This window comes from Actinopolymorpha singaporensis (assembly GCF_900104745.1).
Taxonomy (GTDB): Bacteria; Actinomycetota; Actinomycetes; order Propionibacteriales; family Actinopolymorphaceae; genus Actinopolymorpha; species Actinopolymorpha singaporensis.
Window position 1 is genome coordinate 3,532,990 of sequence record NZ_LT629732.1, and the last position, 115,343, is coordinate 3,648,332.

Below are 115,343 nucleotides of genomic sequence, written 5' to 3' on the forward strand. Positions count from 1 at the left end.
CTGCCACCGGTGGAGAAGCGGCTCCCGGAGAAGCCGTACGTCGTTCCGCACAACTGGCTGGAGCCCGGCACCTACGGCGGCAACGTGCGGATCATGATCCCTGCCACCGACGACGGTCAGCTCAAGGAGTACATGTACGGCCACTCCCCGCTGCGTTGGCTCAACGACGGCCTGGACATCGGGCCGGGACTGGTCGAGAGCTGGTCGTCCAACGCCGACGCGTCGGAGTGGACCCTGCACTTCCGCAAGGGGCTGAAGTGGTCCGACGGCCAGCCGTGGACCACCGCGGACGTGATGTTCTGGTGGGAGGACATGGTCCTCAACGAACAGCACTCCGAGGTTCCACCCGACGAGGCCAAGTCGGGCAAGGGCACGGTCATGAAGATGACCGCACCGGACGACTACACGCTCGTGATGAAGTTCGACGCGCCCGCACCGCTGACCGCCGACCGGCTCGCCATGTGGGTCAACCGGGGCATCGGACCCGGCTGGATGGAACCGAAGCACTACATGAAGCAGTTCCACCCGCGTTACAACAAGTCGGTCCCCAAGGACTGGGCCAGCGCCGACGGTGAGTTCGAGAAGAAGCGGAACTGGCAGATCAACCCGGACAGCCCGACCATGACCGGCTGGCGGCTGAAGTCGTACAAGGAAGGCCGCCAGAGCACCTGGGAACGCAACCCCTACTACTGGTGCGTCGACCGGCAGGGCAACCAGCTTCCCTACGTCGACACGCTCACGGCCGCCGCCGTACAGAACCAGGAAGTCGCCAAACTCCAGATCCAGCAGGGCAAGATCGACTTCCTGGTCGGCGGCTTCATGGGCGTTTCGCTGAGCGACGTGTCGGGACTGAAGGCGGCGCAGAAGTCGAGCAAGACCGTACCCATCCTCTGGGACGCCGGCGACGGCACCGGGGCCGCGTTCTTCTTCAACTACGACTACTACGAGGAGAACCTCCGCAAGCTGATCCGGGAGCCGAAGTTCCGGCAGGCACTGTCGTTGGCGTTCAACCGCGACGACGCCCAGAAGACGATCTACTTCAACACCGGTGAGAAGACCACCGGAACGATGAGCACCAAGGCCATCGAGTACCACGTCGACGACCAGGGCAAGCAGGTCTACAAGCAGTGGCGTGACAGCTACGTGAACCACGACCCCGAGAGGGCGAAGAAGATCCTCGACGAGCTCGGGGTGGTGGACAAGAATGGCGACGGCAAGCGGGAGGCGCCCGACGGCAGCAAGCTGATCATCCGGCTGCAGTACGCCTCCAACGTCGGCAACGACTACAAGAAGCTGAACGACCTGCTGGTGCGCGACTGGAAGGCGATCGGACTCGACGCTCGTCAGTTCCCCATCTCGCCGGAGGCGTACGGCACCGAGTGGAACACCGGCAAGCTCATGTCCAACTCGGGCTGGGGTGTCGGCGACGGTCCGAACTGCCTGGTCTACCCGCAGTGGCTCGTCCCGTTGGAGCCGAGCAGGTGGGCTCCGCTGGAGGGGCAGTTCTACAACGTACGTGGCACCCCGGACGAGCACAAGCAGAAGAACGTCGACCCCTACAAGCGGACACCACCCCGGATGGAGCCGGAGCCGGGCGGCCCGGTCGCGCGACTGTGGAAGCTGTACGACAAGAGCAAGACCGAGGTCGACGAGATGGGCCGGCACCGACTGGTGTGGGAGATGACGAAAATCCACATCGAGGAAGGCCCGTTCTTCCAGGGTTCGGTGTCGAACGCGCCCTCGGTCATGCTCGCGCACCAGGAACTGAAGAACGTCCCCCGGAAGGAGAACCTCGCCCAGGGCGGCTTCACCGCTCCGTGGATCCACCCGACACCGGCGGTCTACGACCCCGAGACGGTGTTCTGGTCGAATCCCGACCAGCACAAGGGATAGGCCGCTCGGTCGACCTACCGCGTCGGTGGCCGGTGCCCTCGGACCAGTGTTCCGGGGTCACCGGCCACGGCCGTCCTTCGTCCCCTGCAGGCGCTGAGCGAGCACCGCGGCCTGGCTGTGCTCGACGTCCTTCGTCGCCGTCAGGAGGGTCACCGAGCTTCGGCGTGCGAGCTTGCGGAGCCGGTCGAGGACGGCGTCGCGTTCGGGCTCGGACAGTTCGGCGGAGTAGCGGCGCCGGAACTCTTCGAACTTCTCCGGTTGGTGGCTGTACCACTTGCGCAGCTGTGTGGACGGCGCGATCTCCTTCTCCCACGAGTCAAGTGCGGCCGCCTCCTTGGTGAGGCCTCTCGGCCAGACCCGGTCGACGAGAACCCGCGTACCGTCCTCCGATGAGGGTGGGTCGTAGACCCTCCGAAGCCGGACTCTGGTCGTCACGATCCTCACCTCCTGCGCAAACCTGTGCATGCCTGGCTGGTCGGCCAGGTGTGTCCCTGCATTCAGGATCGCTCGCGTTGGGCTGAGACGGAAACGGCGTCGGCCGGTGACCGCGACAGTGGTCACCGGCCGACGCCGTTGCCCGGCCCGGCCGGGCCAGGTGCCCGGCCGGGCTGTAGTCCTTACGGGTTGGTGGCCGCCGTGGGCTTGTGCGCGTTCCACCACTCGTCCTGCGAGGCGTCGCCGCCGGCGTAGTGCACGGTCGGCATGGCCAGCTTCCAGATGCCCCGACCGTAGGTGGCGGCGTACAGGTGGTCGTCGCCCTTCGGCCCCGGCTCCAGGTCGTTAACGACGGTCGCCGGCAGGCCGGTTCCGAGCCTGGCCCAGTTGCCGGCCGCGTCGCGGAGGAAGACGCCGAAGTCCGTGCCGAGAGCGACCCTGCCGCCGTCGACGTACTTCACCGTGTTGGCCGGTACGTCAGGAAGGCTGGTCGAGGCATCGCTGCCGTTGGACCAGTCGTGCCACGTCACGCCGTCGGTGGACTCGAACAGGTGCCCGACGCCCGCACCCGGCCCCTCGACCCAGTGCCGCGAGAACCCGTTGAACGCCAGCAGGTAGTGAACCTGCCCGGTGGCGTCGTGGTAGACGTCCGTCCCGGAGATCATCCGGTTCGGCAGCGTACCGACGACCTTGCCGCCCGCGTCGACCACCTTGGCATCGCCGGTGGTCACGATCTTCCAGCCGTGGGTGGCGGAGCCGTCCTTGAGCGCCGCGGCGTTGGCCTGCCCGAACGCGTAGCCGCTTTCGAACGCGCTGCCGGCGTTGCACGAGCCGCAGAACGGCACGATGGCGTCACCCCGGTCGGAGGCGACCGCCGTCGCGGTGCGCGCGGCGGTGCCGGCTGCGTTCGTGCCCAGATCGACGAGCTGGTTCCAGTCCTTGCCGGAGGCGATGTTGAAGCCCTTGGTGTTCAGCCAGACGTGCTGCCCGCCGGCCAGCCAGTTGTCGATGTCCTGGTGGTCGGCGGCGAACGGCGCGGTGAACCGGGCCGTCGTCTCCGGCGGCTTGATGCTGCGCGTGTGCGCCTTGCCGAGGTCGGTGAACGAGTCGGTCCCGGTCGCAGCGGCGCACACATTGGTCACCCGCATCGCCAGGTCGACGTACTCCTGGACGATCCGGCAGCCGTCGTTCGGGTCGACGAGGACGTCGCCGCCGTCGCCGCCGAAGTTGGAGCCCATCGTCTTCTCGGACGAGGCACCGGTGAACAGGATGGAGCCACCGTTGTCCTGGAGACCACCGCTGACCACGACGCCGTTGTGGTCGTACGCCCTCGTGCCCATGATGGCCGCCGCCTTGTCCGGGTCGACCTTGCCGATGCCGACGGCGTAGTACTGCAGAAAGTCCGGCGTTCCGCTCTGCGGAGCGCTGAGGCTCTGCCAGTCGGTTGCGTGGCCACCGCTGTTGGTCCGGCCGCTGACCGGCCGGGTGTAGAGCCCGCCGTCGTTGCCGACGTAGAGCCGGCCGTTGGCGATCGCGGCGGCGTGCTGGTCGGAGTGCGTTGTGCTCGGGCAGCCCAGCTGGTCGGCGTTCGGGTCGCTGCCCCAGCAGGAGAAGAAGAAGTTCCAGTACGGGCCGGGGGTGGTCCAGCTCGCTCCGGAGTTCTTCGTCTCGTAGACCTCCTCGAGCCCCGCGAACACGTGGTCGTCGTTCGCCGGGTCGACGGCGAGGAACTGGTTGTACCAGGCCTGGACGCCGGGCTGGTAGCCCGGGTTCACCGCACCGGCGTGCTTGACGGTCGGGTCCAGCGCGGAGCCGGCCTGTGCCAGCTTGTGCGAGTCGGCGATCTTGGACCACGGTCCGGCCACCGAGCCGCTGTTCGAGACGTAGATGCCGCCGAGTTCGGAGTAGCTGATGCCCTGGCTGGCGTGGTCGGGGTTGTGCACGAGCGCGTACAGCTTCTTCCGGCCCCAGGCGAAGGTGGTCCGTCCGATGTCCTTCGGATTGATCGAGCCGGTCACGTTCGACCTCGCGAACGTCCACGACTGCGTGCCCGCGTCGTAGCGCCCGTCGTACCAACCGTTGTCGCTGCCGCCGGCGACCCAGCCGAAGGCGGCGACCAGGTGGTTGTCGTTCGCGGGCTCGATGGCGACGTCGGTGACGTAGTTGTCGGTGCTGTGGGTGCCGGTGGGAGTCTCGCCGGGCAGCGCGCTCGGGTTGGGCACGAACACCGGCTGCCAGTTGGCGTTCAGGTCCGTGGTCGAGTGGCGCCACAGCCCGAAGCTCGACGGGGCGTACGCCCAGGTGCCGGCCTTGTTGAACCGGATCTGCTGGATGACGGCGCCGTCGAAGAGGTTCTTACGCGTGCCGGTCTGGCCGGGCGCGGCGTCTCCGTCGGCCAGGTGGGTCCAGACGGGCGTGGTGCTCGCGTGCTCGGCGACCCAGACGCCGTCACCGGTGTAGGTGGTGGCGCCGGTCGACCCGTCGCCGGTGGCGTACCACAGCTCGTCCCGGGCGGCGACGTAGGCGAGCGCACCGCTCGACAGCGCGGGCACTCCGCCGCTGACGTCGGAGATTGGCGTCCACGGGCCGTTCTGGGCGACGTTCTTGCGGTAGACACCGCCGCCGGCACCGGCCGCGAACAGGTAGTCGCCCCCGGCCGCGAGCGCCTGGACCCGGCCGGTCACGAAGCCGCTGCCTGCAGTCGTGTTGGCGTAGTAGTCGCGGTAGCGCTGGTCGTCGGAGTTGTAGGGGACGTCGCTGACCTCGTCCCAGGCTCCACCCGTCGACGTCATGCCGTGGATGTGGTCGACTGCCGCGGTGTAGCCGCCCTGGAGCGCGAAGCCCGGAGCGTTGCGTGCGTCGTCGAACTGGGCGAGGGCGCTGGTGATCTCCTTCGTCTCGCCACCGGCGCCGTCGGCCTCGTCGACGCCCTGGATCTCGTGCAGGTACTCCTTCGCTACGTGGGGTAGCGCTGTTCGGTGCGTGGTCTCGCCTGTGCCTTGGGGGGTGGCGGTCGTGCTCACTGCGACCACGGTTGCTGAGACCGCAGCGATCGCTGCGCAGGTCAGAGCAAGTGGGCGACGAGGCCGACGGAGAGGTACTCCGGACACGTCTGCTCCTCGAGAGCAAGAAGGGTGGGTGCGCTGGGGCTGGCCCCAAATGTTCGTTTAGTTTCTACACGCAACGAGCGCTTCTGTCATGGCGCTCCGGGGCCCTTTCCCTCCGGACCGGGGCCCGACGGGTGAGGTACGTCGTCCGCGGCCGCACCTAGCCTGCGCGTAACGGCCTCTGAGCCTGCCGGAGCGGCGGTGCACCGAGCCGCTTCCCGTGTGCCCGGGCGGCCGCCTCGTGTTCGAGTGACTGGGGGGACTGGATGAACGACAGCGACTCCGGCCGACGAAGTGGCATCGAGGACGCGAACGCACAGGACTGGCTGGGCTCGAACCAGGACCCCGACGTCCTGCTGAGCGTCCCCGACCTCGGCGTGGACAAGATCACCCTCACGGTCGAGGATCTCCAGGCGGACGTCGACCTTCACGCGCGGGTCCTGCAGGTCGTCGACCTGCACGTGGGCGCCCACGCGTCGCTGGGAAAGGTCGACCTGGAGATCGACAACGTGCACGCGCAGGCCATGCTCAAGGTCAAGCTGGACAAGGTGGCCGAAGTCGTGGACCGGGTGCTCCGGACGATCGACAACAACCCCGAGATCGTCACCAGCCTGACGGCACCCGTCGGCCGAGGTGTCGAGGAACTCGGTCGCGGCGCGGGCGAGGGCGTGCGCGCTCTGGGCCGAGGCTCGTCCTCAGGGACGGAGGACGCCGCGTCGGGCGAGCCCGCGGCGGAGAAGGCTCCATCGGTGGAGACCGACTATGACGTTGACTACGACGAGCCCGACCGCGACGAGCCCGACCGCGACGAGTCCGATCGCGACGAGTCCGATCGCGACGAGCCCGACCGCGACGAATCTGATCGCGACGAGTCCGACCGCGACGGGGGAGACCGCCACGGCGGAGACGGCGACGAGGGGGAGCGACGTACCGAGCACCGGAGGAGGAGCGCCCACCAGGCAGGCCGGACGGAGCCGGACCGCCGGGGTGAGAGGGCGCGGGACAGGAGGGACCGAGACGAGATCCGTTCCCGAAGGCGGCGCCGCGAGTCCGAGGGGCGTTAGCGTCCACCCACACGTTCGGGCAGCTCGAACGACCGCGCTTCCCGTGGCACCTGTCTCGACGCGACTCAGGACGTGACGAAGTACTGCTCCGGTGCGGTCGGGCCCGGGGTGGGGTAGCGCCAGGACGCGATCATCGACTTCGGCACGTTGTGGAAGTTCTTGCGCTTGATGCCGAACGTCCCGACCGGGAGGACGGTCCCCAGCACCCAGAACTCCTCCGCCGCGATCCGCAGGATCTCCATGAACAGCTGACGCCTGCGGGTCTCGTCGACGGTCTCCCCGATCTGGTCGTACAGGCTCATCTGGCGACGTGCGGCCTCGGGCGGCTTCTCGCCGCTCTTTCCGCGGCTGGTGTACCAGGTCGCCCACAGGAGCGCGAAGTTCGACTCGTTGTTGGCCGGGAAGTACCACCGCGGATCGACGATCCCGTCGCGGAGGCCGCCGTCGCCGGTCCACACGCTGGCGTCGTGTTTGTTCGCCTCCTTGCGGGTGTAGTACAGCGAACGGTCGATCGAGTAGAGGTTCATCTTCACCCCGACGCGTTCCCAGTAACCGCGGACAAGTTGGAGTGCGTCGATCTGGGTCGGCTCCTCGGTGATCACGTCGACGTTGAACGTCAGCCGTTTCCCGTCCGGTCGCAGCCTGAAGCCCTGGGGGTCGCGGCGGGTGTAGCCGGCGCGGTCCAGGTGCTGGTCGGCGAGCTTCGGGTCGTACGTCGTGTACTGCGTGGCGAGCCGCTCGAGGTAGAACTCCGACTCCTTGCGCGGAGCCGCCTGCCAGGGTTCGCCCTGGCGCTGGTAGACCGCCGCGATGATCTCCTTCCGGTTGATCGCGTGGGACAGGCCGATCCGGAAGTCGCGGTTCAGGAAGACCTCCCGGAGCTTTCGGTCCGGGTGGTTGAGGTTGAACGCGATGACCGTCTTGTTCATCGTCGAGTCGAGTCCCTCGACGAACTCGTACCCGCCGCGGTCCCGGTTCTGTGCCAGCACCGGCTTGTTCTTCGGCGTACCGAGGTTCGGGTTGTAGAACGTCGGGCAGAGGAACTCGAACTCTCCGTCCATCGCCCGCAGCAGTGCGGCTTCCTGGTCGCTGATCACGTGCCGAACGATGCGGTCGAGGTAGGGAAGCTGACGGCCCTCGGGGTCGGTCTTCCAGTAGTACGGGTTGCGTTCGAGGACCATCCGCGTGCCCTGCTGGGTGACGCTGGTGGTGTGCCACGCCGTCAGCAGCGGAACCTCCGGCTGCCAGATGTTGCCGATCCACCCCTGTGACCCGCCCTTCTGGGCGAAGAGCTGATACCAGTGGTCGGTCTTCTCCTTCTTCAGCAGCTCATCGATGTTCTTGTTGTACTTGGGGTGGAACTGGCTGAAGTAGTGCTTGGGGCAGATGGTCAGCACGTGCGCACCGTTGGACGCCAACTGCTCGAGGAACAAGCCGTTCGGCTTGGTGAAGACGAAGCGGAACGTGTGCTCGTCCACCACTTCCAGTCGTGCGGGCCGGTCGGCGGTGACGAAGAAGGACGGCGGTGCGGAGAACAGCTCGTTGTTGAGCACCACGTCGTCGTAGGCGAAGGCGATGTCCTCGGTGGTGAAGGGTTTTCCGTCCGACCACTTCATGCCCCGGCGCAGGTGGAAGGTGTACCGCAGACCGCCGCCGCCGATCTCCCACGACCGAACGACGTTGGGGATCACCTTCTTCCAGTCCGCACTCCACCGGACCAGCCACTCGTAGTAGACCTCCGCGCCGCCGGCCGCAGGGGGACTGTCGCCGAACAGGTCCCACTGGCCTCCGTATGTGCCGAGTCGCTCCTGTGGCGTGACCACCAGAGGATCGGTGGGCAGGCGTTGTTTCAGCGGCGGAAGCTGGGCGGCCCTGACGCGTCTGGTCAGCTCCGGCGCCTCCTTGGCGCCGGCGGAAACGCTCTGCCCGCCGGCGCCGCCGCCCTGTTTCGCCTGCGGTTTGGTGGACAACATGTCGCAGCCGGACGCGAACGCGGCGGTGACCACAACACCGCCGGTACGCAGCAAATGTCGCCGTGACGGGTTACGCCGGACCAGCCTCTCAGGCTCAGGCTCAGGCTCGTGCTCCGGGGTCTGTTCGACGGCATCGTTCGACCGATCTCGGGGCATGGCAACCGCCTCTCTTTGCAGGGAGGCTAGAGCGGTCCTGTGGGTCCGTACACGGCTTGGTGCGACCATCTTCGGACGGGGAGCAACCTTCCTACACCTGACCGCTGTCTAGAAGGTCGCCGCCAGAATCCCTGCTGATGAAGTCGGAGAGCATCATCCGTGGTGTGTCGAGCACGTTCGGCGCTGCGACGTGGAGCACGCGCTGGTTCATCAGTACGACGTCGCCCGGCCGACCGCAGAGCTCGACAACCCGAACGTGGGCGCCGTCGATGTCCGCGCCCTCGAAGTAACGGCGGAGCTGATCCTCACCCGTGACCGGTCGCTGCCACAGGTCGGCGAACCAGCCGTGACGGCCTGCAAGTACGGCTTTCATGCCGCTGGTCTTCATGAACCCTCCTGCCTGCTGACAGAGTTGCCAGGTCAGTCGGTGTGAGCCGGCCATGACCAGGGTGCCGCCGCCGCGAGGGCGTACCTCGTCAAGGAAGGTGAAGGCGACGAGTCCAGGCGTCGCTCCGGTGGACCACTGGGTGGAGTCGACGTGCCAGTTCCTGGCCGGGATCGCCCAGTCCTGGTGTGGGTTCGGGAAGGTCACGAGCGGGTGACCCCAGTGTGCAGGCCGGACCCATGCCGTTCCCAGGAGGTCGGTGAAGGGCTCGGACAGATATTCACTCAGTCCGTCGAAAGCACCTGTGCGCATGAGGGTCTTGAAGCCGGTGCGGGCTTCGAGGGGCTTCCAGGTGGTGGGGTCGTCGTACCTGCGACCGTGCATGAGGGACAGGAAGTCCCACAGGCGGTCACGCATTGCCAGTGCCTCGGCCGTCGGCACCGTCCGGGGCAGCGGGAGCAGCCCGTCCAGTTCGAACCGTGCCATCTGCTCGGTGGTCAACATCGCTCACTTCTCCTGGTCCGGGCCGGAGCGGCGACGTGACCCTCGGAAAGACAACGAGTCACATCACCAGATCCGGCGTAGGTGAATCTGGCTGGTGACTTCGGGTGTCTGCCCGAAGGTAGCGCCGACGCTACCTCTCGGACCTTTGTCCGCGCTACCCGATTCCTTCTCCGCCGGCGCCGACGGTCGGCACCTCGCGGGAAGGGACCGACGCGGCATGGTGAAGAGTGGGTTGAAAGCTCCTGACACAGAAAGGAGTACGCCCATGAAGATCAACCGATCTTCGTTCGCCGGGATGCTCGCGTCGGGCGTGGCGGTGGTGGCGCTCACGACCGGTGGCGTGGCGGCCGCCGACAACCCGGCCACTGCTGGCAGTGGGACGCAGCCGGCCCAGGTGACACAGACCACGCGGACACTGCAGATGCGACCGTCGGACGACATGCACGGCATGCATGGAATGCACGGCATGTTCGAACGGGTGCTGCACGGTGAGTTCGTCATGGCGAAGCCTGGAGGCGGCCACCAGACCTTGCTGGTCCAGCGAGGTGCGGTGCAGAGTGTTGGCTCCACCGAGATCACGTTGCGCAGCAGCGATGGCTTCCGGGGCGCCTACACCGTCGGTGCGGACGCAATGGTCGTCGCCGGACGGAACGGCATCGCGTCGATCAAGGATGGCGACCAGGTGGTCGTGGTCGCGACGGGAAGCACTCAGAACGCGACCGCGGTGCACGTGTTCGACCTCTCGCTCATCAAGTCTCATCACGGCAAGCAGCAGATGCCTCGCTGACGCGAGCATGCCAGCTCAGCGAGGGCGAAACGCGAAGAGGTGGTAGAGCCGCTGCAGTGTGAAGCCCACAGACTCGGCAGTGCGGTACGACCCCAGATTGTCGTCGTTGCAGTGCCAGCCGACCTCGGTCACCCCCTGGTCGAATGCGAGCGTGACAGCCGCTCCGGCGACCTGGGAAGCAAGTCCGCGGCGGCGGTGCTCGGGTGCGGTGTGGATGCCGATCTCGGCACGGTTGCCGACCACGCAGTCGGCCAGGCTCCAGCTGGCGACGGCATCGCCGTGCAGTGCCACCGCGCCGAAGGCATGGGAGAGAAACCTGTCTTTGCTACCCCAGTTGCCTTCCATCCAGCGCCGCAGGTGGCCAGGCACGTTCTGCTGCCGGAGGAACGCCGCGTCGATCGGGACGATTCGGTACCCGGGAATCGGGTTCGGCCGGGGCGTCGGCTGGTCGGTGCCGAGCAGGTAGTGCCGCCGCAGTACTGCGACGTGGGTGAGTTCCGGCGCGAGCATCTGCGCAGCCTGCGCCCAGCCGTCGTCGTGGGCGCAGGACAGCGCAAGATCCTCGTCACGTCCGGGCAAGAAGGTAGCTGCCAGGTGTTCGTGCAAGCCCGCGACGACACGGCTGTTCGTGGGGTCGCCACCGACGAAGTTTCCCTCCGGGCTGTGTACGAACACCGCACTCGGGCGTACGGAGTCATCGGCGAACACTTGGCCAGGCATCGCACCGGCGAGTACCGCCACCAGGCTGAGCTGGTGATCAATCCCGGCGAGCAGCGGACCGACGGCGGCGTACGCCTGCCGGGGGAGCCTTCTGAGCAACCGTCCTCCACTAGTCGGAAACTCCCGGGTAGCGGCCGATGTCAGGTCTGCGGAGCCTTCTCGTTCGCCACGATGTGCACGAGCATCATGCGCGGGGTGTCGAGGACGTTCGGTGCAGGTGCGTGAAGTGAGCGGGAGTTCATCAGGATCACGTCGCCCGGCTCGCCGGTCAGCTCCGCCACGTGCAGTGGCACCCCGTCGACGACCGCGCCGTCGTGAAGGTACCGCCGACGTCGATCGCCGGCAGCGTTCCGCGTCCAGAGGTCGCGGAGCCACACGTCGCGGGACGCCAGTCGAGCCTTGAGTTCTGAGGACCGAAGGCGGGCGTCAGGGCCGACGGCGGCGACGGTTCGCCGTACAAGCTGGTGCGACCCGGCTACAACGACGGTCCCGCCTCCACCGGGTGCCGTGGGCGCCAGGAAGGTGAAGATCGTCACCGCCTGTACGTCGTCGGCGCTGCCAAGGCCGTCGGTGTGCCAGCTCAGGTACGGCACGTCCCAGGAGGTGCCCGGCAGCGGGAACGTCACCAGGGGGCGGCCCCAGTTCCTCGGCCGGCGCCAGTTGTCCGGGCCGAGCAGGTCGTCCAGTGCGGTGCACACGGCGTCCGAACCCATGGAGTCGAACACCCCGGCTCGGCTGAGAGCCTGGAAGTACCACGCCTTCTCGACCGTCCAGGTCGTCGGATCGTCACGGCTGATTTCGTACTTGTCGGCGAGGAAGTCCCACACCTGCTCGCGCATCGCAGCGACCTCGGGCAACGGGATCGCCTTACGGAGACGGACGATGCCGAGTCGATCGAACTGCCGACGCTGGGCGTGTGAGAGCACAGCTCCTCCTTCGCCTCGCCAAGGAGTGATGACAGGCGGCCGACGAACAGACCGTAACGAGGTGTGAGATCGGTGTCACCCAGATTTCCGCTTGAAGATCATCCGAGCCGTGCGAGTGCGGCACGGATGACGGTTTCGACCCGCTCGGCCATTGCCTGGTGATCTGCCGGTGCCGAGTGCGGCATCTGCTCCGAGGCGTGGGACAGCCAACCCGACCCGAAGGCCAGCAGGCTTCGGAGATCGCAGCGCGGGTCCACGCGTACGCCGGCCTCCTTCTCGTACCAGTTCAGGAATTCCTCCGCCGCTTCCGCGCTCAGCAACGCGGCCAGCCCCAGCCGGCACAGCCCGACGTCTGTCTCGCGCCGGCCGCTGCCCGCGAACGTCCAGTCCACCACGCCCGACAGTGCGCGGTCCCGCCACAGCATGTTCAGCGGCTGGTAGTCACCGTGCACGAAGACGGGCTGGCGGGCCGATTCGTGAGCGCCGGCGGCGGCCTCGTTCACGGCACCGGCCAGGCCGGCGTCGCGCGTCCACCCATGGATGGTGCGCTCGTCGAATCCGTGCGGATCCGTCGCCGCGAGCTCTTCGGCCGGGACCCGGTGAATCCGGCTCAGAACAGATGCCATCTTGCGTACGCCGTCGGCGAGGTCCTTCGGGCTGCGCGCCGGGTGACCGGGCAGAGCCGTCATCAGCAGCGCCGGCACGCCCGTCCGGCCGCCGGACCTGTCAGCCGCCAGAAGACGTGGCACCGGCAGTTCATGGCCCGCAAGTGCCCGGAGGCCGGCCGCCTCGCGGTCGACCAGTCCTGGTCCCCAGTCCCGCCACTGGTCGCCTGCCCATCGGCGCAGTACGACGTCGACTTCGCGGCCACCGGCGACCACGCTCAGCCGGTCCATGGTGGCAGTGAGGCCGCCGACCAACCTGGCGGTCCGCACGACTCTTGCGTTGCCACCGACGGCAGCCTCGACCCATCTCAGAGCCTGTTCCGACGGCGAGCGGTGTTCGCGCCTACCCATCAGGACGACTGGACGCTGCCGAGTGAGTGAGCCGCGGCGTACTCCTCGATCGTCATGCCCATCAGCACGACGTCGTGGTACTTCCCGGCGAAGTACTGCGACCTTCGGCGTCGGCCCTCCACGACGAAGCCGAGCTTCTCGTGCACCGTCAGAGAAGCTGTGTTGTAGGCGTAGATCTCCACATCGCACTTCTGGAAGCGCCGTTCGCCGAACATGTACCGCAACAGCAGGACGATCGCCTCGCTGGCGTAGCCGCGCCGCTGGAAGTCAGAACCGATCGCGATGCCGTAGGAGAAGACCCCGGAGTTCTTGTCGATCCTGTTAGTGCCGAAGGAGCCGACGAGCCGGCCCTCGGCAAGCGACTCGATACCGGCACCGAACGCGTCGTCGTCAGGCGTTCCGACGCCGGACTCGAGATATCGGCGATAACCGGCCTTCGAACGTGGCGGGTGGAGTCGGTCGTTGTTGCGCATGACCGTGCTGTCCTGGTCGAACTCCATCAACAGGTGGAACTCTTCGGGCTCGATGCCCCGCAGCCGCACGCGTTCGCCAACCCAGATCGAGCTCACGCGCCGGACCGTAGCAGGGTCTGGTGCGGCGAGGCGACCAGAAATCGTGGAACCGGATGGCCGGTGGTCGTGGAGGTGACGAGTGCGCCGGGCGTGCCGGCCCTGTTCCCGGCACCGAAGCTTGTCCGGGATGTCTTGTGGGTACAGACCAGACGTCGAAACGAAGAACCTATTCATGTGGGAGTGGAGCTGTCGTTTTTCCATCGGCAGGAGCTTCAGCATTCGGCCACGCCCGAGATGGCTGACGCGGTGTTCGCGAGGAAGCTGCCGCGATCTTCTCTTCGGCATCGGGGCGGAGGAGTTCGGCCATGTGGAGATGCTTGCCACCATGATCGCCCAACTGTTGGAGGGAGCTCCGGTCGGCGTGACCGAGGGGCGATCCAGGACGACCCAACCGTCGCGGCGATCATCGGTGGTACGGACGTGCGACATGCCATCGTCGCGGGCGCCGGCGCGCGTCCGGTGGACAGCATGGGCAATGGCCAACGCGCACGCGGAGATGCAGGGCGACTGCAGGTGGCCATGGAGGACCGGCGAGTGTCGTACCAGTACATCAACTTCTCGGACGGCCTGGCTCCCACCCCGACCTGCCCCACATGACCGGACCCGCGACCGGTGGCGACCTGTCGTTCGACGTCCTCGCCGCCCTGGCGGCCTCGGCCCCCGCCATAGTCTGCGGTGACACCGGGGTTGCTCATCTGGCGAGTGCCTTCGGCACCCCGTCGGTCGTACTTTTCGGGCCCGTCCCGCCCGCACGCTGGGGGCCGCCGGATCGCCCCAGCACAGGGCTCTGTGGCATTCCGGCCCGCCCGGTGACCCGCACGGTGAGGGGGTCGATCCGCTGGCGTCCATCCAGGTGCCTGAGGTGCTCGACACGCTGCGTTCGTTGCTGGTCCTGCCCTGACCTACGGCGCGATCCCCGAGCCGAACACGTCCGTCCTCACCAGGCGCCAGGAGATGGTTACGGCCAGGACGGCTCCGCTCGCGGGATGATGACCAGCTCGGGAACGACGCTGCCGGGCGGGACGGACAACGCGTACATCACCGTGTCCGCCACGATCTCCGGCGGTTGCAGCTTGCTCGTGTCGGCGTCGGGGAACCTGTCCATGATGAACGGGGTTTCCATTCCCCCGGCGATGATGCCGGTCACGCCGATGCCCATACAGTCGCGCTGGGCCTCCTGGAACAACGTGTGTGTGAAGGCGCGCAAGCCTGACTTGCTCGCGGCGTACGGGCCGGCCTCGGTCCAGGTCCGAAGCGAGGCGGTGGACAGGATGTTCACGATATGTCCTGCCCCCTGTTCGACCATCCGCCGATAGGTGGCGAGGCAGAGGTTGACGGGGCCGACCAGGTTGGTGGTGATCACCTGGGCGGCTTCGGCCGGGGACAGGTGCTCGATCGGCTTGGACACGTCGACCGCGGCACAGTTGACCAGGATGTCGAGGGACCCGGCCTCGTCACAGACTGTCTCTACTGCCTCGTGAACCAGGTCCGCGTCACGAACGTCGAGCGACAGCGGCGTGGCAGTGGATCCGGTGCTCCGTAGTTCCGAACACAGCCCCATCAGCAGTTCGGTCCGCACGTCGGCGATCCACACGGCCACTCCACTCGCGGCCAGCCGTCGGCTGATCGCCGCGCCGAGGCCCCGCGCGCCACCGGTGACAAGGGCCGACCTGTGTCGGAGTTGCACCATGAGGTCCACTTCTTCCGCCGTCGCTGCAGGAGCACTGACGCCTATACCCGCAGGTGCGGGCTCGCCAACGACGTCCCAGGGCGGATGGGCGGATGGTGCCAGGCGAGGCGCACACCAGCTGTAGCTTGCGCTCGTACCCGCATCGGGACCCGGTCAGTCGCCGATGACGCAGAAGAGGTTGCCGTCTGGGTCCGCGAGCACGACGAAGTCGGCATCTTCGGGATAGACCCAGTCGGGCTTCGTCGCGCCCAGTGCCAGCAGGCGCTCGACCTCCGCCTGCTGCTGACCGGGCTCCGCCCACAGGTCGAGGTGGGTGCGATCCGTCTCGTCCAGGTGCAGTCGGGCGCCCTTGCCGGCGGGGTCGACGAGGAAGTCCGGGTTTTCCGGCGTGGGTTGGTACCCCAGCGCCTTGGACCAGAACCCCGAGGCCCGGTGGCGGTCGGACACATTCAGGACGATCGCTCCGATGTTCACCATCGCCACATCGTGTCGTACCCCGGCCGACATGCGGACTCAGCCAGGCCGCCGGAGCCCCCGATGTCACACCTGGGGTCTCCCGCACGTCCCTTGGTCGGGACGGTCCGAGAGAAGCGCGGAAAAGGATCGCGAAACACCGTCGGAGAACTGGGCTGTCGGTGGTGAAGTTCGAGGTGGCACGTGAGGATGGCTGGTGTCCCCAACGCAGATCGGGAGGTCCGTCATGCATCCGTTCGGGGTGGCCATGCAGGCACACCACGTCGAGAGCGCGGTGGCTCTGCTGGCAGAGGACGTCGAGTTCCGCAGTCCCGTCGTCTTCGCGCCGTACCGCGGCCGTGATGCGGTCGCTCCTCTTCTGTACGCCGTGGCCGAGGTGCTGCAGGACTTCCGCTACACACGGGAGATCGGCGCCGGCTCGCACGACGTAGCCCTGGTCTTCCGGGCGCGTGCGGGTGACCGGGAACTCGAGGGATGTGACTTCCTGCACGTCGACGAGTCCGGCGCGATCGACGAGCTGTGCGTCATGATCCGGCCGATGTCCGGCATACACGCGCTGGCGGAGCAGATGAGAGCGGTGCTGGAGGGCCGGGCCCAGACAGGTGACGAGGCCACGAGACGCTAGCCAGCCTTCGCGTTCCAGATGTCGCGGTGCAACCGCCACCGGCCTTTGGTCCTCTTCCACACGACCACGTACTTCACCACCCGTGCCGCCGCCGAGCGTCCGCGTCGCCTCGCCGACCTCGGAGCCGGTACGGCTGGACTGTTCGTCGTCGAGCGTCCGGAGCCGAACGTCCGTGAGCCCGGTCTGCTGCGCCACCGCCGTCCACATCTGCCTGATCGCCTCCGGCCCCTGACGACCGGGCCGTCCGGCGGGAGCGCGATCGCGTCGGAGGTGTAGAGCGAATGCGAACCGCGGTCGGGCCCGTCGAGGGATCTTTGCACTGCTAACGTCCCGCCATGGCTGATTCACCGATCAGGGTCGGTTTCGTCGGTGCCGGAGCCAACACCCGCCTCCGCCATATTCCGAACCTCCGGGCCCTGCCGGGAGTCGAACTGGTCGCGGTGGCGAACCGAACCCGCGAGTCGGGCGCCCGGATCGCCGGCAAGTACGGCCTCCAGCGTGTGGAGGACGACTGGCGCCGGGTGGTCGAAGCGCCCGACATCGATGCGGTCTGTGTCGGCACCTGGCCCGACCTGCACCGCGACGTCACCGTGGCTGCGCTCCGGGCGGGCAAGCACGTGCTGTGCGAGGCGCGGATGGCCAGGAACGCCGACGAGGGCCGCGAGATGCTCGCCGCCTCCCGCGAGGCGCCACACCTCGTCGCGCAGCTGGTGCCGTCCCCGTTCACCCTGGAGTTCGACTCCACGCTGGCGTCGATGATCAGCGACGGCCGGCTCGGTGACGTCCTGGCCGTCGAGGTCCACGCCGGCCAGTCGTTCGTCGACCGGAACGCACCCCTGCACTGGCGGCAGGAGGCCGGTATCAGCGGCAACAACATCCTGAGCATGGGCATCTGGTACGAAGCGATGATGCGGTGGCTCGGCACTGCGAAGCGCGTGACGGCGATGACCATGACGGCTGTTCCCCGGCGCAGGGACGACCACGGGAACTGGCACGAGGTCAAGGTGCCCGACCACGTGGACATTCTCGCGACGCTGGGCGGTGGCGGCGTCGCTCACCTGCGGTTCAGCAGCGTGACCGGACTCGCCCCGCAGACGGAGCTGTGGATCTTCGGGTCCGAGGGCACCGTGCGCTTCGAGCCGGACTCCGGACGACTCACCGCCGGACGACGGGGCGACAGGGAGCTGAGCGAGGTAGCGGTTCCAGCCGGGCAGCGTATCGGGTGGCGCGTCGAGGAGGAGTTCGTCAACGCCGTCCGGGGACGGGAGAAGGTCACGCGTACGACGTTCGAGGACGGCGTCCGCTACATGGAGTTCACCGACGCGGTCAGTCGTAGCGCCGCGACGGGACAGACCGTCGACGTCGCCGACCTCTGAGGGCCCCAGGTCGCCCGGAGCGGGCGGCGGAGCGGGCGGACCCTACGGGCCGATCACCCGGGGTGGGCCCCGTCGAGGGTGACGACATGCGGCGTACCGACGACCCTCACCGAGACACGCGATCCGACCGCTGGTGCCTCGTCACCCAGGACGCGTGCGCTCACGTCGACGGAGTCTCCGCGAGGGTCGTCGAGGCGGAGTTCGACGAGGGCGTCGTGGCCGTAGAACACCGTACGCGTCACTTCGGCGACGTACGGAGACGCGGTGGGCTCGCCGAGGCGGAGCTGCTCCGGCCGGATGAGCACCTCGCAGGGACCCGAGCCCGACACGTCAGGGACCGGCAGTTCTCCGAGGGCGCAGGTGACGACTCCGTTGTCCAGCCAGCCGGGCAGGAAGCAGGCCTCGCCGAGTGACACCGCCGAACGGCGGTCGGTCGGCGCCCGGTAGACGTACGCGGGCGCACCGACCTGCGTCAGCCGGCCCTCGTGCATGATCGCCACCTGGTCGGCGAACGACAGGGCCTCGGCCCGGTCGTGGGTCACGAGCACGACGGTGGCCTGCTCGTGCGCGAGAGCGGCGGCGACCGCCTCACGCGTCGCCACCCGGAGCTCGGGGTCGAGGGCCGAGAACGGCTCGTCGAGCAGGACGATCCGCGGCCGGCGCGCGAGGGCCCGGGCCAGTGCTACCCGCTGCTGCTGGCCACCGGACAGCTGGTCGGGACGCCGGTGCGCGAGATCACCGGTCAAGCCGACGAGTTCGAGCAGGTCACCGACCCCGGCTCTGGCGCGGCGCTCCCGGCGCGGCAGCCCGTAGGAGATGTTGGCGGCGACATCGAGGTGGGGGAAGAGGTTGCCTTCCTGCGCGACGTACCCGAGGCCGCGCTTCTCCGGCGCCACCCACACGCCGGGGCCGGCCACGACCTCGTCCCCGACCCGAACCTCGCCGGTGTCGGGGCGCATGAAGCCGGCGACGACGCGCAGCAGGGTCGTCTTGCCACATCCGGACGGACCGAGCACCGCTGTCGTACTGCCGGCTCGAACCGCGAGGTCGATGCCGTGCAGGACGGGCGTGCCGGAGTGCGACGCGGTGATTCCCGAGAGTTGGAGAGACCTCACGTGCGGGATTCCTCGTTCCTACCGTGGAGCAGCAAGTAGGTCAGCGGTGCCGAGAGTACGACGAGCGCCGCGGCGTACGGCGCGGCGGCGGCGTAGTCGAGCGAGGCGCTCGCGTGCCAGAACGCCGTGGCGAGCGTGTGGGTGCCGGTGGGGGCGAGCAGGAGTGTTGCCGTCAGTTCGGTGGTGACGGCGATGAACACGAGCGCGAACCCCGCCATGGTGCCACGGAGCATGAGCGGCAACTGCACGCGCCAGAACGCGCGGACGGGGCTGTCGCCGAGTGTGCGGGCGGCGTCGGCGAGCTCGGGCGGCACCGCCGCGATGGCGGCGCGCGTGGCGACCATGGCGCGGGGGAGGAAGAGGATGGTGTACGCGATCACGAGAACCATGGTGGTCTGGTAGAGCGGGCGTACGAAACTGATCGTCAGCGTGATGAGCGCGAGCGCCACGACGACACCCGGAAGCGACGCCGCGACGTAGGTGACGCGCTCGACGGCCACGGCGAACCACGACCGGCTCCGCGCGATGAGCCACGCGGCCGGGACCGTCGCCACCGTCGTGACGGCCGCGGCGACGAGGCCGAGGCTCAGGGTCGACCACAGCGTCGGGCCGAGGTTGGCCGGCTCGGTCGCCTGGTCGGCCCGGGAGAGCCAGGTGCCGAGGCTCCAGGCCGGGACCCCGAGGGCGAGAGCGGTGAGGACGGTCAGCCCGAGGAGGGCGAACGGCGTGGCCCGGCCGAGCCGTCCCCGCGTGGCCCGGCGGACCGTCCCCGAGCCGACGCGCGCGTGCCGCACCCGCCCCCGGGCGAGCAGTTCCAGCGTGAGGACCATTCCCGCGATGCCCATGAGGACCACGGCGAGGACACTGCCCGAGCGGCTGTCGAAGGCCACCTCGAACTGGTCGAGGATCGCCGTGGTGAACGTCGGGAACCGGAGCATCTCCAGGGCGCCGTACTCCGCGAGCAGGTGCAGGGCCACGAGCAGCACGCCGCCGAGCAGGGCAGGGCGGACCTGCGCGAGCCCGACCCGAGCGAAGGTGCGCCACGGCCCGTGCCCGAGGGCCCGCGCGGCGTCCTCGAGGCCCTGGTCGAGGGTGCGCAGGAGCGCCGCGACCGGCAGGAACACGAACGGGAAGTACGACAGGGAGGTCACGATGACGGCTCCGGCGAGCCCCTCGAACCCCGGCACGAGCGCGGACCAGGCGAAGCTGTTGACGAAGGAGGGCACGGCGAGGGGCGCCACGAGCGCGATGCGCCAGAAGGCCGTTCCCGGCAGCGACGTCCGCTCGACGAGCCACGCGGCGCCGACGCCGAGCACGATCGAGATCGCGCAGGTCAGCACGAGCAGCGACACGGTGTTGACGAGGAGTTCGCCGATCCGGGGGCGCCAGACGAGCGCGAACGCCTTACCCGCCCCGGACTCGAAGGCCTTGAATACGACGACGACGAGGGGCAGCGCGCACACCAGCGCGACCGCGAGCGCGGCCGCCCGCAGCGGCAGGGAGTCCCCGGGAGCCCGGCGTCCGGCCCGGCGCCCGGCCAGGCGCCCGGCCCGGCGCCCGGCCCGGCGTACGGATCGATCCGAGGGTGGGCCACCCGCGGGCGGGGCTGTACGCGTCTGCGTGGACGTCACCTAGAGGATCCCGGCCTTCGTCATGAGGTCGATGACCCTGGGCCCGTTGAGCTTGAACGGGTCGACCTTCGGCGCCTGGAGCGAGTCGAGCGGCGGGAGCTTCGGGTCCGACGCCGCGCCCTTGCCGACGGCGTACTCCTTGGAGTCGGTCGTGCCCAGCGCCTTCTGGCCTTCCTTGCTGGTGATGAACGCCAGGAACTTCTGCGCCTCGGCCGCGTGCTTGCTGCTCTTGAGGACGGCGCCACCCGAGAGGCTGACGAACGCGCCCGGGTCCTCGTGCTTGAAGTAGTGCAGCTTGGTGTTACCGCTGCTCTGCTTGTCGAGGGCCTGGTCGCGGTACCAGTAGTAGTGGTAGATGACGCCCATCGCGGACTGGCCGGCGTTGACGGCCTTCATCGTCGCGATGTTGTTCTGGTAGATCTTCGCACCCGACTTCAGGCCGGACAGCCACCGGGAGGTCTTGGCCTCACCCTCGATGGCGAGCATGGCGGAGACGATCGCCTGGAAGTCGGCGCCGCCCGCGGCCGCTCCCCACTTGCCGGCGTACTCCGGCTTGGCGAGGTCCATCAGGGACTTCGGCAGCTGCGCCTGCGAGACCTTGCTCGGGTTGTAGACGAGAACGGTGGAGCGGGCCGCGATGCCGACCCAGTTCTTCGAGGACGGGTGGTACCGGTCACCGACCTGGGCCAGGGTGGCGGCGTCGACGGGCGCGAGCAGGCCGGCGTTCTGGACCGTCGTCATCGCGGGGGAGTTCTCGGTGAGGAAGACGTCGGCCGGCGAGCCGGCTCCCTCCTGGACGATCTGTGCGCCCATCGACGAGTCGTCGCCGTAGCGGATCTGGACCTGGATCCCCGTCTTGTCCTGGAACTCCCGCCCCCACTCCTCGGTGAGGTTCTCGTGCTGGGCGCTGTAGATCGTCAACTTCGACTTGTCGAGCTCCCCGGTGGCTTCGAGGCTCCTGCTGCATGCCGACAGGCCGAGGGTGGTCGCGGCCGCCACGACAGCGGCGAGGATCATGGTGCGTCGGCGCGTCACGAGGAAACTCCTGGTGGCTCGAACGTTGGGCGGCGCGGCCCGGGGCGTGCAGCCGGTCGTGGGTAGGTGGTCACGGGTGGGTGGTCTCGACTGCGATGGCAAGCCCAGGAAAGGCTAACCTCGCTGAAGCGAGGTTAACCGAGACGACCCGAGGTGGCCGCACTCGGCCCCGGGATTTGATTTAGGGTTGCCTACCCTATTTACTACCTCGCGTGACCGCGAGCGCCGTACCTCTGGCCCCGTCACCGACCCTGCCCTGGGTGTCTCGGCTCGGGATCCACGGCACACGTCCGGCGCTGCGCACCTCCGTGGGCACCGCGGAGGGCACCGTCACGTACGCCGACCTCGCCCGCCGGGTCGACGACTTCGCCGCGCGCCTCGCCGGACCGCGCCGCCTCGTCCAGGTCGAGGGACGCTCCACGGTGGACACCGTCGTCGGCTACCTCGCGGCTCAGACCGCGGGCCACGTGGTGCTGCTGGTCGCGCCCGGCGAGCCCGCCGCCCGGCTGCGGGAGACCTACCGCCCCGACATCGTGCTGGATCCGGCCGGTGGGGTCGAGGTCGTCCGCGAGACGTCCGATCACCTGCTGCACCCCGATCTCGCGCTCCTGCTCAGCACGAGTGGCTCGACGGGTTCGGCCAAGCTCGTACGCCTGTCCGCGGCCAACCTGGCCGCCAACGCCGAGCAGATCACCGCCGCTCTCGGAGTCCGCCCCGACGACTGTGCGGCGCTCACCCTGCCGATCACGTACTGTTACGGCCTGTCGGTGCTGCACACCCACCTCGCCGCGGGGGCGAGCCTGCTGCTCACCGACCTCTCCGTCGTCGAAGACTGCTTCTGGCGGCTCTTCCACGCGGCCGGGGCCACGACCTTCCCCGGCGTTCCGCACACCTTCGAACTCCTCGAGCGCAGCGGCTTCGCCGAGCGGGACCTGCCGAGTCTGAGGTACGTGACCCAGGCCGGCGGCCGGATGGAGCCCGAGCGCGTCCGGCTGTTCGCCGAACTCGGCCGCACGCGCGGCTGGGATCTCGTCGTCATGTACGGCCAGTCCGAGGCGACCGCGCGGATGACCTGCCTGCCGCCCGATCTCGCCGCCGAGCACCCCGACACCGTCGGTGTCCCCGTACCCGGCGCGACGATCGACGTGGTGGACGGCGAGATCGTGTTCCGCGGGCCCAACGTCATGCTCGGGTACGCGGAGGAGCCGGCCGACCTCGCGCTCGGGCGCACCGTCTTCGAGCTGCGTACCGGCGACCTCGGTGAGCTGACTGACGACGGTCTCGTCCGCGTCGTCGGCCGGCGCGCGCGCTTCGTCAAGGTGCTCGGGCACCGCATCGACCTCGACGCCCTCGAAGGTCGCCTCCGCTCGCAGGGACACGACGTACGGGCCACCGGACGTGACGGGCTGGTCGTCGTCGCGTGCGATGTCGCGTCCGCGCCCGCCCGGGAGTCGCTGAGGCGCGCGGCCATGCGCGCGTGCGGCGTACCGCGCGAGGCCGTGCGGATCGTCTTCGTCCGGGACCAGCCGCTGCTCGTGTCGGGCAAACCCGACTACTCAGCACTCCTCGCGCTGGCCTGCCCGGCCCCGGCGGGGGAGGGGCCTGCACCCACCGGGGAGACGGACGGGCGGGCAGTAGCCACTCTCTACGGCCGCCTGCTCCAGCGCGACGTCGAGGACGAGGCGACCTTCGTCTCCCTTGGCGGCGACTCCCTCTCCTACGTGGAGGTGTCGATCCGGCTGGAGGAACTGCTCGGCCGGCTCCCGCCGAACTGGCACGTGACACCGGTGCGCGATCTGGAGCTGCTGCGGCCGGACGGAAAGGGCCGTCGGCGGCGCGGGCCGGCCACCCTCCTCACGCGTACGACGTGGCGCACGATGGAGACGAGTGTCTGGTTGCGCGCCCTCGCGATCCTCCTCATCGTCGGCACCCACGCCGGTCTCTTCGCGCTCCAGGGCACGGCCAACGCCCTGCTGGTCATCGCCGGCTACCAGGTCGCGCGCTTCCAGCTGGTCGACCCCGGGCGCCGGCGCCGGGCTCGCAGACTCGTCGGCGCGGCGGTGCGGATCGCCGTACCCAGCCTCGTCGTCATCGTCGGTGCGCATCTGCTCGGTGGCTACTACGAGACCCGCAACCTCTTCCTGGCGAACTGGGTGTTCGGCGAGCAGCAACTCGGTCCGCCGTGGCGGTTCTGGTTCATCGAGGCAATGGTCGTCGCGCTTGTGGTCGTCGCCGCCGTCAACGCCTCCCGCCGGGTCGCCGACCTGGACCGGCGTCACCCGTTCGGCCTGCCACTCGCACTCACCGTCGCCGCGTTCGTGCTCTTCCGGCTTCCGGTCCTGCCACTGCCGGTGCCCCGCATGCAGGGTTCGGCACTGGTCGTGCTGTACCTCTTCCTCCTCGGCTGGGCTCTGGCACGAGTGTCGACGCCGGCACAGAAGCACCTCATGACCGTGTTCGTGATCGTGACGATCGGCACCTTCTCGTTCAATCCGGCGCGGGACGGCCTCACGATCGCGTTCGTTCTGCTCATGCTGTGGCGGCCGGTGACGCGGGTGCCGAGTGTCCTCGTACCGGTCGTCCAGGTGCTCGCGGCAGCGTCGCTGTACATCTACGTCATTCACTGGCAGGCACTCGAACTGCTGTGGGGACATCCGATCACGGCGTTCGCCGGATCCCTCGCGTCGGGGCTCGCCTACTGGTGGATCTGGACGCGCCCCGTCGCGACGGCCTGGGGCGGCCTTTCGCAGCGGATCTGGCAGCGGGTCCCCGGGAGTTGGTCGCCGGGACACAGGGCAACTCCGTGAAGGTGGACGCTCACGACCGCCACTCTCGGGTGTACGGAATGTCGACCCGGGCGCCTTCGGCCACGTCGTAACGGAAGCCCCTGCCGAAGTCGTTCGGGTCGGCGTACCCGCGGACAGTGGTGATGTCGCCGATGTCGAGCACCACCGTGGTGTCGTCGGTGAAGCGTGCACCGTGGACGCGGTAGACGGCGTTGCGCGCGTTGGTGTCGGCGGTGGCCCGTGGGTTGACGGCGAAGTTCGGCGAGTTCGACTCGGGCCGCCAGGCGGGGGAGGAGATGTCCTCGAAGTCGGCGTTCTCGACGGTGGTTCCGGAGATGGCCACGTCGTCGAACATCACCGCGACGCCGAAGTTGCTGACCGCCTTCCTGCTGAGAAGTCGCAACGTGAGTACGGCACTGCTCTTGCCGGCAAGCGGTCCGGTGACGTCGGCGGTGAGCACTCGCCACTCGCCCGCGCCGGCGACGTCTCGTTCGACCACGACCGCGCCGTCGATCAGCACCTGCACGAAGAAGTAGCCGGCCGTGGCTCCCGCGAAGTCGTCGTTCACCCTCACCGACAGCTGATGTGAGGTCGCCTGGTCGACGGTGATCTGCTGGGTCAGCGCGCCGAAGTCTCCGGCCTGCGATCGGGTCCTGGACGGAAACGCGATCCTCGCGTACGTGGACTGGGGAACGGTGACGTAGGCGTAGCTGTCCTGCAGTTTCAGGCCGGCCGGGACTCCGGCGTCGAGCTTGACGGTGAGCTGGTTGCTGACCGACAGGTCGCGGGTGAAGTCCCGCAACGTGCCGGTCGCGGCGGCCGGGCCCTGCATCTGTGGTAGCGGTCCCAGGAAGCTCGCCCCGTGGGTCCACGCGTACTCCGGCGCACCGCCGCGGGTGGAGTAGATCCCGAACGAACCGCGGAACCTGAGCTCCTGGCGGTTGCCGAGCTCGACCTTCAACATCACGTCGGTCCGCAGCGAGTTGACGATGTGGTCGACGCGGCCGTTGGTCAGCTCCACGCGTACCGCAGCCGCCTCGTGCGCGGCGATGGTGCCGTCGATGGCCCGCACCGGCAGCATCGAGACCGACCGCACCACCCGGCGGTCGACGTACGGCTCGATGAGCGAGACGAACTGGCTGGTGAGTTGCTTCCCCGCGGGAGCCTGCCGATGGGCGAGGAGGTAGCGCAACTTCGGCGGGTTGCCCGGCTTGTTGCGAGGCGGAGTGCCGTCGCAGATCGCCACATCGTCCACCTCGGACAGCATGGTGAGCCGCAGGTGGAGGTTCGGGTCGGGGTCGTGCACGCCCCAGGTGTCCTTGACCTTCCAGTCCACGCTGAATCGCCCGGTGGGACTGGTGTCCCGCGACACGTTGTCCAGCCAGTCGAAACCGCTGGCGTTGCTGCGGTACGGCGCGTCGTCTGGCGGCATGGGTACGTCCGGGCCGGCGTAGGTCCCGGTGGGCTGGTCGACGAGGGTCAGCCCTTCGGCAGTCGCGGGGCCCTCCGCGGCGTGGAAGGAGAAGTGGTGGTCGGTGCCGCCGACGACGCGGAACACGTCGAACGCGTAGAAGTCGGTGTCGTCGACCTTCACCATCGCCGAGAGCCGTCGGTAGGTGCTGGTCTGGGTGTACGCCGCCGGCGCCGAGGTGTCGCACAGCTGTACGCGATCACCGGCAGCGAAGCCGTGCGGCGTGCCCACCCACTGCTCGGCCTGTGGCCGCTTGTCGACCACCACCGTGTTGTGGGCGACGGTGTTCTGGTTCCACTCCTGCGTACGGATGCTGGCGTCGGCGAACTCCGGGTAGCCGAGGTCGGGCAACAGGTCCACGCCGAAGCCGTGCATGCCGAGGTTGAGCGCGTCGAGGTGGCCGTGCCCGAAGGTGCGGCCGTAGTACACCCACAGGTCGCGCGCCTTGTCTTCGACGCCGTCACGCAGCATGGCGATGCCGTACCCGGTGAGGTTCTCACTGGGCGGCTGCCACGTGCCGTGCTCGGCGATGACCTTGCGGATCCGTTGCTGGACGCCGGGAACGTCCGGGCTGAAGAGGTTGCCGTAGAGGTTGTCGGTGCTGTTGCCGTTCATCAGGTACGCCATCTGGGCGTACTCCGGCAGGCCGAACTTCTCGAAGAAGTAGAAGAACTCGCTGGGGGAGCCGAACAGGCCGGGGGCGCCGGTCGAGCCGGTGTCGCCGATCTGCGGGACGTAGGCACCCAGCATCACCAGCGGATGCATGCCCTGGAACATCTTCCGGAACTTCGGGTGCTCGTACAGGTCCGCAGCGGGATAACCGGTGTACCCGTCGAGGACGTCGGCGATGCCACGCATGTGGCCGATCCACAGCCGGTTGTATCCCGGCGAGGCCTCGTTGCCCATGCCGTCGCGGTCCACGACGTCCACGAGCGTGCGGTAGACGTCGCCGCCCGATACGCGGTACTCGGGCGGAGGACCCAGGCTGCCCGTCTTGAAGACGAAGTCGATCCACTCCTTCGTCTCCGACGGCGAGTCCAGTACGACACCGGCGAGGGTGACCGACCGCTGGTGCATGCCGAAGTTGCCCCGGATCCTGCCGGCCTGGACGTTGGGGTACACCTGCCGGAGGATGCCGTTCTCGATGTTCACCCGGATCGCGGCAGGGGAGTCCTTCGGCGCAAGGCCGTACTGCCTGGCCTTCTCCGACAGGAAGGGCACCACGTCGGCCTCGTCGGCGTTCGCGATCGCCGGGAAGAAGGCGTCGTAGGCGTCGCAGATCAGCTGGGAGAGCCCGGTCTCCCAGATGCAGCCGACCACCTTCCCCCTACCGCTCAGGCCGTCGGAGTGGAGGTAGCCGTCGGATCGCTTGTACGGCGTGGTGTCCATCGACGGGTACACGTCAGCGATCCGGTCGAGCAGGATCAGTCCCGCGTGGGCGTACCTGACGTCCCCGGTGGTGATGAAGGCGTCGCGCAGTGCGGGAAGTCCGTTGTAGATGGAGGCGGCGCCGGAGTAGAGCGCGGTCGCGCTGTACCAGACCAGCCAGTGGTTGTAGTACGGGACGAACGTCCACTTGGCGCCGTGGTCGTCGACCCAGCCGAAGCCGTCGTCGACACCCCAGGTCGGACCCTTCTCCGGGTACAGCTCGTTGACGAGCAGACTGCGGTCGGCGCGCGCCCGGTCGAAGTTGCCGTGCTCGTCCAGACCGCTCGCGTAGAACGCGCCGAAGTCGTTGGTGGGGTAGATCCGCGGCCGCCCGGAGTCCTCCGGTACCGAAGGGTCGATCAGCTTCCACGGCTGCTTGATCGGATCGGCGAGCCACGGGTAGTTCCCGAAACGGTAGATGTCCTTGCCGGTGACGGGGGAGCCGAGGTCCTGGTTCACGGCGTAGCTGCGCGGCAGGCCCTGGCCGGTGACCAGCTTCCAGAGCCAGTCGTCGCCCTTGGCGAGAAGGGGCTCGGCCTTCGCGACGGCGGCGTCACGGGCCTCCTTCGCCCAGTCGTACTGCTCGACGTTGCGGCGGGCCGCCGCCACCATCTCGTCGGTGTAGATCGTCGGCTTCGCCTTGGTCGGTACGTCTGCGAGAGCGAGCGCGGGCGCGACCGTCGGGGCGGCCAGGACCGTGGTCGCGGCCGCCGGGTCGGGAACGAGGGGCGGCAGCATCGCAGCCGTGCCGAGGAGCATGCCGTACCGCAGGACGTCGCGGCGACTGGGCTGGAAACCACCCCGCGACGGTGGCACGGGTTCGCCGTATCCGCTCATGAAAGCACCTCGGTTGGGTCGTATCGGCCGGTACGTCGACGGCAGCGGTTCACGGCTGTCGATCGCGGTGCACTCAGTCCGGGTTGCATCGACTGAGTAGAGGCGCCGCGCGCTTCTTGGTGCCAGAACATAGACACGGAGGAGGTTTCGGGCAAGACCTAAAGTCGTGCCTTGGCCGCACCGGGCCACCCGGCGAATCAACGAGCGGGGGAGCCGGCGAGCGCCGGTGGGAGCCGGTACACCACCATCGACTCGGCCGGCACGACGTCGATGAGCGCCCGCTGGTCGGCAGTCCTGGCGGGCCTTGGACGCAACACCGTTCGCTGCTGGGCGATCGCGTCGGACACCGAGCTCTCGTCGAGCTGATAGCGCAGGGCTCGTGATGCCTGGCCGAGAACTCCCACCTCGACGTCCACATCGCGTTCCAAGCACAGCCAGCTCAGCAGTGCCACCAGGTGGTCGGCCAGGTCGGCGTAGCGATCCGGTGACCAGTCCAGGGGCCGCCACATCACGAGGTTAGCCCGGGTGCCCAGACTGCCGTACAGGCGAAGGTCCGCCAGCAGCGCCTGCACCATCGGGCCGCCGAAGTCATGGCGTTCGCCGGAGACCCACCAGGTCGTGTCGGTGAACACCCGGACCCACGACGGCCGCAACGCCGACAGTCGTTCCTCCACGATGCCGCGCTGCTGCGCCGTCAGGGCGCGGGGTGCGAACGCATACATGCCTCCAGCGACACGTCGTCGAACGCGGCCTCTCCGTGTCCGTCCAGGAGCAGGCGGATCGCGATCGTGGTGGTGTCCGGCGGAACCTCGCCCAGCATCTCGATCCGGACCCAGTCGTGGGTGCTCCAGAGCGAACCCGACTGTGACCACGTGATCCGCTTGCCGGCGGCGTCGAGGTAGTCGATGGCGAGATAGGCGCCGTACCCGTCGGCCGCCTCCCTGGTACGCACCCACGCTGACATGCGCAGCAGCGTTCGCACAGCCGACGCGGCCAGTCGTTGCCCCACATTCGGCCAGGCGACCGGCGCCTGTTCTGGGACGATAATGACCGCCCCACCACCGCCGTTCCGTCCCGCACCGACACGGATCTCCACCGATGCCGGGGCTTCGACGACCCGCTCCCACGCGGACGGGGTCTGCTCGAACTCGTCGTCGTCAACCGGAAGTTGCTCGGCGACGCCGAGACTGTCTGCACCGAAGACGTTCGGCCCCAACTCGCCGGCCGGTCCGGCCGCCGAGACGACCGCGGGCACAGCTGCGAAGTTGTCCTTCGCGTCAGCTGGGGGAGTTGCGACTGCCATTCCCGGGTGAACGGAATGCGGCCGGCTGCACCAGCCCGAAGATGGGCAGGGCCTGAGTTTCCGGGCAAGACCCAAAGTGCAGAGGTGGCCGCACCGGGCCATCGACGCCGGTCGATGATGACTCAGGAAAGAAGTACGCCCACCTTGGATTGGTCGACAGGCTGGTCAAAGCTGCGTGGAGCGGCTTGACGCAATCGACAGGTCGGCGTACAGGTCCCACATGCGCCGGCAGTTCTGGTGGTCAACGCCGCCGGACGCCGGCCGACGTGGGTTGACACCGCTGGCTCGGTTCAGTACTCCTTCAACGGACCCAGTCCGCTGGTTGGCGCGACGAGCGACGTTTCCGGACGCACGAGGCACTCGAACAGGGCGAACGTCCGTCGGCGCGGCCTCCTCGAAGAGACAGGGACTGACCCATGAGCTCCAACGGCGAAACGAACGGCTCGGAGATCGACGCGACACCGAATGGGGACACGCCAACCGTTCGGCGGTGCGCGACCATGGACGTGCACCGGCGCCTCCTCTCGACCAGTCCAGAGTACGTTCACGCCCGGGACCTGATCGAGAACGAGACCATGCGCCTGATCCAGGGCGCCGGCCGGGACGGGGTGACACGCATTCCCGTGGTCGTTCATGTCGTCTGGAACACCGCGGACCAGAACATCGCCGACGATCAGATCACGTCCCAGATCGAGGTGCTGAACCAGGACTTCCGGCGTACGAACGCCGATGTGAGCAACACGCCGTCCGCGTTTCTCGCTTTGGCCAGTGATGCTCGGGCCGAGTTCTTCCTTGCCGAGACGGCGCCGGACGGATCGCCGACCACCGGGACAGAGCGTCGGCAGACGTCGGTGCAGTCGTTCAGCGACGACGACGCTGTGAAGTCGTCCAGCTCAGGTGGGCTCGACGCGTGGCCGGCTGCCAACTACCTCAACATCTGGGTCTGCCCGCTGGGAGGTGGCCTGCTCGGGTACGCGCAGTTCCCCGGCGGCCCGCCGGACACGGACGGCGTCGTGATCCTGCACTCGGGGTTCGGGACCACCGGCACGGCGGCCGCTCCGTTCGACCTTGGCCGTACGACCACCCACGAGGTCGGCCACTGGCTCAACCTCAATCACATCTGGGGCGACGACGGCACTGGCTGCACCGGCACGGACAACGTGTCCGACACTCCGAACCAGGGCGGCCCGAACTACGGGAGGCCCACCTTCCCGCACGTCAGTTGTGACAACGGGCCGGATGGCGACATGTTCATGAACTACATGGACTATGTCGACGACGCGGCCATGGTGATGTTCTCGGCCGGGCAGGTGGCGCGCATGCAGGCATGCCTGGAAGGCCCGCGCAGTTCGATTGGTGAGGAGGCTCCTGTTTCATCTGCGTGACCGTCCGTCGTGGATACTACTGGGGGGAGCGGGCTGCTTACCCGCGACGGAGAGGTTCGGACAATGAGCGCGCCCGATGATCAGGGCCCGATCCGCGGCAACTGGACCCACTCGTACGAAGAGGACGCTTCGGGGATCGAGGTCTATCGACCGACCGCCACGTTTCCCTTCCCTCCGGCGCGAAGAGGTCGTGAACGACTCACGTTCGACGGTGACCAGGTGGTTGTGTCCCCACCCGGACCCGATGACCGGACACGGCCAAGGGCGACCCTACGGCGCCTCGGCACGGGGAGGTTCGGCGAACCGGAAACCGGTGCCGAGGGATTCGAGATCGTGGAGGCCACACCGGACGTCGTCCGGATACGTCGCAGCTGACCCAGCCGGCCGCGCTGACGTCAGCGGCGAAGGTCGTGGAACATGACGTGCAGGTACTCGCCCAGTGCTCGACCCACACCTTGCGCGCGTTCGGCGCCACCATCAGGTTGCCGCTCGCGATGTGCGAACCGGGACCGGGCCAACAGCCGAGCACAGGCGAGGTCAGAGGTCGACCACCTGTCCCGTGGCGATGGACTCGTCCGCCGCCATCACGATGCGCAGGCTGGTGACCGCGTCGTCCATCTCGCTGCCGAGGTCGAGATCGTTGATGATCGCCCGGAGCAGATGCCGTTGCTCCTTCTCGCAGAGCTCGTCGTGGTCGGGTTCGTCTGCCATGTCAATGCGTTCGTCACGCAGGTCGTAGGTGCCGTCGGGGGACTTCTCGGCGTGGTGCCAAAGGATCTGGTTCGTACGAGTGTGCGCGTTGATGTCGTCGGAGCGGACTGCGACGTCGCTCGACTCCGCCATCACGATCGACACCGAACCGTTCGGGCCGATGACGTCCTTGACGAAGAAGGCGGTCTCGCTCATCATCGGGCCCCAGCCGGCCTCGTACCACCCGACCGAGCCGTCGGCGAAGGTGACCTGCAGCATGCCGTAGTTGTTCAGCGGAACCTCGTCGGTGAGCCGGGCGCCGATGGCGTGCACGCGCACCGGCTTCGCGGCGGTCATCCGGCACATCACGTCGACGTAGTGCACTCCGCAGTCGACGATCGGCGGGAAGCTGCCCATGAGGCGTTTGTGCCAGTCCCAGGTCTCGCCGTTGGACTGCTGGTTGAGATTCATCCGGAACACCAGCGGAGCGCCGAGCTGACGCGCGATCTCGACGAATCCGGTCCAGGACGGGTGCTGGCGCAGGATGTATCCGACGACCAGCTTCCGTCCGGTACGCCGCGCGGTGTCGACGACGGCCCGCGCCGACTCCACGGTCTCGGCAAGCGGCTTCTCGACGAAGACGTGAGCGCCGGCCTCCATCGCCTGGATGGCGTATGCGGCGTGGCTGTCGGGCAGCGTGTTGATCGACACGACGTCCGGACGTAGCTCGCTCAGTGCCTCCTCGTAGCTGGTGAACCTCTTCGCGTCCTTGAGCGGCTCGGGCAGGTCCAGGTCCGTCACGTGCCGGGTGCACACACCCACCACGTCGTACTCCGGGATGCGGGCGTAGGCCAGCGCGTGGGACATGCCCATGTTCCCCAGCCCGACCACCAGAACCCGCTGACTCATGGTTCACCTCGATGCGGTACGCACGTCCGTGCGGTTGCCGATGAGTACATGCCTACTGTGCTGGCGATTCCGCTGAGCGGCAACCTTAGCCGGATGTGTCCTGCGACGGAGCCACGTGCGGCCACTCGCTGTGTGGCTCTCTCTTCCGCTGGACCCGCAACCGATGGTCGCGGGCCGGCCGTCGAAAGGCCAACCCCGCGGAGGAGGTCCGGGGCGAACCTCAGGTCTCCGCCGTTAAGGAAGTTCATCGTTACTTCTCGGGTCCGCGCCTTTTGCGTACGGCTTCGACCGAGCCGCGCGGCGGCTTCGCAGGGCCGCGTGCAGAGCAGTCGGCAATCAGCTGGGTGGAGTGCGACGTACGTTGAACGTGAGGGGCGCTGGGGTGCTGTCACGCGATGTCAAGGGCCCAGAAACAGCCAGCCGAAGGGGCGGGTGATACCCGTGAACGACCAACGAGCGGACTCCATGGTCATTTTCGGTGCGACCGGTGACCTGGCCATGCTGCAGACCTACCCCGCTCTGGTAAGCCTGGTCGAGCGAGGCGTGCTGGACTTTCCCATCATCGGAGTGGGACACCATGAGAGGTCGCGCGAGTATCTTCGCGACTACGCGAGAAAGTCCCTGCAGCGCGCAGGCATCGACACACGCGGCCAGTCTGCCGCGAGGTTGGTGAGTCTGCTCGACTACGTGGCCGGCGACCTCGACGACGACACCACGTACCAGGCCATTTCCGACCGGCTCGGAGAGCGGCGGGGCACGCTCTTCTACCTGGAGGTGCCCCCGAGTCTGTTCGGACGCATCGCGGAGGGGATCGCATCCGTCGGACGGCAGCGTGATTCGCGGGTGATGGTGGAGAAGCCGTTCGGCACGGACCTCGCCAGCGCACGAGAGCTGAGCGCCACCATGCACAAGGTCTTCCCGGAGGACGCGATCTTCCGCGTGGACCACTGGCTGGCCCTGGAATCGCTGGAGAACATCCTCTATACGCGATTCGCCAACTCCATCCTCGACCCGTTGCTCAACGAGCGCTACGTCGAGCACATCGAGATCACGATGGCCGAGGACTTCGGTGTCGCGGACCGCGGGGCGTTCTACGAGCAGACCGGCGCGATCCGGGACGTGCTGCAGAACCATCTGCTGCAACTTCTGGTGAGCGTCCTTGCCGACGAGCCGAGGCTGGGTGTGCGGACATGGCGATCCGAGCGAACCCGCGCCATGCAGGAGCTGCGGCCGTTGCGCGCACACGAGGTGGTTCGAGGTCAGTACGTCGGGTACCGAGACGTCGACGGAACAGCACCGGACTCCACGGTCGAGACGTTCGTCGCGGTTCGGCTGACCTCGGATTCGCCACGCTGGTCCGGCGTTCCCATCGACATCCGAGCCGGCAAGTGCATGCCGGTGACCGCGACAGAGCTCACGATCCGGTTTCGCCCGCCGGCACGAGACGTCTGCGGCATCGAGAACTTCGGCCAGATGAACGAGCTGCGGTTCCGCGTACGCCCTGAAACCGCGATGACCCTCACCCTGGCCGGTAAGCGGCCCGGCATCGCCGCGCGGGCCCAGACCGAAGAACTCACCTTCGCTCAGCAACCGGGCCTGGATCCACGCCCCTACGACCGGCTGATCGGCGCCGCCCTCGACGGCGACGACTTCTACTTCGCCCGAGAAGACTCCGTAGACGCCGCCTGGAAGGTCGTCGACCCCGTCCTTGGCGACGCGGCACCCGTCCACTCATACCAGCCGGGCACCTGGGGACCAGGCGAAGCGGACAGCCTCCTCCCTGACGGCGTGACCTGGCACGACCCGACCGCGTAAGGGCTACGAGCGGGAGGAGGGGACGAGCGGCGACCCGTCGATGAGGTGGTGAACGTCCTGGACCGCAGGCTCGGCGAGTGGAACTCCGGGGATCCTCAGATCGAGGCATATGCGGACAACCTGTTCGAAGCATGCCCGGTATGCTTGCCCGTTCTGCCACACCGAGATCATTCGGAGTCCGCGCTCCTCGCGGTAGCAGACGTGGTACAGCCGCTCGGGGGGTTCGCCGTAGCCGGCTTCAGCGAGGCGCTTCATGATCTCTTCGTACTGGCTGCCGTTCATGCCGGGCGGCTCGAACCTGGCCAGGAGGCACCCGGGCGTCGCGGTGCCCTTCCATGGCGGCCTGCTGATGTCGTAGACCGGGCAGACGTCGGCCTCCATCGGCTTGCCTCCGAGGTCCACGAGGACCGGCATGAGCTCTTCGGCGAATTCCTGGAAGTGCCGCGGAGAATCCCAGACGTCGACGATCTTCAGGTGATCCGGACGTCCGTAGCACACGTGGTAAAAGCGACCGGCAGGTGAGCCCGCGCCACCGGCCTCCAAACGAGTGAGGAGCTCGTCGTAGGCCTCCCCACTCAGAAGGTCCTGATCCCACTTGAACAAGTCGGCCATCTGCCACCTGCCTTCCGTGGGGCCGCCCGCGGGTTGGTGAGACATCTGCCTGGGCACGCGATGGCTCGCGACATGCACGAACAGTTCGGTTGCTCCCATGGTTACACGGTGACGCGGCTCGCTTCCGATGCCGCCTACCGGCTACCAGGACGGTGGTGTTGAGGCGATCGCGACGAAGAGATACGCGGGACCCGCAATGCTGATTCGTCCCACCCCGCCCTAGCCTGATTCCATTGAACGTGATGGACGCGAGCCTGGTACGCCGGGACTGCGAATCCCGAGGTTTCAGGGCCGGTCCGATTGCCGGGAGGTGTCCGCGTATGGGAGCCAGTCTCAGTATTCGGAGCATCGTGGGCGAACTGGAAAAGGCCCGCGCTGTCGAAGATGTCGAGAGGATCGTGAAAAGGGGCGTTCGCCGGATCCTGGCGGCGGACGGCTCGACCTTCGTTCTTCTCGACCACGAGATGTGCTATTACGCGGACGAGGACGCGATGAGCCCTTTGTGGAAGGGGCAGCGTTTCCCTGTCCGGGAGTGCGTGAGCGGCTGGGCGATGTTGAACCGCCGCACCGTTGTCATCACCGACATCCGGCGGGACCGCCGCATCCCTGGCGAGGCGTACCGTCCGACGTTCGTCCGGAGCCTTGTCATGGCCCCCATCCTCAGTCCCGCTCCACTCGGGGCCCTGGGCGCGTACTGGGCACAGACACGTCGCCCGTGGCACTTCCAGGTCGCCGCGCTGGAGGAGATCAGCAAGCTCGCAGCCGCTGCCCTCGAACAGTTCCCGGATGGTCTTCCCGATCCCGGCTTCCCGTTGCCGGACGCACAAAGCTGGCGGGTGCGGCCGATCTCTGCGGTCTGACCACAGCTCCAATCGGCCGGGAAGACGCCTCGCTCATCCACGGGCGTTCGCGGGCCTGCGTGGCACGGGAGCCGGGACGACGCTGCGGTCCGGTTCGTGTTCGCCGTTCGTTCTCCCAGCCAGAACCGGTTCCAGCCGGGTCCGATGCCAGGCGACCTGGCTGGCCAGTCCGTCCACAAGGTCGACCGTGGGTGTCCAGCCGAGGAGCCGGCGAGCTTCGTCGCAGCGGGCCCAGGTCTCCTCGACGTCGCCCGCCTGGTGATCGACCCTCGCAACCTGCAAGGGCGACGGTACGAGTCCGGCCAACAGGTTCAGCACACTGTTGACGTTCGCCCGGCTTCCGCCGGCGATGTTGAGCACCTTGCCAGGTGGCAGATCGGCCTCGGTCGCGAGCACGTTGGCCCGTACGACGTCGTCAACGTGGGTGAAGTCGCGTACCTGCTCCCCGCTGCCGTACACCTTGATCTGCGCGCCCCGGCACCCCGCCTCGACGAACCGGTGGAACGCCATGTCGGGTCGCTGGCGTGGTCCGTACACGGTGAAGTACCGCAGCGACACCGTGGACAGGCCGTAGTTGGCGGCGTAGGCGCCGCAGAGGTGCTCGCCCGCGAGTTTGGTGACGCCGTACGGGCTGAACGGTCGTGGCAGCGCCTCCTCGGACGTGGGATAGCTCGCGGCGTTGCCGTAGACGGACGAACTCGACGCGTAGACGAACCTGCGGACGCCCGCGTTCCTGGCCGCCTCGAGCAGACGTTGGGTCGCCACGACGTTGTGGGTGACGTACTCGGAAAACCCCCGCCCCCAGGAAGGCCGCACACCGGGAAGGCCCGCCTGGTGGAGTACGACGTCGACGCCGGACACGATCTCGGCCAGATCCGCCGCACCCAGATCGATCTCCAGCAAGGAGAAATTCGGCTTCGACCGCAGCTGCCGGAGGTTGTCCTCTTTTGCCGCGCGCGGATAATTGGCGGTGAAACAGTCGACGCCGATCAGTTCCGTCGCGCGCGGCAACAGGTGCTCGGCCACCTGGCTTCCGATGAAACCGGCGACCCCGGTCACGAGATATCGCATCTTTCTCTCCGGCTTTCCCTGCACCGCTGTGGTGCGCGAGTTTCGTGCCCGACTTTGGTGCCCCGAATTTGATGGGAAACTTTTTGTGGTCGGAACGTGAGTGCTGGCGAGTCGTTCAGTGCACGTTAACCGACCGGCTACCTGGTCGAGTGCCGAATGCAAAGCAACTGAAAAGTCCCGACGAAACCGCTGGTCGGGCAAAGAAGGGGGAGTGTGGCCGACTGGTTGGACACAAACGATCAGTGATCGACCAGTCGAGCGTGAAACCGGCAACTCGTCGGCCCCCGGGCGGTGAACTGAAGGTAAAGGGAAGACAAGCAACCGGCCTCCACGATATGACTACTTCTTGACGCCGTGAAAGCGGTGTTCCACACAATTGTTTGTGGCGGTCCTTTCGCGTGGCCACACATACGGGCGGGAGCTGAAGCCATGGCGGAAAGCGCGGCCGAGGCCAGGTTGCTCATTTACTCCCAGGATGGTCTGGGGTTGGGCCACATGCGGCGTACGACGCTGCTCGCAACCGAATTCCTCCGCTCCCGTGTGCCCGCAAGCACGCTGACCATCTCAGACTCGCCGCTGGGCCAGTTTTTCTCGCCCGCCGGCGGCCATGATTATCTGAAGCTGCCGTGTATCCGCAAAACTGGTCCGGGGCTATGGCATCCGGTCGCCCTGTCGTCGCCGTTCGACGACGTACTCGCCCTGCGCCGCGAACTGATCCGTAGCGCGATGGTGAACTTCCGCCCGGACGTCTTCCTGGTCGACCACATGCCCACCGGTGCGATGGGCGAGCTGGTCCCTGCCCTGGAGGCAGCCCGGTCCAGACCGGTGCGCGTGGTGCTCGGCCTGCGCGACATCCTCGACGCGCCCGAGACGGTTCGGCGGCGATGGCGGCTCGAAGGGGCGTTCGAGACGATCGAACGCCACTACGACGACGTGCTCGTCTACGGCTCGCGCGAGGTGTACGACGTGGCCGCGGAGTACGACTGGCCGGCGGCCACGGCCCAGCGGGTGCGCTACTGCGGATACGTGTGCGCGACGGAGTCGAGCGAGGATCACGCCGAGGTGCGCGAACGCTACCTCGACGGCGCGCCCACCGACTCCTCCCTCGTCGTGGCGATGGCCGGTGGAGGCGCGGACGCCTACCCGTTGTTCGACGCACTGCTTCGGTCGCTTCCGAAGTTGCTCGTCGACAGGCCGTGCGTCGTCGTCCTCGTCACCGGGCCCTTCCTCCCGGAGGAGGAGCGGTGCCGCCTTGCGGCTCGCGCAGGTGACCTGCCGGTCCACATTCTCCCGGCGGTCGGCGATTCGCTGAGCTACATCGGGGCGGCCGATCTGGTCATCGCGATGGCCGGCTACAACACGACTGTCGAGATCCTCAGCCAGAACAAGCCCGCTCTTCTGGTGCCGCGCAGCGGTCCGAGCGCGGAGCAGCAGCTCAGGGCGCGGTTGTTCGCCGAGCGAGGTTGGGTGCACTGGCTGCCGCCCGACGAACTCGCGGGGGAGGCGCTCGGCGCTGCCGCCGCGCGGATCCTGGCCGGAGAGTCCCCTACGGCGGACTACCCGCCGGACCTGCGTGGCCGCGAGGTGGCGGCCCAGCGGCTACTGGCCGGCCTGCACCAGGTGAAGCCGAGATCCGAGGCGCGGGTGGTGGCGCCCGTCCCGGCCTCGGTCGGGGACCCACAACTCCTGGTCGACGGCTGACGTGACCGGCACCTCCTCGACCGCGTCCGGGCGGACCGCCCGGCTCGTCGCCGGCCACTGCGGGCTGGAAGGCGTCCGCCGGGCCGTCAGCGACCCGTTGGCCCACGGCCTGCAGCCGTTGCTGGACCAGTGCCTGCCAGCTCGGCCGGGCCTGGCGCCCCCGCGCCTGCTGCGGTCGAAGTACAAGCCGGGCCGCAAGCTCACCGCGTACTACACCCTCGAGGCAGGGAGCGACTGCCGGGCTCCCCGTCATATCGCCGTCACGTGGTCGACGGTTCCGGCCGACCTCGGCGAAGCTTCGGCACTGGAACCCGAGGCGGAGGCACGCGGCCTGGTGGAGCCCTTCACCCAGCTGGTAGCCGCCTCGCCGGACGGCTGCCTCACGCTCATGACGGCCCCGATCGATCCGGCGTTCCCGGCCCTTGTCCGCCTCTACGAGCCCGGCTACGTGACCGCGACGGCCTCGAGCCTCGACCGCCGGTCCACGGCGGGCCGGGGAGAGGTCCACACCATCCGCTATCGCCCCGGCCAGCGGCATGTTCTCCGCGTCGTGACAGCCGAAGCCGCCGGACAGCTGGAAGTGTCCCCGCCGGCCTCGGGCGGAAGCATCGTCAAGGTGTACCGGGACGAGACCGGTGCGCTGGTGACCGCGGTCGCGGCGGCGCTGGACGCCGTGCTGACCGCCTCGGTGCCGGGAGTCCGGCCGGCGCGGTCGATCGGGTACGTCGAGGCCGACCGCGCGGCGTGGTGGGCAGTGGAGGACGGCGAGCCGCTGTGGCGGCGGTTGTCCGACCCACGGGCGCCCGAGATGCTCCGCAGGATCGGCCAGGCCGTGCGGTTGGTGCATGAGGCGGGACCTGTCCCGGTCGACAGCGCGCGGCCGGGAGCGGCGTCGTGGCCGGGCCAGGCGTCGGCACACCCGTGGATCCCGGCGTTGCCGCGACACGACGCGTTCGCGGAGCTGGCCGTAACCGCCCGCGCCGCCGAACACATCCACGGCCTGCTCCCACACGTCGGCGCCCGGATGCGGGACGTCATCAGCCGGCTCGGTGTCGCCCTCGACGCCCGCCCGGCCGAACCGGTTACTCTGACCCACGGGGACCTGAAGTGCGACAACCTCCTTGCCACACAGGGCGAAGTTCGGTTGATCGACCTGGACAGAGCTGCGATCGCGGAGCCCGCCCTGGACCTGGGGAAGTTCGTCGCGGACGTGTCGTGGTGGTGTGACTCACTGGGCGTGGACGCGCGGCCGGCGATCTCGGCGTTCGTCGACGGGTACGGTCCCTGCGACCGCGTCCGGCTGGCCCGGGCGCGCGACCTCGCGGTGCTCTTCCACCTCAAGCTCGCAGCCCGACGGATCCCGGTGCACCACCCGCAGTGGGCGGAGCGCGTCGTCCGCGCCGTCCGCCTGGCCGAGAACGCGGTGGCCGGAGGTGCGCGGTGAGCGCGGGAGCGTTCGCGACGGCGGACGCCTCGCTCGCCGGGCTGGATCCCGCCCTGCCGCACCTGGGCAAGGTGATGGCCGAAGCCTCCCGTACGCCGGGGTTCAGCCGACACGACACACGCTGGACGCCGGGCGAACGCTGCGTCCTCGCCTACCGGGTGACGTCTCTCGCGGGGACGGAGACGTTCGTGGCCTGGGAGGTGACGCCGGAGGGGGCGACGCGACACGACTATCGGGCCGACCCCGCGCTGCCGGGCCTGGCCGCAGCTGCCGACGAGGTGGCGGTGAGCGACCTGCTCGGGGCGCGGCTGGGCACCGGAATGGTTCGCGGCTGCGTCATCGAACCGGTGAGGTATCGCCCAGGGTCCCGCTGCGTCCTGCGGTACCGGCTCCGGACCGACGCCGGTACGCACGTGTTGTACGCCAAGGTGTTCGGGTCGACCGGGGAGAAGGCATCCGCGTCGACCGTGCCGGCCGCACTCACCGAGCTGGCGACGGCGGCCCCTCGCTGGCTGCTGGCCCGACTGGTCCTCACCTGGCCGGATCACGCCGTCCTCGTGCACGAAGGGGTCGGCGGGCGCTGTCTGTCCGACGTGCTCCGGGATCCGGCCGTGCCGCCACGTGCGCGGGCGCGGCTGGCGTACCGGCTGGGCACTCTGCTGGCCCGGCTCCACGGACTGCCTGTCGCGGCACCCACCCGGAACGGAACGGACCTCCTGCGGGTCGTCTCCGATTCGCTGGCGGCCGTGCGGAAGGTCGATCCGAACGCCGGCCGGCGGCTCACGGCGGTGCTCGACCGGCTCTCGTCCTGGCTGCCCTCGCCCGGAGCGCAGGTCCTCGGGCACGGGGGGTTCCGGCCCGGTCAGGTCGTCGCCACCGGGAACCGGTTGACGCTCCTGGACCTGGACGGCGCCTGCCGGTGCGCCGCCGAGCGCGACCTCGGCGCCGCACTCGCCCACCTGCTGTGGCAGGGGGTACGGCACGCGGGGGAGCGCCCCGCCATCGAGGCGGCGGCGCGGGCGTTCGTCGCCGGCTACGAGCAGCGGGCCGGACTGGTCGACCCCGACGCGCTGTCGTGGTGGCAGTGCCTCGCGCTGGTCTCGCTCGCGGGTCGGCGCTACCGCCGGCTCGAAGTGGACAGTTGGCACCGCGTCCCCGCCCTGCTCGACTGTCTCGAACGACTGGTCGCGGCCCTGCCCACCCGTACGCCGGCACCGCTGGCCGGACACCTCCTGGACCGGCACGCGATGACGCGGGCACTGCGACCCGAGCTCGTCCCGGTCGCCGCCGAGCCCGCGGGGCTGGACGTCACGGCCGCGCGGCAGATCAAGCACGCGCCCGGGCGGCGTACCGTCCTCCAGTACGTCGTCCGCGGTCTTCGGCCCGGCGCCCCGACCCGGCTCATCGGCAAGACGTTCGCACAGCCGCACCGAGCCGCGCTCGCCGACGCCAACCTGCGCGCGCTCGCCGACGGCCCCTTCAAGGACCGTGGCGCGCTCCGTGTACCGGAGCCGCTGCCCTCGCCCCTGGAACGCGGGCTGATGCTCTACCGGCACTGCGGCGGCGTCCCGCTCGACCGGCTGGACGGACTGCCTGCGCTCGCGGGCGTACGGGCCGCGGCACGCTGGCTGGCCCGACTGCACCGCAGCGAAGTCGTCCTCGCCCGGCGCCTCGACCTGAGGGCGGAGTCCGCCGATGCTCGTGCGTGGGCGAGTCTGGTCGCGGACCGGGAACCAGGCCTGCTCGGCCTGGCCTGGCGGCTGGCCGACGGCTGGACGCGCGCCGCGCAGCTGACTCCGCCCGGTGCCGACGTACCGATCCACAAGGACTTCCATGCGGGCCACGTCCTCGTCGACATCGCCGTGACCGTCATCGACCTGGACGAGGCCCGGATGGGCGACCCCGCACTGGACCTGGCGCACTTCTGCGCCTACCTCGACCTGCGCGCCGATCCGGCTCAGGCGGACGCGCTGCGGCGGGCGTTCCTCGACGAGTACGCCACCCTGGCCGGCCGGCCTGCCCTCGGCCGCACCGCACACTTCGGCGCGTACACCTGGCTGAAGATCGCGAAGCAACTCGTCCTGGGCACCGGACCACACCGGTGCGCAGAGGGTCCGGCGCGCAGCCGTGAGGTGGCCCGCGCACTTCAGAGGGGGCTGGAATGCCTGGACGCGTGATCCTCGTCGTGCGCAGCTGGCCGCGCCTGTCCCAGACGTTCATCCTCAACGAGGTGCTGGCGATGGAACGGCGCGGAGCCGAGCTCACCATCGTCAGCCTCGCCCACTCCAACGAGCAGCGCCGCCAATCCCAGGTTGACAAGGTGCGCGCGCCGATACTTTTCCTCGACGACGTCGGGTTCCGGGCGCGCTGGTCGCGGATCGCCGGCCACGCGCACGTCCTGGCCGCCGCCCCGGTGCGCTATGTCGCAACGCTGCTTCACGTCCTGGCCAATCCGGGACTGAGCCGGGGATACGCCACCTGCTCGGCCGTCCGTTGCTTCGGCCACGCCGTCGTGGTGGCGGTGCTGGTGCTCCGGCTGCGACGTTCCGACGCGCGGACGCCACACCTGCACGCCCACTTCGCCCACGATCCCGCCCTGGTGGGGATGCTCACGCGCCGCCTCACCGGAGTGCCGTTCAGCTTCACCGCCCACGCGCGGGACCTGTACCAGATCCCGCCGGCCAGCCTGGTCGCGCGGGCGGCCGCGGCCAACGCCGTGGTGACCTGCTGCCAGGTCAACGCCGACTACATCGCGAGGACCGTCCCGGCCGAGGTGCGGCCGCCGGTACAGGTGATTCACCACGGCGTCGAACTCGACCGCTTCTCTCCCACCCTCCGGGCTCCCGGCCGGGACCTCACGCTCGTGTCGGTCGGGCGGTTGGTGGAGAAGAAGGGGTTCGCCGACCTGCTCCGTGCCTGGGCCGCCCTGGCTGCGGCCGGCTACCGCTTCCGCGGTGAGATCTACGGCGACGGGCCGCTGCGGCGAGAGCTGACCGAACTCAGCACTCGGCTCGGGCTGGGTGAGCTGGTCTCCTTCCACGGTGAGCGGGATCGTGACGAGATCGCCCGCGCCCTCGCCCGGACCGACGTGTTCGTGCTCACTCCGTGCGTCACCGAGGACGGCGATCGCGACGGGATCCCGAACGTCCTCGTGGAGGCGATGGCCTGCGGGATCCCCGTCGTCACCACCGCGACCGGCGGCATACCCGAGCTGGTGCGGTCGGGCGAGAACGGCCTGGTCGCCCCGCCCGGTGACATGGCCGCGATCACCGCACACCTCGCCGTACTGGCGTCCGACCCGGCGTTGCGGCGCAGGCTCGGGGAGAGCGGCCGCCGAACGGTCGAGTCGGGGTACGACGTCGAGGCCGCGGCACTCGCGCTGGAGGCCGTCTTCGACCCGCGGACCCCGCTCACGGCGGAGGTGGCCTCGTGACGCGGGTTCCGCACCGTACGACGGTCCACCCGTTCCGGCCCGGCGTCGGCGCGGCCGGTCAGTCTGCCGGTGAGGCCGGGCGGTTCGCCGAAGCGCTGCTGCCGCGCGTGATGGGCCCGCGGCTGGCCGCCGCCCTGGGCGGTGCCGATGGTCGGTCCCCCCGCGCCTGCCACGTGCTGGACGCGAAGTACGAGCCCGGCCATCGGGCGGTGGTGCTTTACCAGTCCGCCGAACACCTGGTCCGCGGGGACCTGCTCGGCGACGAGATGCTCGGCGACGAGATGCTCGGCGGTGACTGGCTCGGTGACGGCCCGCTCGGCGCTGGCGGGCCGGCTCTCGCAGACGGGCCGGTCGTCGCGCCCGGCGTACGACTGTCGGTCTTTCCGTACGACCCGGACCTGCCCTGGCTGCGGCGCGTTCTGGACCCGGCCGTCCTCGCCGACCGGATGCGCGCAGCCCTCGGCGACCGGGCGTCCACCCGCAATCGGCGTTGCCGGGTTCGGCTCCTGCGCTACCGGCCCGGCAAGCGGGCGACGCTGTGGATGGAGTTCGGTCCCGGTGACCCGGCGTACGTCGTGAAGGTCTACCACGACCCCGACAAGGCGTCGGCGGTAGCGCGCGAGGGCCGCGCCCTGGCAGTGGCGCCGTCCCCCGCGGGGGTACTCCGGCTGGCGCCGCCCGTCGCCCACTTCCCCGACCTGGCGACAGTCGTGCAGGAGGCGGTACCCGGTGTGCCGCTCGAGCGCCTGTGGGCCAGGGGGAGGGCACGGCCGGCAGCCTCGGCGGCGGGTGCGGTCGCCGGGATACGCCAGGCGGCCCGGGCGCTCGCCGAACTCCACGCGTACCCGGTGATCAGCACGCGGGAGCGGCCGGTCGAACGCGAGCTACGTCGCTTCGGGCTCCGCGCGGCCCGGATCGCCACGGTCGACGAGCCGCTGGGCACGGCGCTGGCAGCGTTGGCCGAGCGGCTCCTCAGGACGCGGTCCGCCGTAGCCCACACGGGGGCGGGGAACGACGGCCTCGTGCACGGTGACTGCAAGCCGAGCCAGTTCCTGCTCGACGGTCACCGGGTGGTCATGCTCGACCTCGACCACTGTGGCGTCGCGCACCTTGCCGGAGACCTCGGCACGTTCCTCGCATCCCTTACCCAGCAGGCAGTCCGGGGCAGGCTGGTCGGAGGCAGACCCGCGGACGCCGACCTTCTCGCCGTGCTCGGTGAGGAGTTCCTCACCGCCTACATCCGCACACGCGGCGGTGGGGACGATCCCGGTGCGCGCCTGGAAGCTCGTTGGTACGAGGCGGTCGCGCTCGAACGGAAGGCCCTGCGGGCATTCGCCCGCGCACCGCGATCGCCGTTACCTGGTGCGCTCGCCGCCCAGGCACATCGATGTCTCGACAAGCTGGAAAGAACACGGCCGTGACTTCCACGATGACGCGGGGTGGCGCCTACACCCCTCCCACCGAACGCAAGGTCAGCGACCTGCGCCGCACCATGCGGCTCTTCCGGCGGTTCAAGGGCGGCAGACGTGCCTACGTGGGCGCCCTTGCCCTGTTGGCGTTCGAGGCACTGACCGCGATCGCCGAGCCGTACCCGATCGCCAGCCTGGTCGACTTCCTGCAGACCGGGCGGCCGACGCCGCGCGAGTGGGGGATTCCGGCGTTCATCCCCTCCGTCCGGATCGAGACGATCGCGGTGCTCACACTGGCGATCGTGCTGATCGCAGTGATCAACAGTGCGGCCGACTCGCTCGCCGAGGTCTGCATGGCGCGAGCCGGCCGGGTGCTCGGCTACAACATGCGGGTCGCGATGTACTCGCACCTGCAGCGGTTGTCGCTGGCCTACCACGACAAGAAGCGCACCGGTGACGTGCTGACCCGGGTCACCGGCGACGTCCTCGTACTGGAGGAGTTCGTCGTCGCGTCGATCAGCAACATCGTCGGCAGCGCGATGGTGCTGGTCGGCACGTTCGCCGTCCTGCTGTGGCAGTCGTGGAACGTCGCCCTGGTGGCGCTGTGTGTCGTACCGCTGCTGGCCGGTATCTCGCAGTACTTCTCCCGGCGGATCAAGGCCGCGTCGAAGACGCAACGCACCCGGGAAGGTGAGCTCGCCTCGACCGCGCAGGAGATGCTCACCTCCATTCGGCTCGTGCAGAGCTACGGGCGCGGCACCGTCGACCTGCAGCGGTTCTCCGGCCAGACCGAGCAGAGCATGCGCGCGTCGTTGCGGACCGCGAACGTGCAGGCGCAGTTCAGCTTCGTCATCGCCCTCGCCGAGGCGCTGGCCATCTCCGCCGTCGTCTGGATCGGCATCTTCCTGCTGGACCGGCGGGCGATCACCGTCGGCACGCTGGTGCTGTTCATCCTGCTGCTGCGCAACATGTTCAAGCCTGCCCGCAAGATCGTCAGCGAGTGGTACAAGGTCGGCAAGGTCTTCGCGAGTGTGGAGCGGATCGACGACCTGCTCGACCGTAGCGTCGACGTCCGCGACGAGCCCGACGCGGTGGCGGCCCCACCGCTCAAGGGGCGTGTGACCTTCCGGCACGTGGGCTTCCAGTACCCCGCCGAGCACGCGGACGGGTCACGTGCGAACGGCAGGCCGACGGTCCTGCGCGACGTGGACTTCGAGGTCTCACCGGGTGAGATCGTCGCCCTCGTCGGGCACAGCGGCGCGGGCAAGAGCACGATCGCGCAGTTGGTGCCCCGCCTCTACGACGCGACCAGCGGCGAGGTGCTGCTCGACGGGCACGACCTGCGCGGCCTAACGCTCGCGTCGGTGCGCAGCCAGGTGAGCCTTGTCCTGCAGGACACGGTGTTGCTGAGCGGCACCGTCGCGGAGAACATCGCCTACGGCATCGAGAACGCCACCATGGAACGCATCGAGGCGGCGGCCCGCGCGGCCAACGCCCACGGGTTCATCGAGGAACTGCCGGACGGGTACGACACCCACCTGGCCGAACGGGCCACGACGCTGTCGGGCGGACAGCGCCAGCGGCTCTCGATCGCCAGGGCCTTCATCCGGGAGACCCCGATCCTCATCCTCGACGAGCCCACGAACGGGCTCGACCGGGAGTCGACCCGCCTCGTGGTCGATGCGCTGCGCACGCTGATGCGGGGGAAAACGACCATCATCATCTCCCACGACCCGGACCTGATCCGGTTCGCCGACCGGGTTCTGGAGGTCGCCGACGGCGTGATCGTCGACGGGCCCAGGTCGTCGTACGCCACACCGCCGGACGCCACACCGCTGGACGGGTCCGGAGGCGACGGACTTTCCCGCGGGTCCGGCGGGTCCGGCGGGTCCGGCGGCGGCCCGGCCGGGAACGGCTTCCTGCCCACTCGCCCCGGTCACCGGCCGTCGATGCTCGCGGAGCCGTTGTATCCCCGACTGCCCGACCTGCGGCAGGCGACGGATCCCACCTTCGCCGCGCAGGCGGTCGAGCAGACCCTGCTGCCGCCCACTGCGACCCACTCGGTGCTCGACGCGCGAGTGGAGAAACTCTGGTACCTCCCCGACGGAACCTGCGCTCTGCGGTACGCCGTGCGGATCGCGGAGAACGTGCCCGGCAGGGCGTCGGACTGGATGCCCGAACGCACGGTGCTCGCTCGCGTCCATCCGGACAACCACGCTGCGACGGCATACGTCGAGGAGCGCCTGGAGACACTGGCCGAGCGCGTCGAGAGCCTCCATCCGGCCGGGCCGTGGCGACGGTGGGCGGGCGTGGTCGGGGGCACCGGGATCGCGGTCCACCCGTTCCCCCTGGACCCCGCGCTGCCAACCCTGGCGCGTGCCGTCGACCCGGGCGCACTGGCCGAGCTCGCAGGTGCCGGTCTCGCCGATCCCGCCGGGTCCGCCGGCTGGTCGAGCCGGGTGGTGCACTATCCGCGCGAGGGTGCCTGCGTTCTCCGCTACGAGCGGCCACCCGGCAACGGCTCCGGCCCGAAGTCCCTGTACGGGAAGGTGTACGAGGACGGTGGCGGTGAAGCGACCGCCGCGACGCTGAGGGCTCTTCGCCCTTCCGGACCGGGCACCGCGGCGGACTGCCTCCGTCTGCCCCGCCTGGTCGGCTACCTGCCCGAGCTGCGGCTGCTTCTCACCGAGGCCGTGCCGGGCGAGCCGCTGTTGCGCGCCGGGTCGTGGACCTGGTCCGCTGCCGGCTCCGCGCCGACCTCGCGGGCCGCACTCGAGTCGATGGCGAGGGCCGGGCGGGTGCTTGCCGCTCTCCACCCCCGCGAGAGCCTCGACGCCCATGCGTACTCCCGGGCCGAGGAGATTGCCGCCGTCAGGCACGACCTCGACACCGTACGGCAGGTGTGGCCGGAGGTAGCGGACCATGTGCGGTGGCACCTTGCCGGACTGCTCGACCCGATGGTCGACATACCCGACTCCGAACAGGTCCTGTGCCACGGCGACTTCACCCCGGCGCAGCTCCTGGTCGGCTCGGGCGACATGGCGTTGGTGGACCTGGACACGGTTCGCCGTGGTGAGCGCGCCGTCGACCTTGGCCGTTTCCTGGCCCACCTGCAGCTCGCGGGAACCAAGGCGGCCGGCGCCGCCGCGTGGCCCCTGCTGGACGAACTGGGCCGGGCCTTTCTGCGGGCCTACGCCGAGGCCTCCCCATCGGTGGCGCTCGAACCGGACCTGCTCGACCGGATCTCTGTGCACCGCGACGCGAGCCTCGCCCGGACCGCTCTGCGGGCCTGCCGGCAGCTCAAGGACGACCGGCTGAGAACCGCGCTGGAACTGCTCGACGACAACGACGACTGGACTCGGAGGATTACCCGATGATGCCCCTGAACGACGACCTGGTGGTCGACCCCCTGACGGCGTTCGCGTCGTTGCCGGAGTGGCTTGCCGCCTGCATGATGCCCGACCGCGTGGAGGAAGCCCTGCGGCGCCACGTACCCGAGATCGCCGACGGGCAGGTCCGGCTGTTGTCCTGCGTACCGCAGCGGTTGAGGGCGAAGGGGACGCGGTGGCTGGCGCGCTACCGGCTCCGGGTCGACCCCGGCCGAGACGGTGGCGACGGCGACGTCGTCCTCGTCGGCAATCTCTGGCCGCCGTCCGCCGAGCTGCCGGACATGGGCGCGACGGCAGACCGGCCCGGCGTGGGCGAACTGGCGGACCATCCGGTTGCGACCGACGCGCCGTTCGGCACGTCGGGCTGGAGCTGCTGGCTTCCCGAACTCCGGCTCGCACTCCACGTGGAGCTGGCCGACGAGGCGCTGCCCGCGGTGCCGTCTTTGGTCGAGCCGGACCTGGCCGCCCGGTTGATCGAGAGTGTCCTGCTCGACGCCGGCCATGGCGAGGTCAGGGTCGCGAGTTGCGCGCCGGACGTCGTTCGCTACAAGCCGGGCAGCCGGTGCACTGTGGTGGCCCGGATGACGTACGCCGAGGAGCACGCCGACCGCGGGCTGCCCGACCCCGTGGTGCTGAAAACCCACCAGGGTGACAAGGGAAACACCGCCTGGCAGGCGATGCGGGCCTTGTGGGACACGGAGTTGAGCGACGGCAAGGTGGTGACGCTGGCCGAACCGCTGGCCTATCGTCCACGGGAACGGATCCTCGTGCAGGGCCCCGTGCCGGGCGAACAGACCCTGAAGGAACTCGCCCGGACGGCCATCGCCGACGGCAGTGACCGGGCGCTCGGGCGGCTGCGGGACGAACTCGCCCGGACGGCGGTGGCACTCGCGGCACTTCACGGGTGCGGGGCGACGTATGGTCGGACGGCGACGTTCGACGAGGAGCTTGCCGAGGTCGACGAGGTGATCGCGAGGCTGGCTCAGTCGGTGCCCGAGCTGCGCCCGGCGGCGCGGCCGCTGCTCACCCGGATGCGGCAAAACGCCGGTGCCATGCCCGACGACCCGGCGGTGTGCGTCCACCACGACTTCCGCCCCGCGCAGGTACTCCTCGACAAGGGCGCCATCGGGTTCATCGACTTCGACGGCTCCTGCATGGCAGAACCCGCGCTCGACCTCGGCCGGTTCCGGGCGAAGCTGCGTGACATCGGGATCAGCGTCCTGGCGGCGAGTGGGCAGCCGATGGCCGGCACGCCGCTTTCGGACAACCTGGCTCTGCTCGACGACCTGTGCGAGGGCTTCCTGGCGGCCTACCAGGACCATGCGGCGGTCTCCCGCGACCGGGTGCTGCTGTGGGAGACGTGCGACCTGCTGACCGCCATGCTGCACGCGTGGACCAAGGTGCGGCTCGCCCGGATCGGTCCGCGGCTGACCGTCCTCACCCACCAACTGCGGTCGGCCCGGTTCGGCGACCTGACAAGCGCTGGGGAGTAGGCGCCTGCTCGGCCGAACCCGAGCCGGTCCGCAGCGTTGCCGGGACGGTGTCGATGAACGTACGAAGCCAGAGTTCGACGTTGACCAGCCGCCAGAAGGCCATCGTCTCCGCGGCTCCCTTACCGGCCACGAAGTCGTCGAAGGCGCGCAGGACGGCTTCCTGCCGCCAGTAGGGGCGGTCCCGGAAGGACGGCGAGCTGAGAATCTCCCGCAGGCTCTCGTGGATCGTCAGGAACCAGGCCCGTTCCGGCGTGGTGAATCCGATCTTGTTCCGGCGGCGGTGCACCTTGCTCGGCAGCAGGCCGGCGGTCGAGTCACGTAGCGCCCGCTTGTTCCAGCCCGCGCCGATGATGGCCGAATTGTCCAACGTCCACAGGGCCCGCAGCAGGTCCATGTCGAGGAACGGCACCCTTCCCTCCATGGAGAAGCGCATGGTGTTGCGGTCCTCATATCGCAGCAGGGCGGGCAGGCTCTGCCGGAAGAGGTCGTCCTCCAGGCGTCGCTTCACGTCGTCGCGGACCACCTGAAGGGTCTCGTCGGCGTGCGCAGCGGCGAAGTCGGGATCGAGCAGGTCGGTGATCGGCGTTCTGCTCCGCCGCCGTAACGAGTCAGCGACGCGGAACCGGCCCAGCCGCCACAACACGTCCGCCGAACGGGCGAGCTCGCCGGCGGCCCGGCGGTTGTCCCCCGACCGCCGGAGCTCACGAAGGTGGACGAGCACGTACGGCGCGTAGCCGGCGAGCAGCTCGTCCGCGCCCTGCCCGTCCAGCATCACCGTGACGTGCCGGCTCGCCTTGCGCATCACGCAGTACTGCGCGTACGGGCCGGTGGAGATCACCGGTTCCTGCTGCGTACGAACGAAGTCGGTGAGCTCGGCCACCAGCCCCTCCGGTTCGGGATACACCTTGTGCACCCGCAACCGGTCCGAGCACCGTGCGGCGACCGCGTCGACGTAGCGTTCCTCGTCGTTGATCTGCCCGGGGAAGACCGCCGAGAACGTCTGCTGGCGTGACCCGAGCGCACCTGCGTCGGAGGACTGCTGCCCGAGCAGGCGGTCGAGGCTTGCCACGATGGTGGAGGAGTCCAAGCCACCGGACAGGGCCGTTCCCACCGGTACTTCGCTGACCAGCCGGAGCCGGATCGCCGTGCTCAGCGCCCGCGCGAACCGCTCGCGAGCCGCCGCGTCGTACGGCTGCGGTCGCGAAGCCAGATCCCGCAGCTCGGCGTACAAGTGGGTGTAGGGCTCGACGGTCGCGGTGCCGTCCGGTTCGAGGATCGCCAGGTGCCCGGGCAACAGCCGGCGGATGCCGTCGAAGAACGTCCGTTCGGTGTCGTCGTGCACACGGTGGCGGAGGTAGCGGTAGACGGTCGTGTCGTCCGGGCGGCGGGGCAGCCGGCCGGTCGCCAGCAGTGCGCCGATCTCGCTGGCGAACAGAGTCTCACCGGCCGGCCCGGTGGCCAGGTGCAGTGGCTTGATCCCGAACTGGTCGCGGGCCAGGACGACCCGCCCGGTGACCGTGTCGGCGACCGCGAGGGCGAACATGCCGTTGAACCGGTCGAACGCGGCCGTACCCCAGCGTTCGTAGGCGGCCAGCACCACCTCGGTGTCGGAGTCCGTCCGAAAGGTCCGCCCCGCCATGGTGAGCTCGGCGCGCAGGTCCCGGTAGTTGTAGACCTCACCGTTGTAGCTGAGGACGTACCGGCCGTCGGGGGAGACCATCGGCTGGGCGCCCCGGGCACGGTCGATGATCGCCAGCCGCTGGTGGGCAAGACCGAACGCCCGCCCGGTGAAGGTCCCGTCCCCGTCCGGCCCCCGATGCCGCTGTGCCCGGGTCATCGCCGCCAGGACAGGCGCCCCGGTCACCTCGTCCAGGCCGACGTAACCACCGATGCCGCACACCTGAGCTCCTCCCACCGTGCCGACCGACGACAAACGACGGTATGGGTCCCACCTGTACGCAGCCTGTACGCCGGCTGTGAATGTGGGCTCCGACAGTGGTGAGCCATCGATGATGCGAGGCGGTGCTCGCTGATGACGGCGCCCGGACGGGAGTGCACGGAAGTTCGGACAGGCGTGCCCGAGACGACGGGCGCCGCCTCTCGTGTCGGAGGGGTGTCGGAGGCGGGTGGTTGACTGCCTGGCGACCGGTCTGAACCCCGAGGAGTGATCTTGCTGGCGCCGTATCGTTCTCTGTTGAGCCTGCCGGGCGCCCGGGGTTTCGTCGTGCCGGGACTCATCGGTCGTTTTCCGTTGTCGATGCTCGGTCTTGGCACCGTCTTGGTGGTCAGCCTCGAGACAGGTTCGTACACGCTGGCCGGGAGCGTGAGTGGCACGCTGGCGGTAGCCACCGCGCTGGCCGGCCCGATGACCGGATCCTTGGCCGATCGCTGGGGACAGCGGCGGGTGTTGCTGCCACTGCTGGGGATCTTCGGTGTCGCGACCGGCGCCCTGGTCGCCGCCGCGATGACCGACGAGGCCCCCACCTGGCTTCTTTTCCCCCTCGCGGTCGTCTCCGGCGCCGCCGTACCGCAGATCGGCTCGATGGCCAGGCGGCGGTGGAAAATGCTCGCCGGTGGAAGCGTTCGCTTTGACACCGCACTGTCGCTGGAGTCGGTTCTCGACGCCGGCGTCTTCGTGATCGGGCCTGTCCTGGCGGCATTCCTGGCGACGAGTGTGTGGCCAGGAGCCGGCGTGGTCGCCGCTGTCACCCTGGCGGTCCTGGGTGGTGTTCTCTTCGCGGCCCAGCACGGCACCGAGCCACCTGGCAGATCGGGAGCAGCGACAGGTTGCGAGAGGCGTACCGCCACTCCCGCCTACCGTGTCCGTGGCCTGTGGGTGCTTGTTGCCGCTCACGTGATGATGGGGGTGTGCTTCGGGACCACCGACCTGTGTGTGATCGCGTTCGCTCAACGTGAGGGTCACAGTGCCCTGGCCGGCGTACTGCTTGCTACCTTCGCGACCGGCAGCGTCATCGCCGGCATCGTGTACGGCGTCGTGCGTTGGCGCGCCCCGGTGCGGCTGCGATTCTTGCTGGCCCTGATGGCCATGGCGGCCGCGTCGGTCCCACTCGTTCTCGCCTCCACCATTCCGGTCATGGCAGCGGGTGCACTGCTGGTCGGCCTGGCGGTGTCACCCGCGCTCATCGCCGGCACCGGACTCGTCGAGCTGCTCGTGCCCACCGAGAGCCTCACCGAAGGTTTCGCCTGGCTGGCCGCAGCTGTCGGCATCGGGATCGCCCTGGGATCGGCCGTGGCAGGGGGCCTCATCGACACCTACGGCCCCAACCCCACGCTCCTGCTCACCACCTGCGCCGGCCTGACGGCATCGACGATCGCGGGAGCGGGCCGGCGATGGCTGGCCCGATAGGCCTCCGGCCGGCCTTGGAACAGGCGGCCTCACGGGCTTGGGCTGTCAGGTCGGGCCGTGTCCCGGCTTACGCGTTCGGGCCGCGGCCGCGCGGAGGTGGCGGCGGGCGAGCGTGGCGGCGGCTCTCGCGTCGCCGGACTCGATGGCGAGGTAGAGCTCCAGGTGCTCGTCGTACACCGGTTGCAGGTCGTCGTACTGGCCCAGTAGCCAGCGCATCCGGCCGGCGAGCGAGGAGGAGATCTCGACCAGTAGTGAGTTGCCGCCGGCCTCGGTCATCGCCTCGTGAAAATCGGCGGCGGCGCGCCGGGCGGTGGTCGCGTCCTTGCGAGCGGTCGCCCCGCCCTGCGCGTCCAGGCATCGCTTCATCCGCCGCAGGGCCTCGGGGTCACGGAGCTGGGCGGCGCGGCGAACGGTGAGTGGCTCGAGCGCAAGCCGGACCTCGTTGAGTTCCGCGATGTCGCGGTCGGTGAAGGTCCGGACGGTCATCCAGGTGTTCCGCCTGGGAACGGCCAGGCCTTCGGCAGCCAGGGTGTGCAGTGCTTCCCGTACTGGAACGCGGCTGATGCCGAGCTCGGCCGCGAGGTCGCGTTCGACCAGACGGGAGCCCGGGACGCGAACACCGTCGACGATCTGTTCGCGCAGGATGCGCGCGACCCGCGCCGACTCGCTCTCGTCCTCGGTCCGGTCACCCATCGCTGCATGCTATCGATGTCGGCGGCCACACCCGGGGTCCGCAGCGGACTTCCCGTCTCGTCCGCCGGTCGTTGGACCGCATGTCGGTTTGGTATACCATTTTCGCGGTGTGGTCGTCGGTCCCGGACGCTGTGTCCGGTGGCGGCCGTGGAGCAGGGGAGGCAGCGGGTGTCCAAGATCGTCGTGCGCAACGTCCGTCCGTGGGGCGGGGATGCCTGTGACATCCACGTCGACGACGGCTCCGTCGTGGCGGTCGAGCCGACGTCCGGTACGGCCGTGCACCCTGCCCAGGATCTCGGTGGTGAGGTGATCGACGGCCGGGGCCTGCTCGCGATTCCGTCGTTCGTGAACGCGCACGCGCACCTGGACAAGACCTGGTGGGGCAAGCCGTGGGTGCCCTACGGCGGCGAGTCCGGTACCCAGGGCCGGATCGCTCACGAGCGCGCCCGCCGCGACGAGATCGGCATTCCCGACCTCGAGAGCTCGACCGCAATGGTGCGTGAGCTCGTCCGGACCGGCACGACGGTGTTCCGCAGTCACGTCGACGTAGACCTGGGCGTCGGTCTGGACGGCATCCACGTCGTACGCGAGGCGGTCGCGGCGGCCGACCCGGGCCTCGCGCTCACGGTCGTGGCGTTTCCCCAGGACGGCGTGCTACGTCGCCCGGGCGTGCTCGACCTGCTCGACAGGGCGGCCGCGGAGGGCGCGGACCTGGTCGGTGGGCTCGATCCCGCGTCGATCGACCGCGACCCGGTGGGCCAACTCGACGCGCTGTTCGATCTGGCCGAGCGGCGAGGCGTCGGGCTGGACATCCACCTGCACGACTCGGGGGAGCTGGGCGCGTTCGAGTTCGAGCTGATCGTCGAGCGCACGAAGGCCACCGGCATGTCCGGCCAGGTCACCATCGCGCACGGGTTCGCCCTGGGCGACGTTCCACCGGCCCGGCAACGGGACCTCGTGGAACGCCTGGCCGGTGCGGGTGTCTCGCTCACAACCGTCGCACCGATCACCGCGCCTCCGCTGCCACTCGACCAGCTTCGGAACGCCGGCGTACCGGTCGGTCTCGGCACCGACGGGATCCGTGACCTGTGGGGTCCGTTCGGTGACGGGGACATGCTGCGGCTCGCGGGGACGCTGGCCCGGCTCGCCGGGTGGCGGCATGACGGAGACCTCCGCTCCGCGGTGGAGATCGCGACGTGCGCGGGCGCCGGGTTCGGCGGCCGGGCCGTGCACGACCTCGTGCCGGGTGCCCCGGCCGACATCGTCCTCCTCGACGCGGAGAACCTCTCCGACGCCGTGACCCGGGTGCCGTCGCGCGACACGGTGCTCGTCGGGGGACGGGTGGTCGTGGGCCCCGGCGCCCGATGAGGGGGCCTGACTCACGCCGGCCCACCGTTCCCGGCACGCGCTTGTTCTCCTCGCTGCTGCGTTATCCGTCGTTCCGGCTGTTGTGGTTCTCGAACCTGTTCTTCTTCGGCGGCGCGTGGACGCAGACACTGATCCTCGGCTGGCTGGTCTACGACCGGACCGGGTCGGAGCTCCTGCTGGCGGTCTTCACCGCGGCCCGGCTGGCTCCGATGATGCTCGGGCCGATCAGTGGTGTCGTCTCCGACCGCCACCACCGGCCGACCTTGCTGCTCGTCGCCGCGGGGTGGGCGTTCGTCGCCGTCGCTGTCGTGGCCGCGTTGGCGTCGACGGGCCATCTGCCGTACTGGGGAATCGTCGTCGGCGGTCTGTGCATCGGACTCGCGCAGTCCCCGTCGCAACCGGCGCGGTCGACGCTGGTGATGGACCTGGTCGGGCGCGAGAACCTGAGCAACGCCAACGCGCTCAACTCCATCGTCATGAACATGACGCAGATCGTCGGCCCGGCCGCCGGCGGAGTATTGATCAGCGCCCTGGGGGCCTCCACGGCGCTGTGGGTCTCGGCACTGTGGTTCCTGCTGTCGTGGCTCCTGCTGTGGCCGCTGCGCAAGGTGGGCAGCGCGTCGGCCGCGGTTCCGGCGTCGGTGGCGCACCGTCGACCCGGCGAGTCGATCTGGGAGTCGCTCGTCGGCGGGTTGCGCGCGGTGATGACGAACCGGCTCGCGGCGGCGGCCCTGCTCGTCACGCTCGCCGCCAACCTCACCCTCTGGCCGCTCTACCAGTCGTTCATGCCGGTGTTCGCGAGGGATCTGGGCCTCGACGCGACCGGGCTCGGCTGGCTGCTCACCTGCGGCGGACTCGGCGGACTTGCCGGGTCGCTCGTCATCGCGGCGTTGGGCGACTTCCGGTTCAAGGGTGGTTTCTTCGTCGTCGGCACGGCGATCTGGGGTGTGCTGTGGACGGCCTTCGCCCTGTCCCGGTCGGTACCGCTGTCCTTCGTACTGCTGGGCCTCGGCGGGTTGGCGAGCTCGGCGTTCGGCGTTCTGCAGACGACGCTCCTGTTGATGATGACCGAGCCCGCGGTGCGAGGTCGCGTACTGGGGCTGCAGGAGCTGACCATCGGCGTTCTGCCCCTTGCCACGATGGTGCAGGGCGCCACCGCCTCGTTGTTCGGTGTACGAGCGACGGCGTTCGTCGGTGCGCTGTCCCTGGTGGTGTTCCTGCTCGCGTTGGGGGCACGCACTCCGGACCTGCTTCGCTACAGCGGCGCGGATCGCCCGAACTCCGCGCCTGCGACCCACCACCTCAGGACTGGTTCGGCACCCGCCCCTGTCTATGACCGCGAGTAGGGTTCCTCGAACGCCCTGACGCCTCTCTGGCCGGGGAGTGCAGCACGCCGTAGCTGCTCGAAAGGTAGCCAACACCGGAAAGCTGAGCGAATCATGCCCGCGATCGACCTGCTCCTGCGTGAGTACGACCGTGCCCGCGCGTACACCGACGAGCTCTGGCGTGACCTCACCCCCGAGGAGGTCACCTGGCGACCGCACGAGAACTTCTCCCCGATCGGCTGGCATCTTGGCCACCAGGCCCACGTTGCCCACTTCATGGTGCGGAACCTGACTGCCGCCGAGCCCAGCCCTGACCCCGAGCTCGACCCGATCATGGACTCCGCGAATCCCGAAGCCGGCCGCGGAGCGCTGCCCGACCTGAGGCGACTGGCGACGTTCCGAGAGAACGCCGCTCGCACTGTGCACAAACGCATCGGCGACATCCGCGACGGCGATGTGGGCGCACCGGCCCAACTGGCGATGGTCGCGAAGGTCGTGATGGCCGCCGTCGTCAACCACGAGTACCAGCACAGCAAGTGGATCAGCGAGGTTCGCGCCCGCGACCTGGGCCACGCCCTACCCGACCTGCCCACCTCGGACCTGCTGCTGGAACTCGACGGCTACCTTGTCTGCGACCTCGGCATCTGATCTCGCTGCGGACCCACGCGGCGACGGATGGCAACCGGCGGCAGTCAGCCGGCCGTCCCTCACGTCTGCCGTACGCCTGGAAGTGCCCCGGTCGCTCCCCGCGAGCGCCGCCCGCTCCGCCTTGGGCGTCGGATGATCATGTGGGAGGGTAAGTAGCGTTGGTTCGAGCCGTGCCGTCTGGGGAGCGGTCCGGTGCGGACGTTTCGCACCGCGAACCTCGTCGGCCTCGTGCTTCGTGTCCGGGGCGGAGGGCATAGGCCGTTGGAGGTGGCCCCTCATGGCAGCTGTGATCGCACAGAGCATCAGCCGAGCGCCTCGACCTGCCAGTTTCGCCGAGGTCGTCGAGGTCGTGCTCAACAAGGGCATCGTCATCGACGCCAACGTGCGAGTGTCGGCTCTCGGAGCCGAAGTCCTCGCGGTTGATGCGCGAGCAGTGATCGCGAGCATCGACACCTACCTCCGGTTCGCCGAGGTGGTCAGCCGGCTCGACCTGGACGCCCCGCAGGACGTGGCCGGTGTGCAGCCCGGACCGACGCGCGACGCCGAGCCGGCGGGCGCCGACCAGACCGTGCGGGGCACGAACGCCGGGAAGGTCGACCACGAAGCCGGCGGACCAGGGGGCGCCGACTCCCAGGGCGGCCTGGCCGGCGTGGGGAGGTCGGACATCACCGCCCGGTGCCTTGGCGGGCGTTACGAACTTCGGGGCTTGCTCGGGCAGGGCGGCATGGCAGAAGTGTGGGACGCCGTGGACAACCGCCTCGGCAGGGCGGTGGCTGTCAAGGTTCTGCGCTGCCATCTCGCCTCCGAGCCGGAGTTTCTCGCGCGTTTCCGTCACGAGGCGCAGTTGGCCGCCGCCCTCAACCACCCCTCGATCGTCGTCGTCCACGACACCGGCACAGACCACCATGGCGGAGCCGACGTTCCGTTCATCGTCATGGAGCACATCGAGGGCACGACCCTCAAGGAGGTGCTTGCCGAGGACGCCCCGATCCGGCCCGAGCGCGGCCTGGAAATCATCCTCGAGGTCCTCGACGCGCTCCAGGCCAGCCATCAGCACGGCACTGTCCACCGCGACGTCAAGCCCGCCAACATCATGGTCACCACGTCCGGCGCCATCAAGGTCATGGACTTCGGCATCGCCTTCGCTCCCACCGAGCGAACCGGCTCCCTGACCGACCCGGCCGCGATAGTCGGCACCGCGCAGTACCTGTCGCCCGAACAGGCCGGCGGGCGACCGATCGACGACCGTACCGACATCTATGCGGTCGGCTGTGTGCTGTACGAGTTGTTCACCGGCCGTCCGCCGTTCACCGGCCCCACGCCGTACGAAGTCGCCTGCCGCCACATCCACGAGGAACCGCTCGCTCCTTCCGCTCTGCGTCCAGGTCTTGCACCCGAGTACGACGCGATCGTGTTGCGCGCGCTTCAGAAGGATCCCGACCGCCGCTACCTGTCTGCAGCCAGCATGCGCGCCGCCGTTTCGCGTGCCCTGCGGACAGGGGCCGATGGCCGGGCCGAGCGCACCGTTGACACCGAGCTTCTGGTGAGGGCTGGTCGCGAGCCCGTCAGGCGGAGTCTCTGAGGATCAGCCTCCATGGCACCACGTGGGTGCCGGTTCGCATGCTGGGATCGTCGATGCGCGCGATCAGGCGTTCCAGCGTCGGCCGGAACTCCTCGACCCCGCTGCCTACTGTGGTGAGTGCCGGCCGGAGGTCGGCACCCTCGGGGATGTTGCCTGCGCCGATGACCTTGAGTTCGTCTGGGATGGAGATGCCCAGCTGCATGGCCGCCCACATGGTGGCGATCGCGGCGCGGTCGGAGCTGGCCATGATGGCGTCGGGTCTTCTGCGTGGCGATTGATCGAGCAGCTCGGTCGCCAGGTGCCGGGAGTCGAGAAACCCGGTGAACGCGTTCTCGCGATCCTGGACGACGGCGATGGAGCCGGGCCGGTAGCGGTGCTCGAGAAAGGTGTCGACGAACGCGTCGCGACGAGGGTGGTCTCCGGTGTCCGGCACGTCGATGAATGCCGGACGTTTGACGCCGAGACCGATCAGGTGCTCGGCGGCGGCCCGGACCGCGGTCGCCTCACGCTGGACCATGACGTCGAAACCCCGCGGACGGTACGAATGGTGGACCGCGAGCAGCGGCACCCGCCGCCCGATCCTGTACAGCCGCCCCGCACCGAACGAGGGTGAACCGACCACCACCGCGGCGTCGGCCAGACCCTCGAGCAGATGGGTCTCGATCAGGTCGGCGGCGTTCTCGGTATGGCCGTATCGCTGGATGACGACGCCGAGTCCGTGATCGGCCGCGACTTCCTCGATCTGGGTGATCAGTCCCAGCGCCCACGGATTGAAGGGCGTGTACGCCGCCACCGCGACGAGACCGGTGCGGCTGCGGGCCAGCACCCGGCCGGACCGGGCCGGGGTGTAGTCGAGGTCCCGCATCGTTCGCAGAACCCGGGCGGTGACCTCGGGCGTTGCCGGGTTCTTCCGGTTCGCGCGCCCGCTCGCGACATAGGAAACCGTTGCGACCGACACGCCAGCGGCGCGCGCGACATCGGCCTGCGTTGCTCGGCGCCGATTCAACTTCACCTCTCAGGAGTTACCACGAAGGCCACATGCCATCCGGGAAAGCGCATTGACAGCATGCCCAGAGTAGTGGTTGGTTAGGCGCATAACCGATACTTCATTTCCGGTCGGAGAGGTAGGGAATGAGCTTGCCGCCGTACGCCGCGAACAGTCGCCAGTCCGGCAGTCGTACCCGCCGTCAGGACAGACCCAACATCATGGTGATCTGTGTCGACCAGATGCGTGGCGACGCGATGTCCTGTGCTGGCCATCCCGTGGTGAAGACGCCGCACCTGGACGAGGTCGCCGGTCAGGGCACCCGCTTCGCGCGGGCCTACTCGGCCACTCCGACGTGCGTGCCCGCCCGGGTCGCGCTGTTCACCGGACAGTCCCAGGAGCGGCACGGCCGGACCGGCTACCGGGACGGCATCCCGTTCACCGAGGCACATCCGGTGACCATGCAGGGCGTGCTGCGCGAGCATGGCTACCAGACCCAGGCCGTCGGCAAGATGCACGTCTTCCCCGAGCGGTCCCGGTGCGGCTTCGACGACGTACGGCTGCATGACGGCTTCCTGCACTTCGGGCGCCGCTACGGCGGTCGCCATCTGGAAGCCAACGACGACTACCTGACCTGGTTGCGCCGGCAGCCCGGGATGGATGCCCACGCCGACTACTTCGACGACGGCGTCGGCTGCAACTCCATGGTGGCGCTGCCGTGGAACCGCGACGAATACCTGCACCCGACCAACTGGGTGGTGCACGAGACCCTGGACTGGCTGCAGCGCCGCGACCCGACGGTGCCCTTCCTGAGCTACGTGTCGTTCCATCGGCCGCACGCGCCGTTCAACCCACCGCAGTGGGCCTGGGACCAGTACTACGGCCGGCAGCGGACAGAGCCGCCGCGTGGTGACTGGATCGGCGACTTCTCCGAGTTCCGCCGGGACAACTACCACCAGACGGTGATGGGCCGGCTGGACCCGGAGTCACACCACCGGACGACCACCGGCTACTACGGGCTGATCAGTCACATCGACGTCCAGATCAACCGGCTGCTCGAAGGGCTCGCCGACCACGAACTGCTGGAGGACACCGCGATCGTCTTCGTGTCCGACCACGGGGACATGATGGGTGACCACGACATGTACCGGAAGTCGGTCGGCTTCGAGGGCAGCGCGCACGTTCCGATGATCGTCCGCCCTGCGCCGAGGTTCGCACCGGACGCGCCCCGAGGTGCCGTGGTCGACGACGTCACCGAGTTGCGGGACATCATGCCGACCGTCCTCGAGATGGCCGGCGTGCCGATCCCGGAGACGGTCGACGGTGCCAGCCTGGTGCCGTACGTCCAGGGGACCCGGCCGCAGAGTTGGCGCGGCGAGATCCACGGCGAACACACCCACTTCGCCCAGTCCCTGCAGTGGGTCACAGACGGCCGCCGCAAGTACCTCTGGGCGTCGGCCGAGGGCAGGGAGCAGTTCTTCGACCTCGAGGAGGACCCACAGGAACTCCACAACCTGGTCGGGGACCCCGGCAGGCAGACGGAGATCGACGACTGGCGGCGACGGCTGATCGGCTACCTGACCGACCGCGAGGAAGGCTACGTGGCCGGTGGGGAACTCGTCATCGGCAGGCCGGTGCAGACCGAACGATCGGACATCACCGCGCTGCTGGGCAGGGGAGCCGGATGACCGCTCTCGAGGCCGGCTCGGCGGTACAGCGCCGGGTCGGCGGGTGGTACCAGCGGACGACGAGCCGCTGGTGTTACGTGTTCCTGCTGCCCGCTCTCGTGCTCACCGCGATGTTCACCTTCTACCCGATGGTGATGTCGTGGGTGTACTCCACGATGGACTGGGCCGGTTTCAGCAACGACATGACCTTCGTCGGCCTCGGCAACTATCGCGAACTGCTCGGTGACCACATGTTCTGGTCCGCGCTCGGCAGGTCGATGATCTTCGTACTGGTCGGCACGCCGCTGCGGGTCGGGCTGGCGCTGGTGGTGGCGGTGATCCTGAACCGCCAGGTGATGCGCCTGTCGGTCGCCTTCCGCACGTTGTTCTTTCTTCCGGTGATGGCGTCCGCGTCGATCATCGGCGTGGTGATGACGTTCGTGCTGAGCCCGAACAACGGCCCGATCAACACCGCGCTCGCAGGAACGGGACTGGCGGGTTCGCCGGTGGAGTTCCTGTCCGACCCGAAGCTCGCGATCTGGACCGCGTTGCTCGTGCACACGTGGAAGAACTTCGGCATCACCATGATCTACTGGCTCGCCGCGCTGCAGACGGTTCCGGCGGAGTACTACGAGGCCGCGCGCATCGACGGAGCCGGCTGGGCGGGCCTGGTGCGTCACGTCACCATGCCCATCCTGCTCCCGTTCGCGTTGATCATCATCGTCCTGACGGCGAAGGAGAACCTGCAGGCGTTCGCGATCATTCAGGCCATGACGCAGGGTGGCCCGTACTTCAGCACCCAGGTGATGGAGATCTTCATCTACCGCACTGCCTTCGCCGCCGACGAGGCAGGTGGCGTGCCCCGGCTCGGCTACGCGTCCGCGGCCGGTTGCTTCTTCGGGACCGTGACCCTGCTGCTCGCCCTCGTCCAACTGTGGGTCGCCCGGCGGGTCGCCGAGACCCGTCGTGAGCTCGGCAGGGCCCGAGGTGATGCCGGGTGACCGGCAGAGCACCGTCGACAGGTGCCCCACCGCGGCCGGCGCAAGGGATGCGGCCCGGCGGCGGGCAGCGCGTCCGGCAAAGGCGGTTCTCGCGCCGGGACCGGCTGTGGGCGGTCATCATGTCGGTGATCCTGGTGCCGATCGTCCTCGTCTGGGTGTATCCGTTCATCTGGACGGTCTCCTCCTCACTGAAGAGCAGCAGCGAGATCTTCGGATCCCTGAGCCCGTTCAGCACTGTTCTCCGGATCGGCAACTACGCACAGGCCTGGCGCGACGCGCAGATGGGGCGGTACTTCTTCAACACCGTCTTCGTCACCGGCTTCTCGATCCTGATCGCGGTGCTCACCGCCGCACTGATGGGGTACGTGCTCGGTCGCTATCGCTTCGCGGGCAAGAAGGTGGTCATCGCCGTGCTGGCGCTGGCGGTGTTCCTCCCGGAGGGTTACACCATCATCCCGGTGTACGACCTGATCGACCGGCTCCATCTGACGGACTCGCTGTGGGGTGTCACCCTGGCCGAGGCGGGCGGCGTGAACATCGTTGCCGTACTGCTCTTCGCGGGTTACTTCGCCCAGCTCCCGGCAGAACTCGAGGAAGCCGCCCGGATCGACGGCGCCGGCTTCCTGCGTACCTTCACCTCGGTGTATCTGCCCCTTGCCCGTCCGGTGACGGCGACAGCCGTGATCATGCAGTTCCTGCACAGCTGGAACGACTTCCTGCTCCCGCTGGTGCTGACCCTGACCCGGCCGGAGCTGCGGACCCTCTCGGTCGGCATCTACGCCCTCCGCGGCCAGTACCTCAGCGACTGGGGCGTGATGACCGCGGGGGCAACCATCGCGCTGGCACCGATCGTCGTCGTCTTCCTGCTGTTGCAGCGCCACTTCGTGGAGAGCATCGCCGGGGCTGTGAAGGGGTGACCACATAACCCGGTCGCAGTGATCACCGAACCACCGAAGGAGTTTCTCATGCCTTATCGACACAGCAACGGGACGCAGTTCAGCAGGCGCGGTGTGCTGGGGCTCATCGGCGCGGCCGGCGCCGCACTCGCCACCGGCTGTCAGGTGGACACCGGCAGCGGTGGCGGCAACGGCAGTGGCACTGGCGCCGGGAAGGCGGCGGCGAAGGGAAGCGATCCGAAGGCGATCAGGCTCCCCGATCTCCCGGGCAAGCTGCCGAGCGGCGACGCCACGTTCCGGTGGGTCGACAGTGGTGACCTGAAGTCGGTGTGGGAGCGGAGCGTGCTGGAGGCGTTCACCGCCAAGCACCCTCACATCAGGACGCAGTACGACGGCAACGGGTGGGACAACGTCAACCAGGTCGTGCCGCTCGGGATCAGGAACAAGAGTGCGCCCGACGTCTTCGCACTGCCCCTGGACGTGCCACCGCAGGTGGCCATCACCGAAGGCTGGGTTCGTCCGATCGACGATCTGATCCCCGACTTCGACACCTGGCGTTCGCGATTCGGACCCGACGTGCTGGTCCCGGGCGTCAGCATCTTCAACGACCGCCTGTACAGCTGGCCGATCTCGTCGAACAGACGCCTGGAACGGATGTCGATCTTCGACACCGAGGTGATGAGGGCGGCCGGCTACGACGACCCCGGCACACAGATCACCACGTGGGACGAGCTCACCACCGCGCTGACCAAGGTCCGCAAGACCGGAAGGGCCGGCCTGATGGCCGGCGGCGACGGGCTTGGCGGCATCGTCAGTTACCTGGCACTGACCGCCGGCTGGCGCGGCCTTCCGGCCAACGGCATGGACATGCGGACCGGTCAGTACGCCTACACCGCCGACGAGTTCATGGCGGCCTACGATCTGTTCGACAAGCTCGTCACCGACAAGCTCGTCGTGTCGGGATTCGTCACGTTGCTGGAGAAGGACGCCCGGGCGCAGATGACCGCGGGGAAGTCCGGAATGATCTTCAACGGGCCATGGGACATCCCGGCATGGAAGAAGGCGGCCCCCGACTGGAAGTACGACATCGCGTCGCTTCCGTCCCCGAAGGGCAAGCCGTTCCTGGTTCCGTTCCTGGAGGGCAGCAACTCGAGTTGGGTGTACGCGCACACCAAACTCCCCACCGTGGTAGGCCAGATCCTGTCGTACATGGGTTCGCCCGAGGGGCAGAAGATGATGGTCATCCTCAGTGAGGGAAACCTGCAGTCGCTGCAGCCGGAGGCGAACAAGGCGGCGGACCAGGCGGGTCTGCTCGACCCGAAGGCCAAGGCCGCCGTATCGCTTGCCAGGCGCAGCATGCACGTGGCACCGCGTCCGGAGCTCCGGAACTCCGACGTCGCGAAGGTGAACATGGCCCTCAAGGTCGTCACCCCGAACCTGAAGGACGTCATGCAGGGGCTGGTCACCGGCCAGCTGAGCAATCCTGCCAAGCAGTTCGCGGCTCTGCAGTCCAGGCTGGACGCGGCCCTGGATGCCGCGATCGTCGCCGCGAAGAAGAAGGGATCGACGGCCACCCGGGACGACTACGCGTTCAGCAACTGGGATCCGGCGAAGGACTACACCCGCGACGACTACAAGGCGCTCCGGTGACGGCGACGGCGTGAGGTCCGTGGACACGACCTGACCTGCTCCGCGGGACGTGTGAACGTCGCCGGAAGTGACGTGATCGCTCAGATCAGGTTGCGATCGGGTAGGCGATGTAGGCCATGCGGGTGCTGTCGGGGGACCAGCTGTTGACGTTCAGCGATCCCTGGCCACCGAGCAGTGGGTAGCGCTGGACAGGCGTGGTCCAGTCGTCCACCGAGACCAGCCGGATCTCGACCGGCAGGTCGGCGGGGTGGCCGGTGGTTCCCTGCGGGAAGGCGATGTAGGACGCCCAGCGTCCGTCAGGCGACAAATGTGGGAACCAGTCGACGGTGGAACTGGTCGTGAGGCGTTGCAGCGGCCCGCCTCCGTCTGGGACGCGGGCGATCTGGGCGTGCCCGGGCGTGGTCATGGTGAAGGACCCGGTGTTGAAGTAGATCCAGCGTCCGTCCGGTGACCACTCGGGCCCGTCGAGGTGGCCGGGCCCGGTGTCGAGGACGGTGACGGTGTGGTCCGGCTCGAGGATCGCGAGTGCTCCCGGCTCGGCGAAGTCGTCGATCTGCACGTAGGCGAGCCGGCGGCCGTCGGGGGAAACGCCGTGCAGGAAGTGCCACCTGCCGTCGTCCGGGGTGAGCCGAGTGACCGGGCCGCCGGCCAGCGGGCCGCGGTAGATGTGGGTATCCGTCGCGGAGAGGTAGATGTGTTCACCGTCGGGACCGAGGACGTGATCGTTGTTGAGGCTGACCGGCGGGTCGAACACGATGCGGTCGAGTCCTCGCTCTGGGTGGTGGACGTTCAGCGTCCACGCGGCACCGTCTCCGTTGACGACCAGGTGCTGGCCGTCAGGTGTCCAGTTCGGTGCTTCGATCAGGATGTCGTCGGTTTCGAACAACAGCCGTGGTGCGGATAGCTCCGGCCCGGCCACCCACACCTGCGCTCGCTGGCCGGCGCGGAGCGCGCGGTGACGAGGCTTCTCTTGCCGGGCGGTGTTTTGCCGATCGGTGGGAGGTGTCATGGCGGCCCTTCGTGACGATCCGGTTGGTCAGGTTGGGAGCTCAGGCTCGGTGGTCGGGTTCGGAGGTCATCCCCGAGACTGCCAGCACGCCGACGAACATGGGCGGTCGGGCCGCCTGAGGCGTGCGGAGCATCCGCGTGGGCGGCGCTACGGCTCAGGTGGTGTGGCCTGGTTGAGCTCGATCTGGCGCGCCGCGTTGCTGATCAACTGACGACGAAGGTGGTCGGGGGAAACCACGACGACGTCACCACCCAGTGACCCGACCAGGCAGACCGCGCTGTCGTAGTCCTCGGTGTCGAACTCCGCGTCCACCCATCCGTCGCGGTCGGGCTCGGTGAACGACTTGCTTCTGGCGTACGCCCAGCCGGCCCGGGTCAGTGATTCGCCCCGCAGCCGCAGGCGGATCCGGTAGGAGGCGAACCTCCGGGCGTACTCTTCCTGTGCCTGCTGCCAGTGGGTCGCGAGGTCGAAGTCGTCCGGTCGGCTGAAGGCTTCCCGCGTGACGGCCAGGTCGTGGATCCGCGAGACCCGGTACATGCGAAGCCGGTCGTGGGCGCGGCCGACGAGATACCAGCGGGTGCCTTTGCGTACCAGTCCGTACGGCGCCGTCCGGGTGGCGCGTGGCCGGCTCCCGTACCGCAGTTCGATGATCTTGTCGTCCCAGATGGCCTCGAGAAGCCGGGGGAGCAGGGGCGACGGGTTGTTGGTGACCGGTTCCCAGTAGCGTCCCGGGTCGATGTGGATCCGCTGCCGGGCGTGCTCGGCGTGCTCGCGGGCGGCGGGGGCGATCGCAGCCAGCAGCTTGAGGATCAGGTCCTCGCCGGGGTCCTCCAGGCCGAGGTCGGCGAGGACTCCACCCGGTCTGCCGACGATCATCGCCAGGGCCTCGGTGGTGGACAGGCCGGTCAGGCTCGTCCGGTAGTCCTGCACAAGTGCCCAGCCGCCGGCGCCGCCGCGTACGGAGTAGACCGGGACCCCGGCCGCGGACAGCGCCTCCATGTCGCGCCGGATCGTACGAGTCGAGACCTCCAGGTCCCGGGCCAGCGTCGACGCCGAAACCACGCCCCGGCCCTGTAGCCGGAACACGATGCGGAGAAGCCGGTCGGCGCGCATGGGCCCATTGTCCCGCGCGTACAGGACACAGGATGTCCTGTACGGGCTGCGAGGCTGGCTTGTCCCTTGCCGCAAGCCGCCACGAGAGGAGTCAACCGATCATGGAGCGTCCACGGATGATCGTCGGCGCGGTGACGATCGGAGCGGATCCGGCCGGTGCCCGCGACCTGGCCGACTTCTACCACCGGCTGCTGGGGTGGCCGATCGTCGACCAGGGGCCGGACGGCGGTTGGATGCAACTGCGTCCGCCCGTGGGTGAGATCGGCCCGACGATCAACATCGAGGCCGACCGTGAGTACCGGCGGCCGGTCTGGCCCAGCCGCGCCGACGAGCAGATCGCCACGATGCACCTCGACATCGGTGTCGACGATCTGGACGCCGCGGTCGCCTGGGCGCTCGACTTCGGCGCAACGCTGGCGGAGCATCAGCCGCAGCAGGACGTACGGGTGATGCTCGACCCACACGGCCATCCGTTCTGCCTGTGCTGATCATGGAGCGATCGTCCGGCGCGCCCGCGACGCGTGCCTCGGAGGTGGAGTGATGGCACCGAAGACACCCAGTCCGTCGAAGCCGGTCGGGTTCACGACCAGGGAACTGTCGGTGCGTACTCTTGCCGACTTCGAGCGGTTCTTCTCCCAGGTCCACGGGTGCGCCTGTGTCGTCTACTACTTCGGCCGGCACCTGCCGCCGGTGGCGAACACGGCCGGGGAGCGCGCGGAGATTCTGGGGGCGCCCGATCGCGCCCGCCGCCACTTCCCGCACCGGGAGCTCATGCGGACCCGGGAACAGAGCGCGGTCTCGGACCTGGTCCGAAGGGGCAGGGCCGACGGAATCCTTGTCTACGCAGCCGGAGACCCGGTCGGCTGGTGTCAGTTCGCCCGCGTGGAGGGTCCGCCAACAAACACCGGCGACCTCGCCCCGTTGTGGCGAATCAACTGCTTCACGACACGGATGGACTACCGCCGGCAGGGCGTGGCTACCACAGCGTTGAAGTCGGCGGTGGCGGCGATCCGCAAGCGGGGTGGCGGCTGGGTCGAGGCGAGGCCCATGGCCTTCCCACACTACGATCCGACCCTTCCGAAGCTACGCCGTACGTACGGCTGGCGCTCACCGGAGGCCGCCGACTACATCCGGGACAACTGGCCGAGCAAGGAGATCCCCGGAATCGGCAGAGTCAACGCGTGCCAGGTGACCAACAAGACGATGGGACACATGGGAACGATGTCGATGTTCGAGAAGCTCGGCTTCGCGGTGGTCGGCCTCGACGAAGAGCGCAGCTCGAACGACCCCCGCTATCCGTGGCACTTCGTCCTCATGCGCCTCAAGGTGTGACGGGCCGGCGGTCGGCCGACAAGTGTTCCGGGTCCCCGCTCGCAACCGACCGACCGTCCGATCCTGGCCTGCCCGTGTCGTGTCCGACTCTGCCGAATGATCTTTACAGGTGTGGGACCGGACACCACACTCGTGCCGGGCACGCTGAGACGCCTCCCGTGTGCCGTCCGTGCGTAGCCTCACGAGGGCAGGTCGAGTCATGTCCGCAGTACCCACGCGTCGTCGTGTCCGCGCCGCCCTGGTCGGGCTCGTCGCCATGCTCGTCGGCCTGGCGCCCGCCGCGGTCGCTCACGCCCAAACGGTCGGCACCCAACGAGCCGGCGTCCAACGAGCCGGCACCGAAGCGGCTGACGGGCCGACCGCTGTGGCACGGGCGCGCGTGGCGGCCGACGTGCTGATGTCTTCGTACGACCCGGAGAAGGCGTGGTTTCCCTCCAGTTGGTGGAACTCGGCCGTCGCCTTGCAGACCATCGGCGACTACATGCAGCGGACGGGTGACCGGCGCTACCTGCCGCAACTGGACAACACCTTCCGGAAGGACCAGGGCAAGTTCCCGGCCGGTGAGTTGTCCGGTGACGAACTGTGGGGCAACTTCACCAGTCGCGCCATCGACGACTCCGAATGGTGGGGCCTGACCTGGATCCAGGCGTACGACGTCACCGGCGACGCCAGGTACCTCCGCATGGCGGTCAAGATCGCCGAATTCACCAACGGGTACTGGGACGACACCTGTGGCGGCGGCGTCTGGTGGAACGCGGAGAGAACGTACAAGAACGCGGTGACCAACGGCCTGTACATCCGGCTGACCGCCGAACTGCACAACCGCGTTCCCGGTGACAAGCGGTGGTTGGCACGGTCACAGGCGGCGTGGGACTGGTTCGCCGGCAGCGGCATGATCAATTCGTCGGGTCTGGTCAACGACGGCCTGAACGACGACTGTCACAGCAACGGGCAGACCGTGTGGACCTACAACCAGGGGCTGGCCGTCGGTGGGGCGCTCGAACTGTGGCGGGCGACCGGTGATCCGACGTTGCTGAGTACGGCGCGCCGGCTCGCCGACGCGGCGATCGACGGAGGTCTCACCACCGACGGTGTGCTGACCGAGGCCTGCGACACCCTCGATCGGACCTGTGACGACAACGCCAAGCAGTTCAAGGGAATCTTCCTGCGCTACCTCATGGACCTGGCCGACACGACACGTGCCGACCGGTACAAGGCGTTCGTGGCCAGGCAGGCAGAGACCATCTGGGCGCAGGACCACGACGCCGCCGACCGGCTCGGTACGCGCTGGGCCGGTGGCACCAGTACCGATCATCCCAACGTGTTCGACTGGCGTACGCAGGCCAGCGCACTGAGCGCCCTGATCGCCGCGGTGCCCGTGCCGGCGCCGAAGCGTTCGCTGGCGGCGACCACCTCACCGGCTCAGCCGGTCGTGATGCCGGTCGGCAACGGCTCCACGAAGCTCACTGTCAACGTCGGGTTGTCGGCAACCGGACCCGCCTCGGAGCAGGTGACCGCCCGGGTGACGGTCAGGGCGCCGGACGGCTGGACCGTCTCGCCCGCCTCCGGAACGGTCGTGCTGAGCCCGCGCGGCAACACGCACCCGGTCTACGGCACCTTCCCGGTACAGGTCACGGTCCCGGCGACCGCAGAGGACGGCCACCACGACGTGACCGCGACGGTGACCGCGGACTCGGGGCTGTCCTTCGGTACGCGGTCTGAGGTGACGGTCGCGCACAAGATCGACTTCGACACCGGCACGGCCGCCGAGATGCCGTGGCTGTGGGACGCCGACGGGTCACAGAGCAACGGCGTCCAGAACCGCTTCGCCGACGGCAACCACTACTTCGTCTACAGGTTCCCCTTCCCGGCCGACACCGTGACGGCCCGGGCCACCGTCACCATCGACAACGAGTACGTCGTCGAGGCCAGCTCCGACGGCGAGCACTGGACCACCGTCGCGAAGGAGGCCCAGCGCGTCACCGACGGCTCCAACAAGGCCGACCAGGTGATCGACCTGACCGCGTACCTCGGTCCGGACAAGGCGACCTACCTGCGGGTGTCGGACTCGTTCCCGGACGACGGCTGGGGCGGCCGCGTCTACCACGTCACCGCAGCCTCCACGGAGTAGGCCGCGTGCACTGGAGGTCGCGCTTCACCGAGGTCGCGCGCCCGAGGTAGTGGGCGAGTGCCGGGACGGTCCTGAACGACGCCATCAACGAGGCGAGCGCCTCGGCGTGCACCGGGTTGGCGGGGAGGTTGCGTCTGCGAGCACGAACAAGTGTGTTCTTGTCGGTCGCTCTCGAGGAGACAAGCTCGACGACATCCACCTCGTAGCCCTCCAGCTCGAGCAGCAATGCCCGCATGGCGTCGCCGGCCATGTAGGCCAGACGTTGCCTGAACACCTGGTGCCGGGTGATGGCGGTCGTCGAGGCGGCGTTGGCTCGGATGCTCTTCACCAGTGTCTGTTGGCAGCAGGCGACTGTCAGAATGTGCCGCGCACGCGTCTGCACTCCAAGGTGCATCGCCTTGTCGGTCGCGATGTCGCACGCATGCAGGGCCGTCACGACGTCGACCGGTGCGGGAACGGAGAGTTCGTCGATGTCGCAGGCATGAAAGTGCATGTTGACAAGACCGAGCCTGTCGGCCGTGTCGCGGTGTTTCGCCATCAGCACGGCGTTCTTGTCCACGCAATGGATCTCCACGGGCCTTGGTTCGACCTTGGTGAAGAAGAGGGCGGTGGCGAGGCCCAGGTGACAGTTTCCCGCACCGCAGTCGACGAAGGTCAACCGCCGGCGACGCGAGTATCGGCGGACCTCCGCCTGGATCACGTCGACGAACGCGACGACCTGCTCGAGCTTTCTCTGCTTGTCGGTGTACCCACGAGGCGCCGGAAGGGCCAGATCGAGCTGTTCGCCGAACCATGCCAACCGGTCGCGGTGATTCTTGAACGGACGCAACGAGGACTCCCTTGAAGGGGAGGCGTGCAGTGTCATGCGCCGTTGCCGTGTCCTGAAGGTGCCTCGGCATCCAGACTGCTGGTTGTCATCGAGGCGAGTTGCCCACCGCGTCGACCACGACGACCGCTCGCCTCCGGCCGGGCGAGCGGCTGGCTCCCAGGCACGATGGACAGGCCTCCGCGACGCCGACGCGTCGTGGAGGTGGCAGAGCAGTCTGTGTCGTTCGCGGTGCCTGAGCCGGAGGTGGGCATGCCGACTCAGGCTGGTTCTCCTCTCGAGGTGGCAACTCGAAGTCCGGAGCCAGTATCGAGACCAGGCCGCTGCCCGTCGAGTCCTTTTTCGGGGCCTCACGCCCGACGAGACACAGTCACCGTCACGTCGTCGTACTTGCCGTCCAGTACGTCGTCGAAGTTCACCGGCCGGCCGAGAGTGGCCGAGACGTACATCGAACGCACCAGTGCCAGCGACAGCAGCGCCTCCTCGGCCGTGACCAGCGGCCGGCGGTGCTCGCGGATCGCGGCTGCGATGTCGTCGTACTGGCGGGTGTGGCCGGCGGCGAAAGTGTCCGGCTGGTTGCGGCTGCCCGCGAACTCGTCGCCACCGGGTCGCCGGCCGAGCACCGTCTCGACCTGGTTGCCGATGGTCTTGGCCTCGCGGAGGTTGGCCGAGACCTCGCCGTCGCCGGCGTGGAAGTAGCGCAACTCGTCGTTGTCCTGGATCGCCGAGCCCAGTGATCCGTGTACCTGTATCCGCGCGGTCAGCCCGGGGTAGGCGGCCGTGGTCATGTGGATGACCGCGAGGGCTCCCGACTCGAAACGTACGGTGGCGGTCGCGGTGTCCTCGATCTCGATCCGCTCGTGGTCGAGTTGGGCGATGTGGGCGTGGACCTCGACCGGCCGGCCACAGAACCAGCGCAGCAGGTCCACGGTGTGGATTCCCTGGTTCATCACCGCACCGCCACCGTCCAGAGCCCAGGTGCCGCGCCAGTCGCCGGAGTCGTAGTACCCCTGGCTGCGATACCACGCCATGCTCGCGACAGCGGAGGTGATCCTGCCGAACCTGCCCTCCTCGATCGCCTGGTGGATGAGCGCACTGCCCGGATCGAAGCGGTGCTGGCTGATCACCGAGACGACCTGACCGGACCTCTCGACCCGCGCGACGCGCGCGGCGAACTCGCGGCTCTTGGCGACGGACACGTCCAGTGGTTTCTCGATCACCATGTGCAGGCCGGCGTCGATCAACTCGAGGGCGTTGTCGATGTGGTAGCCGCTGGGGGTACAGATGACACCGAGGTCCACCGTGCCGGACGCGACCGCCTCGGCGATCGAGTCGTAGACGACCGGTTCGACGGCCCCGAGAGCAACCACCTCCTGAGCGGCCCGTTCCGCCGCCGTCCTGTCGACGTCCACCAGCGCGGTCACGGTGAAGTCGGGGTGCTGGGTGAGAACCTCGGCGTGGAGCGTGGCGATCGTGCCGCAGCCGATGATCAGCGCGCGGACGGGGGCATCGGTCCGGCCCGGCGCGGTCCGGTCCGTCGCAGTGGTCGTTGAGGGTGTGCTCACGAGACGTCGGTCCTGTCGTCGTTGTCGCTGTCCTGTTGGCGTTCAGGTCTTCGTCGTTGGAGGTCGTTCATCGTACTTGTCGAGCCTGTGCTTGCGGTGTACGGCTTCGCCCGGGCCGGCCGTCCAGTACCGGCGGACGCTGCGGAACGCACCGGGGACGCTCGGCGAGACGCTTCCGTGAGTGCCTGGCTTCTCTATGTCACGCCGTCGTGCTGCACGCGCTGGCTGGACGCCGGCGAGACTGTGACGAGCGGACAGTGCGCATGGTGCAGCAGCGTCTGGCTGACCGATCCGAGCAGCATGCCGGTGAACCCACCGAGACCTCGGGCACCGACCACTATGAGGCCTGCGCGGTTGGAGAGACGGACAAGTACGCCGCCCGGATGCCCAACCATCAGTTGGTCCTCTATCCGGAGTTTGGGGAACCGGTGGCGCCAGCCACTGAGAGCGTCGGTGAGGAGGCCGTGCCCATTCGAGGTGTCTCCTGTCGCCGACTGCGTGCTCCGGCTGGGGTGATGGTGGACGACATGGACCGCAAGCAGCCGCCCGCGTCGAACAGTTGCCTCCTGGACGCCGACCCTCAGGGCTGCGGCTGCCAGCGGCGAGCCGTCGACTCCGACGATGACGAGACGGTCATTGCGTTCGGTGGGAGCGATGCCGCGCACGATGGCGACCGGTGCCTGGGCTCTGGCGACGAGGGAGACCGCGGTGGAGCCGGCCACCATGTCACCGACGGCGCTGTGGCCGGCGGCGCCGACAACGACGTACGACGCATCACGGCTTTCTCCGGCCAACAGCGGTAGCGGAAAGTCGCGTACCACTGCGGTGCTCACTGCGACAGCAGGCGCGGCGGCGCGAGTGGTCGCCGCCGCCTCGCGGACAAGCAGGCTTGCGTGCGAGCGCAGTCTGTCTTCGGTGTCCGTCCCCCACAGTCCGGTCGGCACTCGCAGGACAGACTCGGCGAACCCGTGGACGATCCGCAGCGGTACGTCGTGCAGGGCGGCTTCTCCGGCTGCCCATGCCGCAGCATCGAGGGCGCTCTCGGACCCGTCGACGCCCACGACGATCGGGCGCGCGTCAGGTGTCGCCATCCGATCGCTGCCTTTCGCCAGATGCCACCATGGACGCGGACCGGGTGTCCCTCAAGCCCCAGTTCTCACGATTCCGCAAGCCGGCCGGAGGACGGACTGGCAACGGTCCTTCGCCTGTCCCGCCGAAGGTCCCGGCATGGGTCCGGGACATTCGTCGTGTCCGGCCAGAATGCGACTTCTACCCATCCCACACCGGTGGCCGACAGCGACAACCACAGGATTCGCAGACGAGGGCGGAGATTTCATGGCGTCTCGTCGTCATGAAGTACGAACGCCTCGACCGGTCGGCGTGGCGTGGACGGCACATCGCGACCACGGCCGAGCCGCAGGACCGCCTGCGGGGCAGTGGGGCCGGCACCCGGGTCGTACAGCAGTTCGCGGAGCTCCTCGTGTTCGATCAGTTGGTTGAGCAGTGACGCGGCGAGGCCGTGTCGGGTGGCGAGGAGGAGAACGCGTTGCAGTGCCTGGCCCGCCACGAGCCAACTGCGCGGGCTGTCCTCCGCTGTCGCCAGGACCGCCAGCTGCGGGTGGTCCTCGAATCTCGCGGTGGCGCGAGCCCGGTCGGCCGGGTCGACGGCGAGATCGCGAACAGGGCTGGGCACGTCGGCGGAGCGCGGACCAAGTGACGCCAGGGGTACGCCGTCATGGTGTCGTTCGCCGCCTACCCAGCAGCCTCGTTCGACGATCCGGTGGAGGTCGTGCTGCTCGGCATGGTCGGCGTCCGTGGCGAGGTGCTGGAGCCAGCGAACCTGGCGGTCGTTCGCCCAGTACAGCCGCGCACTCTCGGCGGCAGCCGCCTGCGCGAGTTCATGCCGCACGGCGGGTTCGATGGCGTGGTCGGTGAAGGGGTGCCGGTTGGTTCGACGGCGAGGGATGGACGGGAACAGCCCTGCCAGCTCGGTGCCCTCGCCGCTGCCGGTGCCGAGGGTCAGCCGTGCGGCCAGCGTGGGCCGGCACGTATCAGGGAGCAGCACTGTCGTGGTTCGAAGTGCGAGCGTCGCGGCGGCGACGCGCAGGTTGAGTACGGCGGCACCCACGCCGATCAACGTCAGTCTGCCGTCAGGGTCCTCGGCGGTGAGCTCCCGCGTGACGTCGCGGTGGACCTCTACGGTCCGGTGCCGGAACCCGAACAGCCAAGGCTGGGTGTTGTGCATCGAAGGTGCCAGGACCGCCGCACGGACGAGCAGTTCACGTTCGGCTGCGGTCAGCTCCGGGCCTTGCGTGTTCGCGGTTGTGGTTGTCATGTCGGCGCTGTCGCCCCTTTCACCTGCCGCGGGGCCGCACGGCGTACGGCCGGAGGTCCAGGCTGTGTGCCGTGGAACCCCGGCCGGTGCGTCGTTCACGTGATCCCCCGTCGCGGTCCGGATGTGGATTCGGGCTCAGCTCAGCCAGCGGCTGTGGCGGACCAGTCCGATCCGGGCCCATGCCCGGCCGAGGCCCCAGACCGCGCCGGCGTCGGCGACGGCGAAGAGGATCAGGAGCAGGGCGTAGAGGAGGTGGTAGTCGACGAGCGGGTTGGTCGACATGGTGGGAGTACCGGCGGAGCTCAGGTGCGCCATGGGCCATTCCGCGGCCCACATGAGGACCATCATGATCGAGCCGGCAACCGCGGCGAGGCGTAGCCCGATGCCGGCGATGACGGCGACGCCGACACCGAGGAGCCCCAGCATGAACAGCCAGTCGGCCCAGCCGGCGCCTGCCCAGCTGTGGAACATGGACTGGAGCGGTCCGGCCTGGACACTGCCGAGAAATCCCTTGGTCGGCGAGCCCCCATGAAGCCAGGAGCGCGCCGACGGCGTGGCGTAGTTCCAGCCGAACAGCTTGTCGGCGAAGGCCCACAAGAAGACGAACCCGAGGGCGATACGCAAGACGGCGAGCACCCTCCTGGTACCCACCGACATGGACCCGCCACTCTCTGCATCGGTGGTCGCGGAGCCTGGGGCGGTCTGCTGCTGCCCCGGCAGAGACGGGCTCCGGTGAGGGCGGGGCGCTTCGTGGCGGATGGTCATGATGGCCTTCCTTCTGTGGGTCGTGAACCATGCACCAGAAGCATCTCGCCGCACCATGGGCCGGTACTGCGGGCAATGTCCCTTTCTGTCGTAGCCAAATGGCCCTGTCCCAAAGGCCCGTTTGGCACGGGCGGCTCAGCGGTCGTGCCCGGCGTTGCGACGGAGTTCGACGGCGAACACCGCGGCCTCCGTACGGCGCTCCATACCGAGCTTGCGCAGGATCGCGGAGACGTAGTTCTTCACTGTCTTCTCGGCGAGGAAGAGGTCCTTGGCGATCTGCTTGTTGGTCAGGCCGTCGGCCACGAGTTCGAGAATCTCGCGTTCTTTCTCGGTCAGCGTCGCGTACCTCGGGTCCTCCGGTGGCGGTTTGCGGAGCCGGTCGAGGACCGCCGCTGTGAGCGCGGGGTCGAGCATGGACCCGCCGGCGGCGACGTGGCGGATGGCGGCCAGGATCGCGTTGCTGTCTATCTGCTTGAGAAGATAGCCGGCCGCTCCGGCCATGATCGCGTCGAAGAGAGCCTGGTCGTCGGAGTACGACGTGAGCATCAGGCACGCCGGCGGCGGCTCGGTCGCAGCGCGGATCTCCCGGCAGACCTCCACGCCGTTGCCGTCCGGAAGGCGTACGTCGAGGATCGCGACGTGCGGGCGGAGGGCGGGTACGCGGGCGCGGGCCTGGGCCGCCGTACCGGCTTCCCCGACCACCTCGATGTCCGGCTCGTCGTGTAGCAACTCCCGGATGCCGCCTCGTACCACTTCGTGGTCGTCCACCACGAACACGCGAATCGTCATGGTCACAGCTTGGTGCATGAGCACGGTCCCGAGAAGGGCCGTCCGAGCAAGCCTCCGAACCGATGCCTGCGCCGGTCGCTGTGTCCGATCCGGCCAGGCTCGTAAAGACTGGCGCGACTTCATAGTCTTGGCGTGGGAGGAGAGCTATGACCCCCTGCGAGCATCAGGAAGATGCCGGTTGGCAGCCTTCCGTAACGTCACAACCACCGAACGAGTCCTCCGGCAAGCAGGTCGAAACCGAGCGCATGCTGCTGGACGCCGTCATGTCCGTGGCGAGCGGCGGCACTCTGGCCGCGGTCCTGGAACGCATCGTGCAGCGCGCCGTCGATCTCGTCGAAGCGCGATACGGAGCGCTCGGGGTGATCGGGCCGGATCGCACGCTCGTCGAGTTCCACCACGTCGGCATCGCCGACGACCTGCGGGACCGGATCGGGGACCTGCCCACTGGCAAGGGCATCCTGGGGCTCCTGATCGACGAGCCTCGGCCGATCCGGCTCCACCGCCTGAGCGACCATCCCGTCTCGTCGGGGTTCCCGCCGAACCATCCTCCGATGGCGTCGTTCCTCGGTGTGCCGATCCGGATACGTGACGAGGTCTACGGCAATCTCTACCTGACCGAGAAGAAGGACGGAGCGGAGTTCACGGCCAGGGACGAGGAGGTCGTCATAGCCCTGGCGGGCGCAGCAGGAATCGCCATCCAGAACGCCCGGCTGTACGCCGAGACCAGCCGGCGCGGCCGCTGGCTTGCCGCGTCGAGTGACGTCACCACAAGACTGCTCGACGGCGGCGAGTGGTTCGAGAGCCTGGACCTGATCGTCGAACGCGCCGGCGCCGTCGGCGAGAGCGACGTCGCGATGCTGGCTCTCCCGAAGGACAGCGGGGCCGAACTCGTGGTCCAGGCCGCCTACGGAAGAGTGGCACGGACACTGGTCGGCGCAACCCTGCCGGTCGCCGGTACCTGGATGGACACCGTCGTGAGCCGCGGCGAGGCCTCTCTTCGCCATGGTGACCTCGCCGAAGTCGGCTGGCCCGAGCGGGACCGGCCGAGTCCCGTCGAGAACGGGTCGGTGCTGGCGGTCCCGTTCACGATGGAGCGCCAGACGGTCGGCCTGCTCCTCCTGTGCCGTGCGGAAGGCCGTACGCCCTACGAGCCGGCGGACCTGGACATGGCCGGCAACTTCGCCGAGAAGGCCGGGCTGGCCCTGCACTACGTACGTGCACAGGACGAGCTTCGCCGGCTGGCGGTGCTGGAGGACCGCGACCGGATCGCGCGTGACCTGCACGACCAGGTGATCCAACGGATGTTCGCCATCGGTCTTGGACTACAGGGCGTCGCGCGCAGGTCGACCCGCCCGGACGTCATCGAACGCATCCAGCGTTACGTCGAGGACCTCGATGCCACCATCCGCGAGGTTCGCAAGGCGATCTTCTCCCTACAGGAGGTCGGTGGGCCACCGACGCTGCGGCGTCACCTGCTCGACATCACCAGCGAGCTCGCCGTCCCGTTGGGGTACGAACCGCGGGTCACCATGGACGGGCCGTTGGACACCGTGGTCCCGGAGTCGCTCTATTCCGACCTGCAGTCAGCGCTTCGAGAGGCGCTGACGAACGTCGCGCGGCACGCGCGCGCGACCGCGGTGGACGTGCGTGTCGTCGTCGACGTGCCCAGGCGCAGGCTCGAACTCCACGTCGAGGACAACGGGATCGGCATTCCCCGGGACCTGGCACGCAGAAGCGGCCTCGCCAACCTCGTCGACCGCGCGGAGAAGCTCGCAGGCTCCTGCCTGTTGGAACCGATGCCGGGCGGAGGCACGCACCTGCTGTGGTGGGTCCCGGTTCTTCGGGACTGACAGCCCCGGCTGCCTGCTGTCGCTCGTCGTTGGACGCCGGGGCTCAGGTCGCGGAGTACACCACCTTCCCCGACGTCGACACGCTGTGCAGGAACGAGTGCTGGACCTTTCCGTACTCCTCCATCTCCTCCGGGGTGTGGACGTGGATGTCGACGGGCACCAGACAGCCGGCCAGCAGGGGACGCAGGGCGTCCGCCCGACGTGAGGGCGGGAGGGGCGTGTCCACGACCACGCACAGGTCGAGGTCGCTGCGGGCGCCGGCCGTCCCCTTGGCGTAGGAGCCGAACACGATGACCTTCTCGGGCCGGATGCGCGCGACCACCCGCGCCACCAACGCGTCGATCTCTTCGGCGGTCAGCATCGTCAGGCCACCGTGTAGTTGACGACGAGGAACAACTCGTCGACGGCGTCCGGTGCCAGCGACCTGAAATCGGTGGCCCCGTCGGCCCTGAGCTTCAGCGTCCACGCCCCGAACGGCACCTCGCTGCCGGCCAGGTCCTTCGTGGCTCGGTGCAGTCCCATGTACGTCGGGTCCGGCGCCACTGTCAGCTCGTCGGCGGGCGTCGTTCCCAACGGGGACAGCTGCGCCTTGTAGGTCGCGTCGTCCTTCATGTGCGCGACCACTTCGAGCTTGACGGCCTTCTTCGTCGGGAACGCTCGGGTGAAGTACGGCAGGCGCTCGGCCAGGTCGTCGAGCATCAGTGCCTGGTCGTCGGCGGGGTTCGCCGGGTGCAGGAACCGGTAGAACTTGTCAGGGTACTCACGTCTGAGGTCGAGCACCCGGAACAGCCCGGTCCGGCTCTCGGCGAGCGCCAGCGCGTCGAGCTTCTTGTTGAACTCCTCGACCGCCTTCGCCCGCAGTGCTCCGCCGCCTTCGCGTGCGGTGTAGCCGATGTGCAGCACCGCGTCGGAGATCGTGTCGTAGTCGAACTGCGGAAGGTCCGCGTTGAGCTTCAGGTGCCACGAACTCACCGCGCCCGCGCCCTCGAACGGCAGGTAGCGCTCGTCGCGGAAGTTCAGCTCGAACAGGCCCGCGTCGTTGCGGCCCGTGCTGGTCGCGATCGACTGGATGCCGGCACGTTCGTCGACGAATCGCGGGTCGGGGGCGGCCGTGTCCCGGAGGTACTTGCCGCCCAGCAGTGTCGAGTCCTTGCGTACCGAGTTGCTGGTCATCGTCAGGGTGCACGCCACCGTGGTGTACGGCCCGGCCACCGCCGGGATCGACAACCCCACCGACTTGATGCGGCGGAAGTAGTGTCCTGGGTAGTCCATGTCGAACAGCGCTTCGGGCAGGTCGACGAAGCACTCGCCGTTGCGGCGCAGCTTCATCAGTGCGACCGGATCCAGCGCGCCGATCGAGACGTGTTTGGTGAGTTCGTACTCGCGCCGGTTCTGCTCCGAGTACGCCGTCTCCAGCCGTTGCAGGTCGTAGGCAAGCTTCTCGCCCGAAAGCAGCCCCTTCCTCAGGCTGTCCCAGTAGCCGAACCGGATGTAGGTGGAGTCGCTGAGCCCCAGCTCGTAGCGGAAGCAGCGCTCGGCGCGCTTCGCGAGGTCGTACGCGAGCTGGTAGCTCTGGAAGTACACCGTCGACAGCTGCGCAACCACCCAGTCGTACAGCTCCTTGTTGGTGAACTTGGAGTGCAGGAACTCGTCCTGGGCCTGGGCGTGCTCGATCTGCCTGTCGTGGTTGGCGAGCTCCTGCTCGGCGATGAGCCTCCGGATCTCGGCCGCCGCGATCTGCCTCTCACACTCCGCGATCTCCTTCTCCGCCTGCGACTTCTGGTGCTCCCAGTCCTGCGAGCGCCGGTCGAAGCTGCCGACGGTGGCCGCCATACCGGCGCCCATCGACAGCACGGACGCCACCCCCTTGAGCACCTCGGCCGCCTTGCCGGCCGAGTTGGAGATGTTCTTACCGCCGAACTTCAGCTTCACGGTCGGCGAAGCCCCGAAGCCGGCAGCACCCGCGTCGACATCGGGCACCAGGCTGATCGACGCGCTGAGTGTGTTCAGCACCGTGCCGGCCGTCTCGAGCGTCATCGCCGCGGTTGTCAGGCCGAGCCAGGCCTGCTCACCGGCGTTCCAGCCGTCGTCGATGAGCTTCTTGAAGTGGTCACGCCGATCCTCGACCACTGCCTTCGCCAGCTCCAGCCCGCTCCTGGTCGCCTCGGCCTCGCTCACCTGCTGGGTGCGGACGAGCCGCACCTGGTCCAGCATGATCTGCTCCTGACTCGAACGGAGGAGCCCGAGCGCCTCGGCGTCACGCTTCTCCAACGCGGCGAGCAGGGCGTTGCCCAGGGCCTCGACCTTCGCGCAGGTCTCCTTTGCCCGCTGCACGGTGTACTGGAACCGGTACACCGGCATCGCCGCGTTGACGTCGGCCAGGACGCTGCCGACGTCGAGCCCGGCCGCGGCCGCCCGCACCAGCGCGGCGGGGTCGATCGGCGGCTCGAACAACGCCAGCGACCGGAAGACGCCCTGCAGGTTGAGGGAGTTGCGGATCTTGTACATGCGGTCGGCGACCGTGTCCCACAACGTCAGCAGCTGGTCGTTGTGCGGGATGCCGAAGTACAGGACGTCCAACCGCGGCAGCTCCGGAGCCTCCTCGCCCAGCCCACCCGTCGACGGCACTGTCGGTGCCAGGTTCTCGACCTGCTTGAGCACGTTGCCGAACGGGTCGATGCCGTCCTGCTTCAGCTGGTAGAAGGTCTTGATCGGGTTCTCGTTCCGCCGCGGTACGCCGCGGGGCCGCGGGCCGAGGATCGAGTCGGCCAGAACGTACAGCTGCGCGGCCTCGTTGATGGTCTCGATCGTGTCCTGCCCGAACAGCTGGTCGCCCCATGCGATGAGCATCTGGAGATACTTGATCAGCACGTTCTTCTGGTACGCGACCGTGCGCATGCGCGCGATGAGATGCGGGTTGAACGGATGGTCACGCCACTCGTCGACCTGTGCCTTCAGCTCGGCGTCACCCTTGGCGATCGCCAGCAGCATGTTCTCGATCTTCTGCTTGTAGTAGTCGGCCTTGGTGGTCTCGTAGAACGGCTTGGTGATCCAGAACTTCTGCTGCGGTGTGTCCGGGTCGGCCGCGGCGGTGTCGGTGCTGGTGGGGTCGAAGATGTAGTGGAACCACTGCAGAGCCTCCTCGAAGCGCTGGTTGCTCGCCAGCTTGTTGGCGATGAGGAACGGCACGTGGAAGAACAGCTCCCAGTTGTACGGCGAGTATGCGCCCTTGTAGGAGAAGTCGACGTTCTCGACAGGTCTGTCCGCGGCAACGTTCGCGTCGTCGGGCACGTAGTCGGCGAAGTTGAACGGCGCCGGGCTGCCCGGGATGCTCGTCGGGTCCACCTGGATGCGGCGGTTGAGCACGCCACCCAGGCCCCAGATGTTGAGCTCCTTGGTGAAGAGGTCGACGAACGGGTGGTAGTGGACGAAGTACTGGAACGATGACGTCACCCGCTCGTGCCACGCAGCGGAGAAGTAGCTCCAGTCCTTGCGGTACACGAAGTCGACGAAGTACGTGTGCCGCGGGTCCCAGGTGAAGAAGCTACCCGTGACGGGAAACGCGGCCGCCTGCGAGTCGATGACCGTGAAGGTGTTGTCAGGAGCGACCTTGCCGAGCAGATGGATCGGGGCGGCGTTCTCGTTCGGCGTGAGCTGGTGCGGCTTTCCGCTCTCCTCGACCGAGCCGTAGTAGACGTACTGGTTGGCCGTCCTGTGGCTCAGCAGGTTGGCGCGGTACCAGCTCTCCGGACCGGCGATCAGGTGCTCGTAGCCGCCGGCGGTGCCCGCGGTGACCTGGCGCCCGAGCTTGTCGAACACCTGCGCCCCGATCGGCGCGTAGCTGCCGGTGCTGCCGAACATCCGCACCTGGACGTACGGCACCAGCCGGGTGCGGAACGAGATGCCGTCGACGCCGGACACGCTGGAGAACGGCACGGTGTGGAAGGAGTCCGACAGAACCTTCGGAGTCCACTTGCCCTTCTTGAGTTCGCTCCAGAACTGGCGTACCTCCCAGTACTTGTACGGCGCCTGCACTGTCGAGGTGGAGTTCTGTGACGGCGTTGGCACTGAGCTCGGCGCGATGGCCTTCTCCAGGAGCTGCGGCCACAGCAGGCTCAGCCGGTGGTTGTGCACGGCGGCCACCAGGTGGTTTCCGGTGATGTCGAGCGGAACGGCCTCCCACGCCGTCCACCGCGCGTTGTTGATCCGCCTGCGGTAGAAGTACTCCGGGCCGGTGCTGCTGCGGGTGCGCCCGAAGACGTGCAGCACGTTCTCGTCCTGGGAGAGCGGCTCGTCGAACATCGCGCGGATCTCGAGGTTGGCTACCTTGTCCAGTTTCTCGAGGTAGTTTCGGTACGCGTCCTCGGCGGTCTCCAGGGTGACGTCCTGCTGCATCAGCTCCTGTTCGAGCTCGACGAAGAACGGCGACTTCTCGTCCCGCAACTCCGGCTCGATCCAGTTCTCGGGGTAGAGGAAGACCTTGCGGTTGGCCTCCCACACCCGGTACCGCTTCATCCACGCCCACTGCTTCCACTTCGGGTCGAGGTCGGTCTTGGCGAGGATGTCCTTCTCCAGGTTGAGCAGGCAGCGCTGCACGAACAGCTGCGTCGACGACGCCGCCTGCTTGATGCGCGATGTCAGCATCGGAGAGTTCATCTCGACGTCGATGAGGTACGCGCTGTAGAGCCCGTTGGCGTCCGCCCAGCCGTGGCCGGCTGCCTGGTCCGGGTGGGTGACGAGGTAGCTGACCATCGCGTCACGCTTCTTCTCCCGGAAGACGTCCTGCACCGGGCCGATCACCTGCTGCCACTGCGGCAGGTCGTACTTCGCCTTCATCGCCTGCTTGAGGCCCTCGGCGATGAGCGGGGTCGGTTCCGGCTTCGCCCAGTCCAGCGCCCGGGTCGCCTGCACGCCGAGTTTGCGCAACGCCTGCGCAGCGTCGGTCAGCCGCACGAGATTGTCCGGCCGGCGCAGCCGGTCCTTGACCACGTCGAAGGCGGCCGAGGTGTCGAGCCAGTGGAACGCGGTCGCGAGCGCGGTGAGATCGGCCGGGTCGACGGCGGTCAACCGGGCGAGGCCGGCCAGGTCGTCGGCGGACGGGTGAGCGGGATCGAGCACGCCGTCGGCGAACTCCAGTGCGGTCAGGTCGGACACCGGCAGCTTCTTCCGCCACGCGAGGAAGCGCACCAGTGCGACCCACTTCGCGATCGGCACGGACGTGGTGGTGTCGATCGGCAGATTTCCCGGCTCCGGCCAGCCCAGTCCGGTGGCGTGGCCGGGCGCGAGCCACCACAGCACGTCGCTCGCCGTCATGCCGAGACGCTCCATCAGCAACGTGTCCTTGTGGAGCAACCGCAGGCCCTTGAACGCCTCGGGGAAGTCGGCCTCCTTCAACGCGTAGCGGTAGCTTCCGTCGGGCAGGTGCTCGATCAGCCGCGTGTCGGTGAGCGTGCGCAGCAGCGACACCGTGCCGCTCGGCACGTGCAGTGTGTCGAGCAGGGCAGTGGCGCTGGGTACGTCGACGTCGAGTGCGCCGGCCACCTGCTGATGCACGTAGGCGTCGGTCTGGGTCCGCAGCAGCATGCCCTCCAGGACCGGAGCGACGTAGGCGAAGCGGGCGTCGACGGCGGTCTGCTTGTCGGCCGGGGAGAGTCCTGCCGGGAGCGGTGCGAGCTTGGCCTTCGCCGTCGGCAGGTCGAGCAGACCCGCGAACAGCGTGTCGATCAGCGCGTCGTGGGCTGCAGGCGTGCCCACCCACGTGCCGTCGATGAGCGCCAGGGCCGCGGTCTGGTCGGCATCCTTGCGCAGCGCAGGCGCCAGGCCGATCTTGCTGGTCACGTAGGCCTGCGCCGTCTCCTCGTCCTTGCGGCGCACGTCGTCGCTGATGCGCTGCAGACCGTCGCGCAGGACCTGCAGCACGGTCACGATCGCCTTGTCCTCCAGGGCGACACCGGAGTTGGCCGTGAACCGGTGGGCGAGCAGGTAGTCCAGCTCGACCACCGTGAAGCCGGACGCGCCTACCGTGTCGGCGAGTTCGAGAAATGCCCGCGTGGCCGCGGGGGAGGCGAAGGGATCTTGTCCCCACAGCCGCTTCAGCCGCAGGAACCCGTCGACCTTGAGCTCGCAGGCTCCGGCGAGCACGACGATCCGGTGCAGCTTGCTCAGTACCTCGAGGGTCAGCGGGCTGGTGAGGGCGAGCCCGAGGTCGGCCAGGACGAGCGCCAGGTCCTCCTCGCGGATCCGGAACGCCGCCAGCAGGCCGGGCACGAAGTCGGCCACGGTGCCGGTCAGCCCTGCCGGGTCGGCGGGGAACGGCGCGACGGCGTCGACCAGCCGGTTGCGGAACAGGCGGGCGTACAGCGTCTGCACCGGGGGAGCGCCTTCTAGCCCGTGGTCGAGATCGACGACGGTGTCGATGTTCGCGTAGAAGGAGGCGAGCACGCGCCAGTCCAGCCCGGTCCGGGTGCGCAGCCGGGTCAGCTGGGACAGGTCGCCCAGCGCGGCGTCGGTGATCTGCTTGTCGATGGTGCCGGGATCCGGGTCGGCGTCGGGCAGCAGGAGATCGAGTTCCCACATGGTCAGGTCCGGGATCTGTCGCCACAACCGCAGGAACCGGTGCGCCCGGTCGAGCACCGCCTGCGTGAGGTTGGTGACGGTGAACGTCGACAGATCGCAGGAATTGGTGTTGGTGTCGGTGGTCTCGATGCCGAGGCTGCGCTCGGGATTGACGTAGCGGGTGTCGATCAGCTGCAGCAGTTCGGTGTAGCTGATCGCCGCGCGGTTGAGCAGCACGGGCACGTGGCTGAGCACGTCGATCCAGCCGCCGGTCAGGTTGGCCGTGGTGTCGGCCGGGTTGTCGGGACTGGGAACGTCGTTGCCCGTCTCGGCGAGACCCCAGTAGTCCCACGACTGCTTGCCGGTGAGGGTGCCCGTGAGGATCCTCTGCTCGATCCCGGTGAGGCCGAGCCAGGCCGCGTCGATCTGCCGGTCGGTCGGTGAGAGGGTCACGTCGTCGCTCGCGCGCTGCTGGAACAGCTCGAAGAACCGCGGCTGCGGAACACCGAGCCGGTCGAGGTAGGTGCGGCTCTGCAGATGCCACAGGTCGAACGGCAGATCCAGCGGGAAGACCTGCGTTCGCAGCAGGTCGTAGGCGCTGTCGTTCGTGTACTCGGGATTGGCTCGCAGCTCGGCCGCGGACAGGAACGTCTGCCTGGTCCGGCGCAGTGTGAGGTCCGGCCCGGTCCTGGTGATCGTGTACGCCCGCTGGCCGTCGCGTACGACCCAGGCGCCACGGCTGTCCGGCGCGTACACGCGCGCGTTGTCGTCGATCGGGATGGACGCGGCCCGCAGGCCGGTCAGTACCGAGGGCCTGATGGGGCCTTCGAGCAGGTCGGGCTCGAGCGCGGCGTTCAGCACGATCTGCGCGGGCGGGGCGATCGCGTCCTCGAGCACCTCGTTGACCAGGTCGATGTAGGGCAGCGGAGTCGTGGTGTTCTCGCAGCTCAGCTCGATCTCGCCGAGGTCGGGGCGGCGTTCGAGCAGGACGTCCTGAATCGTCTTACCGGCATGGATGCCGGTGCCCTGAGTGCCGCGGGCGCCGAGGAAGCGCATCGCATCGACGAAGTACGCCGCCGGGCTGTAGACCGAGCGGCAGTCCGCGCATTCGCAGTAGTCCAGCGTTCCGAAGAGCGTGCGCAGGCTGGGCAGAGCCTCGACCTTGGCCTTGTCGAGTGAGGGCAGGACGAAGTTCGGCACGCCGAACGGCTGCAGGCCGATCACGTTCGCGTTCAGGTCGGCGAACATCGCCAGGCTCAGGGCGTACGCGTTCTCGGCCTTGCGGTACAGCTGCTTGGCCTCGAGGCTGTTGATGCTGCTGCCCTTGAGCGCGGTGAGCAGCTGGCCCTGACCGAGGAAGTAGATGTCCTGCGCGGAGTCCAGGTTGTTGTGCATCAGGGCGGTGACCGACTCGAACTTCGGAGTCAGCTTGAACAACCGCTGCACGGGCTGCAGGCTCGCCACCATGGCGTCGGGATCGGCGATGTCCGCGGTCGACTCGGGGTGCTCGGTCAGGTAGTGGTCGATGCGGAACCGGTCGAGCTGGAACCCGGGGTTGGCGTCCAGAAACGTGACGATGTCGGACTTCGACCCGATCGGAGGCGCCTCCGATCGCTGCAGCTTGGCGCTGAAGGCTGTCGTGGCGTAGGCGCGCTCGAACTGCTGGGACAGGATCGTGCTGAACGTCGCCGCTTGCTCCTCCGGGGTGTTGCCGTCGACGTTCGCCGGCGTGCCGACGACCGTGCCGTCGGCACGGGGTGTCGTCAGGAACGTCTGCCAGGCGGCCTCGTCCAGCCTCGCGAAGTCCCGCGGGCCGCTCACCTCGCCGGAGTCCAGCATCTTGACCATCGCGTCGACCAGCGGGACGTGGTTGCGGGTGAGTGCGCCCACCCGGAAGGTCTGCCTGACCCGCTTGGCGACGTCGGGCGCAAGCACCTGGTTCTCCTCGATCTCCTTCCAGAACGTGTCGAGGGGACCCGAGTGGGCGGCGAAGGCACTGAGGAACTCTGTGCGCTGCCGCGGATCGATCTCCGGCGTCAGCGTCAGCATCTGCCCGACGGTTCCCTTGCCGCCGCCCAGGGTGACGTCGGCGGTGTAGACGACCCGAAGGCCCTCCAGCGCGCCGAGGACGCCGTCGATCGCGGGCGCCAGGCGCGCAGGAACGTAGTTGAGTTCGATCGCTCCGGTCAGCAGGGACTTCTGGATGTCCGTGGTGAGAGCAGCTATGCCGCGTACGAGCTTCTCCTCGAGCAGCGCTCGCCGGTCGGGGTGTTGCATGTCGGGCAGCAGGGCGTCGTAGAAGATCGACGGCTGTCCCTGACGCAGGAAGGCGAAGAACGCCTCGGCCGGGATGTCCGCGCGGTTCTGGCCCGCCTGCTCGTGCGCGACCTTCGCGGCAAGCCGGTAGCAGGCCGACCACACCGCGATGGTGAGCCGGGCGGTGCCGGTCTCGGTGGCGAGGAAGGAGACGTCCTGGAAGTCGTCGTCCTCGCGCAGGTCGGTGGGAGGCACGTCGTCGAGCAGCGGGAGCAGGTCGGTGTTCAGCGCCTCCCACTCCGAGGGCCCGACGTAGGCCCTGCCCTGCAGGGTGACGTCGAGCCGCAGATCCTCGGGCGCGTCGAAGGAGATGCCCGACGTGTGCCGCAGCGCGCCGTCGACCCCGAACACCTTGACGACGACGTCGGCCCAGCCCTTGTCGGCCTTCGCGAACTGGTCCTGGGTGTAGAAGATCTCGTACTGCCCGTCGCGCAGCCTCGCCGAGCCGAGCTTCTGCTCGTTGCGCAGGTCGCGGTCGAAAGCCGTGACCGTGCCCTCGCGCAGGAGGTCGCCGAACTCGTCGCGCACCGTTCCGTACACCCGTCGTCGGCCGTCGGTCGGCTCCGGCTCCACCGGGCCCGGCGACGGCGTGACGTCCACCTGCAGATCGATGCGGACCTCGCTGTTCTCGATCGCCACGGACTGACTCCGTCCGAGCAGTCGATCGTCGAGCAGCACCTCGACGTAGACCAGCGGCAGCAGGTCCCTCTCGTGGGCGAACTTCGTCGCGTAGACACCCCTCGCGTTGGTGGTCGCCTCGGCGACCGCGCGGTCGGGCTGCTCCGGCAGGGCGGCGAAGGTGCGCACCAGGGCGCGGGGCAGGGATTGGCCCTGTGCGTCCGTGATCCGGCCGCGAACCGGAATGCTGAGGAGTGGCATCGGATCACCTTTCGAGGTGGTCGTTGACCGGACTGGTGGGGGACGTGCTGCCGAGGGTGTCCGGCGGCGGAGAACTTGCTTCGGCGGCGTCGAGTCGCGCCTGGGAGGTCGCCGAGTCGTTGAACAGATTGGTGAGCCAGTTGAACCCGGTGGCGGTGGTGAGGCCGAACCCGTGCACGAGCCACGACCCCGCGTAGGCGGCCATCGGTGTGCCACCGGTGCTCACGGTCTTGACGAGTGTGAACGGAGCCCAGGCGCGGAACAGGATCCCCAGGCGCCCGCCGTACGTCGCTCGCAGGAACTCACCCTTGGCGATCGGATTGGTTTCGATGCCGCGCGCGACGATCTGGGCCCAGGTCCTGGCGCGCACCGTGGTCTGGCCCAGCTCGTAGGTACTGCGCTGCAGGGCACTCATCTGCCGCCACTCGGCGAGCGCGACCTCGCCGACCGGTGCCGGATTGAGGCCGGGGCCGGGCCGCATCAGCGCGCGCGCACCGCCGACGCCCAGCGAGATGACGCCCTCGGTCAGGCCGCCGATCATGGCGCCGGTGCGCATGCCCTCGCGACCGTTGACCGCGTAGCCGACCGCCCCACCGATGGCGCTGCCGGGCGAGCTGGCGACCAGCGCCGCGTCGGTCAGGGCACCTTGCCACCGGGCATCCTGCTCGGCGGTGGTGTAGCCGGCGTAGGAGGCGGTGAGCAGGGCGGCTCCGCCGACGGCCGCCACCGTGCCGGCACCGATCGCCATCCCGGCGGCGAACATCACCAACGCCCCGCCGCCGGTGGCGACGGTGAGGAGGCCCAGCGCGACGATGCCGAGGCCGAGCAGCAGCACGCGGCCGCCGCGGTCCCAGAAGGTCCGCTCGCGCGGAGGGCCCCCGCCGGAGCCGGTGCCTTCGGTCCCCGTGCCCCCGCCGGGGTTCGACTCGGTACCACGACCGCCCGCGGTCCCGGTGGCGCTGCCCGTCGACGATCCACCGGGCGGGCCTTCGGTGCGGGTGCCCGTCGAGCTGCCGGTGGTCGAACCCCCGTCGGTCTGCTGGGTGCCCGTGGTGGCGGTATCCGTCGGCGTTCCGGAGGCGCTTCCGCCATCGGCCGGCACGGCGTCCGGCCGGGCCGTCGGGTCGCCCGTGCTGCCGTCGACCCCGCCGGTGACGCCCGGCGGACCGGAGCCGTCACCGGCCGGGGCGATCGGCTCCAGGTGGCTCTCGTCGATGATCCAGCCGTGGGAGGTCAGGTGCATCCTGTCGATGACGAAGCGCTGCCCGCGGAACTCCTCACGCAGCCGCGAGGTGTAGACGCGTTCGAGATAGGCCTGGGCCTCGGCCTTGTTCTCGGGTCGGAGCAGCCGCGCGGTCGCGGGTGAGACGTGCACGACGGAGTGGGGGTCGGCGGACTGGGTGCCGGTCGGGTCCGCGAGCATCGTCGGGTTGTTGCGGCAGTAGGACCAGCGGTTGGGGCCGTCGGCGAACCCGGCCGGGTCGGCCGCGGTCCACCGGCCGAGCCACGGCGCGTAGTACCGCGCTCCCATGCAGTCCAGCCCGGTCTCGTCGTCGCGTTCGTTACCGGCGAAGCGGTACCGCTGGGGGTGAACGCCCGGGGCGACCTTGGCGTTGCGGAAGGTCGTCGTGCCGTACGGCGCGTACTCCTGGTAGCTCAGCACCGCACCGTCGGCGTCGGTCTCCAGCACGGAGGACCCGACCGCGTCGGTGTACCGGTAGCGCAACAGCGGCACGTTCAGCGGCACGGCGGGCTCGGCGTTCGTGGAGTCCACCGTCTTGACGTCGAACTGGGCGACCGGCCCGGCGTCGTCGGCCAGGTTCACGGTGTGACGTTCCAGATGTGGTGCCGCCGCACCCGTCCGTTCGCGGTAGACCTCCAGCGGCCCCAGGTAGAGCCAGTCCTGCCGGGTCCCGTCCTGCCGGACGATCGTCTTGCGGACCCGCGCGCCCCCGGAGTCGTACTGGTAGTACGCCGTACCCCCGGTGCCGAGGTCCACCTCGCGCAGCCGGTCGAAGGCGTTCCACGTCAGGTGCGCCAGGTGTGGCATCCGGGTGAGGTGGCCGTCGCCGTCGTAGTCGTACGTGGCGCTGTACGGGCCCGCGGCCGGGTCGGCAGGCAGGCTGGTTGCCGCGAGCCGGTTCGTGCGGTCGGTGGCGTCCTCCTGGTAGGCGTACCGGTAGCGGCGGGTCCAGCCGTTGCCGATGCCCGGCTGCGTCGCGAAGCGGTGGCGCAGCTCCGTGAGGTTCCCGAGCAGGTCGTAGTCGTACTCCTCGGTCCAGGTGCGCACCGCAGCGGCGTCGTTCTCGAACGGCAACTGAGGCGTCATCGGCAGGTCGCGGGCGTCGCGGGTCGTGTCGTTCACGCCGCCGGCCAGCTCACGACCACTGGCGCGGACCAGTTGGTAGAGCGCGTCGTACGCGTAGCGCCGGTCGGGCCTGACGACCGCGTTGCGGAAGAAGTGGGTCTGCTGGGCGTCGTCGGCGACCTCCACCACGTTGCCGACCGCGTCGTAGGTGTAGTGCAGACGCGCCAGCGCCTGCGTGACGGGGGCGCCTGCCTTCGCGGCCAGCAGGTCGGTGAGCCGGAAGGTGGCCGGGTCGTAGGTGTAGGTGAGTACGACGTCGTTGCCGTACGTCGCGGTCTGGCGCCGGCCCTTCGCGTCGTAGGTCTGGGCGACGAGAACGTCGCCGAACGCGCCCGTGCCGCCGGGCTGCACCTCCATTCGCGCCAGGAAGTTGGCCTCGTCGTACGTCGGCCGGCTCCTTGTGCCGTCGGGGAGCGTGACGAGCCGCGGACGGCTCAGCGCGTCGTAGGTCGTGGTGACAGTCCACACCTGCGGGTCGAGCTCGGCCGCCGCTGCGGTGAGGATCGCGGGATAGTTCGCCGCCGTCGCCGCGGCCTTCCAGTCCGGGTCGGTCGTGACGTCGGCGAGCAGCAACCGGTCCGTGGTCAACGGGTTGCCGTGCAGGTCGAGGTCGTCGACCCGGGTCAGGCCGCCGGCGTCGAAGATCAGGTGGGCGGCGCCGAGCAGGTTGTGCCGGGCGGCGTCGGGCGCTCGGTCGCCGTAGACGAGGAACGTGCACTGCACCTCGGCCCGGCCGGGCTCGGTGAAGTACGTGCCGACCGGCCGGTGCAGGGCGTCGTACGCGGTGCGCCAGGTGCGGCCCGTGTCGTCCCAGGCGCGGACGACCGCGCCGAGAACGTCGACGAACGTCCAGCGCGAGCCGGTCTCGGCGTCCTCGACGTAGACCGGCTGGCCGAGCATGCCGACGAAGCCGCTGGAGATCCGGCGCTGCAGCTGGTCGTACACCGCGAACACGCGGCCGGTCAGGTCGCTCTCGGATCGCATCGAGGTGGTGACTCCGCCGCCGTGGTCGGAGACGGCGTAGGCAGGCCGGCCGAGGTTGTCGACGTAGGTGGTCGACGGTGTGCCGGCGTGCTGCGCGCTCAGCCAGGCGGCCCGGCGTTGCGGGTCGGCCGGTTCGGCGGCGGTGGGGTCGGGGCTGCCGCGCTCGGCGTACCAGTCGGCGTCCAGCACGGTGTCCGCGGCGTCCCAGTCGCGCCGGCGCCACGGCCCGAACTCGGTCCGGGAGAGGGTGCCGTCGGGATGACGGGTGCTGGTGTTGCGGCCCACCGGGTCGTAGAAGGCGATCGCGGTGACCCCGATGGCCCGAGCCGCCTCTTCGTTCTCGTAGTCGGCGGTGGGGCTGAAGAACGGCTCGTACTGCTTGACCGGGTTGCCCTTGTTGTTGAGCACGGTCCGTCCGGTGGCGACCCAGCGGGGATCGGCCGTGACGTAGGCGGCCGGCTCGAACGGGGTGTTGTCCGGCCCGACCTGGCGGACCGGCCCGGGCGGTGCCTGCGTCTTGGCCATCGCGACGCCGCCACTGCCGTTGGAGTAGACGTAGCTCTCCTGCCAGCGCGGATTCTCTGGACCGTGCTGCTCGCGGGTGCGTACGTGAGCACGGTTCGGCAGCTGTGAGTCCCGCCAGCGGAAGAGCTCGTAGTCCATCTGCGCGGTGGGCTCGTCGAGGGTGTCACCGGACGGCGCGGCTTCCTTGCCGAGCACGGCCGACCGCACGACGAAGCCGAGCGCGTCGAAGGCGACGGCGGTGCGGTTGCCGTTCGGGTCGGTGACCTCCTGGGCGCTGAGCACCCGGTAGTCGTTGACCGCAGACACCACCTGCCAGGGGGCGGACGGCACGCTGGTCTGCGTGACCAGCAGGGCGTAGTCGTCCAGGGTCGTGACGGTCTCGAGCCCGAGCGCGTCGCGCGCGCCGGTGGGGAGATAGAAGCGGGCGGCCGGATCCGCGGAGTAGGTCATCGTCCCGGAGGGCAACCACCAGTTGGCGTCGCCGAGGTGCACGTAGCCGGCAGCGGTGAAGTCGTCGTCGCTCACGGCGCCCGCGTACTGGGCGGTCACCGTGCCGGGAGTGAAGGCGAGGCGGTAGGTCTCGTGGTCCAGGCCCAGTGAGTCGCGTTGCCCGAGCGGGAGGGGATCGAGCTGGTCGTCGCGGAAGAGGGTGCGCACGGCGGTCAGCAGGCGCCGCTCGGGGTCGGTCCCGCCGGCGGTGTCCTCGTAGCCGATCGGTGCGGTGGTAGCGAGCTTGGCGTCGAGCTCGTCGACCGTGAACCGGGTCGCCGCCGGGGCGATCCCGGTGACCTCGAACCCGCGGGTCTCGTAGGGCGCCCGCAGCCGGTAGGCGGGAACGGGGCCGACGCGGTCGACGTCCGGCGTGTAGTCGGTCTCGCCGTACTGGATGCGGAGCCGCTGCTGCTCGCGGGTGACCTCGACGGGCAGGTCCGGGTCCGCGGTCGTACGGCCGTAGACCACCGACGCCGAGCGCAGCACGTTGCCGTAGGGGCCGACCTCCAGCTCGAGCTTGTGCGTGACGCGCTCGTCGGTGGCGTCGCGGTCCACGTGCCGGGTCAGCGTCTCGCGCAGGTGCGCCGCGAACACGCCGTGCCGATCGGCGCCCGTCGGCGTCTTCGTACGCGGTTGCAGCCGCCGCACCTCGTGGCCGTACTCGACCACGCTGTAGGGGACGTCCTCCTCCGGCGAGCCGTCGTAGCTGTACACCTCCTGCCGCAGTGGTCGTCCGCGCAGCGCGCGCAGGCATTCGCGCGTCTCCGCCTCGGTCATTCCCGCCGGCAACAGTGGTTCGGGTGTGTCGGACGCCCCGCCGTAGTACTCCTCCCGCAGCTGATGCAGGATCGCCTCGCGCTCGAGGTAGGCGCCGGTGTGGAACCACGTGCGCGTCGTCACCGGCGCCTGGTACACCTCTGGTGCGAGATCTTGACCGGCGTCCTCGTGAAGTGTGCCGGCGACGTAGTCCTCGAACGCCTCGGTGTCCTGCTGGGTGACGCGCGCGAAGCCGCGGAACTCGCGCTCCTCGCTGTCGAAGTAGCCGTGCGCATAGGAGTACTTCGAGGTGAACCGGGTGCGGCTGACCAGGTCCACCTGCTCGGTCCGGGCGACGACGTGGACCGGGAACGGCAGGCGTGTCGCCCAGTCGTGGCCCGCCCGCCGGTCTTCCACGAGGAACCTGGTGGACGGGGCGTAGCCTACCCTCGTGCGGGCGCCGAGGTTGTTGACCGTCTCCACCAGCAGGTGCGGCTTGCCGTCGCGCATCAGCTCGACGTAGCGGATCGGGCTCGGGGCGTCGACGGCAGCGGGCGACGACCAGACCAGGCAGGCGGTGCCGGTGCCGAGCAGGTCGACGACCTGCACCGTGCACCGGTCGTCCAGGTGCGGCAGGTCGGGCAGCCACTGCGGGGCGCTCCAACCGTTGCCCGCCTCGTTCGACCACAGCCGCACGCCCGAGCCGTCGAGGTAGATCAGGTCGACGCATCCGGAGCCGTCGACATCGGCGAGGCGGAGCCGGCGCGGGTCGAACTGCCCTCCGAACCGCGGGGCGGCGTCCATGACGATCCGCGCCCCGAAGCGGCCGTATCCCAGGTTCGGCCAGTAGCACACCTCGCCGTCACGCACCCGGATCACGTCCATCAGACCGTCGCCGCTCATGTCGGCGAGCGAGACGACCTGCTCGCGGTCGGCGCTGACAAGCCGCGGGCTGCGTTCGTCCTCGAAGCGCTGCAGGGTGCGCTGCGCGGCGCCGTATCCCTCCGCGCCGAGCGAGGGGTACCAGGTGAAGATGTTGTCGTCGGTGAGCAGGAGGTCGGCCCGGCCGTCGCCCGTGAGGTCGATCTGGAGCAGCCGAGGGTCGGTCCAGTCGATGGTCGGCAGCGAGTGGAACGGCACGAAGTTCCGCCAGTCGCGGTCGGCGGTGCGTGCGGTGTAGCCGGCGGGTTCCCCCGCGAGCTGCACGAGGTCGAGCCGTCCTTCACCCGTGACGTCGAGCAGTTGCTGCCGGCCCGAGTGCAGCGACGCCTGGCTGGGCTGAGTGGCGAGGGGCTGCAGCGGGCCGAGCTGTCCGCCGCCGAGGTTGGGCTTGTAGTACCAGCCGCCGGCCTGCTCGGTGAGCACACCGGCAAGCCCGTCGCCGTCGAGGTCGGCCCACCGGTGCAGCAGGTCGTCGACGCCCGTCGGCAGGTTGGCGCGGCTCTCCTCGTCGAGTTCGCGGACGGTCGTGCCGAGCACCGCCTCGCTGTAGGTGAGCTCGAGCGCCGGGTACTCGGCGCCGGTGTAGCCGGCGCCGGCACGGACGTACCCGCGCTGGGTGAGTTTGTCGACGAAGGCCCCCAGCGGCGCGCCGAGGCGAACGTCGTCGGGTGCGCCGCGGTTGCTGCGGTACGACAGGTCGAGCGAGCGGACCAGCGTGTCCGGCCCCACCCCCGGCTCGGGGAAGTGGTGGAACATCAGCACGCGCTGACAGAGACGGTAGGTGCGAACCTCGAAGCCGGGGCGGTACGTGGAGAAGGGGTCGTTCCGGCACAACCAGTCGCCCTGATCGTCGGGTGTGGGCGCGGTGGCGGAGTGTTCGCCGTAGTCGAGGACGACCTGGAGGAGGAAGTCAGCTTCCTCCACCTGGACCGGAGTCAGGTCGACCGGGCGGCGCCCCTCGGCGTCGAGCAGCGGCACACGGTTGCCGTAGCGGACGTCCTTGAGGTAGCGGTTGGCGACGCGCTGGGCGTGGGTTCGGCCCGTTTCGTGTGGGGCGTGGACGTCGACGCCCTCGGCGTCCTCCTGCTTGTACCTGTAGAGCACGGCGTTGCCGCGGTCGTCGCGAGTCTCGCTCAAGAGCCACGAGTGGACGCGGCGGGCGTCCGCGGGATCGGCGATACGGGCCTCGGCGGTGCGGCCGTACACCGCGAGCACGTTCTCTGCCGACAGCGTGCGCCAGTGCACGTCACCGTCCGCGGTCGAGGTCCAGCGTTCGATGCGGGCGTAGTCGGACTCGATCCGCGGGCGGTAGCGCGCGACGGAGAAACCGGGGACGCTCACGGTGTCGACGACGGGTTCACCGTCCGCGCCCGTCATGGGCACCAGGTCCTCGCTCCCGGAGAGCAGGAAGACGTCGGACTCCTCCGCGTCGCGATACTGCGGCAGGCCCTGCTCGGTCTTGCGACTGATGGTGGCGACCGGCATCCGCCAGCCGAACCCGAACGGTCCGTTGCCCGCGCCTGAGTCGTACCCGAGGACGAGGTGGGGCCCGAAGCCGGCACGTCCCTGGCTGGTCGGAACCGGGATGGTCAGGCTGCCCGAGCCCGTGACCGGGTCGGCGCCGAACTTCTCGCCGATGCCGCGGATCGCACCCCCGCCCTGGGGCAGGGAGATGGGGGAGGGCGGCGGCGTTGTCGGGCTCGAGGTGCCTGACTGCCGGTGTTGTGACTCCATACCGCCCCCCGTTCGGCTACGCCATGACGGAAGTAATACACCTTCGGCAGAGGGGGCAATGAGACTTTTGGATCATTGGTCCTCTCTGTTCGGCGGGCGATGGGCCGGTTGGTACGGAGTGAGCCACACCGGCGGCGTCGGATCCGATCGACCGGACGCGGCTAGCGTGGTGACGTGAGTGCACCGACTGCGCGCTTGTCACTGTGCGGTGACGTGATGCTCGGTCGTGGCGTCGACCAGATCCTTCCGCACCCCGGTGACGCGACGCTGCGGGAGGCCTTCGTGCGAGATGCCCGGACATACGTCGGATTGGCAGAAGAGGCGAACGGTCCGATCGCTCGCCCGGTCGACTTCTGCTGGCCGTGGGGAGACGCGCTGGACCTGCTCGACGGTTTCGAGCCGAGCGTGCGGGTGGTGAACGTGGAGACGAGCATCACGAAAAGTGACGCTTTCGCACCACGCAAGGCGGTGCACTATCGGATCAGCCCGCCGAACGTTCCTTGCCTGAGCGCGGCCAGGCCCGACGTCTGCGTTCTGGCGAACAACCACGTTCTGGACTTCGGATACCCAGGGCTGGAGGAAACTCTTCGGACGCTGGCCGGTGCGGGGCTCCGGGCGGTGGGTGCGGGCAGGAACGTGCACGATGCCCGCCGACCCGCGATCGTGCCGCTCGACGGTGCGGGGCGAGCTGTGATCTTGTCGGTCGGTATGGCGTCCAGCGGCATTCCGGAGGCCTGGGCCGCGTCGGAACGACGGCCCGGGATCGATTTTCTGGCCGAGCCGTCGCAGTCTGCCGCGGCCGATGTTGCCGCTCGGGTCCAGGTGGTGAAGCGCGCCGGCGACGTCGCGGTCGTGTCGGTTCACTGGGGATCCAACTGGGGCTACGACATAGCTGACGATCAGGTCAGCTTCGCGCATGCACTCGTCGACGGAGGTGTCGACGTGGTGCACGGGCATTCCTCGCACCATCCCCGTCCCGTCGAAGTGTATGAGGGCAAGCTGATCCTGTACGGCTGCGGGGACTTCATCGACGACTACGAAGGCATTACCGGTTACGAGGAGTTCCGCGATGACCTGCGACTGCTGTTCCTCGTTTCCTTGGACCGAAATTCCGGGCAGCTGGTCGAGGCGAAGATGGCGCCGCTGCAGGCCCGGCGGATGCGCCTCCGGAACGCTTCGGGTGAAGACTCCCGGTGGCTGTGCTCCATGCTGGACCGGGTCAGTCGGCGCTTCGGTTCACGAATCGACCTCGAGCCGGACGGCTTGCTCGTTCTACGGCTGACGGGACGCTGACGACAACCCAGGTCATGGACAGGTCGGAGGTGCGTCGCAACCGACGTACCCCACATTGCACTTCGAGTAACCGAAGCTGGACTGGGCCGCAGCCAGCGGGGACACCAAGGCTCTCGGCCTGGTCACCCAGGTCGTCAACACGTTCTTGACACGCGCAGTAACGGTACTTGACGACCGCACCGGGAAGCACTGGGAACAGCCGTCCCGCCCTGGGTCCTCAGTGGGCGCGACCTGGTGTCATGGCCTCGCCGGCATCGGTCAGCTCCTGCTTCGCTACGGGCAAGTCCAAAACGCTCAGCGGAACGCTCTCACCCAGGGTCGATCGATCCGCTGTCTCTGACGCCACGTTGGTCCCGGCCTTCGCGAGTGCGGCGGTCAGTAGGTGGGCTCCGGATCGGGGGCGTCCGCGGCGCCCAGGAGCCGGCGGGTGAGGGCGTCGCGGTCGGACAGCAGTTCGTCCGCGGCGTTACGCAGGTCCTGCGGTGCGGCCTCGTCGGCGCCGCGTTCGGCGGCCAGCAGGATCGCCCGGCGAACGAGTTCCTTCGCGAAGGAGGCGGTTGTCCCGTCGGTGCGTACCACTAGTTCGGCCAGTATCTCCGGCGGCAGCTTGAGATCAGGTCCGTACAGCTGGAGCAGCCGGGCTCGCCCGGCGGCGTCCGGAAGCGGGATCTCGACCGCGAGGTCGACACGGCCGGGGCGTTGCGCGAGTGCTGGTTCGAGCAGGTCGGCGCGGTTGGTGGTGAGCAGGAACGCCACGTCCACCTCGTCCTCGAGGCCGTCCATCTCGTTCAGCATCTCGAAGAGCAGCGGATTCTCCATCCCGGGACCGAAGTCGCGCGCCTCGGCGACCAGATCGCAGTCCTCCAGGACGACCAGCGCGGGTTGCAACATCCGGGCCAGGGCACATGCCGGACCGATGAATCCCAGGCTGGTGCCGGTGAGCAGCACCACTGTGAAGTCGGGCAACCGGGACAGCAGGTACCTGAGCGTGTGGGTCTTTCCGGTGCCGGGCGGGCCGTAGAGCAGAACGCCCCGGCGCAGTTGCTGGCCGGCGGCGCGCAGGCGATCTCCGTGCCGAGCCACTCCGAGGACCTGGCGTTCGACCCGTTCCAACAGCCCTGCCGGCAATACGATCGCATCCCGGTCCATGCTCGGCCGCCGGTGGAAAGAGATCGGGCCGGCCCCTTCCTCGAATGCTCTGTTCGGGCTGATCGAGACCACCTTGCCGCGGAACACGTTGCGTTCCCGCATCAGCTCCTCCGCCCCGGCCAGGAGCCGCTTGGCCGAGTCCCGGGACGGCGCCATCACCTCCAGCCGAACCTCCGGCGGGCCGTGCAGCTCAGAACTCCGCAGCAACACCGCCGTCCGCTCGTCCCGGTCGACGCCGAGGAAGAAGCCGAACCCCACACAGGCCAGCTCCTCGTCCACGGAGACCGGCAGATGGACGTAGTCCACCGGCCCGACCCCGTAGGCACCGTGTCGTTCGGCCATCTCCAACAGCTCCGACAGGGTGTTGCTGGACCGGTGTCCTCCACTGACGCCGACCAGTTCCCGGCTACGGCCGCCGGTGGCGAACCATGCCTCCAACCCCACATGCACATTGGCGTGGTCGTACGCCGGATAGGTCGCGGTGACCACCGGGGTCTCGAGCGGATCCTGACCCAGATGCTCTCGCAGCCGCGCTACCAAGGATGGCCGGCCGGTCGGCTCCATTTCCCGGTGCACGATCTCGTCGAGGAACCGCCGGAACAGCCGGCCGAACTCGGCAACCTCTCCGTGGCCGAACCCGTCCTTTCCCACCAGGCACCTCCTTGTACGCGGGACCTCCCTGCCGCCGGCGGGGATGGCAACCACTGCCCACGCCCTCCCTGAATGCGCCGGCATCCACCGCGGGCTCGTTCTGCCGCTGGTCGCGCGGCTGGACAAATCATCCTGCGGCCCCGCGGCTCGAACCCGACGACACGCAGCAGCCCCTGAAATGGCCGACTCCTCAGTGAAAAGGCCACGGATCACCACGCCGAGCGGACGATACCTACGCTCGACCGATCCAGGACCGCGGATTGACGGGCGTCGCCGGACTCTGGTTTGGTCGATCAACCGTCCCCCACGAGGAGTTCGGATGACTGGAGCAGGTCGTCTGGCCCGTCTTGTCATTGCCGCCGGCCTGGCTGTCGGTGTCGTCACGGCGGGTCTTGCCGGGGGCGGGCCGGCCTCGGCGTCGCCCGGCGACTCACTCGCAGGCATCCGGAACAACGTCTCGATCACAGACGCCGCCACCCACCAGCGTGGTCAACTCGACAGTGCCGGCAGATCGTTGCGTGCCTCGGCGATGGACGCTGCAGGGTACGGCCCCGGCGCTGACGTCAGCGTGGACGGCATCGATTTCACGATGCCTGACGTCGCGCCCGGCGAGCCCGACAACTTCAGCCCGATCCCCGCCGAAACGACGATTGGCGTGTCCGGCAGGGGCAACGCGATCGCGTTCCTTGGTACCGCGGGTGGCTTCTCCGGCCTCGACCTCACGGTGCATTACACCGATCACACCAGCGAACGGTTGTGGGTCGGGATGCCCGCCTACACCGACACCGCCGCTGACCCGCTCGACCTGTCGACTATTGCGACCACCGTCGCCGGCCGCAACACCACCGCGGCGCCCGACGTGGATCTTGGAACCGACTACGCCGTCTTCATGGTCGGCGTGAACATCGACTCGACCAAGACGGTGCGCAGCCTCACCATGGCCGGCATCGGTTCGGTCCATCTGTACGACCTGGAGGTCACCACCGTCGAGGAGCCTTTCGCGGTCGACTCTGTGCTGGGCCGGACCCCGCAGCCGGAAGACGACGGTGTGCCGTGCGATCCAAGGGTCGAGGGCAAAGAGGCGTGCGGGCCCTTCAACTACTGGGAGAACGCCGACCCCTCGACGCACCTGCGTTACTTCCCCGCCTCCGGGGTTGTGCCCGAGGGTGCGACCGCCTTCTACAACGAGATCACCGTGCAGTCGTCGGTTCCCTCGACATACTTCATGACCAACGGCTACAGCGGCGGCTACTACGGCATCCAGGAACTCGACGACGGCAGCAAGATCGCCATCTTCTCGATCTTCGGGCCCAACCGGGGCACCGTGCCGGACGACAGGCTGACCTCGAAGGTGCTCTACCGGATCGGCTACGGCGACTTCGTGATCCATGGCGAGTACGCGGGCGGGCCGAGCATCCGGATCCCGTTCGACTGGGAGGTCGGCAAGACGTACGCGACCATGATCACCAACCAGCCGGATACGACGCCCGGCAACCACGCGCAGATCGTGACCGCATGGCTGAACACCGAGCCGGTCGGCCGGCCTCCGAACTGGCTCAAGCTGATGACGGTCAAGACCGAGCGCCCGTCCGCAACACCGCTTCAGATGACCGGGTTGTACTCCTTCCTCGAGGACTTCCTCCGCGACGGGTCCTTCACCGAAGGACGGGTTCGCCAGGCGGCGTACGGCAACGCGGCGATCTATCACGCTCGCGGCGGATGGCGGCCGCTGAACCGGATCGGCTTCACCGGCCAACTGTCGGGCAAGTACACCATCCAGAACGACGCATACCCGCTGCCGGGCGAGCCCTGCGCGATCACCGAGAAGATCACCGGCGGCGATATTCCGTTCGCCGACGCACGCAGCGGGTACGGCACGATCTGGGACACCACCAGGTGCGACCAGCCTCGAAAGCTACCGGCGGCTTCCCTTGCCCCGTTGGACATCAGGGCGCCCATCCAGCAGGCCACGACGTTCCTCGACGTCGAGGCCTCCGTGATCGGTGGTCAGCTCTCGGTGTCGACCGAGCTGCTGGCCGATGACGAGCCGGTGCGGGTGAGAGTCGACGGTACGACGGTCTCGGCTGATGATCTGGTCGCGTCGTCGACGGGCACGCTCGACACCCAGATCACGCTGCCCGGTCCACTGGCGCCGGGTGACCACACCGTCGGGGTGAGCGGCCGGAGCAGCAACCTGGCCGGCAGCGCCACCGTCACCGTGAAGTGATGTGATCCAGTGCCTGGAGCTGATCGACTTTCGGGTGGCTGATCAGCTCCGGGCGAAGTTTCGAAGTCGAGGTCTGTCAGATCGTCACGGCCCGGAAGCTTTCGGCGAACTCGGCGCCGATCATTTCCCCCGCGGCCCGCATCGTCTTCTGCATCGGGGACCAGCGTGAATTCTCGAACGTCCATGCTGGTCGCCCCGGGCGTTCGCCGTACTGGCTGACATGGCACTGGAAGGCGCGGACCTTCTGCTCGACAACCTCGGTCGTGTCGATGTACCGGTTGGCACCTTGGACGGTCGCGATCCAGATGTCGTCGACTCGGTGCGGAGCCAGGCCTTCGTCGGCCAACTCCGGATACATCCGCGGCGTTCCGGCCTCGGGGAAGGCTGCCACCAACGTGGCCTCGCCGACGTTCATGTGCTCTCGGTGCGAGATCTCGATCGGGGTGTCGAGGTCGCGGCGTGGATCCAGGGTGAGGATCAGTTGCGGCCGGTGTCGGCGGATCTGCCGGACGATGTCTCGACGAAGCTCCGGTGTGACCTCGAGGCTGCCGTTGGGATGGCCAAGGAACGTGACCTCCTTCACGCCGAGAACCTTCGCGGCCGCGCGCTGCTCCTCGGCACGCGTTTCGGCGACCTCATCCTCGGTCATGCTGGGATCGGAGCCGCTCTTACGACCATCGGTGCAGCACACGTAGTTGACCTCGGCACCACGGCTGGTAAGCAGCGCGACCGTGCCGCCGAACAGGTACTCCGCATCGTCAGGGTGCGCGTAGACAGCCAGGACCCGTTCGAAGTCCTTGAAATGCATCGATCTCCTCCTCGTAGAGGTTGTTGCGGCGACGGTTCGGCGGTGTGAGCCAGCGGGTGCTGCCGACGACCCCCCGAAGATCGGACTCGGCCGAGGTCCCCACCACGGGACGCAGTCTGTCATTCGGCCAGGCAGACGTGGCGGTTCTGTTCGTGCCACGTCTGGGAGCGGCCACGGCGACGCCGTCGACGGGCACCGTGGGCGCCAGAGCGCGTACACCGCCGGATTTGTCGGCGGTGAACTTGTGCGTCATCAGCGCCTACGTGGAGACTCACCTTCGTTGATCGCCTCGTCCAGTGCCTCGTCCAGTGCCTCGTTCGGTGTCCAGTCGCATCCAAGGAGAAGAAGTGACGTTCGAACTGTCGCCCAACCTGACCTGGTTGTTCACCGAGGCTGGGCCCTCGCCCGCGGCTCGTGTCCGGGCCGCCGCCTCGGCTGGGTTCCGATTCGTCGACACGTGGGCCCTTCCCTCTGCCGACCAGGCAGCGGATTACGTCGCGGCTCTGCGTGAGACCGGTGTGACGATCGTCGTCGTGACCGCGCCGATCGGGGAGGCGGGCGACGCTGCTCAGCTGGAGACGAACCTCTCCGCGCTCGCCGACGCATTGCCACTCGCGCGACAGATCGGCGCACGGCACCTCGTGGTGACCGGTGGAACCGTCCTCGACGGTGTCGATCCCCGTGAGCAGCGGGCCGCGCTCGTCGCGTTTCTGAAGCGAGCGGCGGACATCGTGGCCGGCTCCGGTGTCGGCATCCTGCTGGAGAACCTCAACTCCCGCGTCGACCACCGCGGCTGTTTCCTCGACTCGACCCCGGAGACGGTGGCGATCGTGCGCGAGGTGGGACGGCCCGAGGTCGCGGTGCTCTACGACGCCTACCACTCCCTCGTCATGGGCGAGGACGTCCGGGCGGTGCTCGCCGATGCGGTGGACCACATCAAGCACGTGCAGGTCGCAGACGTACCGGGGCGCCACGAGCCGGGAACAGGAACGCTGGACTGGGCAGAACTGCTCGGCGACCTCGAGGCGTCCGGCTACAGCGGTCCGCTGGGCCTCGAGTACCAGCCGACAGTCGAGTCCGTCGCGTCGACGCAGACGCTTCGCCGTGCGATGGCGGAGCGTTAGAGACTGTCGTGTCACCTGAGGTCAGACATCGGGCAAGGGAGCCGTCCGGGTTACCGCAGTTGACCTCCGACAGCATCGGAAGCGCTGCCTGGCCGTCGGAAACCCGGGTCGTCGAGGTCGGCGAGCAGGGTGCGGATCTGGTGACGTGAACGTTCGATGCAGGCCTGGTCCTGCTCGTCCACGCCGATCTCCAGTGAACCCAGGGCGATGAGCAGTGTGTGCAGGTCCAACTGCCGCCGGTAGGCCTGGTCGGTTGGCGCGCCGTAGCCGTGGAGAAGTGGTGTCAGGTCCAGGAGCGGGCCGCGGACCCTGAGCACGGCCAGGTCATGGACCGGTGCGCCGGCCTTCCAGTCGCCGAAGTCGACGACCCCGCTCACCCGCACGCCCGCGCCGCTGGAGCCGTCAGCGGTGACGAAGATGTGCTTGGGGCTGAGGTCCCCATGGCACAGCACCCAACGGTTGCAGGGAAAGTCGCGGACGTATCCCTGCAGCAGGTCGAGCATCCGGTCGAACTGCGCAGGAGAGAACCCGCCGTCAATGATTTTGTCCCGGTTCGCGTACCGGTGCGCCAGGTCGGCCGCCATCGCGGTCTGCCAGTCAGGTTCGTCCTCGACATTGATTCCGTTGATTCGGGCGATCAGCCCGCCGATCTCGACGAGCACGTCATGGCGTTGCCGTTCGGCGAGTTGGTTGATCACGTCGCTGAGCGGACGGCCGGGCACTGTGCGCTGCACCATGACGGGGAACTCGGTGCCGTCGATCCGGGCCGTGTCGAGCAGCAGGATCTCCGGAACGGGCACGCCGGCGGCCCGGGCCTTCTCGATCGCCGCGGCCTCGGCCTGCGAGGCGGCGGGGGAGGTGTCGTCGTCGAACCGCAGGATCCGGATCACCACGTCCTGGCCGTCGGTGCACCGGACCCGGTAGACCTCGTTGGAGTAGCCCTCCACGATTCGTTCCACCTGGTCGATGCCGGATCCTGTGGCACGGCGTACGAACTCGGCCAGCAGCGGGCGTGGTGTGCTCACCTGAGCGTGCTGCCACTCCACGTACGAGCCGAGCGGTGACATGCCGGCCATTCCAACAGCCCGGCGCCCACCGATCAAAGGGTTTTGACCCGTCATCCACCCGACTGTGGCGAGGTAAACCCCCGGCGGCGCTGGTGATCAGTGGATACGGGTGGTGGAGAGGTCGAGGTAGGCGTCGACCTCGACCTGTCAGACCGCTTGCAGGACGAAGAGGATCACGCCGAGGTGCTTGTTGAGCCACCGTTGCTTGTGGGGGTAGCGGTGCCTGTCCTCGGGCGTCAACTGTGGCTCGACGGCCCGTTCGATGTGAAGCCCCGCGGCCGCGAAGGCGTTGAGCATGTCAGCGATCGTCTGGGTCGAGCGGGTGAGCGTCACCTTGGGGTTCCAGCCAGAGGCGTACTGGTACGGGTCCGCCGAGTAGTACTCCTCGCCAAGGCTGGTGCCGTTGGCTTCGGCCCGTTCGACAGCGAACCGGACGGGATGAGATCGCTGAACGATGATCCGGCCCTGCGGCGCCAACAGGTCACGAGCGCAGCGCAGCGTGTGCACCTGGTCTGTGGAGTAGCTGAGGGACTGGAGAAACAAGATTCGGTCGTAGACGCGGTCGCGCACCTGGTCGATGGCGCCGGGGTCCGACAGGTCTCCGCTGATCAGTCGGACGTTGCCCGGCGGGTCGGGGACGAACTGACCGCTGATGTCCACGCCGGTAACCTCGGCCGCGCCGTGGTGGGCCCAGTGCACTGCTTTCGCGCCGCTCCCGCAGCCAAGGTCCAGGATCCGGAGTCCTCGCGGATCACCGACGACTTCCTGCTGCATCGGCCACTCGAGGATGCGATCGAGAGAGTCCGGACGCTGCCGAGCAGTCTCGTAGTCACTCGCAAGTTCCCGCCAAGGCTCATCGACCGACACGGCCGTCACCCTAACAGGGGCGGTCCGACGCGCCCCGAGTTCGATGGTTGGACGACGGGAGGCGTCGGGATGCGTCCGGCCGGACCGCGGACCGAGCACCGACCTCCTGTTGCTTCAGAGGCCGTACGGCCGGCACGAAGAGGGGGCTGTCAGGCGCCGGCGGCGGCGCCGGCCAGCAGGGCAAGGGCGAGAAGTGCCACTAACAGAAGGGTCACGTGCTGCACCGTCTCACACGGACGGAGTCCGACAGGTGAACCACGACCGTACTCTCTGGGTCAGTACGGTCCGTAGTCGGCGTGGCGCAGGATCCACTCGCGCTCGAGCTCTCGTTGGACAGTCCTTCTGACCACGCTGACCGAACGTCTCGCCTCGAACGCCTTCGTTCAGTTGGTCGGGGGCGGGGGGTCCGCGAGGGGCCAGCCGCCCGCAGCCAGGTGGGCCGAGACGCGGGCGACGTCGTCGTCGGATGCGGCCTGGAGGACCGAGCCGTGGATCATCGTCTCGATGTCCTGGCGGGTGATGGTGTTGCTGTCGCCGCCGGCCTGAGCGACCAGGTGGTCGGCGACCCGCAGGATCTCGTCGTTGGTCAGCTTGCGTCGCAGCAGGCCCAGCAGCGCAACGTAGTCCTGACGTGGGACTCCGGTCGGGTAGCCCTTGCGTACCCACTCGACGAACCGCATCAGGAAGTTGTCGCGTGCCTCGTCCACTTGTGTGCTCCTGGAACGTCTTCGGTGCGGTGTGCTTCCGGTGTTCCGGTCGGGCTCACTTCTTCGGCACCAGGGTGGGGTAGATGTGTTCGAAGCTGAGCTGCTGGCCCAGTCCGGAGGCGACGATGTAGGTGATCCCGAGCCCGACCGCCGCGAGGACGATCGCGAAGCACACGACCGCGACCGGCCGGCCGAGCGAACGCGGAACCGGCAGCACTCCCGCGTCGTGGGGACGACCTTCGGCGTTGTGGCCGTGCGCCAGGGCGCGTATCCCGAACGCGAAGACCACCGGCAGTCCGGCGCCCAGCACCAGGCCGGCCAGCAGGACCTTCCAGGCGCCGTCCAGGGCGAGGGTGAGTATGTGCATGACGTTCGACCTGCTTTCGAGTTGCTGCCCGGCGGTCAGGCGGCAGCCTGTGCGGGCTCTCGCTGGGTCCCGGCGCCTGTCCACTCGTCGTTGACGTTGGTGTGGTTCACCGGCCGATGCCGCGACCGCATCCACATGACGGCTGAGAACGCCACGAGAGCCAGGAAGATGACGGCGGCGCCGGTGAGGCCGCCGAGCGCGTGGGCGAGGGCCCAGGTCAGGGCGCCGACGATGCCCGCGCACGGGATGGTGATCAGCCACGCGGTCACCATCCGTCCGGCGACGGACCAGCGCACCAACGCGCCCGGCCGGCCGAGCCCGGTGCCCAGCACCGAACCAGTGGCCACGTGCGTGGTCGACAGTGCGAAGCCGAGCTGGCTGGAGGTCAGGATGACCGCGGCCGACGCGCTCTCGGCGGCCATTCCCTGTGGCGAGGCGATCTCCACCAGGCCCTTGCCCAGAGTGCGGATGATCCGCCACCCGCCGAGGTAAGTACCGGCTGCGATGGTGAACGCGCAGGCAGCCTTCACCCAGAACGGAATGGTGCCCGGGTGGGTCCAGTGCCCGGACGCGATGAGCGCGAGCGTGATCACACCCATCGTCTTCTGCGCGTCGTTGGTTCCGTGGGCAAGCGACACCAGCGACGCGGTGCCGATCTGGCCCCAGCGGAAACCCGCCTCCTGGTAGCGGTGCGCGAGCCCCGCCGTGACGCGGTAGATCAACCACGTTCCGGCCGCGGCGACGACAGCGGCGATGACCGGCGACATCACCGCCGGCAGGATGACCTTGCCGACAACGCCGTCCAGCTTCTGCCCGTCACCGACCCAGTTGACCCCGCCCCAGCCGAGCCCCGCGACCGCCGAGCCGATCAGGCCGCCGAACAACGCGTGCGAGGAACTGGAGGGTAGCCCCAGTAGCCAGGTCAGCAGGTTCCAGACGATGGCGCCGACCAGACCGGCGAGCACGATCATCAGCAGGGCCCCGCCGCCGTCGGCGACGAGGTACTCCTTCGGTGTTCCGTCAGCGTTCTGGATCCGGATGACGGCGTTGGTCACGGTCAGCGCCACCTCGACGGACAGGAACGCTCCGACCAGATTCAGCACCCCGGACAACAGCACGGCGACCTTCGGCTTCAGTGCGCGTGTCGCGATCGACGTGGCCATCGCGTTCGCGGTGTCGTGGAAGCCGTTGGTGAAGTCGAACCCCAGAGCGGTCACGACCACCAGGACAAGGATCAGCGACTCAGTGGACACCGTGCCAGATTCCACCCGTGGCGCGCGAAGATCGAGGGTGCGCGGAGATCTGTCGGCAACTGTTCACCCGGCGTTCACCCAAGCATCGGAGTGTTTCTGCACTGCCGGGATCGGCATGGTTGGCTTGGGTCCGGCCTGTCGGGGGAGGGATGTTGATCGCGCCGAGCCGTGTGGTGCGCTCGATCGCAGTCTCGAGATCATCGGGGAATCGGTAGTCAAGGTGCGGTTGCGCCGGGTTCCGCGCCGGCCCCGACGCCCGGCAAGACCCCGGCCGTCAGGCCGTCCTTGACGTCAGGCCGTCCTTGACGTCGGTCCGTCAAGGCTCAAGGTCGGTCCCGTCGAGGGCCGGGCCGGTACGTCCTGCGTCGTAGGCGCGGTGTCACCGTGACGCGGATGTGGATCAGCGCCGACGTCTTCTAACGTCCATCGGCATGAGACCTTCTCGCTTCGCCATGGCCAGAACTCTTTCTGTGGCGCTCGTGGCGCTCGTGGCGCTCGGGGCCGGAATCGCGGGCACCGCCACGTTTCCGGCCGCCCGAGCCGACGCGACGACCGGCCAGGCGGTGGTCAGGGTGGACTCCGGTCCGCTGCGCGGCGTGGTGACGGCTGACCACCGCAGCTTCGCCGGTATCCCGTACGCGGCACCGCCGGTCGGCGCCCGGCGGTGGAGCGCACCACAACCAGTGACACGCTGGCGTCAGGTACGGGACGCCACCCGTCCGGGCACCAGTTGCCCCCAACTCGGCCCCGGCGGATCCGTGGTCGGCGCGGAGGACTGCTTGTACCTGAACGTCACCACACCGACCGTTGGCGGATCGCGGCTGCCGGTGCTGGTCTGGTTGCCCGGCGGCGGTTTCGTGACAGGTTCGGGCAGCGACTACGACCCTACCCGTCTGGCAGTGACCGGCGGCCTGGTCGTGGTCACTGTCAACTACCGGCTCGGCGCGCTCGGGTTTCTGGATCATCCGGCACTCGAGCGCACCAGCTCGGACGCGGGCAACTACGGCCTGGCCGATCAGCGCGCCGCGCTGGGCTGGGTTCAACGCAACATCGCCCGGTTCGGTGGCGACCCCGCGAATGTCACCCTCGCCGGCCAGTCTGCCGGCGGGTACAGCGTCTGCGCCCAGCTCACCTCTCCCGCCGCGGCAGGCCTGTTCCAGAAGGCGATCGTGCAGAGCGGACCCTGTGGCAACGCGCTGCTGACCCGGGCCACCGCGTTGTCGCGTGGCGCGCGTACGGCCGCTGAGCTCGGCTGCGCTGACCCGGCCACAGCGTCGGCGTGCCTGCGGGCGCTCCCGGTCAGTCGCCTTGTCGGGTTGGGCGCCGACCGGGTCTTCACCTCGACCGGCCGGATCGCGGACCTGCCGTGGGTGCCGGTCGCAGGAACGCCCGTGCTGCCGCGCCAGCCGCTGGAGGCGCTGCGGTCCGGGGCTGCGGCCCGGGTACCCCTGCTGATGGGTACCACCCGCGACGAGATGCGCCCGTTCGTGGCGTTGGATCACGACGCCCACGGGCTGCCGGTCACCGCCGAAAGCTACCCGGCCGAACTGGCCGCTGCCTTCGGCGACCCCGCCGCGATCCAGGCGCGGTACCCGTCGGACGCGTACCCGAGTCCCGGTCTGGCGCTCGCGACAGCACTGACTGACTGGGGCGGCAAACTCGGCTCGTGCCCGTCCCTGGCGGCCGCCGACGCTGCTGTTGCCGGCATGCGTCACCCGGTACACGTCTACGAGTTCACCGAGGATGGCGGTGCGCGGATCGCCGGCTTCCCGCTGGGTGCTCCGCACGGAGCCGAACTGCCGTACCTGTTCGACGGCTCCTTCGACGGTCCAGGTAACCCTGAGTTGACACCCGCGCAGCAGCGGCTGGCACGGTGGATGATCGCGTACTGGGCGGCCTTCGCCGCGACCGGCGATCCCGACGGTGACCGCGACAACGCAATCGGCGGCGGCACTGGTCCGCGCTGGCCCGCATACCGCGGTGACGGGCGGGTACTGGCGCTGGCCTCCGGCCCGGACGGCACCGCCGTCGTCGACGCCGGCCAGGCGCACCACTGCCCCTTCTGGTGGTCGAAAGCCAACCCGTGAGGCCCGGTCGGTTGCCGGACGACCGGCGACAGTTGGAAAGGCCGTCCGGCATCGAGGTTGGGGACGGGATGGGGAGGTTCTGCGAGCCGAACCGGTCGTACTGCAGGAGGCGTAGGGTGACTGCCTCCGGAGGGACGACGCGTGGCCGAGCGGGATATCGTCAGGCTGGACGCATGCGTATAAGCATCAACATTGCCAACTTCACCTCCCCTGGTGGCCCAGGGGCCATCAGCTCGTCGCTCCTGGATTTGGCACATGCAGTCGACGAGTCCGGTCTGGACACGCTGTGGGTGGGCGACCACCTGATCCAGGCGAACCCGTACGACACCACGGGCGAGGACATGCTGGAGGCCTACACCGTCCTGGGATTCCTGGCGGCCAGCACCAAACGTGTCCGCCTCGGCGTCATGGTCACGGCGGTGACGTTCCGTCCTCCGAGCCTGCTGATCAAGGCAGTCACCAGTCTCGACGTCCTGTCAGGTGGCCGGGCGTGGTTCGGGATCGGCGCCGGCTACAACGAGGCCGAGGCGCGGGCGATGGGCCTGCCGCTGCCGCCCGCAGCGGAGCGGTTCGAGCGACTCGAGGAGACGTTGCGGCTTGCCCGGCACATGTGGTCGGGTGTGGAAACGCCATTCGAGGGCGTGCACTACCGGTTGGAGCGTCCCACGAATCGCCCGAACGCGTTGTCCCGTCCGCATCCTCCGATCTTGGTGGGAGGCGCAGGCGAGAAGAAGACGCTCCGTCTGGTGGCGACCTACGCCGATGCCTGCAACCTGTTCGATGTTCCAGGGCAGACGGAACTCCTGAAACGCAAGCTCGGCGTGCTCGCAGCGCATTGCCAGGCCGTGGGCCGTCCCGTCGGTGAGATCGAGAAAACAGTGAGCAGCCGCCTGAAGGCCGACGACACCCCGGCAGCAGTCGCCGAGCGCTGCGCGGCTTTCGCCGAGTTGGGAATCGATCATCTCGTCATGATCGTCGACGGAGCCTGGACCGTCGAAGACGTGGAACGCTTGGCCGCCGTAGCCCACCTCGCCGCCCACGCATAGCGCCCAAGTAACAGGAACTGATCGTCGTGACAACGTACCTGGTCGGTTCGCGAGCAAGCAACCTGGCCAAAGCCCAGGTCCGGGAATATCTCGGCTCGCTTCGCGAGCGATTTCCGGGCGTCACATTCACCCATCGAGTGATTCTCGAAAGTGGCGACAAGGACCGAAAATCGCGGCTCTCCGATGTCCCAGCGACCAACCGCGGTAGCGCGTTCAGCTCCGAGCAGGAGGCCGCCCTGAGCAGGGGAGACGTGGACGTCGTCGTCCACTCCCTGAAGGACCTGCCGACAGCAAGCCCACCAGGTCTGACCCTGCTGCCACCCCCCGGCCGCGAAGACGTACGCGACGCGTTGTGCGGTTCAACGCTTTCGGGTCTGCGGAACGGGGCCCGGGTGGGAACCGGCGCCCCTCGGCGAATCGCTCAGTTCCTTGCCGTTCGCCCGGACCTCGAACTCGTTCCGATCCGGGGAAACGTGCCACCTCGTCTGAAGAAGATCGAGGCCCTGGGCCTCGATGCGGTCGTCCTTGCCGTCGCAGGGCTTCGCCGCCTCGGGCTCGACGACGCAATCGGCGAACTGCTGCCCCTCGATCTCTTCCCGCCTTCGCCCGGACAGGGCGCGCTCGGCATTCAGGTCCGAGAAGACAGCACCGAACTCAGGGAGATCCTCTCCACCGTGGGCGACGAGGCTGTTCACGCCCAGGTGCGCGCGGAGAGGGCTCTGCTCGCCGAGTTGCATGGCGGGTGCAGCGTGCCCGTCGGCGCGTACGCGCAGACTGAGCCGGGCGGGTTCCTGTCGCTCTTCGCTCAGGTCACGTCGCCCGACGGCACTCGGCGGGTCTCAGGCACCCTGTCCGGCCCGGTCGGTGCTCCGGAGACGCTCGGCGCCACTTTGGCCGAGGAGCTCATCGACCGGGGCGCACTGTCCATCCTCGACGGGTGCGACCGAAGGCACACCGCGGCTGGCTGTTCGAGACCGACGAGATCCTGATCGACGTCGCGCCTTGGCAGGTCCGCCGACCGCCGTGCCATGACGATCAGTAGATCGGATCAGCGTGGACAACGAGTTTGGCTCGGACCTGGACACGCTGCGCCGGCCGGTCGGGGTTGGTCAGACGGTCGAACAGGAGTTGGGCACCTGCCCTGCCCAACTCGTACGGGTTACTGTCGATCACGGTGACTCCGAACTGGGCAGCGAGAGCGAAATTGTCGAAGCTGAGAAGCTCGGGCCGAAGCCTTGCGTAGGCCGGTGACTGGAGAACGCCGGTGCACAACCGGTTGTTGTCCACCATCAAGGCGTCAGGTCTTGTCTGGGACAGAATCTGCTCGATGGCCTCAGCGGCATCGGCCTCGGTCACCAGATCGTGCCTGATCATCGTCTGATCCGGCTTGATTCCCGCCTCTGCCAATGCGGCGAGATACCCGGCCCAGCGTTCACTGGCACCGCCGCCACTGCGCGGGTGGCCGACATAACCGATCGTACGGTGCCCACGGGCGATCAGTTGTGCGACGCCTGTCTTGGTACTGGCGAAGTTCGTGGTCGTAACCGAGTCAATGCGATCCTCCGCGCCGAGCGGAGGGGAGTCGACACAGACCACTGCGGGACTGTATGGCGCTCTGGTGCGGAGATAGCTCAGGTCTTCTCCACTGGGTGCGATGATCAGCCCGGCAACCCGATGCGCGAGGAACGAACGGATGGCGTTCCGCTCGGTCTCGGCACTGTACTGCGCGTCAGCGGTCAACACGAGGTGTCGGTGCTTGGCGGCGATCGAATCGATTCCCTTGAGCATCTGAGCGAAGAACGGGTTGGCAAAGTCGCCCAGCAGCACGCCGACGGACGTCATTGCCTGGGACTTTCTGCGCAGGCCGGCAGCGACGTCGTTCACCTGAACGCCAAGCCGATCAGCCTCGGCCTCCACCAGCTTCCGGGTGGCTTCAGCTACGTTCCGCTCCCCGCGGAGGGCACGGGACACCGTCTTGATACTCAACCCGGTCGCCAACGCCACGTCCTTCAGGCTCGGACGTGACCGAGCATCATCCGGCATGGCCTGCACGGGGATCCCGCCCCCAGCTCCGCCTCTCATGGGCACATCGTAGGCCCGACCACCGCAGGGATGTCATCGTTGACAGCCAACGTCAACGTTGACATGATCACGAGCATCCAGGCCGCGCACCAGATCGCCTTCTTCGAGCAGTCGAGCGGGATCTGGCTGCGTCATCCAATGTCAACGGTGACATTGATGACTCCAGGCATCCAAGGCGCAGCGGCGCAACTCGTGCGTGCGGTTGGGGTCGGAGGAGACACAGGCTATGAACGCGTTCCCGCGAAGAGCACTAGGTGCCGCGCTGCTCGCCGGCGTTGCCGGGGTGGCCCTCGTCGTGCCACCCGCCGCGGCAGCCACCACATCCAACGACGCGGTGAAGCCCGACAGCGTGACCTCATGTGCCGGCCCTACCGGCCAGCGCAGTGGGACGCCCGTCGCGAACGAAGACGAGCAACTGACGCAGGCGTTCCGCGCGTTCGGCAACTCGGGTGGAGGGTGGTCCAACGGACGCGGATGGGCAGCTTCCGATGGCGTCTACTCCACTGAGCTGCCCGGCCATCGGATCGTGTGGTTGATGAACGACACCTTCCTTGGTCCGGTCAACGCCGACGAGAGCATGACCGATCCCGGCTTCATCCATGGTTCGATCCTGACCGCCGACGACGACGGGAAGCCGACCAACACGATCACCGCAGGCACCCACGACGCGCCCGAATCGATCGCCTCGCCACCCGGCGCGGTCAACGGCGACCCGTGGTACTGGAACACCGACGGCATCGTCGATGGCGGCCTGTTGCGCGTCTTCCAAGCCAGAACCGGCCAGACCGACGATCCGCCGCCGTTCAACTTCGGCTGGCTCGGCACCGACATCGTCACGTACTCCGCCGACTTCAAGGTCGAGAAGGTCACTCACACCTACGGCAAGCCCGGGGGAGTGAACTGGGGCAACGAGCTCACCAGATGCGGCGGATACATCTACATCTACGGCGTCAAGGACAGTGCCATGCACGTCGCCCGGGCCAGAGTCGGCCACCTGATCGACAACGACTGGCAGTTCTGGACCGGCAGCGCCTGGTCCACCGATCCGGAATCCTCGACCGCTGTCACCGGTGACGTCGGCGCCTCCTACAGCGTCACTCCGATGAACGGTGAGTTCGTACTCACCACGACGTCGGCCAACATCTTCCTCGACCATCAGATCTACGTTGCCACTGCACCAACCCCGGTTGGGCCGTTCACCCACCGCACCGCGGTCTATACGGCACCCGAGGCACAAGTCGCCAACATCCTTGCGCCGTACAACGTCGCCGCCCACCCAGACATCAGCAAGCCAGGCGAGTTGATCATCTCCTACAACGTGAACAGCCTGGTCGGCGCCGACCTGCTGGCCAACGCCAACAACAACCGACCCCGCTTCGTCTCGATCAGATTTGAGCCAGACCGGTCAAACGGCTGATAGGAGCAGGTCGAGCAGCCGCTGCAGCCCTGCGACGATTTGTCGAGCAGCCTGGCCGCTCGACCCACACTGCCGCATGAACACCTCATCTCAGTATGCGAAAGAGTGACAGGCTGTCCCCGCCAGTTCACTCAGCCGGCCTGCTCCGGCTCCACGAGGTTGGCTGTGATCGGCGCATCGCCGTACGGGGAGTACTGCGTCACGGACCTGCCGGGGTGCAGCCGCTTGTCACCGCGATACCGCTCCCGCAGGAGGACGTCGGGCGAGTTCGAGTCGGCGGGTGGGCCAGTGGACCCCACCGAGATCAACTGGTCGGCGAGGTCGTCGAGGAGTTCCAGTGTGGCGTCGTCGGGACCGCCGGGCAAGCTCATGGCACCCCACCAGTCCCACAGCAGCAACTCGTCGCCGTAGCGGTGCGCGAGTTGCAGCAGCACGTAGTTGTGGATGAACCACATTCCGCCGAGCTCCGACCCTGGGCCGGTCCCGAACTGGTTCGGGTTCAAGGATCCGGTACGACATCCCTTCCAAACTTCGGCCGCGGTGCGGAACGGAGCATCGGCGCCAGCCGGGACGTCGTGTGGTGTCGGCAGGCCGTCCATCGGCTCGGGGATCTCCGGGTCGAACCGCACCCATCGCTCCAAGCGGGCGTCGTACGCCTCCACGATCACATGGTCGTTGCTGTAGCCCTGCCCGGAGTAGTCGGAGAACCCGACCAGCGAGCGCGCCGGAATGCCGTGCTGACGCAGGACGCCGACGCAGAAGAGGGTGTGGTCGCGGCAGCAACCCTGAACCCGCTCGGTGGGCTCGCGAAACTCCGTGAGCGGCTTCCCGTGACGCTTCTGGTCTGTCTCCAGCATCGCCGCGAGCCAGCGACTGTTGACGTCCTTCCGGGTGGCTGCGGGGAGTTCGTGTCCCGACGCTCGATAGTGCACGATCACGTTCCGTGCCACCGCCGACAAGCCCGGTATGTCGGTGGGCACGGCGTCCAGCAGCGACGCGAACCTACCTGGGTCGGAGTACCGCGAATGCCTGCTCCAGTCGCCCGTCTCGGCCATGCTGCCGAACCTAGAGCCTGCGACCGGATCAGCGCCAGGTCGCGCGGCCTCGACGTGCGGAGCGGTTCGCTCCAGCGCCGCAGGTGGATCGGCCGGGGCATCGCGAGTACGCGGGTGCTGATGATCCCTTGTGATCGTCACTCCCGTCCACCACTTCGCCCTTGACTGCTGGTGG

79 protein-coding genes and 1 pseudogene (1 of these 80 running past the window's edge) are annotated in these 115,343 nt (G+C 68.6%); 38 read left to right on the plus strand and 42 right to left on the minus strand.

The window, feature by feature from the left end:
• A protein-coding gene (locus BLU27_RS16135) for an ABC transporter substrate-binding protein (protein WP_092654518.1) crosses the window boundary here: on the plus strand, window positions 1-1,893 show its 3' portion. It extends 270 nt beyond the left edge of the window; the window shows 1,893 of its 2,163 coding nt (coding positions 271-2,163); the start codon falls outside the window, past its left edge; the stop codon is at window positions 1,891-1,893.
• Between the two features lie 57 nt (window positions 1,894-1,950).
• Here the strand turns inward: BLU27_RS16135 and BLU27_RS16140 are convergent, their stop codons facing one another.
• A complete protein-coding gene (locus BLU27_RS16140) occupies window positions 1,951-2,328 on the minus strand; it encodes a DUF488 domain-containing protein (protein ID WP_241827458.1) in 378 nt (125 codons plus the stop codon).
• 182 nt (window positions 2,329-2,510) lie between these two features.
• A complete protein-coding gene (locus tag BLU27_RS16145) occupies window positions 2,511-5,351 on the minus strand; it encodes a hypothetical protein (RefSeq protein WP_092654520.1) in 2,841 nt (946 codons plus the stop codon).
• Between the two features lie 350 nt (window positions 5,352-5,701).
• On the opposite strand from BLU27_RS16145, the gene BLU27_RS30490 reads away from it, so the two are divergent.
• Window positions 5,702-6,499 (plus strand): hypothetical protein, encoded by a 798-nt coding sequence (locus BLU27_RS30490; RefSeq protein ID WP_092654521.1) that lies wholly within the window; start codon window positions 5,702-5,704, stop codon window positions 6,497-6,499.
• Window positions 6,500-6,564: 65 nt separating this feature from the next.
• On the opposite strand, the gene BLU27_RS16155 is transcribed toward BLU27_RS30490, so the two are convergent.
• Together BLU27_RS16155 and BLU27_RS16160 are read right to left on the minus strand one after the other, a co-directional pair.
• Window positions 6,565-8,505: an ABC transporter substrate-binding protein gene (locus tag BLU27_RS16155; protein ID WP_157728574.1), complete on the minus strand. Its 1,941-nt coding sequence runs from the start codon at window positions 8,503-8,505 to the stop codon at window positions 6,565-6,567.
• Between the two features lie 214 nt (window positions 8,506-8,719).
• Window positions 8,720-9,517 carry a phytanoyl-CoA dioxygenase family protein gene (locus BLU27_RS16160; RefSeq protein WP_092654523.1) on the minus strand — a complete coding sequence of 266 codons (798 nt, stop codon included), beginning with the start codon at window positions 9,515-9,517 and terminating at the stop codon, window positions 8,720-8,722.
• 265 nt (window positions 9,518-9,782) lie between these two features.
• Between BLU27_RS16160 and BLU27_RS16165 the strand changes: the two genes are divergently transcribed.
• Window positions 9,783-10,304 (plus strand): hypothetical protein, encoded by a 522-nt coding sequence (locus tag BLU27_RS16165; RefSeq protein WP_092654524.1) that lies wholly within the window; start codon window positions 9,783-9,785, stop codon window positions 10,302-10,304.
• A 15-nt stretch (window positions 10,305-10,319) separates the two neighbouring features.
• Here the strand turns inward: BLU27_RS16165 and BLU27_RS16170 are convergent, their stop codons facing one another.
• The 4 genes from BLU27_RS16170 to BLU27_RS16180 form a co-directional block, all read right to left on the minus strand.
• Window positions 10,320-11,123 (minus strand): GNAT family N-acetyltransferase, encoded by an 804-nt coding sequence (locus BLU27_RS16170; RefSeq protein ID WP_157728576.1) that lies wholly within the window; start codon window positions 11,121-11,123, stop codon window positions 10,320-10,322.
• Window positions 11,124-11,164: 41 nt separating this feature from the next.
• Window positions 11,165-11,950, minus strand: a complete 786-nt coding sequence (locus tag BLU27_RS29120) for a phytanoyl-CoA dioxygenase family protein (protein ID WP_157728577.1) — start codon at window positions 11,948-11,950, stop codon at window positions 11,165-11,167.
• Window positions 11,951-12,048: 98 nt separating this feature from the next.
• On the minus strand, window positions 12,049-12,885 hold the full coding sequence (locus tag BLU27_RS16175; RefSeq protein WP_157728578.1) for a phosphotransferase family protein: 837 nt from the start codon (window positions 12,883-12,885) through the stop codon (window positions 12,049-12,051).
• Between the two features lie 80 nt (window positions 12,886-12,965).
• Complete coding sequence (locus BLU27_RS16180; protein WP_157728579.1) at window positions 12,966-13,535, minus strand: GNAT family N-acetyltransferase; 570 nt, start codon at window positions 13,533-13,535, stop codon at window positions 12,966-12,968.
• 175 nt (window positions 13,536-13,710) lie between these two features.
• Between BLU27_RS16180 and BLU27_RS16185 the strand changes: the two genes are divergently transcribed.
• On the plus strand, window positions 13,711-14,217 hold the full coding sequence (locus BLU27_RS16185) for a manganese catalase family protein (RefSeq protein ID WP_241827459.1): 507 nt from the start codon (window positions 13,711-13,713) through the stop codon (window positions 14,215-14,217).
• Window positions 14,132-14,308: pseudogene (locus tag BLU27_RS31265) on the plus strand (glycosyltransferase family 9 protein); the annotation flags it as partial. The gene BLU27_RS16185 and the pseudogene BLU27_RS31265, both read left to right, overlap by 86 nt.
• A 188-nt stretch (window positions 14,309-14,496) precedes the next feature.
• On the opposite strand, the gene BLU27_RS16195 reads toward BLU27_RS31265, so the two are convergent.
• Together BLU27_RS16195 and BLU27_RS16200 are read right to left on the minus strand one after the other, a co-directional pair.
• Window positions 14,497-15,228, minus strand: a complete 732-nt coding sequence (locus tag BLU27_RS16195; protein WP_092657789.1) for an SDR family oxidoreductase — start codon at window positions 15,226-15,228, stop codon at window positions 14,497-14,499.
• A gap of 153 nt (window positions 15,229-15,381) precedes the next feature.
• Entirely contained in the window at window positions 15,382-15,705 is a 324-nt protein-coding gene (locus BLU27_RS16200) for a VOC family protein (RefSeq protein WP_092654528.1), read from the minus strand.
• Window positions 15,706-15,898: 193 nt separating this feature from the next.
• Here BLU27_RS16200 and BLU27_RS16205 point away from each other — a divergent pair, with 193 nt between their 5' ends.
• Both BLU27_RS16205 and BLU27_RS16215 read left to right on the plus strand, forming a co-directional pair.
• A complete protein-coding gene (locus BLU27_RS16205; RefSeq protein WP_241827460.1) occupies window positions 15,899-16,327 on the plus strand; it encodes a nuclear transport factor 2 family protein in 429 nt (142 codons plus the stop codon).
• 335 nt (window positions 16,328-16,662) lie between these two features.
• Window positions 16,663-17,703 (plus strand): Gfo/Idh/MocA family protein, encoded by a 1,041-nt coding sequence (locus BLU27_RS16215; protein WP_092654531.1) that lies wholly within the window; start codon window positions 16,663-16,665, stop codon window positions 17,701-17,703.
• Window positions 17,704-17,756: 53 nt separating this feature from the next.
• Here BLU27_RS16215 and BLU27_RS16220 read toward each other — a convergent pair whose 3' ends face one another.
• Genes BLU27_RS16220 through BLU27_RS16230 form a run of 3 tightly spaced genes read right to left on the minus strand, consistent with a single transcriptional unit; the run spans window position 17,757 to window position 21,484 of the window.
• Window positions 17,757-18,818 (minus strand): ABC transporter ATP-binding protein, encoded by a 1,062-nt coding sequence (locus tag BLU27_RS16220; protein ID WP_092654532.1) that lies wholly within the window; start codon window positions 18,816-18,818, stop codon window positions 17,757-17,759.
• A complete protein-coding gene (locus BLU27_RS16225; protein ID WP_241827461.1) occupies window positions 18,815-20,449 on the minus strand; it encodes an ABC transporter permease in 1,635 nt (544 codons plus the stop codon). The genes BLU27_RS16220 and BLU27_RS16225 overlap by 4 nt, the downstream gene beginning before the upstream one ends.
• Window positions 20,450-21,484 carry an iron ABC transporter substrate-binding protein gene (locus BLU27_RS16230; RefSeq protein WP_241827462.1) on the minus strand — a complete coding sequence of 345 codons (1,035 nt, stop codon included), beginning with the start codon at window positions 21,482-21,484 and terminating at the stop codon, window positions 20,450-20,452.
• Window positions 21,485-21,744: 260 nt separating this feature from the next.
• Here BLU27_RS16230 and BLU27_RS16235 point away from each other — a divergent pair, with 260 nt between their 5' ends.
• Window positions 21,745-24,291 carry a non-ribosomal peptide synthetase gene (locus tag BLU27_RS16235; RefSeq protein ID WP_241827463.1) on the plus strand — a complete coding sequence of 849 codons (2,547 nt, stop codon included), beginning with the start codon at window positions 21,745-21,747 and terminating at the stop codon, window positions 24,289-24,291.
• Window positions 24,292-24,301: 10 nt separating this feature from the next.
• Here the strand turns inward: BLU27_RS16235 and BLU27_RS16240 are convergent, their stop codons facing one another.
• The 3 genes from BLU27_RS16240 to BLU27_RS16250 all read right to left on the minus strand — a co-directional run bounded on the left by BLU27_RS16240 (window position 24,302) and on the right by BLU27_RS16250 (window position 29,261).
• Window positions 24,302-28,006, minus strand: coding sequence for a heparinase II/III domain-containing protein (locus BLU27_RS16240; RefSeq protein WP_092654535.1), 3,705 nt, complete (start codon window positions 28,004-28,006; stop codon window positions 24,302-24,304).
• 197 nt (window positions 28,007-28,203) lie between these two features.
• Complete coding sequence (locus BLU27_RS16245; RefSeq protein WP_092654536.1) at window positions 28,204-28,728, minus strand: hypothetical protein; 525 nt, start codon at window positions 28,726-28,728, stop codon at window positions 28,204-28,206.
• Window positions 28,701-29,261: a hypothetical protein gene (locus tag BLU27_RS16250; protein ID WP_092654537.1), complete on the minus strand. Its 561-nt coding sequence runs from the start codon at window positions 29,259-29,261 to the stop codon at window positions 28,701-28,703. The genes BLU27_RS16245 and BLU27_RS16250 overlap by 28 nt, the downstream gene beginning before the upstream one ends.
• A 548-nt stretch (window positions 29,262-29,809) precedes the next feature.
• Between BLU27_RS16250 and BLU27_RS16255 the strand changes: the two genes are divergently transcribed.
• The gene (locus tag BLU27_RS16255; protein ID WP_092657793.1) at window positions 29,810-30,694 is read left to right on the plus strand and encodes a zinc metalloprotease; all 885 of its coding nucleotides are present in this window, start codon (window positions 29,810-29,812) and stop codon (window positions 30,692-30,694) included.
• 537 nt (window positions 30,695-31,231) lie between these two features.
• On the opposite strand, the gene BLU27_RS16265 is transcribed toward BLU27_RS16255, so the two are convergent.
• Window positions 31,232-32,293 carry a Gfo/Idh/MocA family protein gene (locus tag BLU27_RS16265; RefSeq protein WP_092654539.1) on the minus strand — a complete coding sequence of 354 codons (1,062 nt, stop codon included), beginning with the start codon at window positions 32,291-32,293 and terminating at the stop codon, window positions 31,232-31,234.
• A gap of 441 nt (window positions 32,294-32,734) precedes the next feature.
• Here BLU27_RS16265 and BLU27_RS16270 point away from each other — a divergent pair, with 441 nt between their 5' ends.
• Window positions 32,735-34,108: a glucose-6-phosphate dehydrogenase gene (locus tag BLU27_RS16270; RefSeq protein WP_092654540.1), complete on the plus strand. Its 1,374-nt coding sequence runs from the start codon at window positions 32,735-32,737 to the stop codon at window positions 34,106-34,108.
• Window positions 34,109-34,111: 3 nt separating this feature from the next.
• Here BLU27_RS16270 and BLU27_RS16275 read toward each other — a convergent pair whose 3' ends face one another.
• The gene (locus BLU27_RS16275; RefSeq protein WP_157728580.1) at window positions 34,112-34,720 is read right to left on the minus strand and encodes a hypothetical protein; all 609 of its coding nucleotides are present in this window, start codon (window positions 34,718-34,720) and stop codon (window positions 34,112-34,114) included.
• 350 nt (window positions 34,721-35,070) lie between these two features.
• Between BLU27_RS16275 and BLU27_RS16280 the strand changes: the two genes are divergently transcribed.
• Window positions 35,071-35,580 (plus strand): GAF domain-containing protein, encoded by a 510-nt coding sequence (locus tag BLU27_RS16280; RefSeq protein WP_241827464.1) that lies wholly within the window; start codon window positions 35,071-35,073, stop codon window positions 35,578-35,580.
• A gap of 33 nt (window positions 35,581-35,613) precedes the next feature.
• Here the strand turns inward: BLU27_RS16280 and BLU27_RS16285 are convergent, their stop codons facing one another.
• Window positions 35,614-36,651, minus strand: a complete 1,038-nt coding sequence (locus BLU27_RS16285) for an NAD-dependent epimerase/dehydratase family protein (RefSeq protein ID WP_092654543.1) — start codon at window positions 36,649-36,651, stop codon at window positions 35,614-35,616.
• Between the two features lie 429 nt (window positions 36,652-37,080).
• Between BLU27_RS16285 and BLU27_RS16290 the strand changes: the two genes are divergently transcribed.
• The 7 genes from BLU27_RS16290 to BLU27_RS16320 are packed head-to-tail and all read left to right on the plus strand — an operon-like array spanning window position 37,081 to window position 49,520.
• A complete protein-coding gene (locus tag BLU27_RS16290) occupies window positions 37,081-38,352 on the plus strand; it encodes a glycosyltransferase family protein (RefSeq protein WP_092654544.1) in 1,272 nt (423 codons plus the stop codon).
• A gap of 1 nt (window position 38,353) precedes the next feature.
• Complete coding sequence (locus BLU27_RS16295) at window positions 38,354-39,796, plus strand: phosphotransferase family protein (RefSeq protein ID WP_092654545.1); 1,443 nt, start codon at window positions 38,354-38,356, stop codon at window positions 39,794-39,796.
• Window positions 39,793-41,973, plus strand: a complete 2,181-nt coding sequence (locus BLU27_RS16300; RefSeq protein WP_092654546.1) for a phosphotransferase family protein — start codon at window positions 39,793-39,795, stop codon at window positions 41,971-41,973. Before BLU27_RS16295 ends, BLU27_RS16300 begins: the two co-directional genes overlap by 4 nt.
• The gene (locus BLU27_RS16305; protein WP_092654547.1) at window positions 41,958-43,229 is read left to right on the plus strand and encodes a glycosyltransferase family 4 protein; all 1,272 of its coding nucleotides are present in this window, start codon (window positions 41,958-41,960) and stop codon (window positions 43,227-43,229) included. Before BLU27_RS16300 ends, BLU27_RS16305 begins: the two co-directional genes overlap by 16 nt.
• Window positions 43,226-44,650, plus strand: coding sequence for a phosphotransferase family protein (locus BLU27_RS16310; RefSeq protein ID WP_092654548.1), 1,425 nt, complete (start codon window positions 43,226-43,228; stop codon window positions 44,648-44,650). The genes BLU27_RS16305 and BLU27_RS16310 overlap by 4 nt, the downstream gene beginning before the upstream one ends.
• Complete coding sequence (locus BLU27_RS16315; RefSeq protein WP_172804965.1) at window positions 44,647-48,015, plus strand: ABC transporter transmembrane domain-containing protein; 3,369 nt, start codon at window positions 44,647-44,649, stop codon at window positions 48,013-48,015. Before BLU27_RS16310 ends, BLU27_RS16315 begins: the two co-directional genes overlap by 4 nt.
• Window positions 48,012-49,520 carry a phosphotransferase gene (locus tag BLU27_RS16320; RefSeq protein ID WP_092654550.1) on the plus strand — a complete coding sequence of 503 codons (1,509 nt, stop codon included), beginning with the start codon at window positions 48,012-48,014 and terminating at the stop codon, window positions 49,518-49,520. Before BLU27_RS16315 ends, BLU27_RS16320 begins: the two co-directional genes overlap by 4 nt.
• Here BLU27_RS16320 and asnB read toward each other — a convergent pair.
• Window positions 49,465-51,420 (minus strand): asparagine synthase (glutamine-hydrolyzing), encoded by a 1,956-nt coding sequence (gene asnB / locus BLU27_RS16325; protein ID WP_092654551.1) that lies wholly within the window; start codon window positions 51,418-51,420, stop codon window positions 49,465-49,467. The two genes, BLU27_RS16320 and asnB, sit on opposite strands and share 56 nt — an antisense overlap.
• A 294-nt stretch (window positions 51,421-51,714) precedes the next feature.
• Between asnB and BLU27_RS16330 the strand changes: the two genes are divergently transcribed.
• Window positions 51,715-52,887, plus strand: a complete 1,173-nt coding sequence (locus tag BLU27_RS16330; RefSeq protein ID WP_157728581.1) for an MFS transporter — start codon at window positions 51,715-51,717, stop codon at window positions 52,885-52,887.
• A gap of 45 nt (window positions 52,888-52,932) precedes the next feature.
• Here BLU27_RS16330 and BLU27_RS16335 read toward each other — a convergent pair whose 3' ends face one another.
• The gene (locus BLU27_RS16335) at window positions 52,933-53,580 is read right to left on the minus strand and encodes a GntR family transcriptional regulator (protein ID WP_092654553.1); all 648 of its coding nucleotides are present in this window, start codon (window positions 53,578-53,580) and stop codon (window positions 52,933-52,935) included.
• A gap of 168 nt (window positions 53,581-53,748) precedes the next feature.
• On the opposite strand from BLU27_RS16335, the gene BLU27_RS16340 reads away from it, so the two are divergent.
• From BLU27_RS16340 to gvpJ, 4 genes are all read left to right on the plus strand, one after another.
• The gene (locus BLU27_RS16340; RefSeq protein WP_092657794.1) at window positions 53,749-54,948 is read left to right on the plus strand and encodes an amidohydrolase; all 1,200 of its coding nucleotides are present in this window, start codon (window positions 53,749-53,751) and stop codon (window positions 54,946-54,948) included.
• 41 nt (window positions 54,949-54,989) lie between these two features.
• Complete coding sequence (locus BLU27_RS16345) at window positions 54,990-56,294, plus strand: MFS transporter (protein WP_197681456.1); 1,305 nt, start codon at window positions 54,990-54,992, stop codon at window positions 56,292-56,294.
• Between the two features lie 93 nt (window positions 56,295-56,387).
• Entirely contained in the window at window positions 56,388-56,921 is a 534-nt protein-coding gene (locus BLU27_RS16350) for a DinB family protein (RefSeq protein WP_092654555.1), read from the plus strand.
• Window positions 56,922-57,198: 277 nt separating this feature from the next.
• Complete coding sequence (gene gvpJ, locus BLU27_RS16355; RefSeq protein ID WP_092654556.1) at window positions 57,199-58,503, plus strand: gas vesicle protein GvpJ; 1,305 nt, start codon at window positions 57,199-57,201, stop codon at window positions 58,501-58,503.
• Here the strand turns inward: gvpJ and BLU27_RS16360 are convergent.
• The gene (locus BLU27_RS16360) at window positions 58,487-59,515 is read right to left on the minus strand and encodes a LacI family DNA-binding transcriptional regulator (protein WP_092654557.1); all 1,029 of its coding nucleotides are present in this window, start codon (window positions 59,513-59,515) and stop codon (window positions 58,487-58,489) included. The genes gvpJ and BLU27_RS16360 overlap by 17 nt on opposite strands.
• Before the next feature lie 119 nt (window positions 59,516-59,634).
• Between BLU27_RS16360 and BLU27_RS16365 the strand changes: the two genes are divergently transcribed.
• The 4 genes from BLU27_RS16365 to BLU27_RS16380 are packed head-to-tail and all read left to right on the plus strand — an operon-like array spanning window position 59,635 to window position 64,702.
• Entirely contained in the window at window positions 59,635-61,176 is a 1,542-nt protein-coding gene (locus tag BLU27_RS16365; RefSeq protein ID WP_092654558.1) for an arylsulfatase, read from the plus strand.
• Window positions 61,173-62,156 (plus strand): carbohydrate ABC transporter permease, encoded by a 984-nt coding sequence (locus tag BLU27_RS16370; RefSeq protein WP_092654559.1) that lies wholly within the window; start codon window positions 61,173-61,175, stop codon window positions 62,154-62,156. Before BLU27_RS16365 ends, BLU27_RS16370 begins: the two co-directional genes overlap by 4 nt.
• Window positions 62,153-63,073 (plus strand): carbohydrate ABC transporter permease, encoded by a 921-nt coding sequence (locus BLU27_RS16375; protein ID WP_241827466.1) that lies wholly within the window; start codon window positions 62,153-62,155, stop codon window positions 63,071-63,073. The genes BLU27_RS16370 and BLU27_RS16375 overlap by 4 nt, the downstream gene beginning before the upstream one ends.
• A 48-nt stretch (window positions 63,074-63,121) precedes the next feature.
• A complete protein-coding gene (locus BLU27_RS16380) occupies window positions 63,122-64,702 on the plus strand; it encodes an ABC transporter substrate-binding protein (RefSeq protein ID WP_092654561.1) in 1,581 nt (526 codons plus the stop codon).
• A gap of 85 nt (window positions 64,703-64,787) precedes the next feature.
• Here BLU27_RS16380 and BLU27_RS16385 read toward each other — a convergent pair whose 3' ends face one another.
• Window positions 64,788-65,711 (minus strand): TolB family protein, encoded by a 924-nt coding sequence (locus BLU27_RS16385; protein ID WP_092654562.1) that lies wholly within the window; start codon window positions 65,709-65,711, stop codon window positions 64,788-64,790.
• Between the two features lie 147 nt (window positions 65,712-65,858).
• Window positions 65,859-66,824, minus strand: coding sequence for a helix-turn-helix transcriptional regulator (locus BLU27_RS16390; protein ID WP_092654563.1), 966 nt, complete (start codon window positions 66,822-66,824; stop codon window positions 65,859-65,861).
• A gap of 101 nt (window positions 66,825-66,925) precedes the next feature.
• On the opposite strand from BLU27_RS16390, the gene BLU27_RS16395 reads away from it, so the two are divergent.
• The 3 genes from BLU27_RS16395 to BLU27_RS16405 all read left to right on the plus strand — a co-directional run bounded on the left by BLU27_RS16395 (window position 66,926) and on the right by BLU27_RS16405 (window position 70,287).
• Window positions 66,926-67,312 carry a VOC family protein gene (locus BLU27_RS16395; RefSeq protein WP_092654564.1) on the plus strand — a complete coding sequence of 129 codons (387 nt, stop codon included), beginning with the start codon at window positions 66,926-66,928 and terminating at the stop codon, window positions 67,310-67,312.
• A gap of 52 nt (window positions 67,313-67,364) precedes the next feature.
• Window positions 67,365-68,156, plus strand: a complete 792-nt coding sequence (locus BLU27_RS16400) for a GNAT family N-acetyltransferase (protein WP_092654565.1) — start codon at window positions 67,365-67,367, stop codon at window positions 68,154-68,156.
• 199 nt (window positions 68,157-68,355) lie between these two features.
• Window positions 68,356-70,287: a glycoside hydrolase family 76 protein gene (locus tag BLU27_RS16405; protein ID WP_092654566.1), complete on the plus strand. Its 1,932-nt coding sequence runs from the start codon at window positions 68,356-68,358 to the stop codon at window positions 70,285-70,287.
• Here BLU27_RS16405 and BLU27_RS16410 read toward each other — a convergent pair.
• The 6 genes from BLU27_RS16410 to BLU27_RS16435 form a co-directional block, all read right to left on the minus strand.
• Entirely contained in the window at window positions 70,265-71,152 is an 888-nt protein-coding gene (locus tag BLU27_RS16410; RefSeq protein WP_092654567.1) for a methyltransferase, read from the minus strand. The genes BLU27_RS16405 and BLU27_RS16410 overlap by 23 nt on opposite strands.
• A gap of 311 nt (window positions 71,153-71,463) precedes the next feature.
• The gene (locus BLU27_RS16415; RefSeq protein WP_092654568.1) at window positions 71,464-72,678 is read right to left on the minus strand and encodes a Gfo/Idh/MocA family protein; all 1,215 of its coding nucleotides are present in this window, start codon (window positions 72,676-72,678) and stop codon (window positions 71,464-71,466) included.
• A gap of 194 nt (window positions 72,679-72,872) precedes the next feature.
• Window positions 72,873-73,769 (minus strand): universal stress protein, encoded by an 897-nt coding sequence (locus tag BLU27_RS16420; RefSeq protein ID WP_092654569.1) that lies wholly within the window; start codon window positions 73,767-73,769, stop codon window positions 72,873-72,875.
• A 242-nt stretch (window positions 73,770-74,011) separates the two neighbouring features.
• Window positions 74,012-75,013 (minus strand): Acg family FMN-binding oxidoreductase, encoded by a 1,002-nt coding sequence (locus tag BLU27_RS16425; protein ID WP_092654570.1) that lies wholly within the window; start codon window positions 75,011-75,013, stop codon window positions 74,012-74,014.
• 135 nt (window positions 75,014-75,148) lie between these two features.
• A complete protein-coding gene (locus tag BLU27_RS16430; protein WP_197681457.1) occupies window positions 75,149-75,637 on the minus strand; it encodes a DoxX family membrane protein in 489 nt (162 codons plus the stop codon).
• A 276-nt stretch (window positions 75,638-75,913) separates the two neighbouring features.
• A complete protein-coding gene (locus BLU27_RS16435) occupies window positions 75,914-76,567 on the minus strand; it encodes a response regulator (RefSeq protein WP_092654572.1) in 654 nt (217 codons plus the stop codon).
• Between the two features lie 245 nt (window positions 76,568-76,812).
• Between BLU27_RS16435 and BLU27_RS16440 the strand changes: the two genes are divergently transcribed.
• A complete protein-coding gene (locus BLU27_RS16440; protein ID WP_172804967.1) occupies window positions 76,813-78,417 on the plus strand; it encodes a sensor histidine kinase in 1,605 nt (534 codons plus the stop codon).
• A gap of 43 nt (window positions 78,418-78,460) precedes the next feature.
• Here the strand turns inward: BLU27_RS16440 and BLU27_RS16445 are convergent, their stop codons facing one another.
• From BLU27_RS16445 to BLU27_RS16455, 3 genes are read right to left on the minus strand one after another with little or no spacing between them, the layout of a single operon-like run.
• A complete protein-coding gene (locus BLU27_RS16445; protein WP_092654574.1) occupies window positions 78,461-78,778 on the minus strand; it encodes a nucleotidyltransferase domain-containing protein in 318 nt (105 codons plus the stop codon).
• 2 nt (window positions 78,779-78,780) lie between these two features.
• Window positions 78,781-88,167, minus strand: coding sequence for a Tc toxin subunit A-related protein (locus tag BLU27_RS16450; RefSeq protein ID WP_092654575.1), 9,387 nt, complete (start codon window positions 88,165-88,167; stop codon window positions 78,781-78,783).
• A gap of 4 nt (window positions 88,168-88,171) precedes the next feature.
• Entirely contained in the window at window positions 88,172-95,968 is a 7,797-nt protein-coding gene (locus BLU27_RS16455) for a SpvB/TcaC N-terminal domain-containing protein (RefSeq protein ID WP_092654576.1), read from the minus strand.
• A gap of 174 nt (window positions 95,969-96,142) precedes the next feature.
• Between BLU27_RS16455 and BLU27_RS16460 the strand changes: the two genes are divergently transcribed.
• Window positions 96,143-97,261, plus strand: a complete 1,119-nt coding sequence (locus BLU27_RS16460; RefSeq protein ID WP_197681458.1) for a CapA family protein — start codon at window positions 96,143-96,145, stop codon at window positions 97,259-97,261.
• A 375-nt stretch (window positions 97,262-97,636) separates the two neighbouring features.
• Here the strand turns inward: BLU27_RS16460 and BLU27_RS16465 are convergent, their stop codons facing one another.
• Window positions 97,637-99,061, minus strand: coding sequence for an AAA family ATPase (locus tag BLU27_RS16465; RefSeq protein WP_241827467.1), 1,425 nt, complete (start codon window positions 99,059-99,061; stop codon window positions 97,637-97,639).
• Between the two features lie 319 nt (window positions 99,062-99,380).
• On the opposite strand from BLU27_RS16465, the gene BLU27_RS29125 reads away from it, so the two are divergent.
• Entirely contained in the window at window positions 99,381-101,288 is a 1,908-nt protein-coding gene (locus BLU27_RS29125) for a DUF3472 domain-containing protein (protein WP_172804968.1), read from the plus strand.
• 76 nt (window positions 101,289-101,364) lie between these two features.
• On the opposite strand, the gene BLU27_RS16490 is transcribed toward BLU27_RS29125, so the two are convergent.
• Window positions 101,365-102,096, minus strand: coding sequence for a PIG-L deacetylase family protein (locus BLU27_RS16490; protein WP_157728583.1), 732 nt, complete (start codon window positions 102,094-102,096; stop codon window positions 101,365-101,367).
• Between the two features lie 347 nt (window positions 102,097-102,443).
• Here BLU27_RS16490 and BLU27_RS16495 point away from each other — a divergent pair, with 347 nt between their 5' ends.
• A complete protein-coding gene (locus tag BLU27_RS16495; RefSeq protein ID WP_197681459.1) occupies window positions 102,444-103,220 on the plus strand; it encodes a TIM barrel protein in 777 nt (258 codons plus the stop codon).
• 50 nt (window positions 103,221-103,270) lie between these two features.
• Here BLU27_RS16495 and BLU27_RS16500 read toward each other — a convergent pair whose 3' ends face one another.
• The 5 genes from BLU27_RS16500 to BLU27_RS16520 form a co-directional block, all read right to left on the minus strand.
• Window positions 103,271-104,245, minus strand: coding sequence for a phosphotransferase family protein (locus BLU27_RS16500; RefSeq protein WP_172804969.1), 975 nt, complete (start codon window positions 104,243-104,245; stop codon window positions 103,271-103,273).
• A 189-nt stretch (window positions 104,246-104,434) separates the two neighbouring features.
• Window positions 104,435-105,253, minus strand: a complete 819-nt coding sequence (locus BLU27_RS16505; protein ID WP_241827468.1) for a class I SAM-dependent methyltransferase — start codon at window positions 105,251-105,253, stop codon at window positions 104,435-104,437.
• A 284-nt stretch (window positions 105,254-105,537) separates the two neighbouring features.
• On the minus strand, window positions 105,538-105,861 hold the full coding sequence (locus BLU27_RS16510) for a DUF3349 domain-containing protein (protein ID WP_092654584.1): 324 nt from the start codon (window positions 105,859-105,861) through the stop codon (window positions 105,538-105,540).
• Window positions 105,862-105,916: 55 nt separating this feature from the next.
• On the minus strand, window positions 105,917-106,228 hold the full coding sequence (locus BLU27_RS16515; protein WP_092654585.1) for a hypothetical protein: 312 nt from the start codon (window positions 106,226-106,228) through the stop codon (window positions 105,917-105,919).
• Window positions 106,229-106,263: 35 nt separating this feature from the next.
• On the minus strand, window positions 106,264-107,481 hold the full coding sequence (locus BLU27_RS16520; RefSeq protein ID WP_092654586.1) for an inorganic phosphate transporter: 1,218 nt from the start codon (window positions 107,479-107,481) through the stop codon (window positions 106,264-106,266).
• A gap of 395 nt (window positions 107,482-107,876) precedes the next feature.
• On the opposite strand from BLU27_RS16520, the gene BLU27_RS16525 reads away from it, so the two are divergent.
• The 3 genes from BLU27_RS16525 (at window position 107,877) to hemC (ending at window position 111,603) form a co-directional block, all read left to right on the plus strand.
• Entirely contained in the window at window positions 107,877-109,568 is a 1,692-nt protein-coding gene (locus BLU27_RS16525; RefSeq protein ID WP_157728585.1) for a carboxylesterase/lipase family protein, read from the plus strand.
• Between the two features lie 173 nt (window positions 109,569-109,741).
• Window positions 109,742-110,614, plus strand: coding sequence for an LLM class F420-dependent oxidoreductase (locus BLU27_RS16530; RefSeq protein ID WP_092654588.1), 873 nt, complete (start codon window positions 109,742-109,744; stop codon window positions 110,612-110,614).
• Window positions 110,615-110,640: 26 nt separating this feature from the next.
• A complete protein-coding gene (hemC, locus tag BLU27_RS16535) occupies window positions 110,641-111,603 on the plus strand; it encodes a hydroxymethylbilane synthase (protein ID WP_092654589.1) in 963 nt (320 codons plus the stop codon).
• A 46-nt stretch (window positions 111,604-111,649) separates the two neighbouring features.
• Here the strand turns inward: hemC and BLU27_RS16540 are convergent, their stop codons facing one another.
• Window positions 111,650-112,618 carry a LacI family DNA-binding transcriptional regulator gene (locus BLU27_RS16540; RefSeq protein WP_172804970.1) on the minus strand — a complete coding sequence of 323 codons (969 nt, stop codon included), beginning with the start codon at window positions 112,616-112,618 and terminating at the stop codon, window positions 111,650-111,652.
• A gap of 304 nt (window positions 112,619-112,922) precedes the next feature.
• Here BLU27_RS16540 and BLU27_RS16545 point away from each other — a divergent pair, with 304 nt between their 5' ends.
• Window positions 112,923-114,113 carry a hypothetical protein gene (locus BLU27_RS16545; protein WP_092654591.1) on the plus strand — a complete coding sequence of 397 codons (1,191 nt, stop codon included), beginning with the start codon at window positions 112,923-112,925 and terminating at the stop codon, window positions 114,111-114,113.
• 131 nt (window positions 114,114-114,244) lie between these two features.
• Here BLU27_RS16545 and BLU27_RS16550 read toward each other — a convergent pair whose 3' ends face one another.
• Window positions 114,245-115,168, minus strand: a complete 924-nt coding sequence (locus tag BLU27_RS16550; protein WP_092654592.1) for a transglutaminase domain-containing protein — start codon at window positions 115,166-115,168, stop codon at window positions 114,245-114,247.
• Window positions 115,169-115,343: the final 175 nt, after the last annotated feature.

Excerpts from the sequence above, each read along its gene's own strand:
- BLU27_RS16320 (WP_092654550.1), top strand. The coding sequence starts at position 48,012 with ATGATGCCCCTGAACGACGACCTGGTGGTCGACCCCCTGACGGCGTTC.
- BLU27_RS29125 (WP_172804968.1), top strand. The coding sequence starts at position 99,381 with ATGACTGGAGCAGGTCGTCTGGCCCGTCTTGTCATTGCCGCCGGCCTG.
- BLU27_RS16245 (WP_092654536.1), bottom strand. The coding sequence starts at position 28,728 with ATGTATGCGTTCGCACCCCGCGCCCTGACGGCGCAGCAGCGCGGCATC.
- BLU27_RS16370 (WP_092654559.1), top strand. The coding sequence starts at position 61,173 with ATGACCGCTCTCGAGGCCGGCTCGGCGGTACAGCGCCGGGTCGGCGGG.
- BLU27_RS16545 (WP_092654591.1), top strand. The coding sequence starts at position 112,923 with ATGAACGCGTTCCCGCGAAGAGCACTAGGTGCCGCGCTGCTCGCCGGC.
- BLU27_RS16195 (WP_092657789.1), bottom strand. The coding sequence starts at position 15,228 with ATGGTGCAACTCCGACACAGGTCGGCCCTTGTCACCGGTGGCGCGCGG.
- BLU27_RS16390 (WP_092654563.1), bottom strand. The coding sequence starts at position 66,824 with ATGCGCGCCGACCGGCTTCTCCGCATCGTGTTCCGGCTACAGGGCCGG.
- BLU27_RS16420 (WP_092654569.1), bottom strand. The coding sequence starts at position 73,769 with ATGGCGACACCTGACGCGCGCCCGATCGTCGTGGGCGTCGACGGGTCC.
- BLU27_RS30490 (WP_092654521.1), top strand. The coding sequence starts at position 5,702 with ATGAACGACAGCGACTCCGGCCGACGAAGTGGCATCGAGGACGCGAAC.
- BLU27_RS16490 (WP_157728583.1), bottom strand. The coding sequence starts at position 102,096 with ATGCATTTCAAGGACTTCGAACGGGTCCTGGCTGTCTACGCGCACCCT.
- BLU27_RS16450 (WP_092654575.1), bottom strand. The coding sequence starts at position 88,167 with ATGCCACTCCTCAGCATTCCGGTTCGCGGCCGGATCACGGACGCACAG.
- BLU27_RS16290 (WP_092654544.1), top strand. The coding sequence starts at position 37,081 with ATGGCGGAAAGCGCGGCCGAGGCCAGGTTGCTCATTTACTCCCAGGAT.
- BLU27_RS16440 (WP_172804967.1), top strand. The coding sequence starts at position 76,813 with ATGCTGCTGGACGCCGTCATGTCCGTGGCGAGCGGCGGCACTCTGGCC.
- BLU27_RS16515 (WP_092654585.1), bottom strand. The coding sequence starts at position 106,228 with ATGCACATACTCACCCTCGCCCTGGACGGCGCCTGGAAGGTCCTGCTG.
- BLU27_RS16385 (WP_092654562.1), bottom strand. The coding sequence starts at position 65,711 with ATGACACCTCCCACCGATCGGCAAAACACCGCCCGGCAAGAGAAGCCT.
- BLU27_RS16160 (WP_092654523.1), bottom strand. The coding sequence starts at position 9,517 with ATGTTGACCACCGAGCAGATGGCACGGTTCGAACTGGACGGGCTGCTC.
- BLU27_RS16425 (WP_092654570.1), bottom strand. The coding sequence starts at position 75,013 with ATGACAACCACAACCGCGAACACGCAAGGCCCGGAGCTGACCGCAGCC.
- BLU27_RS16350 (WP_092654555.1), top strand. The coding sequence starts at position 56,388 with ATGCCCGCGATCGACCTGCTCCTGCGTGAGTACGACCGTGCCCGCGCG.
- BLU27_RS16455 (WP_092654576.1), bottom strand. The coding sequence starts at position 95,968 with ATGGAGTCACAACACCGGCAGTCAGGCACCTCGAGCCCGACAACGCCG.
- BLU27_RS16380 (WP_092654561.1), top strand. The coding sequence starts at position 63,122 with ATGCCTTATCGACACAGCAACGGGACGCAGTTCAGCAGGCGCGGTGTG.
- BLU27_RS16410 (WP_092654567.1), bottom strand. The coding sequence starts at position 71,152 with ATGACACTGCACGCCTCCCCTTCAAGGGAGTCCTCGTTGCGTCCGTTC.
- BLU27_RS16165 (WP_092654524.1), top strand. The coding sequence starts at position 9,783 with ATGAAGATCAACCGATCTTCGTTCGCCGGGATGCTCGCGTCGGGCGTG.
- BLU27_RS16405 (WP_092654566.1), top strand. The coding sequence starts at position 68,356 with ATGTCCGCAGTACCCACGCGTCGTCGTGTCCGCGCCGCCCTGGTCGGG.
- BLU27_RS16445 (WP_092654574.1), bottom strand. The coding sequence starts at position 78,778 with ATGCTGACCGCCGAAGAGATCGACGCGTTGGTGGCGCGGGTGGTCGCG.
- BLU27_RS16275 (WP_157728580.1), bottom strand. The coding sequence starts at position 34,720 with ATGGCCGACTTGTTCAAGTGGGATCAGGACCTTCTGAGTGGGGAGGCC.
- BLU27_RS16435 (WP_092654572.1), bottom strand. The coding sequence starts at position 76,567 with ATGACGATTCGCGTGTTCGTGGTGGACGACCACGAAGTGGTACGAGGC.
- BLU27_RS16400 (WP_092654565.1), top strand. The coding sequence starts at position 67,365 with ATGGCACCGAAGACACCCAGTCCGTCGAAGCCGGTCGGGTTCACGACC.
- BLU27_RS16200 (WP_092654528.1), bottom strand. The coding sequence starts at position 15,705 with ATGGTGAACATCGGAGCGATCGTCCTGAATGTGTCCGACCGCCACCGG.
- BLU27_RS16305 (WP_092654547.1), top strand. The coding sequence starts at position 41,958 with ATGCCTGGACGCGTGATCCTCGTCGTGCGCAGCTGGCCGCGCCTGTCC.
- BLU27_RS16395 (WP_092654564.1), top strand. The coding sequence starts at position 66,926 with ATGGAGCGTCCACGGATGATCGTCGGCGCGGTGACGATCGGAGCGGAT.
- BLU27_RS16215 (WP_092654531.1), top strand. The coding sequence starts at position 16,663 with ATGGCTGATTCACCGATCAGGGTCGGTTTCGTCGGTGCCGGAGCCAAC.
- BLU27_RS16365 (WP_092654558.1), top strand. The coding sequence starts at position 59,635 with ATGAGCTTGCCGCCGTACGCCGCGAACAGTCGCCAGTCCGGCAGTCGT.
- BLU27_RS16550 (WP_092654592.1), bottom strand. The coding sequence starts at position 115,168 with ATGGCCGAGACGGGCGACTGGAGCAGGCATTCGCGGTACTCCGACCCA.
- BLU27_RS16530 (WP_092654588.1), top strand. The coding sequence starts at position 109,742 with ATGCGTATAAGCATCAACATTGCCAACTTCACCTCCCCTGGTGGCCCA.
- BLU27_RS16240 (WP_092654535.1), bottom strand. The coding sequence starts at position 28,006 with ATGAGCGGATACGGCGAACCCGTGCCACCGTCGCGGGGTGGTTTCCAG.
- BLU27_RS16185 (WP_241827459.1), top strand. The coding sequence starts at position 13,711 with ATGTGGGAGTGGAGCTGTCGTTTTTCCATCGGCAGGAGCTTCAGCATT.
- BLU27_RS16335 (WP_092654553.1), bottom strand. The coding sequence starts at position 53,580 with ATGGGTGACCGGACCGAGGACGAGAGCGAGTCGGCGCGGGTCGCGCGC.
- BLU27_RS16255 (WP_092657793.1), top strand. The coding sequence starts at position 29,810 with ATGGACGTGCACCGGCGCCTCCTCTCGACCAGTCCAGAGTACGTTCAC.
- gvpJ (WP_092654556.1), top strand. The coding sequence starts at position 57,199 with ATGGCAGCTGTGATCGCACAGAGCATCAGCCGAGCGCCTCGACCTGCC.
- BLU27_RS16285 (WP_092654543.1), bottom strand. The coding sequence starts at position 36,651 with ATGCGATATCTCGTGACCGGGGTCGCCGGTTTCATCGGAAGCCAGGTG.
- BLU27_RS16265 (WP_092654539.1), bottom strand. The coding sequence starts at position 32,293 with ATGAGTCAGCGGGTTCTGGTGGTCGGGCTGGGGAACATGGGCATGTCC.